The organism is Pseudoalteromonas maricaloris (genome assembly GCF_024746855.1).
GTDB lineage: Bacteria > Pseudomonadota > Gammaproteobacteria > Enterobacterales > Alteromonadaceae > Pseudoalteromonas > Pseudoalteromonas maricaloris.
This window is the reverse complement of the sequence record NZ_CP024625.1, coordinates 3,484,524-3,599,866: the sequence shown is the minus strand read 5'-3', so window position 1 is coordinate 3,599,866 and position 115,343 is coordinate 3,484,524. Positions and strand designations below refer to the sequence as shown.

General features: G+C 43.7%; 107 protein-coding genes and 1 riboswitch. Of the genes, 59 read left to right on the top strand and 48 right to left on the bottom strand.

Annotated elements, in window-relative coordinates:
* Positions 1–266 precede the first annotated feature (266 nt).
* The 3 genes from recG to asnC are packed head-to-tail and all read right to left on the bottom strand — an operon-like array spanning position 267 to position 3,590.
* Positions 267–2,354, bottom strand: a complete 2,088-nt coding sequence (gene recG, locus CTT31_RS16005; protein WP_260491578.1) for an ATP-dependent DNA helicase RecG — start codon at positions 2,352–2,354, stop codon at positions 267–269.
* A gap of 28 nt (positions 2,355–2,382) precedes the next feature.
* The gene (gene trmH, locus CTT31_RS16000; protein WP_260491577.1) at positions 2,383–3,081 is read right to left on the bottom strand and encodes a tRNA (guanosine(18)-2'-O)-methyltransferase TrmH; all 699 of its coding nucleotides are present in this window, start codon (positions 3,079–3,081) and stop codon (positions 2,383–2,385) included.
* A 50-nt stretch (positions 3,082–3,131) separates the two neighbouring features.
* The gene (gene asnC / locus CTT31_RS15995; protein ID WP_010374296.1) at positions 3,132–3,590 is read right to left on the bottom strand and encodes a transcriptional regulator AsnC; all 459 of its coding nucleotides are present in this window, start codon (positions 3,588–3,590) and stop codon (positions 3,132–3,134) included.
* A 161-nt stretch (positions 3,591–3,751) separates the two neighbouring features.
* Here asnC and asnA point away from each other — a divergent pair, with 161 nt between their 5' ends.
* From asnA to CTT31_RS15965, 6 genes are all read left to right on the top strand, one after another.
* On the top strand, positions 3,752–4,747 hold the full coding sequence (asnA, locus tag CTT31_RS15990; RefSeq protein WP_010374293.1) for an aspartate--ammonia ligase: 996 nt from the start codon (positions 3,752–3,754) through the stop codon (positions 4,745–4,747).
* A 1,147-nt stretch (positions 4,748–5,894) separates the two neighbouring features.
* Positions 5,895–6,518: a guanylate kinase gene (gene gmk, locus CTT31_RS15985; protein ID WP_260491576.1), complete on the top strand. Its 624-nt coding sequence runs from the start codon at positions 5,895–5,897 to the stop codon at positions 6,516–6,518.
* Between the two features lie 102 nt (positions 6,519–6,620).
* On the top strand, positions 6,621–6,896 hold the full coding sequence (rpoZ, locus tag CTT31_RS15980; RefSeq protein ID WP_010374289.1) for a DNA-directed RNA polymerase subunit omega: 276 nt from the start codon (positions 6,621–6,623) through the stop codon (positions 6,894–6,896).
* Positions 6,897–7,144: 248 nt separating this feature from the next.
* Entirely contained in the window at positions 7,145–9,247 is a 2,103-nt protein-coding gene (spoT, locus tag CTT31_RS15975; protein ID WP_010605866.1) for a bifunctional GTP diphosphokinase/guanosine-3',5'-bis pyrophosphate 3'-pyrophosphohydrolase, read from the top strand.
* Positions 9,248–9,257: 10 nt separating this feature from the next.
* Entirely contained in the window at positions 9,258–9,650 is a 393-nt protein-coding gene (locus CTT31_RS15970) for a RidA family protein (protein WP_010374286.1), read from the top strand.
* 109 nt (positions 9,651–9,759) lie between these two features.
* Positions 9,760–10,350, top strand: coding sequence for a biliverdin-producing heme oxygenase (locus CTT31_RS15965; RefSeq protein WP_260491575.1), 591 nt, complete (start codon positions 9,760–9,762; stop codon positions 10,348–10,350).
* Positions 10,351–10,421: 71 nt separating this feature from the next.
* On the opposite strand, the gene CTT31_RS15960 is transcribed toward CTT31_RS15965, so the two are convergent.
* The 5 genes from CTT31_RS15960 to CTT31_RS15940 all read right to left on the bottom strand — a co-directional run bounded on the left by CTT31_RS15960 (position 10,422) and on the right by CTT31_RS15940 (position 12,358).
* Positions 10,422–10,646: a hypothetical protein gene (locus CTT31_RS15960; RefSeq protein WP_193521847.1), complete on the bottom strand. Its 225-nt coding sequence runs from the start codon at positions 10,644–10,646 to the stop codon at positions 10,422–10,424.
* Positions 10,647–10,690: 44 nt separating this feature from the next.
* The gene (locus CTT31_RS15955) at positions 10,691–11,374 is read right to left on the bottom strand and encodes a hypothetical protein (protein WP_260491574.1); all 684 of its coding nucleotides are present in this window, start codon (positions 11,372–11,374) and stop codon (positions 10,691–10,693) included.
* A gap of 25 nt (positions 11,375–11,399) precedes the next feature.
* A complete protein-coding gene (locus CTT31_RS15950; protein ID WP_045964906.1) occupies positions 11,400–11,582 on the bottom strand; it encodes a hypothetical protein in 183 nt (60 codons plus the stop codon).
* A gap of 172 nt (positions 11,583–11,754) precedes the next feature.
* Complete coding sequence (locus CTT31_RS15945) at positions 11,755–11,994, bottom strand: hypothetical protein (protein WP_045964904.1); 240 nt, start codon at positions 11,992–11,994, stop codon at positions 11,755–11,757.
* A gap of 46 nt (positions 11,995–12,040) precedes the next feature.
* Positions 12,041–12,358: a helix-turn-helix domain-containing protein gene (locus CTT31_RS15940; protein WP_193521909.1), complete on the bottom strand. Its 318-nt coding sequence runs from the start codon at positions 12,356–12,358 to the stop codon at positions 12,041–12,043.
* 255 nt (positions 12,359–12,613) lie between these two features.
* On the opposite strand from CTT31_RS15940, the gene CTT31_RS15935 reads away from it, so the two are divergent.
* Positions 12,614–12,847: a hypothetical protein gene (locus CTT31_RS15935; protein WP_130165028.1), complete on the top strand. Its 234-nt coding sequence runs from the start codon at positions 12,614–12,616 to the stop codon at positions 12,845–12,847.
* A 99-nt stretch (positions 12,848–12,946) separates the two neighbouring features.
* Here CTT31_RS15935 and CTT31_RS15930 read toward each other — a convergent pair whose 3' ends face one another.
* From CTT31_RS15930 to CTT31_RS15920, 3 genes are all read right to left on the bottom strand, one after another.
* Positions 12,947–13,399: a DUF3299 domain-containing protein gene (locus CTT31_RS15930; protein WP_370599249.1), complete on the bottom strand. Its 453-nt coding sequence runs from the start codon at positions 13,397–13,399 to the stop codon at positions 12,947–12,949.
* A gap of 64 nt (positions 13,400–13,463) precedes the next feature.
* Positions 13,464–14,819, bottom strand: coding sequence for an ABC transporter permease (locus tag CTT31_RS15925; RefSeq protein ID WP_260491573.1), 1,356 nt, complete (start codon positions 14,817–14,819; stop codon positions 13,464–13,466).
* Positions 14,813–15,505, bottom strand: coding sequence for an ABC transporter ATP-binding protein (locus CTT31_RS15920; RefSeq protein ID WP_260491572.1), 693 nt, complete (start codon positions 15,503–15,505; stop codon positions 14,813–14,815). Before CTT31_RS15920 ends, CTT31_RS15925 begins: the two co-directional genes overlap by 7 nt.
* Positions 15,506–15,693: 188 nt before the next feature.
* Between CTT31_RS15920 and CTT31_RS15915 the strand changes: the two genes are divergently transcribed.
* The 8 genes from CTT31_RS15915 (at position 15,694) to CTT31_RS15880 (ending at position 23,336) form a co-directional block, all read left to right on the top strand.
* Positions 15,694–16,794: a phosphoribosylaminoimidazolesuccinocarboxamide synthase gene (locus CTT31_RS15915; RefSeq protein WP_017218410.1), complete on the top strand. Its 1,101-nt coding sequence runs from the start codon at positions 15,694–15,696 to the stop codon at positions 16,792–16,794.
* 116 nt (positions 16,795–16,910) lie between these two features.
* Positions 16,911–17,543, top strand: coding sequence for a methylamine utilization protein (locus tag CTT31_RS15910; RefSeq protein WP_260491571.1), 633 nt, complete (start codon positions 16,911–16,913; stop codon positions 17,541–17,543).
* A complete protein-coding gene (locus CTT31_RS15905) occupies positions 17,540–19,876 on the top strand; it encodes a putative bifunctional diguanylate cyclase/phosphodiesterase (RefSeq protein WP_260491570.1) in 2,337 nt (778 codons plus the stop codon). The genes CTT31_RS15910 and CTT31_RS15905 overlap by 4 nt, the downstream gene beginning before the upstream one ends.
* Complete coding sequence (locus CTT31_RS15900) at positions 19,863–20,690, top strand: DUF3034 family protein (RefSeq protein ID WP_102056042.1); 828 nt, start codon at positions 19,863–19,865, stop codon at positions 20,688–20,690. The genes CTT31_RS15905 and CTT31_RS15900 overlap by 14 nt, the downstream gene beginning before the upstream one ends.
* Positions 20,691–21,110: a group I truncated hemoglobin gene (locus tag CTT31_RS15895; RefSeq protein WP_039492807.1), complete on the top strand. Its 420-nt coding sequence runs from the start codon at positions 20,691–20,693 to the stop codon at positions 21,108–21,110.
* Between the two features lie 110 nt (positions 21,111–21,220).
* On the top strand, positions 21,221–21,871 hold the full coding sequence (locus CTT31_RS15890; RefSeq protein WP_010605852.1) for a hypothetical protein: 651 nt from the start codon (positions 21,221–21,223) through the stop codon (positions 21,869–21,871).
* Positions 21,872–22,102: 231 nt separating this feature from the next.
* Positions 22,103–22,504: an FAD synthase family protein gene (locus CTT31_RS15885; protein ID WP_260491569.1), complete on the top strand. Its 402-nt coding sequence runs from the start codon at positions 22,103–22,105 to the stop codon at positions 22,502–22,504.
* A gap of 4 nt (positions 22,505–22,508) precedes the next feature.
* The gene (locus tag CTT31_RS15880) at positions 22,509–23,336 is read left to right on the top strand and encodes a sulfurtransferase (RefSeq protein WP_260491568.1); all 828 of its coding nucleotides are present in this window, start codon (positions 22,509–22,511) and stop codon (positions 23,334–23,336) included.
* Between the two features lie 79 nt (positions 23,337–23,415).
* On the opposite strand, the gene CTT31_RS15875 is transcribed toward CTT31_RS15880, so the two are convergent.
* Positions 23,416–24,384, bottom strand: coding sequence for a class 1 fructose-bisphosphatase (locus CTT31_RS15875; protein WP_260491567.1), 969 nt, complete (start codon positions 24,382–24,384; stop codon positions 23,416–23,418).
* 154 nt (positions 24,385–24,538) lie between these two features.
* Here CTT31_RS15875 and CTT31_RS15870 point away from each other — a divergent pair, with 154 nt between their 5' ends.
* Positions 24,539–26,962, top strand: a complete 2,424-nt coding sequence (locus CTT31_RS15870) for a zinc-dependent metalloprotease (protein WP_260491566.1) — start codon at positions 24,539–24,541, stop codon at positions 26,960–26,962.
* Between the two features lie 187 nt (positions 26,963–27,149).
* On the opposite strand, the gene argE is transcribed toward CTT31_RS15870, so the two are convergent.
* Positions 27,150–28,316 carry an acetylornithine deacetylase gene (gene argE, locus CTT31_RS15865; protein WP_039492803.1) on the bottom strand — a complete coding sequence of 389 codons (1,167 nt, stop codon included), beginning with the start codon at positions 28,314–28,316 and terminating at the stop codon, positions 27,150–27,152.
* 176 nt (positions 28,317–28,492) lie between these two features.
* On the opposite strand from argE, the gene argC reads away from it, so the two are divergent.
* The 6 genes from argC to CTT31_RS15835 all read left to right on the top strand — a co-directional run bounded on the left by argC (position 28,493) and on the right by CTT31_RS15835 (position 35,171).
* Positions 28,493–29,503, top strand: coding sequence for an N-acetyl-gamma-glutamyl-phosphate reductase (argC, locus tag CTT31_RS15860; RefSeq protein ID WP_174694584.1), 1,011 nt, complete (start codon positions 28,493–28,495; stop codon positions 29,501–29,503).
* The gene (gene argB / locus CTT31_RS15855) at positions 29,500–30,279 is read left to right on the top strand and encodes an acetylglutamate kinase (protein ID WP_039492799.1); all 780 of its coding nucleotides are present in this window, start codon (positions 29,500–29,502) and stop codon (positions 30,277–30,279) included. Before argC ends, argB begins: the two co-directional genes overlap by 4 nt.
* Before the next feature lie 9 nt (positions 30,280–30,288).
* Complete coding sequence (locus tag CTT31_RS15850; protein ID WP_010374249.1) at positions 30,289–31,209, top strand: ornithine carbamoyltransferase; 921 nt, start codon at positions 30,289–30,291, stop codon at positions 31,207–31,209.
* Between the two features lie 11 nt (positions 31,210–31,220).
* Positions 31,221–32,432, top strand: coding sequence for an argininosuccinate synthase (locus tag CTT31_RS15845; protein ID WP_130127041.1), 1,212 nt, complete (start codon positions 31,221–31,223; stop codon positions 32,430–32,432).
* A gap of 14 nt (positions 32,433–32,446) precedes the next feature.
* Positions 32,447–34,312, top strand: a complete 1,866-nt coding sequence (argH, locus tag CTT31_RS15840) for an argininosuccinate lyase (protein ID WP_039492795.1) — start codon at positions 32,447–32,449, stop codon at positions 34,310–34,312.
* A gap of 403 nt (positions 34,313–34,715) precedes the next feature.
* A complete protein-coding gene (locus tag CTT31_RS15835; RefSeq protein ID WP_223193776.1) occupies positions 34,716–35,171 on the top strand; it encodes a hypothetical protein in 456 nt (151 codons plus the stop codon).
* A 557-nt stretch (positions 35,172–35,728) separates the two neighbouring features.
* On the opposite strand, the gene CTT31_RS15830 is transcribed toward CTT31_RS15835, so the two are convergent.
* Both CTT31_RS15830 and coaD read right to left on the bottom strand, forming a co-directional pair.
* Positions 35,729–37,087, bottom strand: coding sequence for a capsule assembly Wzi family protein (locus tag CTT31_RS15830; RefSeq protein WP_260491565.1), 1,359 nt, complete (start codon positions 37,085–37,087; stop codon positions 35,729–35,731).
* On the bottom strand, positions 37,084–37,566 hold the full coding sequence (coaD, locus tag CTT31_RS15825) for a pantetheine-phosphate adenylyltransferase (RefSeq protein ID WP_010374242.1): 483 nt from the start codon (positions 37,564–37,566) through the stop codon (positions 37,084–37,086). Before coaD ends, CTT31_RS15830 begins: the two co-directional genes overlap by 4 nt.
* 185 nt (positions 37,567–37,751) lie before the next feature.
* Between coaD and CTT31_RS15820 the strand changes: the two genes are divergently transcribed.
* Both CTT31_RS15820 and thiI read left to right on the top strand, forming a co-directional pair.
* Positions 37,752–38,408 carry a TetR/AcrR family transcriptional regulator gene (locus CTT31_RS15820; protein ID WP_010374241.1) on the top strand — a complete coding sequence of 219 codons (657 nt, stop codon included), beginning with the start codon at positions 37,752–37,754 and terminating at the stop codon, positions 38,406–38,408.
* Positions 38,409–38,626: 218 nt separating this feature from the next.
* Entirely contained in the window at positions 38,627–40,084 is a 1,458-nt protein-coding gene (gene thiI / locus CTT31_RS15815; RefSeq protein ID WP_010374240.1) for a tRNA uracil 4-sulfurtransferase ThiI, read from the top strand.
* Positions 40,085–40,709: 625 nt separating this feature from the next.
* Here the strand turns inward: thiI and CTT31_RS15810 are convergent.
* Together CTT31_RS15810 and CTT31_RS15805 are read right to left on the bottom strand one after the other, a co-directional pair.
* Positions 40,710–41,612, bottom strand: a complete 903-nt coding sequence (locus tag CTT31_RS15810) for a ketopantoate reductase family protein (protein ID WP_260491564.1) — start codon at positions 41,610–41,612, stop codon at positions 40,710–40,712.
* Positions 41,605–41,955: a VanZ family protein gene (locus tag CTT31_RS15805; protein WP_239421315.1), complete on the bottom strand. Its 351-nt coding sequence runs from the start codon at positions 41,953–41,955 to the stop codon at positions 41,605–41,607. The genes CTT31_RS15810 and CTT31_RS15805 overlap by 8 nt, the downstream gene beginning before the upstream one ends.
* A 152-nt stretch (positions 41,956–42,107) precedes the next feature.
* On the opposite strand from CTT31_RS15805, the gene CTT31_RS15800 reads away from it, so the two are divergent.
* The 3 genes from CTT31_RS15800 to CTT31_RS15790 all read left to right on the top strand — a co-directional run bounded on the left by CTT31_RS15800 (position 42,108) and on the right by CTT31_RS15790 (position 46,226).
* Positions 42,108–42,590, top strand: coding sequence for a YajQ family cyclic di-GMP-binding protein (locus tag CTT31_RS15800; protein ID WP_010374237.1), 483 nt, complete (start codon positions 42,108–42,110; stop codon positions 42,588–42,590).
* Between the two features lie 86 nt (positions 42,591–42,676).
* Positions 42,677–42,925: riboswitch (cobalamin riboswitch) on the top strand.
* A 35-nt stretch (positions 42,926–42,960) separates the two neighbouring features.
* The gene (locus CTT31_RS15795) at positions 42,961–44,823 is read left to right on the top strand and encodes a TonB-dependent receptor domain-containing protein (protein ID WP_260491563.1); all 1,863 of its coding nucleotides are present in this window, start codon (positions 42,961–42,963) and stop codon (positions 44,821–44,823) included.
* A 425-nt stretch (positions 44,824–45,248) separates the two neighbouring features.
* Complete coding sequence (locus CTT31_RS15790; RefSeq protein WP_260491562.1) at positions 45,249–46,226, top strand: hypothetical protein; 978 nt, start codon at positions 45,249–45,251, stop codon at positions 46,224–46,226.
* Between the two features lie 48 nt (positions 46,227–46,274).
* Here CTT31_RS15790 and msrA read toward each other — a convergent pair whose 3' ends face one another.
* Genes msrA through CTT31_RS15775 form a run of 3 tightly spaced genes read right to left on the bottom strand, consistent with a single transcriptional unit; the run spans position 46,275 to position 50,965 of the window.
* The gene (msrA, locus tag CTT31_RS15785) at positions 46,275–46,808 is read right to left on the bottom strand and encodes a peptide-methionine (S)-S-oxide reductase MsrA (protein ID WP_370649623.1); all 534 of its coding nucleotides are present in this window, start codon (positions 46,806–46,808) and stop codon (positions 46,275–46,277) included.
* Positions 46,808–49,906: an efflux RND transporter permease subunit gene (locus CTT31_RS15780; RefSeq protein ID WP_260491561.1), complete on the bottom strand. Its 3,099-nt coding sequence runs from the start codon at positions 49,904–49,906 to the stop codon at positions 46,808–46,810. The genes msrA and CTT31_RS15780 overlap by 1 nt, the downstream gene beginning before the upstream one ends.
* Before the next feature lie 6 nt (positions 49,907–49,912).
* Complete coding sequence (locus tag CTT31_RS15775; protein WP_039492776.1) at positions 49,913–50,965, bottom strand: efflux RND transporter periplasmic adaptor subunit; 1,053 nt, start codon at positions 50,963–50,965, stop codon at positions 49,913–49,915.
* 213 nt (positions 50,966–51,178) lie between these two features.
* On the opposite strand from CTT31_RS15775, the gene CTT31_RS15770 reads away from it, so the two are divergent.
* The 5 genes from CTT31_RS15770 to CTT31_RS15750 all read left to right on the top strand — a co-directional run bounded on the left by CTT31_RS15770 (position 51,179) and on the right by CTT31_RS15750 (position 55,416).
* Positions 51,179–51,898: a DUF2982 domain-containing protein gene (locus tag CTT31_RS15770; RefSeq protein ID WP_026001024.1), complete on the top strand. Its 720-nt coding sequence runs from the start codon at positions 51,179–51,181 to the stop codon at positions 51,896–51,898.
* Between the two features lie 22 nt (positions 51,899–51,920).
* Positions 51,921–52,253: a hypothetical protein gene (locus CTT31_RS15765; protein ID WP_010607140.1), complete on the top strand. Its 333-nt coding sequence runs from the start codon at positions 51,921–51,923 to the stop codon at positions 52,251–52,253.
* 15 nt (positions 52,254–52,268) lie between these two features.
* A complete protein-coding gene (locus CTT31_RS15760; protein ID WP_260491560.1) occupies positions 52,269–53,954 on the top strand; it encodes an Lcl C-terminal domain-containing protein in 1,686 nt (561 codons plus the stop codon).
* A 10-nt stretch (positions 53,955–53,964) separates the two neighbouring features.
* Positions 53,965–54,468: an Lcl C-terminal domain-containing protein gene (locus CTT31_RS15755; protein WP_211858674.1), complete on the top strand. Its 504-nt coding sequence runs from the start codon at positions 53,965–53,967 to the stop codon at positions 54,466–54,468.
* A 177-nt stretch (positions 54,469–54,645) separates the two neighbouring features.
* The gene (locus CTT31_RS15750) at positions 54,646–55,416 is read left to right on the top strand and encodes a YggN family protein (RefSeq protein ID WP_045990556.1); all 771 of its coding nucleotides are present in this window, start codon (positions 54,646–54,648) and stop codon (positions 55,414–55,416) included.
* Here the strand turns inward: CTT31_RS15750 and CTT31_RS15745 are convergent.
* The 7 genes from CTT31_RS15745 to CTT31_RS15715 all read right to left on the bottom strand — a co-directional run bounded on the left by CTT31_RS15745 (position 55,411) and on the right by CTT31_RS15715 (position 60,595).
* Positions 55,411–56,244, bottom strand: coding sequence for an amidohydrolase family protein (locus tag CTT31_RS15745; RefSeq protein WP_260491559.1), 834 nt, complete (start codon positions 56,242–56,244; stop codon positions 55,411–55,413). The genes CTT31_RS15750 and CTT31_RS15745 overlap by 6 nt on opposite strands.
* A gap of 14 nt (positions 56,245–56,258) precedes the next feature.
* Complete coding sequence (locus CTT31_RS15740; RefSeq protein ID WP_260492409.1) at positions 56,259–56,987, bottom strand: SDR family NAD(P)-dependent oxidoreductase; 729 nt, start codon at positions 56,985–56,987, stop codon at positions 56,259–56,261.
* Positions 56,988–56,989: 2 nt separating this feature from the next.
* Complete coding sequence (locus CTT31_RS15735; RefSeq protein ID WP_010607145.1) at positions 56,990–57,478, bottom strand: FKBP-type peptidyl-prolyl cis-trans isomerase; 489 nt, start codon at positions 57,476–57,478, stop codon at positions 56,990–56,992.
* Positions 57,479–57,579: 101 nt separating this feature from the next.
* Positions 57,580–59,076: a LysM peptidoglycan-binding domain-containing protein gene (locus CTT31_RS15730; RefSeq protein WP_260491558.1), complete on the bottom strand. Its 1,497-nt coding sequence runs from the start codon at positions 59,074–59,076 to the stop codon at positions 57,580–57,582.
* Between the two features lie 27 nt (positions 59,077–59,103).
* Positions 59,104–60,084, bottom strand: coding sequence for a hypothetical protein (locus tag CTT31_RS15725; RefSeq protein ID WP_260491557.1), 981 nt, complete (start codon positions 60,082–60,084; stop codon positions 59,104–59,106).
* The gene (locus CTT31_RS15720; RefSeq protein WP_010607148.1) at positions 60,084–60,368 is read right to left on the bottom strand and encodes a cell division protein ZapA; all 285 of its coding nucleotides are present in this window, start codon (positions 60,366–60,368) and stop codon (positions 60,084–60,086) included. Before CTT31_RS15720 ends, CTT31_RS15725 begins: the two co-directional genes overlap by 1 nt.
* Positions 60,368–60,595: a hypothetical protein gene (locus CTT31_RS15715; RefSeq protein ID WP_010374211.1), complete on the bottom strand. Its 228-nt coding sequence runs from the start codon at positions 60,593–60,595 to the stop codon at positions 60,368–60,370. The genes CTT31_RS15720 and CTT31_RS15715 overlap by 1 nt, the downstream gene beginning before the upstream one ends.
* A 234-nt stretch (positions 60,596–60,829) precedes the next feature.
* On the opposite strand from CTT31_RS15715, the gene CTT31_RS15710 reads away from it, so the two are divergent.
* Together CTT31_RS15710 and CTT31_RS23575 are read left to right on the top strand one after the other, a co-directional pair.
* The gene (locus tag CTT31_RS15710) at positions 60,830–61,672 is read left to right on the top strand and encodes a 23S rRNA (adenine(2030)-N(6))-methyltransferase RlmJ (RefSeq protein ID WP_211858668.1); all 843 of its coding nucleotides are present in this window, start codon (positions 60,830–60,832) and stop codon (positions 61,670–61,672) included.
* A gap of 137 nt (positions 61,673–61,809) precedes the next feature.
* Complete coding sequence (locus CTT31_RS23575) at positions 61,810–62,019, top strand: hypothetical protein (RefSeq protein WP_312026955.1); 210 nt, start codon at positions 61,810–61,812, stop codon at positions 62,017–62,019.
* On the opposite strand, the gene CTT31_RS15705 is transcribed toward CTT31_RS23575, so the two are convergent.
* Positions 62,009–62,578 (bottom strand): PhnA domain-containing protein, encoded by a 570-nt coding sequence (locus CTT31_RS15705; RefSeq protein ID WP_010374208.1) that lies wholly within the window; start codon positions 62,576–62,578, stop codon positions 62,009–62,011. The two genes, CTT31_RS23575 and CTT31_RS15705, sit on opposite strands and share 11 nt — an antisense overlap.
* Positions 62,579–62,685: 107 nt before the next feature.
* Positions 62,686–63,423 (bottom strand): substrate-binding periplasmic protein, encoded by a 738-nt coding sequence (locus CTT31_RS15700; RefSeq protein WP_211858667.1) that lies wholly within the window; start codon positions 63,421–63,423, stop codon positions 62,686–62,688.
* 209 nt (positions 63,424–63,632) lie between these two features.
* On the opposite strand from CTT31_RS15700, the gene CTT31_RS15695 reads away from it, so the two are divergent.
* Complete coding sequence (locus CTT31_RS15695) at positions 63,633–64,910, top strand: EAL and HDOD domain-containing protein (RefSeq protein ID WP_130127028.1); 1,278 nt, start codon at positions 63,633–63,635, stop codon at positions 64,908–64,910.
* A 122-nt stretch (positions 64,911–65,032) separates the two neighbouring features.
* On the opposite strand, the gene CTT31_RS15690 is transcribed toward CTT31_RS15695, so the two are convergent.
* The 3 genes from CTT31_RS15690 to CTT31_RS15680 form a co-directional block, all read right to left on the bottom strand.
* Positions 65,033–66,517: a Ppx/GppA phosphatase family protein gene (locus CTT31_RS15690; protein WP_211858665.1), complete on the bottom strand. Its 1,485-nt coding sequence runs from the start codon at positions 66,515–66,517 to the stop codon at positions 65,033–65,035.
* 17 nt (positions 66,518–66,534) lie between these two features.
* Entirely contained in the window at positions 66,535–68,631 is a 2,097-nt protein-coding gene (ppk1, locus tag CTT31_RS15685) for a polyphosphate kinase 1 (protein ID WP_039492751.1), read from the bottom strand.
* Between the two features lie 119 nt (positions 68,632–68,750).
* Positions 68,751–69,257 (bottom strand): glycine cleavage system transcriptional repressor, encoded by a 507-nt coding sequence (locus tag CTT31_RS15680; RefSeq protein ID WP_069021844.1) that lies wholly within the window; start codon positions 69,255–69,257, stop codon positions 68,751–68,753.
* Positions 69,258–69,562: 305 nt separating this feature from the next.
* Here CTT31_RS15680 and CTT31_RS15675 point away from each other — a divergent pair, with 305 nt between their 5' ends.
* The 10 genes from CTT31_RS15675 (at position 69,563) to CTT31_RS15630 (ending at position 80,297) form a co-directional block, all read left to right on the top strand.
* Positions 69,563–71,797, top strand: coding sequence for an ABC transporter permease subunit (locus tag CTT31_RS15675; protein WP_211858664.1), 2,235 nt, complete (start codon positions 69,563–69,565; stop codon positions 71,795–71,797).
* Positions 71,798–71,812: 15 nt separating this feature from the next.
* Positions 71,813–73,462 (top strand): phosphate ABC transporter permease PstA, encoded by a 1,650-nt coding sequence (gene pstA, locus CTT31_RS15670; RefSeq protein WP_039492745.1) that lies wholly within the window; start codon positions 71,813–71,815, stop codon positions 73,460–73,462.
* Positions 73,463–73,489: 27 nt separating this feature from the next.
* On the top strand, positions 73,490–74,317 hold the full coding sequence (gene pstB / locus CTT31_RS15665) for a phosphate ABC transporter ATP-binding protein PstB (RefSeq protein ID WP_010607157.1): 828 nt from the start codon (positions 73,490–73,492) through the stop codon (positions 74,315–74,317).
* A gap of 23 nt (positions 74,318–74,340) precedes the next feature.
* Entirely contained in the window at positions 74,341–75,042 is a 702-nt protein-coding gene (phoU, locus tag CTT31_RS15660; protein WP_010607158.1) for a phosphate signaling complex protein PhoU, read from the top strand.
* A 142-nt stretch (positions 75,043–75,184) separates the two neighbouring features.
* Positions 75,185–75,862: a TIGR00153 family protein gene (locus CTT31_RS15655; protein WP_010607159.1), complete on the top strand. Its 678-nt coding sequence runs from the start codon at positions 75,185–75,187 to the stop codon at positions 75,860–75,862.
* A 36-nt stretch (positions 75,863–75,898) separates the two neighbouring features.
* Complete coding sequence (locus CTT31_RS15650) at positions 75,899–77,167, top strand: inorganic phosphate transporter (RefSeq protein ID WP_017218447.1); 1,269 nt, start codon at positions 75,899–75,901, stop codon at positions 77,165–77,167.
* A gap of 108 nt (positions 77,168–77,275) precedes the next feature.
* The gene (locus tag CTT31_RS15645) at positions 77,276–78,190 is read left to right on the top strand and encodes a hydrogen peroxide-inducible genes activator (protein WP_260491556.1); all 915 of its coding nucleotides are present in this window, start codon (positions 77,276–77,278) and stop codon (positions 78,188–78,190) included.
* A gap of 115 nt (positions 78,191–78,305) precedes the next feature.
* Positions 78,306–78,845, top strand: coding sequence for an RNA polymerase sigma factor (locus tag CTT31_RS15640; RefSeq protein WP_260491555.1), 540 nt, complete (start codon positions 78,306–78,308; stop codon positions 78,843–78,845).
* Positions 78,838–79,410, top strand: coding sequence for a hypothetical protein (locus CTT31_RS15635; RefSeq protein WP_211858661.1), 573 nt, complete (start codon positions 78,838–78,840; stop codon positions 79,408–79,410). The genes CTT31_RS15640 and CTT31_RS15635 overlap by 8 nt, the downstream gene beginning before the upstream one ends.
* Positions 79,407–80,297 (top strand): hypothetical protein, encoded by an 891-nt coding sequence (locus tag CTT31_RS15630; RefSeq protein ID WP_211858660.1) that lies wholly within the window; start codon positions 79,407–79,409, stop codon positions 80,295–80,297. Before CTT31_RS15635 ends, CTT31_RS15630 begins: the two co-directional genes overlap by 4 nt.
* 115 nt (positions 80,298–80,412) lie before the next feature.
* On the opposite strand, the gene CTT31_RS15625 is transcribed toward CTT31_RS15630, so the two are convergent.
* The gene (locus CTT31_RS15625) at positions 80,413–80,610 is read right to left on the bottom strand and encodes a hypothetical protein (RefSeq protein WP_010607165.1); all 198 of its coding nucleotides are present in this window, start codon (positions 80,608–80,610) and stop codon (positions 80,413–80,415) included.
* Between the two features lie 158 nt (positions 80,611–80,768).
* Complete coding sequence (locus CTT31_RS15620) at positions 80,769–83,276, bottom strand: two-component system response regulator (protein WP_211858659.1); 2,508 nt, start codon at positions 83,274–83,276, stop codon at positions 80,769–80,771.
* 320 nt (positions 83,277–83,596) lie between these two features.
* Here CTT31_RS15620 and queA point away from each other — a divergent pair, with 320 nt between their 5' ends.
* From queA to CTT31_RS15580, 8 genes are all read left to right on the top strand, one after another.
* Positions 83,597–84,634 carry a tRNA preQ1(34) S-adenosylmethionine ribosyltransferase-isomerase QueA gene (gene queA, locus CTT31_RS15615; protein WP_211858658.1) on the top strand — a complete coding sequence of 346 codons (1,038 nt, stop codon included), beginning with the start codon at positions 83,597–83,599 and terminating at the stop codon, positions 84,632–84,634.
* Between the two features lie 214 nt (positions 84,635–84,848).
* A complete protein-coding gene (tgt, locus tag CTT31_RS15610) occupies positions 84,849–85,988 on the top strand; it encodes a tRNA guanosine(34) transglycosylase Tgt (RefSeq protein WP_260491554.1) in 1,140 nt (379 codons plus the stop codon).
* A gap of 20 nt (positions 85,989–86,008) precedes the next feature.
* Entirely contained in the window at positions 86,009–86,347 is a 339-nt protein-coding gene (gene yajC / locus CTT31_RS15605; RefSeq protein WP_010374166.1) for a preprotein translocase subunit YajC, read from the top strand.
* 24 nt (positions 86,348–86,371) lie between these two features.
* Complete coding sequence (gene secD / locus CTT31_RS15600) at positions 86,372–88,231, top strand: protein translocase subunit SecD (RefSeq protein ID WP_010607168.1); 1,860 nt, start codon at positions 86,372–86,374, stop codon at positions 88,229–88,231.
* Between the two features lie 9 nt (positions 88,232–88,240).
* A complete protein-coding gene (secF, locus tag CTT31_RS15595) occupies positions 88,241–89,185 on the top strand; it encodes a protein translocase subunit SecF (RefSeq protein WP_039492733.1) in 945 nt (314 codons plus the stop codon).
* A gap of 132 nt (positions 89,186–89,317) precedes the next feature.
* Complete coding sequence (locus tag CTT31_RS15590) at positions 89,318–89,845, top strand: hypothetical protein (RefSeq protein ID WP_010374160.1); 528 nt, start codon at positions 89,318–89,320, stop codon at positions 89,843–89,845.
* A 112-nt stretch (positions 89,846–89,957) separates the two neighbouring features.
* Positions 89,958–91,739, top strand: a complete 1,782-nt coding sequence (locus CTT31_RS15585; RefSeq protein ID WP_039492731.1) for a bifunctional diguanylate cyclase/phosphodiesterase — start codon at positions 89,958–89,960, stop codon at positions 91,737–91,739.
* 86 nt (positions 91,740–91,825) lie between these two features.
* The gene (locus CTT31_RS15580; RefSeq protein WP_211858657.1) at positions 91,826–92,626 is read left to right on the top strand and encodes a substrate-binding periplasmic protein; all 801 of its coding nucleotides are present in this window, start codon (positions 91,826–91,828) and stop codon (positions 92,624–92,626) included.
* Here the strand turns inward: CTT31_RS15580 and CTT31_RS15575 are convergent.
* The 4 genes from CTT31_RS15575 to CTT31_RS15560 all read right to left on the bottom strand — a co-directional run bounded on the left by CTT31_RS15575 (position 92,623) and on the right by CTT31_RS15560 (position 96,432).
* Positions 92,623–93,243 carry a hypothetical protein gene (locus CTT31_RS15575; RefSeq protein WP_223193778.1) on the bottom strand — a complete coding sequence of 207 codons (621 nt, stop codon included), beginning with the start codon at positions 93,241–93,243 and terminating at the stop codon, positions 92,623–92,625. The two genes, CTT31_RS15580 and CTT31_RS15575, sit on opposite strands and share 4 nt — an antisense overlap.
* 367 nt (positions 93,244–93,610) lie before the next feature.
* Positions 93,611–95,269, bottom strand: coding sequence for a methyl-accepting chemotaxis protein (locus CTT31_RS15570; RefSeq protein ID WP_260491553.1), 1,659 nt, complete (start codon positions 95,267–95,269; stop codon positions 93,611–93,613).
* 99 nt (positions 95,270–95,368) lie between these two features.
* Positions 95,369–96,079 carry a 16S rRNA pseudouridine(516) synthase RsuA gene (rsuA, locus tag CTT31_RS15565; RefSeq protein ID WP_039492725.1) on the bottom strand — a complete coding sequence of 237 codons (711 nt, stop codon included), beginning with the start codon at positions 96,077–96,079 and terminating at the stop codon, positions 95,369–95,371.
* A gap of 23 nt (positions 96,080–96,102) precedes the next feature.
* The gene (locus tag CTT31_RS15560; RefSeq protein WP_211858655.1) at positions 96,103–96,432 is read right to left on the bottom strand and encodes a 5-carboxymethyl-2-hydroxymuconate Delta-isomerase; all 330 of its coding nucleotides are present in this window, start codon (positions 96,430–96,432) and stop codon (positions 96,103–96,105) included.
* Positions 96,433–96,513: 81 nt separating this feature from the next.
* Between CTT31_RS15560 and CTT31_RS15555 the strand changes: the two genes are divergently transcribed.
* The 5 genes from CTT31_RS15555 to CTT31_RS15535 all read left to right on the top strand — a co-directional run bounded on the left by CTT31_RS15555 (position 96,514) and on the right by CTT31_RS15535 (position 101,075).
* A complete protein-coding gene (locus CTT31_RS15555; RefSeq protein ID WP_211858654.1) occupies positions 96,514–97,305 on the top strand; it encodes a hypothetical protein in 792 nt (263 codons plus the stop codon).
* Positions 97,289–97,912 (top strand): LysE family translocator, encoded by a 624-nt coding sequence (locus CTT31_RS15550; protein ID WP_260491552.1) that lies wholly within the window; start codon positions 97,289–97,291, stop codon positions 97,910–97,912. The genes CTT31_RS15555 and CTT31_RS15550 overlap by 17 nt, the downstream gene beginning before the upstream one ends.
* Positions 97,912–98,442: a gamma-glutamylcyclotransferase family protein gene (locus CTT31_RS15545; RefSeq protein ID WP_260491551.1), complete on the top strand. Its 531-nt coding sequence runs from the start codon at positions 97,912–97,914 to the stop codon at positions 98,440–98,442. Before CTT31_RS15550 ends, CTT31_RS15545 begins: the two co-directional genes overlap by 1 nt.
* Positions 98,443–98,487: 45 nt before the next feature.
* Complete coding sequence (locus CTT31_RS15540) at positions 98,488–100,050, top strand: serine hydrolase (protein ID WP_260491550.1); 1,563 nt, start codon at positions 98,488–98,490, stop codon at positions 100,048–100,050.
* A 104-nt stretch (positions 100,051–100,154) separates the two neighbouring features.
* Positions 100,155–101,075: a histone deacetylase family protein gene (locus CTT31_RS15535; RefSeq protein WP_260491549.1), complete on the top strand. Its 921-nt coding sequence runs from the start codon at positions 100,155–100,157 to the stop codon at positions 101,073–101,075.
* Here the strand turns inward: CTT31_RS15535 and CTT31_RS15530 are convergent.
* Entirely contained in the window at positions 101,072–101,371 is a 300-nt protein-coding gene (locus CTT31_RS15530; protein WP_211858649.1) for a DUF4144 family protein, read from the bottom strand. The genes CTT31_RS15535 and CTT31_RS15530 overlap by 4 nt on opposite strands.
* A gap of 76 nt (positions 101,372–101,447) precedes the next feature.
* On the opposite strand from CTT31_RS15530, the gene CTT31_RS15525 reads away from it, so the two are divergent.
* Positions 101,448–103,964, top strand: a complete 2,517-nt coding sequence (locus CTT31_RS15525) for an EAL domain-containing protein (RefSeq protein WP_211858648.1) — start codon at positions 101,448–101,450, stop codon at positions 103,962–103,964.
* On the opposite strand, the gene CTT31_RS15520 is transcribed toward CTT31_RS15525, so the two are convergent.
* From CTT31_RS15520 to dnaG, 9 genes are all read right to left on the bottom strand, one after another.
* Positions 103,937–104,758 carry a DUF2797 domain-containing protein gene (locus CTT31_RS15520; RefSeq protein ID WP_130127015.1) on the bottom strand — a complete coding sequence of 274 codons (822 nt, stop codon included), beginning with the start codon at positions 104,756–104,758 and terminating at the stop codon, positions 103,937–103,939. The genes CTT31_RS15525 and CTT31_RS15520 overlap by 28 nt on opposite strands.
* Before the next feature lie 114 nt (positions 104,759–104,872).
* Positions 104,873–106,156, bottom strand: a complete 1,284-nt coding sequence (gene purD / locus CTT31_RS15515) for a phosphoribosylamine--glycine ligase (RefSeq protein WP_260491548.1) — start codon at positions 106,154–106,156, stop codon at positions 104,873–104,875.
* 15 nt (positions 106,157–106,171) lie between these two features.
* On the bottom strand, positions 106,172–107,008 hold the full coding sequence (locus CTT31_RS15510) for a class I SAM-dependent methyltransferase (RefSeq protein WP_260491547.1): 837 nt from the start codon (positions 107,006–107,008) through the stop codon (positions 106,172–106,174).
* A gap of 100 nt (positions 107,009–107,108) precedes the next feature.
* A complete protein-coding gene (gene purH / locus CTT31_RS15505; protein WP_260491546.1) occupies positions 107,109–108,695 on the bottom strand; it encodes a bifunctional phosphoribosylaminoimidazolecarboxamide formyltransferase/IMP cyclohydrolase in 1,587 nt (528 codons plus the stop codon).
* A 211-nt stretch (positions 108,696–108,906) separates the two neighbouring features.
* Positions 108,907–109,197, bottom strand: a complete 291-nt coding sequence (gene fis / locus CTT31_RS15500; protein ID WP_010374122.1) for a DNA-binding transcriptional regulator Fis — start codon at positions 109,195–109,197, stop codon at positions 108,907–108,909.
* A 45-nt stretch (positions 109,198–109,242) separates the two neighbouring features.
* The gene (gene dusB / locus CTT31_RS15495; RefSeq protein WP_211858644.1) at positions 109,243–110,208 is read right to left on the bottom strand and encodes a tRNA dihydrouridine synthase DusB; all 966 of its coding nucleotides are present in this window, start codon (positions 110,206–110,208) and stop codon (positions 109,243–109,245) included.
* Positions 110,209–110,511: 303 nt separating this feature from the next.
* Complete coding sequence (prmA, locus tag CTT31_RS15490) at positions 110,512–111,384, bottom strand: 50S ribosomal protein L11 methyltransferase (RefSeq protein ID WP_260491545.1); 873 nt, start codon at positions 111,382–111,384, stop codon at positions 110,512–110,514.
* A 74-nt stretch (positions 111,385–111,458) separates the two neighbouring features.
* Positions 111,459–113,309 carry an RNA polymerase sigma factor RpoD gene (gene rpoD, locus CTT31_RS15485; RefSeq protein ID WP_010374116.1) on the bottom strand — a complete coding sequence of 617 codons (1,851 nt, stop codon included), beginning with the start codon at positions 113,307–113,309 and terminating at the stop codon, positions 111,459–111,461.
* 121 nt (positions 113,310–113,430) lie between these two features.
* Complete coding sequence (gene dnaG / locus CTT31_RS15480) at positions 113,431–115,170, bottom strand: DNA primase (RefSeq protein ID WP_260491544.1); 1,740 nt, start codon at positions 115,168–115,170, stop codon at positions 113,431–113,433.
* Between the last annotated feature and the right edge of the window lie 173 nt (positions 115,171–115,343).

The following is a 115,343-nucleotide window of genomic DNA, read 5'->3' as shown; positions in this document are numbered from 1 at the left end:
CGCTAGTGGGAACGAGTTTACCTCGCGATCTTTTTACAGCTCGCCGCATGAAGCGGCTCCGACGTTTCAGCTTATGCTGTCGAGATAAATCTCGACCTACAAAACGCGCTAGTGGGAGCGAGTTCACCTCGCGATCTTTTTACAGCTCGCCGCATGAAGCGGCTCCGACGTTTCAGCTTATGCTGTCGAGATAAATCTCGACCTACAAAACGCGCTAGTGGGAGCGAGTTCACCTCGCGATCTTTATATCATTTGACGTTTCAGGCTTACGCCATTGCCAGCTCGCTCTTATCACCCATCCAGCGCCAGATAATCGGGTCAACAATATCGCTGTGGCTTTTAAGCACGGTAAAAGCGAGGCTTCTCACTTGCGGTAATAAATGTTTATCACGGCTAAGATCGGCAATTTTTAGCTCCGCCAATCCAGTTTGTTTTGTACCAAGCACTTCACCCGGGCCGCGGATCTCAAGGTCGCGCTCAGCGATGACAAAGCCGTCGTTACTTTCTCTAAGCACCCCCAAACGCTTTTGCGCAGTGACCGACAGTGGCGCATGGTAAAGCAGTAAACAATGTGATGCGATTTGTCCGCGACCAACACGGCCGCGTAATTGGTGAAGCTGCGCCAGACCCAAACGCTCAGGGTTTTCAATGATGATAAGGCTAGCATTGGGTACATCCACGCCAACTTCAATCACGGTTGTGGCAACCAGCACATGGGTATGACCTTGTTTAAACTCGTCCATGATGGCCTGTTTTTCTTGGGCTTTCATACGGCCATGTACCAGCGCAATATTAAGTTCAGGCAAGGCTTCGGCAAGTGCTTTGGCGGTGTCTTCTGCGGCTTGGCATTGTAACGCCTCCGACTCATCTATCAGCGTACATACCCAGTAAACTTGACGTTTATCTTCAACACAGGCCTTTTGTACTTTTTTTATCACTTCATTGCGTCTGGTGTCTGGCACGGCGACGGTCGTGATTGGTGTTCTGCCCGGTGGTAGCTCATCAATAATTGAGGTTTCAAGATCTGCATAGGCCGTCATTGCCAAGGTTCTCGGGATTGGGGTTGCGGTCATCACCAGCTGATGCGGATAGCAATCGCCAAACTTACCCTTTTCTCTCAGCGCTAGGCGCTGATGCACACCAAAACGATGTTGCTCGTCGATAATGATAAGCGCAAGGTTAGAAAACTGCACTTGCTCTTGGAATAAAGCATGGGTGCCGACCACCATCTGTGCTTGCCCTGAAGCAATACGCTCAAGAGCATGAGTGCGTTCCTTACCTTTGGTTTTGCCACCCAGCCATACGGTTTCTATGCCCATAGGTTCAAACCAATTAAGGAAGTTGATGCCGTGTTGTTCGGATAGGATCTCAGTGGGTGCCATCAGTGCTACTTGATAACCCTGCGCGATAGCCGTTAACGCGCTAAGCGCTGCCACAAGCGTTTTTCCTGAACCAACATCCCCTTGCACCAATCGCATCATGGGGTAGGGATGTTGTAAGTCGCCTTTAATCTCCGCCACTACTCTGCTTTGGGCATTGGTGGGGGCAAATGGCAAGGCCGACAAAAACTGAGCTTCAAGTGGATTAGTGGGCGCTAGTGCAACCGCCTTCACCGCTTGGCCTTTTTGCCTAAGCTTAAGCAAGCTGAGGTTTTGCGCCAATAACTCTTCAAACGCCAAACGTGTTTGTGCAGGATGTTGCCCGAGCTCTAATTGCGCTAAATCCACTTCCTGTGGTGGACGGTGCAGTAATAACAGCGCTTCTTTTACGCTTTGCTGTGATGGCCGATACTGAGCTGGTAAATAGTCTGGTACATCATATTTGCGCAGCAACTCAACGGCTTGATCGGCAATTGCCCGAATGCTCAGTTGTTTTAATCCTTCGGTGGTAGGATAAACTGGGGTAAGCGTCGCAAGGCTCGGATCGCTCGGTGCAGAGCGCGTCTCTTTGATGCTGTATTCTGGATGCGCCATTTCAAAGCCATAATGACCGCGGCGAACTTCACCAAAACAGCGGATCACTTTGCCCGCTTGCATGGCATTTTTTTGTGCCGCATTAAAGTTGAAAAAGCGCAGCGCGATCCGCCCCGTCCCATCATTAACATAACACACCAACATGCGGCGTTTGCCTTGCGTGATTTCGCTGCGTTCAATCTCGGCTTCAATGCTGACATGGCTATGCGCTTGCAGCTCGCAGATAGGATAAGTGCGCGCACGATCTTCATAGCGCAGCGGAAGGTGAAATAACATGTCTTGCACCGATTGAATGCCAAGTTTGGCCAAACGCTCGGCCGCTTTCGGGCCTACGCCTTTTAATTCGGTGATTGGATAAGTGGCCAAATTTGGTGTCGACATGCTAATCCTCTAGCGCGATCCGCGTTATTTATTTCTTCTGCGTAAACTTAAGAATGTCCCAAAAAGCGTCGTCTGCAACGATTTCACCGTGCTCATCAAGTGCCGGGTAAGGTAGCCCTTTTTCGCGACAGCGGGTTGCTATGATTGGATGACATCCTTCAAATAGTAACTTATGTTTTACCACAGGATCCATCATATCTGTACGTTTGTACAGTCCTGCTGCATCTCTTTGGCGCTGCGCTTCGTATAAAATAAGCGCTGCTGCAACAGACACATTGAGTGATTGCACCATACCTTGCATTGGGATCACGATGTGCTGATCCGCATGCTCAAGTGCGCGCTCTGAGATCCCTAAACGCTCTTGACCGACAATAATAGCGGTAGGTTTGGTGTAATCAATTTCACGAAAATCAACGGCGCTATCGCTAAGGTTGGTTGCTAATAATTGTACACCTGGGTTTTGTTCACGAATTGTCGCAACAGCGTGGTCTATATCCTCATGCATATGGGTTTCAACCCAATTTTTGCTGCCGCCAGAGGTATTGTTTGTTAACCGTCTTTGATCTTGTGGCCATACTGCGTGTACGTGGTGGCAGCCAACCGCGTCTGCGGTACGCACAATCGCTGACAGATTATGGTGCTTATGTACTTCATCTAGGCACACTGTGAGGTCGGTTTGGCGTCTATCTAATACGCTTTTTACACGATGGAATCTATTCTCAGCCATCTACTTACTACTCTAATCAAAAAATTCCCGCGATTATAACAAAAAAGAAGCTAGGGCATAACGGTGCGCTGAATTGGGTTTTGCAGTGAGATTAGTGTTTCGGTTGACTGGATCGACTCAATGGTTTGCACTTTATTGATAAGCACATCTTGAAGGTGGTCGATGGAGCGCGCCATCACTTTGATAAAAATGCTGTAATTGCCCGTGGTGTAGTAAGCCTCAACAACTTCTTCAAATTCTTTTAAACGTGCAATGGCTCCCGGGTAGTCGCCGGCGTGTTTTAAGTTTATTCCGATAAAACAGCAGACATCATAACCAAGCCGTTTAGCATTAATGCTTACTTGAGTCCCCTCAATGATCCCCGCTTGCTTCATTTTTTCGACCCGAACATGGATGGTACCGGCGCTAACAGCAAATCTTTTTGCTAATTCCGCGTAGGGCGTTCGTGCATTTTCTTTTAAAGCGTGAAGGATGGATCTATCCAGATTGTCGATCTCATAATTTTCCATGTAAATATCCATTAGTAATTGTCGTTTATATAAAATTTATAGCATATTTTTGATGAAAATAATTATGTAAAGGTGTTTTTGTTGCGGGTTATTGATGTTTGTGTCGGTTTCTTTAAATATAGACTCAACAAAACGACAAATTCGGGAATGAGGACCTAACCATGTTGAGCAAGTATCAAGAGACACAAAAACAGATAGCACGAGTAAAACAAGTATTTTCAGCACAGCTAACCGAGCAATTGGGTTTAGTTGAAGTACAAGCGCCTATTTTGGCGCGTTTGGGCGACGGTATTCAAGACAACCTAAGTGGCCACGAGCAGGCGGTACAGGTAAAAGTGAAAACGCTACCAGATGCGCAGTTTGAGGTAGTGCATTCACTTGCTAAGTGGAAGCGCAAAACACTAGGCGATTATGGTTTTGCTAAAGGTGAAGGCCTCTATACGCACATGAAAGCGCTACGCCCTGACGAAGATAAGCTATCGCCAATCCATTCTGTCTATGTGGATCAGTGGGATTGGGAAAAGGTGATTTGCGAAAACAGTGAGCGTTCGCTGGCAAAACTAAAAGAAACGGTTGAAACCCTTTATCGCTCAATTAAAGCAACGGAAAAAGTGGTTGAGGATGAGTTTGGCATTGCGGCATTCCTTCCTGAGAAAATTACCTTTGTGCACAGCGAAGAATTACGCACTATGTATCCAGATTTTACTGCCAAGCAACGTGAAAAAGCGATTGCCCAAGAATATGGCGCGGTATTTTTAATTGGCATTGGTGGTGAGCTTGGTGATGGTAAAATTCACGATGTTCGTGCGCCGGATTATGACGATTGGTCAACGCCAACGTGTGACAAATACCAAGGGCTTAACGGTGATATTTTGGTGTGGAACCCGGTGCTAGAAGACGCATTTGAGATCTCGTCAATGGGCATTCGGGTTTGTCCTGATTCGCTAGCAAGACAGCTTAAATTAACCGATGACGAAGCACGCTTGAGCTTAGATTGGCACCAACAGTTAGTTGCGGGTGAATTACCACAAACCATAGGAGGTGGTATTGGCCAATCGCGTTTAGTGATGTTGTTGTTGCAAAAGCAGCACATTGGTCAGGTACAAGTTGGGGTATGGCCTGAAGAAGTACGTAGCAGCGTAGCAGATTTGCTTTAAACAGATCGCGAGGTGAACTCGTTCCTACGTGGTGAATACTTTGGTAGGAGATGCTTTACGCAGCGAGCGGTTAAAAGATCGCGAGGTGAACTCGCTCCTACGTGGTGAATACTTTGGTAGGAGATGCTTTACGCGGCGAGCAGTTAATAGAGCGCGAGGTGAACTCGCTCCTACTGGGTGAATACTTTGGTAGGAGATGCTTCACGCGGCGAGCGGTTAAAAGATCGCGAGGTGAACTCGCTCTTACTGGGTGAATACTTTGGTAGGAGATGCTTTACGCGGCGAGCAGTTAAGAGATCGCGAGGTGAACTCGTTCCTACTGGGTGAATACTTTGGTAGGAGATGCTTTACGCGGCGAGCGGTTAAGAGATCGCGAGGTGAACTCGCTCCTACTGGGTGAATATCTTGGTAGGAGATGCTTTACGCGGCGAGCGGTTAAAAGATCGCGAGATGAATTCGCTCCTACTGGGTGAATACTTTGGTAGGAGATGCTTTACGCGGCGAGCGGTTAAACAGATCGCGAGGTGAATTCGCTCCTACTGGGTGAATACTCTGGTAGGAGATGCTTTACGCAGCGAGCGGTTAAAAGATCGCGAGGTGAACTCGCTCCTACGTGGTGAATACTTTGGTAGGAGCCGCTTCACGCGGCGAACTGTGAAGAGATCGCGAAGTGAATTCGCTCCTACTGGGTGAATACTTTGGTAGGAGATGCTTTACGCAGCGAGCAGTGAAAAGATCGCGAGGTGAACTCGCTCCTACTGGGTGAACACCGTGGTAGGAGCCGCTTCACGCGGCGAGCAGTTAAAAGATCGCGAGGTGAACTCGTTCCTACTGGGTGAATACTTGGGTAGGAGCCGCTTCATACGGCGAGCTGTTAAGAGATCGCGAGATGAACTCGCTCCTACTGGGTGGACACCTTGGTAGGGGCGCTTTACGCTGCAAAATAACACTCCGTTTTAGAGGAATAAATTTAGCACAGTGATAGGTTTCTGGGTTACTCACAACGCTGAATTTATTCCTCGACTTTTCCTTATTCTCATCCCTAGTGTATTCTTATACGTTACTCGGTATAATGCCCGCTTTTAGCTCTGCGGCAGACTTGAGTAAACCAATACCACTCGGCCGGTACTTATTGTTGAGAATGACTATGACATCACTTACACGCGGTAATCTGTTTATCCTTTCTGCGCCTTCTGGTGCGGGTAAATCAAGTTTAATCAAAGCGTTATTGGAAAAGCACGACGATATTAAAGTGTCGGTGTCTCACACTACGCGTGCTCCTCGTCCAGGCGAAGAAAACGGCGTACATTACCATTTTGTCTCGGTTGATGAATTTAAGCAGCTGATCGATAAAGGCGATTTCTTTGAGTGGGCACAAGTATTCGAAAATTACTACGGCACTTCAAAACAAGCGATAGAAGATCAGCTTGCCGCTGGTATTGATGTGTTTTTAGATATCGACTGGCAGGGTGCGCGTCAGGTGCGTGAGTTGATGCCTGAAGTAAAGACCATCTTTATTTTACCTCCTTCAACTGCGGAGCTAGAAAAGCGCTTAAATGGTCGTGGCCAAGACTCTCAAGAAGTAATTGCAGGTCGCATGGCTGAAGCGAAATCAGAAAGCTCACACTATAACGAGTTTGACTATATTCTTGTCAATGATGACTTTGAGCAAACATGCGGTGAACTTGAACATATTGTTATTGCCGCAAGACTTGAGCAACAAGCACAGTCTATCCGTCATCAAGCACTTATCGCCGACTTGCTAAAATAATTACTTTTAAACCTGAGGTTTTTTAACCATCAATACTTGGCGAAAGGCTAGACATACAGTAAACTAGCCTTTTGCATAATGAACTGAATTTGGAGTGCTTCGATGGCTCGCGTAACTGTAGAAGATGCAGTAGATAAAATTGGTAACCGCTTTGACTTGATTTTAGTAGCAGCGCGTCGCGCTCGCCAAATTTCTGTAGGCGGTAAAGATCCTATGGTTGATGCTGAAAACGACAAGCCAACCGTAATCGCGCTACGTGAAATTGAGCAAGGTTTTGTAACCACTGACTCGCTTGATATTATCGACCGTGAAGAGCAGCAACACCAAGAAGCTGCAGAGCTTGCTGCAGTAGCTGCAATCGTTGGTGGCAATCGCTAATCCAACCACTGTCTAGATTCAATAATGCCAGCTTTTTTGCTGGCATTATTGTTTTATAGCAATTGAAATTAAGCAAATTGGTATAAATCGCCAGCACATTACACAACGCGTAACGCCTTTAATTTCCTAACAAGTAGCATAAATTGTTCATTGGCATTGCTGGTGTTTCATCGTATATTCTTAAGTAACTAGCTTGTAACCCGTTTTATACTCGCCGAGTATAGCTTCTCTGAAACATTGGAGTGTGAATGTATCTGTTTGAAGGCCTCAAAAAGAAAATCTCAGAATATTTGTCACCAGAAGACGTCGATTTGGTGCAAAAAGCCTATGTCGTGGCCCGTGAGGCACACGAGGGACAGACGCGCTCTAGCGGTGAGCCCTATATCACTCACCCAGTAGAAGTAACCCAGATCCTTGCGAGCATGAGGCTTGATCATGAAACACTCATGGCTGCGCTTATGCACGATGTTATTGAAGACACTGACTTTAGCCAAGACGACTTAGCGGAGATCTTTGGTGATACGGTCGCTGAGTTGGTGGAAGGGGTGTCAAAGCTCGATAAACTGAGCTTCAAAGATAAAAAAGAGTTCCAAGCCGAAAACTATCGTAAGATGATCATGGCGATGACGCAGGATATTCGTGTCATCCTTATTAAGCTTGCAGACAGAACGCACAATATGCGAACGCTAGGCGCTTTGCGTCCTGACAAGCGCCGTCGAATTGCCCGCGAAACATTAGAGATTTATGCACCAATTGCAAACCGCCTTGGTATTCATGATATTAAAAATGAGTTAGAAGATCTCGGGTTTCAGGCGTTATATCCAATGCGCTATCGTGCGTTACGTTCAGAAGTCGCCAAAGCACGTGGTAATCGTAAAGAAGTGATCAGCAATATTCAGTCTGAGATTGAATCTAGACTGGAAGAAGCGGGTATTCAAGGCTCAGTAAAAGGCCGTGAAAAGCACTTATACAGTATTTACCGCAAGATGTTGAATAAAGAGTTAATGTTTAACGAGGTGATGGACATTTACGCCTTTAGGATCAATGTCGACAACCTGGATACTTGCTACCGTGTGCTAGGCGTTGCACATAATTTATATAAGCCAATTGAAACTCGCTTTAAAGACTATATTGCCGTACCGAAAACCAACGGTTACCAGTCGCTTCATACGTCGTTGGTAGGTCCGCACGGTATTCCGGTAGAAATCCAAATTCGTACTCATGATATGGATCATATGGCGGATAAAGGGGTAGCAGCGCACTGGATGTATAAAAAGTCAGGTGATAATGCCGGCCATACCGCGCAGCAGCGTGCGCGTCAGTGGATGCAAAGCTTGCTTGAGCTACAGCAAAGTGCAGGCTCGTCTTTTGAATTTGTGGAAAACGTTAAAACCGAATTATTCCCAGAAGAAATTTACGTCTTTACGCCAGATGGCCGCATTGTTGAGTTACCTATGGGCGCAACGGCGGTAGATTTTGCCTATGCCGTGCATACCGATGTGGGTAATACCTGTGTAGGTGCTCGTGTAAACCGTAAGCCTTATCCTTTGAGTAAAGCGCTGGATACCGGCCAAACGGTCGAGGTTATTACTAGCTCAGGTGCACACCCTAACGCTACTTGGCTGAACTTTGTGGTAACGGGTAAAGCACGCCTTGGGATCCGCAATTACCTCAAGAGCCAACAAGAAGAAGAGGCGATCCAACTAGGCCGTCGTTTGCTCGACTCGGCATTGGGTGAGTATAAGCTAGACGATATTGCTCAAGAGCAAATCGACAACGTACTTGAAGAGCATAACCTCAATACCTTGTTGGAGCTGCTGGTTGAGATTGGCTGTGGCAATATTATGAGTGTATTGATAGCGAAGCGTTTACTGCAAGATGATAATGCGGTAGAAGATATTGCTAAACGTGCTAAAGCCGCGATAATCGGAACAGAAGGCATGTTGGTAACCTATGCTAAATGTTGTCGTCCTGTGCCGGGTGACGCTATCACAGCATATATGAGCCAAGGCAAAGGCCTAATGGTTCACCGCCAAGAATGTAAAAATATTAAGGGTTGGCGCAACGAGCGTTCGAAGTACTTCGTCGTGAAGTGGGAAGACAACCCAGAGAAAGAATATATAGCAGCGCTGCGTGTGGAAATTATTAACCACCAAGGTGCGTTGGCTAAATTAACCAATGTGGTTGCGACGACTCAAGCTAATATTGTCGAAATCGCAACGGACGAAAAAGAAAGTAATTTATACGTGATTGATTTAGGTATTACCGTGAAAAACCGAATTCATGTTGCTGATATTATGCGCCGAATTCGAGTGATGCCAGATGTACAACGCGTGTATCGTAAAAAATAAAGGAACATTAATGAACAAAGCTATTATTTCAACAGATAAAGCGCCAGCTGCAATTGGCACATACAACCAAGCGGTAAAAGTTGGTACTGCGGTCTATTTATCTGGCCAAATTCCATTGGTACCAGAGACGATGGAATTTATTTCTGAAGATTTTGCAGAGCAAACGCACCAAGTGTTCAAAAACCTTATCGCAGTATGTGAAGAGGCTGGTGGCGAGTTACAAGATATGGTTAAGGTTAATATCTTCCTAACTGATCTGAGTAACTTTGCAACGGTCAACGAGATCATGGCTCAGTATTTTAGAAAGCCATATCCAGCTCGTGCTGCAATTGGTGTAAAAGAGCTACCAAAAGGCGCACAAGTTGAGATTGACGGCATTATGGAGTTACCTTCAACTAACTAGTAGTTAGATATATCTCTTCGCTCCAGTGTCAATCGCTGGAGCGGCTTTTCAAAAAGCCAGCACCGTCAGTCCATTCATTTTCCCCTCGCTTTACATTACAGGAAGTCCCATGACCGCAGCCAGCGCACTTACTAGCCGTGCATTGAAATTAAAAACAAGTACTGCTGATCTTCATGACCGGATAGATAACAGCATTATGGCAAAAGACCCGTTTGCCAGCATTGAGCGTTATCTCCAGTTTTTGACTCTTCAGTACCTGTTTCTTAAAGATGTCGCTGCATTGTATGAGCACCGTGAACTCTCTATGCATATTGACGATCTCAAATCGCGTCGACGACTTGGGTTGTTGGAGCAGGACTTTGCTGACTTACAGCACACATTACCTGTGCCGTCTTTGTCGCCGTCTATCACAACTTCAACCGAGTTTGCGACTGCTTTGGGAGCGCTTTATGTCGTTGAAGGCTCTAAGGTTGGGGCCGCAATGCTTGGGCGTCAAGTGCAGGCGCGTTTGCCCGTCACAGGTGAGTATGGCGCGCGTTACTTAGCAGGCCCAGGTTCCGGGCGCGGCAGTGCGTGGCGTCACTTAATTCAATTTATCGATACGGTTGAATTAACTAGTACGCAAGAAGATGCATTGATCACCGGCGCTCGTCAGGCCTTTATGCGTTTTCAGCAGTATCAAACAGAGGTCTATGCTTAATACGATTGGTATAAGTTGAATGGAGAATAACAGGGTTGTTGTCGCGACATAGTGTCGCGACAGGTTAGTGACTAGCACATATTGGTTGGGCAATCACAATGTAGTGTATTTGGCTCAGGAACACATGCTAACGCCTTTGATGGGCAAACCATCGTTGGGCCATCGGTGTCACAGTTTAAATCGCGACTACAATAGTAGGAACAACCACCACCAATCTCACGGGTCTTGTTGTTATCCAAAATTAGCTTACTACCTGCTAATGACTTCAATTGCTTTTTGTTCAGTTTTAAATCCATCGTTTATTCCTTCAATTGATTTAGGGTAAAAGCAGCACAGATCACTATGACCTATGCTGTGGCTCGGATTTTTTAAGCGTTGAGTCTTCTTCACTTTCTTTAATTGGCGCAGGACGAAAGCGTTCAACGTAAACTGTTGCTAGGAGTACAGTTATGACACATGAAAGCAGAATCGATTTAATGTAGGGGTAAGCCTTATAAAACCAATTCCAGCTCCAAAATTGTTTTGCAAAACTTTCATCTACTCCAAAGTATTCTAGATTTCGAATAATGTTCTCAGCTAAAGTTGCCAGATCTACTATCATAAACAAAAAGAATAAACCGACCAGCAGAATATCAGCATGTGTCATATAGATATATTCTTGCTTCTCCGGGGCAAATCTATTTACATAATAGGTGGATAAGCGAACTCTATTTTTGAGATAGAAAAATACCCCAAGATCCATCAAAAGTTGAAATGATAATGTTAGGGTGTTTTTTACATAGGCTGGATGCTCAGCGAACCATAGTTCTGCAATTAACTCATAGCCAACAAATTCAATAGCAATAAATAGGAGTAATCCGATAGTAATATGTATTATATTTTCTTGTTCTTTTGCTATGTAAGAGAAAGATAAAACTAGTAATAGCAAGGGGATATCAACGAAACGTTCAAAATAAATATGAAAGTACGAGATCAATCCCCAAAGGGTTAGCATGATGAGAGCAAAGCCCCATGTTCTGTTCATTAGATAACTCCAAACTTCATACGTGTTAACTTCCTAAATCGGCTGTTACATTTTCTGTTTCAACTTTTGGATCGTCGCCAATTTTTCCTGTACTACCACCACTCACCAATTTGGCAGAAGTAATATATATAGGTTGGGTGTAAATTAGCTTATTTTTTGGTTTTGTGAGTAATAACTTTTTTACAAAATGGCGATTCAAGAGTTTCATATTAGTGTTCCTTGCGGTCTTTGCAGTAGGTTAAACTTGTTAATACTGTACCCTGAAAATCACCTATTGAGAATCACTTGTAAAACTGAGAGGTTTTAAATGTGATCTCTTGTTCAGCTGTTTGCTTGCCTGTAATCCCACCCCTTCTGGGTTTACTTTAGTCTTGATTGCCTTACTCACCTTTTGTGATTTTGGGATCTATTTTTAATAAACCGTCACTACCCCCGATTACGGTATTTAACTGGTGAATATCGAGCACTTGGAGCTGCGTTGCCTTTTGAGCATGAAGGCTTAACTTCGGATCTTTTGCTGTTCCGCCATGACTTCCCCCAGTTACCTTCTTGATTTCATGAAAGTATATTTTTCTGGAGTTTAAATTTTTGGGTGTTGTACATTGCATTAATGAGTTCATTTATTTTTATCCTTTTACTACTTAAACCAGCTGAAAACATGACTACTTACTCTTCCACTTTCTTTGCATCAGGAGAGGTCGGGCTTTTGCGTCTTAATTGGGTATCACTAATTAAGCTCCGTAGCGCTTGAAACTGTTTAATAATGGGAGAAAGGTCAATATCACAGTAGTTACACCAAACTTGAAAGTGATCCCAAGGTATACGGCTTACACCATTTTCATAGTTTTCGTAGGTTTGGCGGCTAATACCAACAAGATCGGCCATTTGCTGCGTGGTTTTTTGGGCAGCAAGGCGCATTCTTCTGAGGTCATCACCGTTATATTTAAAATTGGGATTGCCCACCAATTTAATCCTTTCTTGTATGGGAGAGTATGTTCACTCTATCTAAGTTATTTTTATGTGTAATCTTTGTTAACTTGTAATTGTAATCAATAAAAATGTTTCTGCAAGAGGAAATTTAATCAGTCAATTATGGATATATCGCTCAAGAACCTACGTATACTTTTTACTTTATTTTCATCATTTTAATAGAAAAATGGGTTCGACAAGATTTTTTAGCGAGGCTTTTGTTACTGTAGTGTGAAATGAAAACAAGGGTAACAACTGACTGAGGGTGATATGGATTATCTACGTCAATATAACGACTTAAATATTCTCTATGAAGCACTTAAAAAATCGAGTCGCGGAGAGGTTGAGATAGCTGAGACGACTGCTAAGTGGTTTTCTCTTGTAGAGAGTACCTTATTTGAGCTTCAGGAGCTGGCGTATATGGAAAAGGCGTATATGCAAAAGTCGCGAACCATGAATAATCTCATCGAACTGGTGTATGCCAGTGTTCCTACCACTGAGTAGGGTAAATAAAAGAAATAAAATTGTATGTTTTGCAGTGGTAAGAGTGCCAATCTAGCTCAATTAAGTATTGGCACTCTTTTTTAGTGATTTATATGACTTTTAGAGCTCAAATGGCGCGACGCCTTTGGCTTCCATCATATAACCTGTTTGCGCGATGTCGCCCTTCCAAGTAGAAACCTTAATCGTGCCACTGACTGTGATTGCATCATATAGGCTCTCAATTGGAACACCGCCTTTGATTTTGACATGAACAATTTGATTTGGCGGCGGAGGCGGCACGTGGATGCAAGCGCCAAAGTAGGGAACCAACAAAAATTCGGTGATCACTTCACTGTCACCTTCAAGTGGTACAACAAAGCCGGGTAAGCTGACTAGTTGGCCGTCTAACTCTTTGACGACTGGGGCGTCTAAGTCAGGTTGCACCCAATTTTGCTCGGCGCCATCATGGCTTGCTGCGTCTTGATTGCTGATCTGGACATGTCCTTTTGGAATTAAATCTTCCCAGAATATCTCTTTAGGTGGTGCCGCATTTGCAATACCACTGAATACCATCGCAGTGATGAATGCAATGAAGTAAAAAACGTGAGTTCGTGCGGTTAACTGCATCTTGATCCTCTTAGGTTTTAATTTGCATGCCATCGGCAAGCGAGTAAAAATAAGCACGGGCGGCAGGAATGGCGCCGATCAAAGTACCTGCACCTATAATAACGCTTAGTAGCGTGAGTTCATAGGTTGACAGCGCTGAGATACTTAGGACTACGCCAAATTGACTTTGTAGGCTGGATTGGGCAGCAATGAGCAAGGTATAAAAAAGCGCTACACCGAAAGCACATCCTAACACGGTAATAAAAATTGCTTCGCTAATGAGAAGTGTAAAAATATGCCAAGGCCGCGCACCAACGGAGCGTAGGATAGCAAGTTCTCGGCGCCTTTGATTCAGCGTGGCGAGCAATGAGGTTAGCATGCCAAGCAAGCTTATCAACACCACAGCAAGGGTAATGAGAAGCAAGATTTTTTCGACGATATCAAGCATTTCCCACAATTCCCTCAATGTCACCCCCGGCATAATTGCCAGTAAAGGCTCACCCTTATACTGATTAATATTTCTGCGCACTTGTAGGGTATAAAGTGGTGACTCAAAACCAAGTAAAAATGCAGTGATTTGTGTTGTTGAACCGATTAAATCACCGGGCTTAGAGTCGAGGTTGTGAAGTAGAACGCTATTGTTTTTACTGTCATGCTCATGCTCATGCTCATGCTCATGCTCATGCTCATGCTCATGCTCATGCTGCGTTGCATCTTGTTTTCGTGCAACTATTCGTGATGGCTTGGTGTGGCTTGAGCTATGCATGCTCTCGATGGCACTTAACGGCACATGTAATGTTTTATCTACGGGCGTTCCCGTGGCTGCCAAAATGCCAGAAATAACCAGCGGATTGTCATCATGATGATGGAAACTGGTATTGCCCATGCCATGAGAAATGACGATTTTTTGTCCCAGCTGATAACCCAGCTTTTTTGCGACCATAGCCCCAAGCACCACTTCTTGGCCATTGTGAAATGGTCGACCAGCGGCAAAGGTGAGATGCTGTTTTTTAGCGTATTGATAATGACTGAAGTAACTTGCATCTGTGCCCAGCACAGCAAAGCCTTTGTGGCTATCGCCTAAACTAATGGGAATGCTCCACGCAACACCGCGTTGTGCCTTGATATACTCGTAACTTTGCCATTGTACGGCATTATTGGCATGACCAATTCTAAATACGCTTGAAAGCAATAGCTGAATATCACCAGTACGTGCGCCGACAATCAGGTCTGTGCCAGAAATAGTGTTCGCGAAGCTGGATTTTGCGTCTTGGCGTACACGCTCAACCGACAGCAGTAACATGACACTAATTGCAATGGTCACTAGAGTTAGGGCGACGCTGGCTTTTCGGTTTAGCGTACTTTTCCACGCAAGTTTGATTAGCATAGCGGTGCTCCTTGTTGTAAATCAGGCAAGCTTATTTGCCTATCAAATAACGGCGCTAAGCTTTTATCGTGACTGACAAAGAGAATAGATGCACTGTAAACCGCGGCTTGGCTAAAGAGTAATTTAATAAAGCCATCACGGCTGTCGGCATCGAGGGCTGAGGTTGGCTCATCGGCAATAATGATTTCGGGCCTGCCGATAAATGCGCGAGCGGCGGCTACGCGCTGCTGTTGCCCAATACTTAACTCCGCGACACTGCGCTGCTGAGTGTGCTCGTCTATACCAAGATCAGAGAGCAGAAGTTTGGCTTCCTGCTCAAGCGATTTATTCTGTGAGGAAATGTTTTGCCTGCGCTTTTTGGAAAATTCGCAACCAAGAGTAACGTTTTCAATAGGCGACAAATAGGGCAACAAATTAAAGTTCTGAAAAATAGTACCTATATGGTCGGCTCTAAACTTATCTCGTTGGCCATGGCTCAGTGCGCTCGCGTTTGTACCTGCAATTTCAATTTCTCCCTGCTGGCAATCCAAGGTGCCGGCAATAAGTCCTAGCAAAGTCGATTTACCGCTGCCGCTTGGACCATGTAAAAACACGTGTTCACCCCGGGCGATATGTAGCTTAGGTATGGTTAGCACCGGAGTGCTCGACTTAGGCCATGTAAACTGTAATTGAGATATCGTAAGCATAACGCCTCAACGCTGGCAAATAATGTTGTGATGGTATAACAAGAATGACTAAAGCAAAACTAAGTTAAGCTCAACAACAAGCGTGTAAGTTAAATTGTGATTTTTGTTCAGCTCGACTATTATAGCGACCCTAACCCCCTCATTATTTTGTGCCCTTTAGCAAGGCGCATCCTGTCATTGGAGTAACAATGAGTAGCTACAAAGTTTTAGACGTTAATGACGATCTTCCAATTCGCACTAAGGGTGCGGTTCACAGTGGTAAAGTACGTTCAGTTTATTGGTTAACCGACGCCGACAGTGCGCGGTTAATTGAAGAAAAAGGCTATCAAGTCCCGGTTGGTACAGAGCTGGCAATTATGGTCATTTCTGACCGTATTTCAGCGTTTGATTGTATTTGGCAAGGTGAAAATGGTCTTAACGGTGTACCGGGTAAGGGCATTGCGCTTAACAGCGTTGCTTCACATTGGTTTTCACTTTTTGATAAAGCAGGTCTTGCAGGTAATCACATTGTTGATATTCCACATCCTTATGTTTGGATTGTGCGTAAAGCCAGTACGGTAAGAGTTGAAGCGATTGCGCGTCAATATATTACCGGCAGCATGTGGCGCGATTACGCAAAGGGCGTAAGGGAGTTTTGTGGCTTGCAATTACCAGAAGGTTTAGAGGCCAATCAAAAACTAGATAATGTCTTAATCACACCATCAACCAAAGGGATCATCAAAGGTTTAGCAGACGTACCAGAAGTGGATGACGTAAACATCTCTCGTAAAAACATCGAAGATAACCTTGCAGCGTTCAACTTTAAATCTGCGGCAGATGTGGATAAGTACGAGCAGTTGCTAACCGAGGGCTTTGCCCTGATTAGTAAAGAGCTTGAGAAGCTTGATCAGATCTTTGTTGATACTAAATTTGAGTTTGGTTACGTTGAAGATAAAGACGGACAAGAGCGCCTAATTTACATTGATGAAGTGGGTACGCCTGACTCGTCACGTATTTGGGATGGACCTGCTTATCGCGATGGTAAGATCGTTGAAAACTCAAAAGAAGGTTTCCGTCAGCTATTGATAAACAACGTACCAGATAGCGATGTGCTGCTGAATAAAGACCGCATGCCTGAGCGTGAAGCACTTGCTCGCGACTATCTATTGCCAGAAGCTGTGATGATGTCGGTAAGCGAAACTTACGTTGGGATCGCAAGTAAAATCGTTGGCCGTGAGCTAACGATCCCTGCTGATCCTCGCCAAGAAGTTATTGATATTCTTGATAAGCAGTACGGTTTAATAGATTAATTCTTTTTCAATTGCCCTGATAGACAAGTTTATTAGGGCAATTTCCTCAATTCACTTGCTTTTCATTGCAAGGTCTCTTTTACTTAACCTAATTGTTGCAAAAAATAGAGTCAGATATGCGAACGTCTGTTCTACTCCTATTAAGTTTTTGTTTTTTACTCCTTTTAGATTCAAGCTGCGCAAATGCTGGGCAATTAACAGTGCTAGATGGCAGCGGCAAGCCCTTGCAGCATGCCGTTGTTGAATTGACGGATGAGCCTGTTGAGTCAGCAGCAAAAGCAGTGGCGGTTATGGATCAAATCAATAAACAGTTTGTTCCTTTCATCCTTACCATCCAAAAAGGACAATTGGTTAATTTTCCCAATAGCGATGATATCCGTCATCACGTTTATTCGTTTTCTGCGGTAAAACCTTTTGAGCTAAAGCTATACGCTGGCACGCCAAATCAACCGCTTAAGTTTGAAAACGCTGGTGTAGTGGTGTTAGGTTGTAACATTCACGACTCTATGGTGGGCTATATTTACATTGCAGATGACAAGCAAGTATTGGTATCTGATGCGAATGGATTAGTAACTTTGCCGAATTCTACGAAACAAGTAACGGTATGGCATCCTTATCAAGATAATGACATAGATAGTCGGCAAACCGTACAAATAGTGAACACAACGGCGCCAATGTCCGTAACAATAAAAACAACTTATCCAGCGCCGCGTAATACCTTTGGCGAGCGCTTTGGACAACATGAATGAATAACAGCTTTAAACATAAAATAATTAGTCTCTGTATTTTGCTGATCCTAGTCACGGCGGGGATGAGCTTGGCAAGTTTTTGGTGGTCCACAAGTAAATTCAATGAAGCGCAAGTGCAAAGAAAAATTCAAGTGGCGCAAAATGTTTATCAACAATATTTAAAAGCGCGAGAGCAGCTATTAGTTACCGCAGCGACTGTACTGACCGCTGACTTTGGCTTTAAACAGGCAGTCGCGACGAGAGACGCACAAACCATCAGTAGTGTGTTGCTTAATCACTCCCGCCGTATTGATGCTGACTTAATGCTGCTGCTGGATGTGAAAGGCGACCTGATCTCCGCTAACAGAGAAGGACTCGACTTCCCGAGCGATACCAGAACTTGGATGCAAGCGTTGCAAAGCCACACCGACCACTCAGCTTTTGTGGTGCTTAGTGAGCAGTTGTATCAAGTGATTATTTTGCCTGTGCGAGCACCTAGAACGATTGCATACTCAATTATTGGCTTTGAGGTTGGATCTGCTGTGGCGCTAGAGCTCAAAGAGCTGACAGGAATGGAAACGAGCTTTGTTGGTGCCGCTGATAACCTAAAAGCAAGCTCGCTGACCACTCTTGCACTCGGTGGTGATTTATTTACTTTCTTAGCGGCGCAAAAAACGACACGGTGGCTTAGCCAGTATCCGGTATATGAAAGTGCAGAGGTGAGTTTACCTTCTCTTGAAAGTAACCCGGTGAGTTTGGTACTCAGTGCGGATTTAACTACTCAGTATCAAGAATTCGATAAAATGGTGTTGACCATTATTTTACTCTCCTTCGGTACTATCCTTATTGGTTTTATCACCAGTGGTATTGTTGCCAAGAATCTTACGACACCGCTTAGTAAGCTTACTGAGTTGGCAAAACGCTTTGCTAAAGGGGATTACTCAGCCAAGCTGGAAGAGGCTCGACCGACCCAAGAAATTTGCCAACTCGTTGACGCTTTTAATGATATGGGCGAAGACATTCAACAGCGTGAAGAGCAGATCCGCTTTCAAGCCAGTCATGACCATTTGACTGGATTTTTTAATCGTAATGCGGCTTTGGATAAACTACATAGTATGCTCAGCAGTGGTGCAGAGTATTACTTTATTGCCATAGACATAAAGGGATTACGCCATATCAATGACAAGCTTGGCCCTCGGGTAGGAGATGATTGTATTAAGGCCGTGGCGAAACGGATAGCGGAGATCAATACAGCAGAAGGCGGATTGAATGTTAGGCTTGGTGGCGATGAGTTTTTAGTTGCGCATCAAGCGAGTGTGTATGCTGATCCGCAAAGTGCTGTGCTCGGTATTGTTGAATGTGCTGAGATGCTAAATCAAGGCCTGAGTAAACCTTACACTGTGCAGGGATTAGATATTTCGCTTCACTTTAGTATCGGCGTAGTGCATTACCCCAAACAAGCACATACTCCCGAGGATGTCGTTCGCCGGGCTTTGATCGCAGTTGATACTGCAGCGCACGATGGTCATGATGTTTACTACTACCAATCAGGTGAAGATGAAGCCCATCTAGAGCGCCTGCAAATTATTGATGAACTAAAACACGCTATTGCCAACGATGATGGTCAGCTTTTTATGACCTACCAACCAAAGCTAAATATGAAAACCAATCGTATTGATAAGGTTGAGTCTCTTATTCGTTGGCAACGTAAAAATGGTGAATGGGTGTCGCCCGAACTATTTATCGATCTTGCCGAGCAATCAGGTTTGATTGTTGAGTTAACTCAGTGGGTAGTAAAGACTGTGGTGTCTCAAGTTGCTAATTGGGTACGCCAAGGTGAACGCATCAAGGCTGCCATTAATGTATCGGCACAAGACATCGCAGATAAAAACTTCTTGTCTCATCTTAAGACGCTACTAGACACATATAACGTCAAACCTGAGTTGATCACCATAGAGCTTACTGAGCGAGACATGATTGAGAATGAGGAAAAAGGCATTGCGGTTCTCCAAGCGCTTAAACAGCTTGGCGTGCAGGTCTCGCTTGATGATTATGGTGTCGGTCAAACTTCCCTTGGTCGATTAAAAATGTTACCTATTGATGAGCTGAAACTCGACAAGGTATTTATTTTAAAGCTCGCACAATCGGAAAAAGACCAGTTTATTGTGCGCTCCACTATCACGCTTGGTCACCAACTTGGTTTTAGCGTGGTCGCGGAAGGGGTTGAAGACAAAGCATCGCTTGAGCTACTTGAGTCAATGCAGTGTGATTATGCACAAGGTTACTATCTAAGTAAGCCACTCAAAGCCGCAGACTTTGACCTGTGGCTGGGGAGATATAATGAAGTGGGCTAATGTTTTTGCCGCATGCTTAATAGTATGCGGACCAACTTACGCCGCAACAGGAAAGTTACTAGCGACTCCCGGAGTGTCACAGGTTGAGGGTAGTGCCGGTGGTGGTATTGTGCCATGGGCGCAGCTTGCCGGATATGCTTCGGAAGATGAATGGTCGGCGAGCGGGTTTTGTAGCCGAGCTAGCCTAAAAGACTACCAGCTCGATGTGTGTGGCGTTCAAGCCAACTTATTCAATCGCGTAGAGTTAAGTTTCGCTCGACAAAACTTCGATGTGGATGCGCTTAATCTTGATATTGAGCAAGATATTGTCGGTGCTAAGGTGCGGCTATATGGCGATATCGTCTACAGTAAATATCCACAATTGAGCTTTGGTATTCAGCATAAGTCCTTGGATGATGCAACGGTTGCCAATTTACTTGGCGCTGAAGAAGACTCAGGAACGGATTATTACTTAGCTGCAAGCAAACTGCATTTGGGTGCTGTAGGCGGTTATAACTGGTTCTGGAATATTACGATGAGACATTCTAGAGCTAATCAACTTGGCATTCTGGGTTATGGTGGGGCTAACGACAGTGCGCCTTGGCAACTAGAAGCCAGCAGCGCAGTATTTTTATCTAGGCATTGGGCTGTCGGTGCAGAATACCGCCAAAAATCCAATAACCTTGGACTTGGTGAATCAGATTGGAAAGATGTTTTTGTCGCTTGGATCCCGAATAAGTCAGTGAGTGTGACGGCGGCATGGCTAGACCTTGGAAAAATCGCAGGGCAGCCTTCTCAAACGGGTTGGTATCTATCTGTTACGGGGTACTTTTAAATGAAATGGCTATCACTAACGGCAATCTTGCTTTTCCTCGTGGCGTGTAGTGCTTCAACTCCACAAACCTCCCTATATGAGCAAATAGGGGGCAACGCCGGCGCAGAAAAGCTAGTAGACGCGTTTATTAAACAGATTGGCAATGATGACGTTATTTTACCGTATTTTAGAGAGTCCAATGTTAGGCACTTTCGTGAAGGGTTTATCACTCATCTGTGCGATACCTTAGATGGCCCTTGTGATTATGAAGGTGATAGCATGGTGCAGATCCACACCGGCATGGCTATTAGTGAGTCTGACTTTAATCGAGTGGTTGATCTCTTGATCAACGCAATGAATGAGGTTGGGATTGCTCACTCTGTACAAAATCAAGTTCTGGCGCGCTTAGCACCGATGCGAAGTGAGATAATCAAATTATAATCAATAGCTACAGTTTTTAACTTTATTTACATTAAATTATCATATTTTGAGTCGTAAAATTCCTAGGTATCAAATTGGTACTACACATTTATATATAAAAGGAGTTTTACATGAAGTTTAAATCTATCATGCTTATGTGCTCACTGGGCGTTAGCATATCTACTTTTGCGGCAGAGCAAATTGATTCAACTGTTAATTTAGCTGGTACAGGTTCGAATTACGATTTCCGTATAGGACTACAAGCTCTAGATGATCGTGGCAGAGACCCTGGTGCTGTAGAGTATACTAAGTATCTTTCTGCAGGTTCTAATGTTCAGTCTGATTGGGCTGTTGATCGAGATGCATATGACCCCGATGCATTACGTTTACACTTATCTGTACTTAACCAGATCCCGACAAACCGTGATTTCCGATTAGCTATCCAAGCTGCAGACCGAGGCGGCCGAGGTGATTTTGGATACTGGCAATACACTCCTTGGGCGAGTGAAGGTGGTGGTTGGTCTGGTATGGCATTTGATACAGACCGATTCGACCCTGATGCTTTTCGCATTCGCATCGAAACCAGAGCTTGGAACAGTAGCCGCTCTTTAAGCGATTTTCGTATCGGCTTGCGAGTATCTGATAGGGGTGGGCGAGAAGTTGGGAACTCGACGTTCACTCCATGGGCTTCCAATGGTGGTGGCTGGACTGATTTAGCGACAGATAATGACGCTTATGACTTTGATGGTTTTGAAGTAAACCTAGAAGTCAGACAGTACTAAAAATACCGTATAACCAAGTTGTTTCGCAGAAGTGACTTGGTTATAACGTTTCACACTTCTTTAAAAGCCAATCAAGTAAACGCTCAAAAGCGTCATATCGTTGTAAGAAAATCAATGAATGCTACAATCACATTCTACCTTCGGTACTTATAGTTCATAAGATTAGAAGGCGCTGTTGATACTTCATATAGTGTTTACACATAAACTTATTAACGAATGAAGAGAGCCAAGTTGAAAAAAGTTATCACATTTGGAACATTTGATGTATTCCACGTTGGTCATGTCAATATTTTAGAGCGAGCGAAAGCTCTGGGTGATTATCTCATTGTGGGGATCTCGTCGGATGAACTTAACTTTTCGAAAAAAGGTAGAAATCCAATATACTCAATAGCAGATCGCCTAAAAATCATTAGTTCATTGCGATTTGTAGATGAGGTGTTTGTGGAAGAATCTCTGGAGCTAAAAGCGCAATATATCAAAGACTTTGATGCGGATGTTCTGGTGATGGGTGATGATTGGAAAGACAAGTTCGATATATATCAAGATATCTGTGATGTGGTTTATTTAGAGCGCACCCCATCAATTTCAACAACGGAAATAATAGAGGTCGTGCGCAGACCCGAAGGAAAGTAATAGCATGAAGCATGTGGTCGATAGGGAATGGCTCTTTGCAAACCTTGGCAAAGTGAAAGTATTGGATGCTGGTATTGTGAAACCGGGTCAGTCAGGCCCTTATCACACCCCTGCAATCATTCAAGGCGCGCTGCGTTTTGATATTGGTGGTGCGCTAGCTAATCCCCGTGCTACATCACCCAATATGTGCTGCAGTCCAGTTCAATTTCAAGCAGAAATGCGACAGCTTGGTATCAACCAACATGATGTGTTAGTCGCTTACGATGATAAGGGGATGTTTAGCGCTGCCAGAGCTTGGTATATGCTCAAAATGATGGGTCATAAACAAGTGTATGTACTGGATGGCGGATTACCTGCTTGGTGTGAAAAACAATACCCTTTGAGTCAAGCATATACGCAAGTCCAACAAGCAGGAAACTTTGTCGCTGCATATGATGAAACAGCATTTGTAGATAAAGCCGCTGTGCTTAGTAATATTGACGCCGAACTGAGTTATCTATTTGATGCTAGAGGTGCAAAGCGCTTTACTGGTGAAGAGCAAGAGCCTCGTGCAGATATGCGCAGCGGTCATGTGCCTAAAAGTAAAAACCTACCATATACGAGTTTGCTAAACGCCGATGGCTGCTTTAAACCACTCACTGAGCTTGAAGAGTTGTATAGCGACTTATCAAAGGATAAAACTAAGCCTCTGATATTCTCTTGTGGCTCAGGTGTTACAGCCTGTATTTTAGCGCTGGTGGCTGACGAGCTAGGTTATAAACATTTGACGGTATATGACGGCTCGTGGAGTGAATGGGGCGCTGATCCCGATGTGCCCGTTGAGACAAATTAATCCACTATTTAATGTGAAAAAGGTGCCAATGGCACCTTTTTCATGTGTGAAACGAGCTATTTTCTCGCTTCAAAATAGATCATTGATGATAAGCAAGGCACGCTTCAACTTCGTGCTTTGAACCTAAGATAACACCAACGCGTTGATGTATTTCTTCAGGTTGAATATCCAAAATGCGTTCACGACCTGTGTGGGCAATACCGCCTGCTTGCTCGATAAGCATCGCCATTGGATTGGCTTCGTAAAGTAGGCGAAGTTTAAACGGCTTGTTTGGATCTTTACGATCTTCTGGGTAAGTGAATAGTCCGCCACGGCATAATACGCGGTGAACATCGCCAACCATTGCCGCAATCCAGCGCATATTGAAGTTTTTACCACGCGGTCCGGTTTCACCTTCAAGTAGATCGGCAATGTAATTTTGCATTGCTGGGGTCCAGTGGCGTTGGTTTGAAGCGTTGATGGCAAACTCTTTGGTGTCTTCTGGAATGGCTGCAAAGTCTTGAGTGAGTAGGAAGCTACCGTGTGTTTTGTCTAGGGTAAACAAGCGAGTTCCCTTGCCTGTTGATAGCGCTAACATGGTTGATGGGCCATATAACACATAGCCCGCTGCTACTTGTTTATGACCCGGCTGCATAAAGATTGCAGGATCGCTAGGATCTGAACCTTCAGGGGCTTCCATAATAGAGAAAATAGTACCAACTAGTGAATTAATGTCGGTATTGGATGAACCATCCAACGGATCGAAAGCGACAATATAGTTCGCTTTTGGATTGCCGGCGACGGTGTAATCTTCTTCTTCAGAAGCGATGGCTTTGACATAGCCAGATTCAAGCAAAATATCTTTCAATAGCTGGTTTGAAAGTACATCGAGCTTCTTTTGCGTTTCACCTTGAATGTTTTCATCTAAGGTTGAACCTAATACACCTGAAAGTGCACCTTGGCCAACACGGAACGATATTTCTTTACATGCCGCGAGAATGGTTCGGATTAGAGAAACCAACTCACGAGAACAACCATCTTCAATTAACACCGGAGGGAGTCTACGCATTTTTTAAATCCTGATCACCTTGTGTTTATGGCAATAAATAGTGTGAGAGGTGCCATAAACAGCGCTGTAATTCGTCTTGAAAGACTGTAAATTGTATACGATTTCATATACAACTGGGGTTAAGCCTCAAAACCATAAATAACAAAGAGCAGCCATGAGAAAAATAACGTGCTTCACTCAAACTGTATCCGCTTTGCTACTGTGTATGATAACCCAAGCACACGCAGCAATTAAGTCTATTGATGAATTTACTGCCAGTTTTAATCATCATCCCGGTTTTTACGCCTTCTATAGCGATGATTCGAGCGGCAAACTGTACTTAGACATCGACAAACTAGACGCCCCTTTCTTGTTACAGCATAGTTTACCTTATGGTGTAGGTTCGAATGATATCGGTTTAGACCGCGGGCAGTTAGGCGGTACGCACTTAGTTCAGTTTGAACGTTTTGGTGATAAGGTCATGCTGCGTGCTATCAACACTTATTATCGCGCAAGTGCGAATAATATGGCCGAAAAGCAAAGCGTTAAAGAGGCTTTTGCTTCAAGCATTCTACACGGGTTCAACGTGGTTGCAGAAGATAAAGACAGTGTGTTGATTGACTACACGCCTTATCTACTCAGCGATGTGCATGGTGTTTCTCGCACCTTGGCAAATCGTAATCAAGGTAGTTTTAGCTTAGACTCAAGCCGCAGCGCTGTGTTTATGTCGCGTTCAAAGGCATTTGTTAAAAACACAGAACTTGAAGCCGTGTTGACATTCAAAGGTACAAAGCCTGGTGAATATGTACGCCAGGTGAGTGCAGATCCTTATGCGCTTACAGTACATCAGCACCATTCTTTAATTGAGCTGCCTGACGATAACTACCAGCCACGTGCATTTCATCCGCAATCGGGTTATTGGAGTATCGAGCATAAGGATTACTCAGCACCGCTTGGACAGTCAATGTTTGAGCGTTATATCCCACGCCACCGTTTACAGAAAAAAGACCCAACGGCACAAATTTCGGAGGCGGTAGAGCCAATCATTTACTATCTTGATCCTGGCGTGCCTGAGCCTGTCAAAACTGCATTACTTGATGGTGCTAAATGGTGGGATCAAGCATTTGAAGCTGCTGGCTACAAAAATGCATTTCAAGTCAAAGTACTTCCTGAAAATGCCGATCCTATGGATATTCGCTATAACGTGATCCAGTGGGTGCATCGCGCTACTCGTGGGTGGTCATACGGCGCGTCTGTGATTGACCCTCGTAGCGGTGAAATTTTAAAAGGTCACGTGACGCTAGGCTCGCTGCGTGTCCGTCAAGATATTCTTATCGCCGAGGCACTTTCTGCGCCGTTTGTTGAGGGTAATGAGGTGACTGAGCGACTTCATGCTATGGCGCTAGACCGTATTCGTCAGTTGAGTGCACATGAAATTGGCCACACGTTGGGCATTGCACACAACTTCTCAGCGTCGGTAAAGGATCGCGCGTCAGTCATGGACTATCCTCATCCGCTGGTGGGATTTGAAAATGGCCAACTGGATATCACTAAGGGCTACGCAAAAGGCATGGGCACGTGGGATACACAAGTGATTAAATATGGTTATAGTGATTTCGCTGGTGCTGATGAAGCCACTGAGCTTGCAGCTATTCTTGCTGAAAATAAGGCGCATGGGCTTGAATTTATCTCTGACTCTGACGCCAGAGCGCAGGGCGGGGCACATCCAACGGCGCACCTTTGGGATAATGGGGCAGATCCTGCAGCAGAATTACTGCGTGTGTTGGATGTCCGCAAGCAGGCGTTGAATAGCTTTGGTATTCACAGCATTCAAAAAGGAGTTGCTCTGTCGCAGCTAGAGGAGAAACTGGTACCACTGTATCTTTTCCATCGTTATCAGGTTGAAGCCGCAGTAAAATTGATTGGCGGCGTGGATTACGACTATGAAGTTCGCGGTGACGAGGTAATAAAAGGGGCGAAAGTTGTGGCTAAAGAGGCGCAGCAAAATGCGGCCAATGCGCTTTTGAGTACGCTGTCGCCTGCGGTGTTGACTATTCCTGACTCTATTTTGGCGTTAATACCTCCTAAGGCTTACGGTGAGTACAAAACTCGCGAAAGTATTAAAGGGCGAACTGGGCTAACCCTAGATGCGATGGCATTACCAGAAGTCGCCGCACAGCATAGCCTTGACTTGCTGCTTAATCCACAGCGATTAAATCGTCTTGCACAGCAGCACGCACGTGATACTCAATATTTTGGTACACAGGCACTTTTAGAGGCTTTATATCAGCAGGTATTTGCCCAGTCAGGTAGCAACGGCATGGCTCAAAAGCTACAGCAACGAGTGCAATACCTAAGTGCAACTCAGCTTGTAAAACTGAGTAACAACGATAAAGTCGCACCTGAAGTGCAGGCGCAGTTAAAGTTTTATTTAGCAAAAGTTGCGAAAGACTTTAATCAGTCGTCGGTATTTAGTGATGTTGCTTTTGAGCAAGCATTTAAACATATGCTCGCGCAGCAAATTAATCACTATCTAGATTCAGGAGAGTGGCCTGAAAGCTTTAAAGCGCTTGAAATGCCGCCAGGCTCACCAATCTAGCCTGAAAAAGGGCGCTCGAGTGAGCGCCCTTTTTAGTTATAATTAATACCAATTGAATTAATTCTCTAATCAATTTGAAGGGTGAAATAGCATATTAGCTTCGTTAAAAATTTCTCATTTAGAACAACTAAATAGCAAAATTTTTGCCTTGCTACTAAAGCTATTTCCCCGCTTCAAGATAGATCATTTACTTAATACAGCTGGTATAAGCAAAGCAACTTTCTCTTATTAGCTGCTTAATAATATCCTGACTTGGCTGGATTTTTTCCATTGCTAAAAACTCGTTGGGTTGGTGTGCTTGATTAATTGAACCCGGCCCCATAACGATAGTTTCGCAGCCTAGCTGTTGTAGAAAGGGTGCTTCGGTACAATAGTTTACAGCAATTGCTTGTTGTCCTGACAGGCGCTCAGCCATTTTCACCAAAGCAGAATCTGTCGAGCCGGTAAAAGCCGGAATGGGTTCGTGCATATCTATAACCGAGACACTATTCGGATAATGTGTATTGATGGGTGCCATAGCTGCCGTGAGCATGGCTTGTAGTTCTTTGATGCTAAGACCTGGCAAAGGGCGCATATCAATATGTAGTTCACAACAGCCACAAATACGGTTGGCATTGTCGCCACCATGAATGTGCCCAAGGTTTAAAGTTGGGTAAGGAATAGCAAAATGTGGAGTTGAATATTTATTCTTTAATTCTTCTCTTAACTTTAATAAATTTGCAATCACCTGATGCATGATTTCAATGGCATTTAAGCCGCGCTCTGGATCTGAGCTATGGCCTGAACGACCAACGATGCGGATGGCGGTCGTCATATGGCCTTTGTGGGTAAATACCGGCACCATATCAGTGGGTTCACCAATAATGCAGCGCGCCGGCTTCAAGCTTGGATGTTTTGCGATTTCCTGAGCACCAGCCATAGTGGTTTCTTCATCGGCGGTGGCTAAAATCATGATAGGAGCACTTTGCTGTAATTCATCAAGCTCTGAGATTGCATTCAATACGAAAGCAAAAAAACCTTTCATATCAATACTTCCAAGGCCATATAATTTATTATCTTGCGCGCTTAATTTAAAAGGATCAAATTGCCAGCGGCTATCGTCGAACGGCACGGTATCCGTGTGGCCGGCCAACATTAATCCACCATCGCCATTACCTCGTCTTGCAATTAGATTATATTTTCCTTTTGCATGTTCAAGCTCTGTTACTTCGACAGTAAATCCTAACGTTTCGCACCACTGTGCGAGTAGCTGGATCACACTCTGATTACTCATGTTGAGACTTTCTTCTAATGCACTGATAGATGGCGCGGCGATCAGTTGCTGATACATTTCCATAAAAGCGGGCAATTTCATAAAAATTCCTAAAATACTTATTCAAAGTTCTTGCATAAAAATATAAAGATGTTTAGAGTGAATATCAATTCACTTTTTTAGCATAAATATATTTTGGAACAGCAATGCGACGATTTGACTTCAACAACTAGCAGAACCAATCCTAATCAAACTTTTTTAATCTTGAGAACACTATGTTGAAAGTATCTATAATCGGAGCGAGCGGCTACAGTGGCGCTGAGCTTGCTAAGCTGGTTGCCAAGCATCCTGCCTTCACACTTGCGCATTGCTTTGTATCTGAGCAAAGCTTAGACAAACACAAATTCATCAGCGATTTATATCCAGAATATTCGGGCTTGCTAGATATTGAGCTGCAACCCTTAAATGAGCAAGCTTTTTCGTTGATAGAGCAATCATCGGACTATGTGTGTTTATGCACGGATCACAAAGTTAGCGTAGAACTTGCACCGGTATTTTTACAGATGGGCAAACGGGTTTTTGACCTATCTGGAGGTTACCGTTTATCTAGCAATGAAGACTACGAAACTTACTACGGTTTTTCTCACCCACATCAAGACTGGTTAGCGCAAGCGCAATACGGGTTAGCTGAATGGTATGGCGATGCTATTAAAACGGCAAAGTTAGTGGCGGTCGCGGGCTGCTATCCGACTGCGGCACTCAATGCACTTAAGCCATTACAACAAGCTGATCTGATAACAGAGCAGCCAGTTATCATTAATGCTGTTTCTGGTGTTACCGGCGCAGGTAGAAAAGCGAATGTCGCCACACACTTTTGCGAAGTATCTCTTGCACCATACGGTTTGTTTACGCACAGACATAGTCCAGAAATAGAAAAATACCTTGAACACCCAGTGTTGTTTACGCCGCATTTAGGGAATTTTAAGCGTGGTATCTTGGAAACGATCTACGTCACTCTGAAAGAAAATGTCACACCAAATCAAGTTGATGCCGCTTACCAGGTGCTTGCCGATGAGCCGTTGATCAGATTAAAGGGGAGTCAACTCCCATCAATCAAAGCCGTTGAAAATCAGCCTTTTGTTGATATTGGTTGGCAGCAAAAGGGCAATCAACTGATTGTAGTGGTCGCGATTGATAACTTGCTTAAAGGGGCTGCAGGCCAAGCATTACAGTGTATGAACTTGGCGGCGGGACTTGAGCATTATCAAGGTTTAGGAGTATCAGCATGAGCAAACAAACTTGGGTAATAAAACTAGGTGGTGCGGTGTTGAATCAAGAGGGGGCAGCGCAAGCATTGTTTTCAGCTATCAAGCAAATTCAACAGGATGCACCACACAAGCAGTTTGTGATTGTTCATGGTGGCGGGGCGCTGGTTGATAAGTGGCTGACCGATGCCGGTTTTGCTACTGCAAAACATCAAGGACTGCGGATCAGTCCACAAGAGCAAATGCCCTATATTGTTGGTGCACTTGCAGGCTGTGCTAACAAGCAACTGATGGCAGACGCCATTACCGCCACGCTCAAGCCCGTTGGATTGTGCTTATATGATGCTGGGTTTTCCACAACTCAAAAGCTTAAAGCGCTTGGCCGTGTAGGTAGCTGTGAAGCGAGTGAAGGTGGCATGCTTGAAGCAGTGTTGGAGTTTGATAGGTTGCCTGTTGTTAGTTCAGTTGGTATTGGTGCTGACGGCCATTTATACAATGTGAATGCGGATGAAGCAGCAGCTGCTATCGCCAGTAAACTTGGTGCAGAACTTATTTTTATGACTGACGTTGAAGCGGTACTTGATGGCGATAAACAGCCATTAAATCAACTTAACGCGGAACAGATTTCAACGTTAATCACGCAAAAGGTCATTGTGGGCGGGATGGAGGTCAAAGTTAAGACCAGTCTTCACGCTGCCCAACACTTACGACGAGGGGTGTACATCTCTAGCTGGCAAAAGCCAGAAAATTTAATTGCGTTGCTCAATGGTGAGCACGTAGGTACACAAATTCTGCCGTAGGAAAACATCATGACTAAGCATTTTTTAACTGGTTTGGAATTAGACCAAACTAACGTTTTGAACTTATTAAAGCTTGCAAAAAATATTAAAAATCAACCGCAAGAATACAACCAAGCCTTAGCTGGCAAGTCGATAGTCACGCTATTTGAAAAGCCGAGCTTAAGAACACGGTTGTCGTTCGATATCGGTATTCATAAATTAGGCGGCCATGCTGTGTATTTAGATCAGCAAAACGGTGCAATGGGTGCGCGTGAATCCGTAAAAGATTTTGCGCTTAATATTTCGACTTGGGCCGATGGCCTTGTGGCTCGCGTAAATCACCATAGCACGCTTGAAACGCTCGCTGAGTTTTCGTCGGTGCCTGTTGTGAATAGCCTATGTGATTTATATCACCCTTGCCAAGCGTTGGCTGATTTTCTCACCTTATTTGAAACTTACGACGATGTCAGCCAGATCAAAATCGCTTACCTCGGTGAAGGCAATAACGTAACACATTCATTAATGTTGCTTGCGGCAACATTAGGCACTGATTTTGTGGCGGTTTGTCCTAAAGGCCATTCTCCAGATGCACAAATTGTAAAGCAGGCTGAACAAATTGCAGCGGTAAATGGTGCCTCAGTTCTGGTCAGTGATCGGGTAGAAGCGGCGGCTGGCGCTAATGTGCTCTACGCTGATACTTGGGTTTCTATGGGGAATAAAACGCCAATTGAACAGGTGAAAGACACCTTTATGCCATATCAAATCAACCAACAATTAGTTGAAGCGTGTGGCGCACAAACCATTTTGCATTGCCAGCCAGCACATCGTGAGTTTGAAATTACTTCAGAAGTGATGGACGGGCCAAAGTCAAAAATTATTCAACAAGCTGAAAACCGCATGCATGCCCAAAACGCATTGCTGGTATCGCTGTTAAACAAAGATTACGTTTGAGGTTAAAGAACATGAGCAAGATTAAAAAAGTGGTACTGGCTTACTCTGGTGGATTAGACACATCAGCGATTGTGCCATGGTTAAAAGAGAACTACGGTTGTGAAGTTGTCGCCTTTGTTGCCGATGTAGGTCAGGGTGAAGAAGAATTGGTTGGGGTTGAAGAAAAGGCAATCGCATCGGGTGCCTCTGAGTGCTATATCGTCGACTTAAAAGAAGAAATGGTTAGCGACTATATTTATCCAACGCTTAAAACTGGCGCTACCTATGAAGGGACATATTTACTGGGTACTTCAATGGCGCGTCCTATTATCGCCAAAGCACAAGTTGAAATCGCGCGTAAAGTTGGCGCGGATGCACTTTCTCATGGTTGTACTGGCAAGGGGAACGATCAGGTGCGTTTTGAATCTTGCTTCTCAGCGCTTGCGCCTGATCTTAAAGTGATTGCACCATGGCGTGAATGGTCGTTATCAAGTCGTGAATCGCTGCTTGACTATTTGGCTGAGCGTAATATCCCTTGTGCAGCCTCTGCTACCAAAATTTACAGTCGTGATGCCAATGCTTGGCATATTTCTCACGAAGGTGGTGAATTGGAAGATCCATGGAATGAGCCAAGCGATCAGGTTTGGACCATGACTAACTCTCCAGAAGCAGCTCCGGATCAGCCTGAATATGTGTCGGTATTAATCGAAAAGGGTGAAATCACCGGTGTTAACGGTGAGCGTTATAGTCCTTATCAGTGTCTAGTTAAGTTAAACGAGATTGCAGCACCGCATGGTGTTGGTCGTGTGGATATCGTTGAAAACCGCCTAGTCGGCATGAAATCTCGTGGCTGTTATGAAACGCCGGGAGGCACTGTGATGATGGCTGCGTTACAAGCGATTGATGAGCTGATCTTGGACAAATCTTGTCGTAAATGGAAAACCGCGCTTAGCGAAGAGTTTGCACACTTAGTTTATGACGGTCGCTGGTTTACCCCACTGAAAGATTCAATTCTAGCTGCCGCAGAGTCTTTCGCACAGCAGGCAACTGGCGAGGTGGTGCTTAAGCTTTATAAAGGCCATGTACATGCAGTGCAAAAGCAATCAATCAATAGTTTATATAGCGAAGATTTTGCCACATTTGGTGAAGATGACGTATATGACCAATCTCATGCGGAGGGATTCATTCGTCTATTCTCATTATCTAGCCGGATAGCGGCGTTAAACAAGCAAAAGCAGTCTTAAGGTAGGAGAGCGAGATGGCATTATGGGGCGGCCGTTTTTCATCAGGTCCTGATGAGGCATTTAAGCAATTTAATGATTCTCTGCCATTTGATTATCAATTGGCAGAGCAAGATATTGTTGGCTCTATCGCTTGGGCGGGTGCGCTAAAGCAAGTAGAAGTATTAACTGAAAGCGAACATCAGCAGATCATTTCAGCGCTGAAACAGCTTTTGGATGAAGTGATTGCTGATCCGCGTAGTGTAGCAACCGCGGGACATGAGGATATTCATTCTTATGTTGAAGCTAAACTTATCGACAAAGTGGGTGATTTAGGTAAAAAGCTGCACACAGGTCGAAGCCGTAACGACCAAGTAGCCACTGATTTTAGACTGTGGAGTCGTAAAACGGCGCAGCAACTGCTTGTGGCACTGAGTTCACTAAAGCAAGCTCTAGTAACACTCGCAGAGAAGGAGCTTGGTACTATTTTGCCAGGCTACACCCATTTACAGCGTGCTCAGCCAGTACTCTTTAGTCATTGGTGTATGGCTTACGTTGAGATGATTGAGCGTGACGAGTCGCGCTTAAATGATGCGCTTGAAAGGTTAAATGTATGTCCACTTGGCTCAGGTGCACTAGCGGGGACTGCCTATCCTATCGACCGTGAAGTGTTGGCCGTTAACCTTGGCTTTAGAGAAGCCTCTCGCAATAGTTTAGATGCGGTCTCTGATCGTGACTTTGTGGTTGAGCTACTCAGTTGTGCGTCTATTTCTATGATGCATTTATCTCGTTTTGCTGAAGATTTGATCTTTTACAATTCTGGTGAGTCTGGTTTTATTGATTTGGCCGACAGCGTGACGTCCGGCTCATCCTTGATGCCACAGAAAAAGAACCCTGACGCCTTAGAGTTGATCCGTGGCAAAACAGGTCGAGTTTTTGGGGCCTTTAGCGGCATGATGATGACGCTTAAAGCTTTGCCTTTGGCCTACAACAAAGACATGCAGGAAGACAAAGAAGGCCTATTTGATGCCATGCCAACTTGGCTTGCGTGTATTCATATGGCTGAAGCATGCGTTAAAGGCATTAAGGTTAATGATGATAAAACGTTAGCGGCTGCAAAAGGTGGTCACGCCAATGCAACAGAGCTTGCTGATTATCTCGTTGCTAAGGGAATACCGTTTAGGGAAGGCCATCACATCGTCGGTGAATTAGTGCAGTTAGCAATTAGTAAGGGGCAAAACCTCGAGGATCTGAGCTTAGAGGAATTCCAGCAAGTCAGCGCAGTAATTGCAGAGGATGTCTACCCGGTACTCGAAATTGACGCTTGTATTGCCGCTCGTAAAGCATTAGGCGGCACCTCATTGCCACAAGTAACCAGTGCCATTAAAACGGCAAAAAAAAAGCAAAAAATCCTAGTACGTGATGCCAATTTAGATGATGTTGAAGCCATTGCTGGACTGATCCAATACTGGGCTAAAGTAGGTGAGAACCTACCGCGAGCGAAAAGTGATATGATCCATAGTATCAATGAGTTTGCGGTGACAGAGGTCGATGGCAAAGTGACAGGATGTGCATCTTTGTATATTTACGACACTGGGCTTGCTGAAATTCGCTCTTTGGGTGTAAATCCCGAGAGCGAAATAAAGGGGCAGGGGCAACTTTTAGTCGAGCATTTGCTAGTGAAAGCCAAAAAATTGGCACTCAATCGTATTATTGTGCTAACTAGAGTGCCTGGCTTCTTTATGAAACAAGGTTTTAACAACTGTACCAAAGATAGCTTGCCTGAAAAAGTGATGAAAGACTGTGAGCTGTGCTTGCGTAAAGATAACTGTGATGAAATTGCGATGGATTTCATTATAAAACAGACATCTAGCTTAAGTATTCCATGTAAATTTGTGGCTTAACATCCAGCTTTTATAGGATCAAAATGAGCGCTAGTAAGCGCTCTTTCTGTATGTAAATCAACCGATTGAAGTTGATTTAACAAATGTTGGCATGTCTCGTGCTATGTAAATCTCGATAATTTTTAGGTGACTCACTTTTTAGAGTTAAGACTAATTTGTAAATATTGAGGGAAATTCAATGCTAAAGATGATTCTAGCGAGAAAAAATCAAGCTAAAACAGCTGGTCAAACAAAGTCGCTTTCTGATAAGGTAATTCAATCTGGAAGTAAACTTGAGATGGTATCTGGCGCACGTGGAAGTGTAATTACTCCGCCTGGGTCTAAAGAACCGTACTAATGATTAATGTTAATTTATGACTTTTTTGGTATGAGTATAGGAGCCCTTGTTATATGGGGCTTCTTGATGGCCACACTGCTACATCTATTTTTTTATATACTAAAAGTCCAGAAAAATTTACAGCTACTCCTTGCTTCTACTCTGTTATTTATCTCCTACTTTGTAAGCGATTTTATCATTGTTTCTGATAGCTATAACACAGCTATTCACGGCATATTTGCTTTATTTGATCTCTTTACTTTATTAGCTCTTTTTCTTGCCACTTATACTTTTTTTAAAGATGAAAAGCTTGAGGTGGGTGTTTTATATACTATGATAGGTTTGGCTATTAATACTGTTATGTTCTTCTTTATGTATATTGATACATATATTTATGAAAATGTAACGCGCTGGCTGTTATGGTATTTGTACTCATATTTAGTGATTTCTGTGGACTTTATTATGGTTACTTCTCTATTAGTCAATAAAGATTGGTTAGGTATTAAATGGGCTATAAGTAAGGTGAGAGCTAGGGTAGCTTGAAGTTGTGGTCGATTTTCACTATTTGTTTTACTTGTTTCTTAGTAGTTTGCACTCATGGATTCTACTGTTTGTTGCACTCTTTAACTTTGTTCGAGCAACTAAAAACCCTAAATTTAAGCAGCTCAGTGGCATTTCGTTTCTCCTCGCAGGTTCATATTTTCTCACAATACCTACATTTTATTTTTGCGAGTCAAAAGGCTGGTTAACTGGTACAGCGGGGTTCTATGATCTTTCAATTTACTTTATATTTTTATTCTTAGATATCTCTACAATACTTTTGCTAGTTAAGTTATTTAAGTTTCCAGAATTTAGACTGACAAGAGTAGTGAAGTCCTATGTGATAGGTTTTTTAACAGTAAACTCATTTCTTTTTGTTTTAATTATAAGTGAGGATATTATTACTAATCACCGAGTGGATAAAGAGTATCGTGATTGGGTTTACTGGTTATACACTATCGGAATGTATATAACCGATTGGCTTTTAATTGTCGTTTTGCTTATTCTTAAGGACTTTCTTGGATTATACGCCATAACAAAAGAGCGGCGATGGCCGCTCGTTAAAACTGATATTCTACGCTCAACGTAAGTGCTGCGTGGCTTTCGTCTTCTTCCTGAGACTTATCTTGCCATGCCTTTACGCCAATTTTAGCAAGCGCGCCAAACACACCTTGTTGGTAACCGAGCTCGAGCTGGTTTCGCTCAACGTCTAGTGTGTCAAATTCAACTCGTTTTAGTTTGGCATAAGCACCAATGCCATCTGTGCTGAAGTAATCTAACGCGAAAGTGAGGTTTTTAGCGTCCAATCCCGAGCTTGCTCCAAGCCAGAGGTCGCGTTCACGGTAGTTCGCTGAATCCACGGTATTGTCTCTTGGGCAAAGCGCGAGTTTTAGCTCGTCTTTACAATCAATGCTTGTATCTGAGTATTCAACAAAGCTTTTAAGGCGATAGTCTTTACCACCCCAATAACTTTCAATACCTAGGGTGTACATTGGATTGCTTGGTAACGCACCACTGTCGTTATTGCCTGCAAACTCACCGTATAAAGCGAGTGGTTGACTAGCTATCCGAGTGGAGTATTTGAAGTCAACGCTGGTGAGGCGCTGCGTTTGCTTTTCGCTTTCAAGGTTTTGTTGTTGATAAACAAAGTCGCTAGATGTTGTACTAAAGCCAAGCTCTAACCCTTGAATTGGAAAAACGGCCGCTCTAAACCCCCAAAAGTCGCCATCCTTTTTACTGGCTATATTCGGGCGTTGTTTTGCCATAATGGCCGTCACTTGCCAAGGGCCAACGAAAGAGAGAAAGCTCGGTCCAATGTAGTTGTTATTGGCACGACTCAAACGAACCGCCTTCATGGGGGCTGCGTTGTTTGAAAGCATCAGCGCATTTTCGTTGCTCGGTCCCCACCAGTAGCTTAGCCGCTCAGCGCTGAGAGACCAATTACCAAACAGCACTGCGAGGTGGCTGCCGTGGTGATTAACATATTTCCCATCTTGGCCTTCATCTGCGTAGTTAACCGCAACTTTAGCGCTAACAGCACCGCCTGTAATAACGCCATAAGTACGCAAGCCAGAACGTTCATTTTGACGTTCACCAAAGCCTGTTGAGCGCTCTTCGGCACCGTTAAAATGTGCTTTTACACTGCTGTATCTTTCTCTTTTTGCTTGTTTTAGCGCATGGCGTAAATGTGCCAATGCAAAGCTTGCGGTTTCAGAGAGATTTCTGTCATCAATAGCGGCGAGGTCATTAACAATGCCGCTCCATAGTAGAGGATATTGGTTAACTGGGCGATTTATCACGCCTTCTGCAACCAGTAAATCTATGCTGTGTTTAAGCTCACTTTGCGACACCTCTATCCAAGGTGAAGCGTGCGCATAAGTACCAACCAATACGGCTAGGGATAATAGGCACTTTTTCATCCGTGTAGTTTTTCCTCTAAAGCTTTGGCAACCAGCGGGTGAACAAATTCACTGACATTGCCTTTATGAAGCGCAACTTCTTTTACTAAAGTTGACGAGATAAATGAATTCTTTTCAGATGGCGTTAAAAATACGCTTTCCAAATCAGGATGTAAACGGCGATTCATATTGGCCAGCTGGAACTCATAGTCAAAGTCAGACACTGCGCGAATGCCGCGGATCAGCACGTTGGCTTTTTGCTCTTTTGCTAAATCAACGAGTAATCCTGAAAACCCAATCACCTTTACATTTTTATGTGACTTTAAAATTTCTTCAGCCAAAGCAACACGTTGCTCTAGTGAGAAACAAGGCTGTTTATTTGGGTTATGGGCAATTGCCAAGATCACGGTATCAAACATTTTTGCTGCACGTTTGATTAAGTCTTCATGTCCATTAGTGAGGGGATCAAATGTGCCAGGGTAGAGGGCGATGACTTTCATAAGCGTAACTATGTTGAATTTTTTTGTATGGTAACAAGGTTTTTTTGAAAAAACACTGGTCAGCTTTGTCGGATCTAAGCTTATCTAGAGGTAAAATTAGTGCTATTTTTTCACATGGAGCGCGCAATAGCCTAGTAACCCTAGCAATAGCGCGACCACGTTATCAACAAAGATAGAGAATCGTAATGAATACCAAGGAAAAAATAATACGTACCAGCATCGCGTTATTTAATTTGCATGGAGAGCGCGCGATTACGACAAACCATATAGCGTCCAGTTTGGGGATTAGTCCTGGCAATTTGTACTATCATTTTAAAAATAAAGAAGACATCATTCGGCAGATATTCGCCCTTTATAGCGAGCATTTAAATACGCATTTTAAGCCACTGGAGCAGCACAACGAACCACTTGAGCAGCTAACTCAATATTTAGACTCCTTGTTCGACCTGATGTGGCGTTATCACTTTTTCTACGACAATCTGACAGACATTTTGGCTCGTGATGATGAATTGAAAAAAAACTACATTGCTTTTCAGTCACGCTTACTTGAGCAAGTAAAAGCGGTAGTAATTGGCCTAAGAGATACAGGCGTGATCACCATAGATGATGACGATGCTAAAGAGCTCGCGCATATGTTGAAAATGACCGTTAGTTTCTGGACTCCTTATGTTAAAGCCAGAAGAATGACAGGCGTCCTTGAGCAACAAGATATATACAATGGCATTGTTAAAGTACTGATGATTTTTAAACCTTACGCGACGCCCATGAGCGCACCGAAAGTGGCACAACTTCAGCAGCATTATCAAGCACTAGCAGAGGCGAGCTTACCGAGTATTGCTTAGCCTTAAATAACTAAGCGGGCCTTCTGCCAGGGGGAGTACAGGCAAAAGGCTTTGTAGAGCACAAAGGGAAAAGGTTTGTTTATTTCCTAATCGGCTCTGAGTTTGATATACTCGCGCGCCCGAACTGTCCTCGGTCAGTGTGCGCCACGATAAAGTCCGCTTAGGTCAAATCAGTGCGTCATCGCAACCGATAATCGATCTGTAGTAGAGTGACTTTTATGCTTAAATTTATCGTCAAATTACATCCCGAAATTGCTATTAAGAGCAAATCCGTCCGTAAGCGTTTTACCAAAGTATTAGAGAAAAACATCAAAATGCTGTTGGTTCGCGTTGACGAAAACGTAAAAGTTAAAAATAACTGGGACAATATCTCAGTAACGAGCGAGCTAAGTGACGAGAAAACCCGCCTTGGTCTAATTGACCACCTTAAACGCACGCCAGGTATTGTGCAGTTTATTGAGGTGCAAGAAACACAGTTCGATACGCTTGATGATATCTACCAACAAACGATTGCTTTGGTTGAGCCATTGATCAAGGGCAAAACGTTTTGTGTACGCGTAAAGCGCCAAGGTAAGCATGAGTTTACTTCAAGCGACGTGGAGCGTTATGTTGGTGGCGGTTTAAACCAAAATGTAGAGGGTGCCAGTGTAAGGCTGAAAAAACCTGATGTGACGGTTAAAATCGAAGTCAAAGACAATAAAGCCTACATCGTTCGTCACCAGCACTTTGGTTTAGGTGGCTTCCCACTACCAACGCAAGAAGACGTGCTGTCTTTGGTTTCTGGCGGATTCGACTCGGGTGTTGCGACTTATCAAATGATGCGAAAAGGGGCGCGTACGCACTTTTTGTTCTTTAACTTAGGAGGCGCAGCCCACGAAATTGGCGTTAAGCAAGTGAGCCACTACTTGTGGAAACAATTTAGCTCTACCCACAAAGTTAAATTTATTACGATTGACTTTGAGCCAGTTGTCGCTGAAATTCTTGAGAATATCGAAAGCGGACAAATGGGCGTGGTACTAAAACGCATGATGATGCGTGCAGGTGCTGTGGTCGCAGAGCGTTTGGGGATCCCAGCACTGGTAACTGGTGAAAGTATTGGTCAGGTATCAAGCCAAACCTTGGCTAACCTTAACGTGATTGACCGTGTTACAGAGATGCTGATCTTACGACCGCTTATTCAACACGATAAAGAAGAGATCATTCGTATTGCCAGAGCGATTGGCACCAATGAAATGGCAGAAGCAATGCCTGAATATTGTGGTGTGATCTCTCAAAAGCCTACGGTAAAAGCACAGCTTCACAAGATATTAGCTGAAGAAGAAAAGTTTGACTTTGATGTATTGAATACAGTTGTAGCTAACGCGACGGTAAAAGATATTCGTGACATTGAAGCTGAAGCAAAAGAAGAAGTGAAAGAAGCGGAATCGGTAAGTGAATTACCAGACAACGCGGTGGTACTAGATATTCGTTCTCCAGAAGAGGAAGATGCCAACCCTCTAGAGCTAGATGGTGCACAAGTGATCCACTTACCTTTCTTTAGATTAGCCACTAAGTTTGGCGACTTACCACAGGACAAAGAATACTACTTGTACTGTTCGAAAGGCGTAATGAGCCAGTTACAAGCACTTATTCTGCATGAAAATGGCTATGCTAACGTCAAGGTGTACCGCCCTTAGAATAAAGCATGTTAACAAGCGTTGGGTGAGACTTTAGGATTTACCCAACGTACGTTTTTTGTGGGGAGGTAAGAGGCCGCTTGTTATTGCTCACCTATCAATTTGTTTGCTAGTATTTTGTAATTACCCTTAATGGTTCGTATCAAAGCACATCTATGCACTCCTCGTTCATTCTTTTAAAACGGCGCGATAGAGCGAATCAAGAAAACGTCGCCCCGACATCATACTGAATCCTAAAACCAAAAAAACTGATAGGAAAGCAACCGACGTCCCGCCGGCGCATTGCATATCGGCTTATGCTTCTCAGGTGTGATGAAAGGGGAATTATACCAGTTGTATTAAGTAAATGATCTATCTTGAAGCGGGGAAATAGCTTTAGTAGCAAGGCAAAAATTTTGCTATTTAGTTGTTCTAAATGAGAAATTTTTAGCGAAGCTAATATGCTATTTCACCCTTCAAATTGATTAGAGAATTAATTCAATTGGTATTAGCTGCTTATGAAACCTTCTACGGTTTTAGCAGTTAAGCTGCTTGCAAGTATTACAAAAACTCTCAACGAGCTGTATCCCTAATTCGCTGTGCAAATAACTTTGTGGGAGACGGTTTACCCGCCGAGAAGTTAAGCCTATTGTTGGGCTGGCTGCCAGCGCTTATTCACTTCATCAAATAACTGTTGATTAAACGGTACATCAATATTTTGTTTTGCTGCTAGCTCGCAAATATAGCCGCACATAGCGTCAATTTCAGTGCGCCTGTTATTTGCGATATCCTGATTCATTGAAGAGCGATTGTTTGCTGTTTGCGCCATTACAGTGTAAGCAAGCGTGACTAGCTCGCTAAGCGCTAAGTTTACACCTGTACTTGTGGCCACAAGCTGTACTTCATTCATTAAATTAAGGATTTGGGCTGCGTATTTGGGCTGTCTTAGCTGACCATTTGCGACTTGTTCCAATGCACTTAACGGGTTAATGGCAATATTAACCGCCAGCTTTTTCCAAAGTGTTGGCATGATATCAAACGTGGTTTGGGCATTTTCAAATGTGCTAAACAGTTGCGAGAATACGCGCGGGTAGTGGCATTCTGCTGGTGAATTTAACGGCCCAAACCAAGTTGCACCTTGTCCTGTATGATGCACAATGTCTGCGACTTTATAGCCCGCAATGGATGTGCTTAAGAAGTAGGCGGATTGTGTTTTTTCAAGCGCTGCTAACTCACCAGACCAATCTACCATGCCATTATGACTAAGGATTAGTGCGCCATTTTTTGAAAGTGCGGGTCGAAGCGCTTGGAGTGCTTCGATTACTTGATATGCTTTAACGGGAATGATTAGCGTATCTATACTGCTGGCAGGGAGTTCTGCAAGTGTTTTGGTGCTGCATGGGATGGTTTGTTGAATACTTGCTGTTTGATAGCGATAAGTCGCCGCGCGTTTATTTCGAGTGATCAGCGTAATTTGATGAGATTGACTAAGGTGCTGGGCGAGCAGTAATCCTATCGCCCCTTCACCTAAAATATGTATGTTAGCCATGTTTTCTGTTGCGCCAACTTGTCCAAATATAAAATAGAACAAAATAACTGACCGCACCGGCTAAATCAGCTAAAAAATCAGCGGTAGATGCTTGGCGATACGGTAATGAATGTTGCATCCACTCAATTCCTGCTCCATACAATGACAGCAATACTATGTGTGTCCATACTTTCACTTTAAAAGCATGGTGAGAGATAAACGCAAGCACAAAAAATACACCAAAATGTGCCACTTTATCGATATTTGGGAACAGCTTTGGAGACAAGCTAATTTCCTTTGCGAATAGCACCGTACATATAATTAAAGAGATAATCAAAAGAGCTTTATAAACGCGCCGTGTCACAATACATCCTACTTCTGTATGACTAAGAGAGCAGTATACCATCGAAAACTGTCCATTGGGTGAACATCCTAATACGCTGTTTAAAAACTTAAAGTAACTCAAATTAAGCATAAACTGCTATAATCGAGCCAAAATGACTTTAGGAGAGAAGCATGCCTTCATTTGATATTGTATCTGAAATTGATATGACAGAAGCAAAAAATACCGTAGACAACGCGGTTCGTGAGCTTGATACACGTTTTGATTTTCGTGGCGTAGATGCGTCAATCGAGCTAAGCGGTGAAATGATTAACCTCAAAGCGGAAGCAGAACAGCAAGTTATGCAATTGTTCGATATGTTAGTGGGTAAAGCGGCAAAGCGTGGCCTTGATGTGGCAAGCTTCGAGTTAAAAGACATTGAGCGCTCTGGCAAATACGTTTCACGTAAGGTGGCGTTAAAGCAAGGCATCGACAAAGAGATGGCGAAAAAACTGGTTAAGCTTATTAAAGACTCAAAAGTTAAAGTTCAAGCATCAATTCAAGGCGATACGGTACGTGTAACGGGTAAAAAACGTGACGATTTGCAAGAAACGATGCAACTGGTTCGTACCGGTGAGCTTGGCCAACCATTTCAATTCAAAAACTTCCGCGACTAATTACGCTTTACTTCATTCCAAAAGTGCATAGATTGCACTTTTGGATTTCTAGACGTCCATTGACAATCATTCCGAAACCCAAGACAATAGCCTCGCATTTTCAAGGTGCTGTACACAACCTAGTGTGGTTGCTAAGTGTATAGATAATCGGGAAACTGGTGCGAACACAAGGGAACATCTAATTGCGTTAATCAACAATAAATTGAATAAGACAGTTTATTGCACGTGATTAGCTTGGATCGGTTCTATGCCAGCGCTGCCCCCGCAACGGTAGAGTGAACTGCTAATTTGCAGGTTTACTGAGCCCGGAGACCGGCCTTGAAACAGTCACTTTGTGTTCTTGTACGGTGGGTACAAGTTAGGGGAAACCATGTTAAATAAAACTGCTCTAAGCGCGGCGATAGCGACGGCGCTCTCTTTTTCAGCGTTTGCTGATCAAAATGTTGAACATATCACTGTTACTGCCAATAAATTTGAACAATCTCTAGAAAGCGCACTGTCTGCCATTACGGTTATAGGTCGTGCTGATATTGAAAAAAGCAATGTTCAAGATGTCGTATCGCTACTCGATAATGTCGCAGGTATTCAAGCGGTTAGAAACGGTGGCTTCGGCCAAAGTGTGAGTTTATTCCTACGCGGTAATGATGCTAAGCATACGCTAGTGTTAATCGATGGGGTTCGAGTGACGGATGCAAACTCCGGTGACAATTCGCTCACTAATTTACCACTTAATAGCATCGAAAGGATTGAGATCATTCGTGGTGCCAAAGCTGCGATTTATGGTTCAGATGCCATTGCTGGCGTGATTAATATTATTAGTCGCGAAGGGAATAACAATACTATCGCGCTTACGACTGGGAGTAACAATTACTCCAAGACCGAAGCAACGGTAAATTACAAAAAAGACAAGTTTAGTATTGCAGCTAATGCGGGTTACACTCATACCGATGGCTATGATGTGATAGAGAAAGACCCTGAAGCTGCAATCACAAAAAACCATGACCGTGATGGATATTATAACGGTAATGCCGGTTTAAATGTGCAGTATGGTGATGAAGAAAGTGGCATTTTTAGCTTACGTTCACAGTACAGTGAAGGTGAGGGGGAGTATGACTCTTTTGGTAGTGATGCTTACCGTTTCCATAACTACACCAATAAGTTGACGTGGAAAAGACGTACTGACAAGTTTAGCCAAAGTGCGTCATACAGCTTAGGTAAGGAACAAAACGTTCAAATCGGTAATAGTGCTGACGATAACGCTTATGTCACCAAACGCAGCCAATTTGAATATCAGTCGCAATATAGTTTAACTGAAGCTTTGATCTTCACGGGTAACTTTACCTTTCTAAATGAAGATGTTGGTGATTCTACCGCCTCTTTTTCAGAGCCTGAGCGTGATAACTTATCTTTAGCACTAGGTGGGTTTTACAACGATGAAAATTGGCTGGCAGAGGTTGTACTGAGAACGGATGATTATGATTTTCATGGTCGTGCAAACACCTACACAGTTGCTGTAGGCAAGCAACTCATGGATGGCCTGAGTGTTAAGTTGAATCATGGTACTGCCTTTAGAGCACCTTCTTTATCACAGGCGTTTGTGATTGATAGTCCTTACTATCTGCCTAACCCAAATATTAAGCCGGAAGAAGCCACTAATAATGAAATTATTGTCACATGGAGCGGCGAGAACTTCCGTGTGGAAGCTGCGGTATACGATAACCGTATTACCGATAAAATCGTTTATCAGCAAAATGATAAATGGAAATACGTCCCTTACAATGTTCAGCGCGCTGACTTTGAAGGTGCTGATCTTTCTATCGAAATTGAAGACAACTTTGGTATCGAGCATACGGTAAATGCGAGCTATGTGAGTGCTAAAGACGCTGATACCGATAAGCAATTACAGCGCAGAGCGAGACGTACCTTAACTTATTCAGTCAGTAAAGAGTGGGAAAATGTCGACGCAACACTGACCTTAGTCCATAGAGGTAATCGCGACGATAAAGTATGGGGAGCTGAAGGTGCATATACAGTGACTTTACCGTCATATACGCTGTTTAACTTAGCTGCTAACTATACGTTTTTCGACGGATTCAAGTTAAATGGCCGAATTGAAAACTTAACCGATAAGCGTTATTTCAATGCCACAGCGGGCGAAGCAAAAGATGGCTCTTTACTGGGCTATAAGCCACTAGGTAGACAAGCCTACGTTGGTGTGAGCTACAGCTTCTAATGCGTTAACTGCTTTTCTATACCCAGAGTGATCCATCATGAGTAATGGATCACTTTTCTTATTTATCATTTAGGGCCTGTTGACCTTTGCTGTTTGATTTTTGTTCTTCTGAGTGTGTTTTGATCGCGACGCTCGACTTGCCGCCTAGTAATCTAGGCAAAAGTTGAGCAACAATGAACAAAGCGCACTCAGGTGAACCCAAAGGGCAGCGCTTGACTGGCATTTCTACTGTGTTATCACCTGACTTACATAGAATAACTATGCTACGCAGGCTCTGCCTTGTATAAATACCAGTAAAACTGCTGCAAAAACAAACTTGAAAGATCAACAGGCCCTAGTTGCATTACATTTGTAACTGGTGTTCTGCTTTATGTGTGGTTGATAATAGCTTTGATTTGTATTATTACTACCTTAAGGAAAAGAACATGAAGTCACTATTATTTGGGTTACTCACGCTTGGGATTGTCACATCAGCACAAGCCTCACAGCCTGAAAGCCAGCTTGAACCTCAATTTTCAACACAATCAATGACGGGCGATTTCGCTTGGTTTAACGCGCCATCGCAAACCTGTAGTCGGATCCGAAGCATGATGTACTATCGTCATCCTGGCAACGATCACCTAACGCCTATATCTGTGCCTGTGATTTATACCGGTGGAGAGTGTTGGTCTACTGGCAGGACAACATCTAGCCAAGGTCCAAAGGAAATGTATACGCAGGTTTCAGATATCATTCATCAGCAATTTTCGAATGTGGAACATAACTACAAAGAGTTGACGACCGATATCGTCAACAATATTGCCGCGCAATCTAGTTCAAATAAAGTGAGCCACACGACTAGTCTCTACGGCACGATGCATATGAAAATCGCAGGTAGAGTCGATGCGCAAAATAAAGTACCGGTGTTGATCGATGGCTTCGATTTGAAGTCTCACGCTAAGTTTCGTAAGAAGCAGCTTGGAATGAATATTTATATCCATGTCTATATTAGCAACGAAAATGTCACCATCAAAGGTAAGTATGATGTACGTACCCAGCAGCTTGAGTTAGACCCTTTAATTTCTAGCTTTAAGCCTGTGGTGACGACAAAAGTAGAGCTGCCGTGGATCCTCGATTTGATAGATACCTTGACTCCGGGGATTTTTGACAAGCTTTATACAGAATTTAGCCGTATTGTGATTGATGTGTTTGAATTCTTGGGTGTGGATATGAGCGAAGATATTCCGCAGGTCATTAAACACAACGCCCAGTTAATCAATTCAGGTGTCGTTCCGCTTAAAGGCTTAGATACCTTAAGACCTGGTGATACTGCGAATTTAGAAATGGAAGTAACGCGTGGGCATTTGCGGATTAAAGATGGCCGCACTAGCTTTTATATATTTGCTATACCTATGTTGCCGTAAGCCGTAAGCCGTAAGCCGAACGCAATCTATTGCGTTCGGCACACAAGTTTAGTGCTTTAAATTTGCCGCAAAATGACTTTCAAACTTTGCAATTTTAGGGGCAATCATCACACTGCAATAGCCTTGGTTTGGGTTTTCAGTGTAATAATCTTGGTGATAGTGCTCAGCAGGATAAAATTCAGGCGCTGGGCTAACCTCTGTCACTATTTTTTCACTCAATTGGCTTTGAAGCTGCGCAATACAATCTTGAGTTTGCTGCTGTTGCTGCTGGTCATGATAAAACACCACACTGCGGTACTGAGTACCAATGTCGTTACCTTGGCGATTCAACTGTGCTGGGTCATGCAGGGTAAAAAACATGTTAAGCAAAGTATCAAAGCTGACAATATCGGCATCAAATTGCAGTTGGACTACCTCAGCGTGGCCACTGTCTCCCCGACATATCATTTGATAGGTGGGATTATCTGTGTGGCCACCTGCGTAACCTGACTGCACTGACTCAACGCCATTGACGCGGCGAAATGCCGCATCAATACACCAAAAACAACCACCACCAAAAGTTGCGGTTTGTAAATTTGCCATTATACCTCCTGCTCAGGATGTTGTTTCGACTGCTCCTCAAGACGTTTTGTCGTCTCTTCTGGAGATTGCGTCTTCTTAGCTAGTAAAGTATAGGCGGTTGGGATAACAAACAAGGTTAAAATGGTGGCAACACTGACACCTGCAAAAATCACGACACCGATCACCATGCGGCTTTCGAATCCTGGGCCTGTTGCAAACACAAGCGGGATGGAGCTCATCACGGTTGTTAGCGAGGTCATGATAATAGGTCTTAATCGCTGCGCTGCAGCATCAACAATGGCTTGTTCGAAGGCAATGCCTTTGTCACGCAATTGGTTAGCAAATTCCACGATTAAGATACCGTTTTTGGCGCTAAGGCCAATCAACATGACAATACCAATTTGGCTATAAATATTGAGCGTGCTGTCGGTGATAAATAATCCATACATCGCACCGACTAAGCCCAGTGGTACGGTGAGCATGATAACCAGTGGATGGACAAAGCTTTCAAACTGTGCGGCTAATACCAAGAACGTAACGGTGAGCGCCAGAATAAACACATAGGTCATTGCTGATGCACCTTCATAAAACAGCTGTGATTCGCCTTTGTAGTCGATGGCGCCGTCGATATCATTCTCTTCGGCGGCAACTTTATTTAAAAAGTCGAGGGCTTGCTCCAGTGTATAGTCGCCAGCGAGGTTTGCCGTGATAGTGATTGCGCGCATACGGTTGTAGCGGTTTAATCGAGAAGCTGTGGCTTCTTCTTTTATGGTGATCAAACTGTCTAATGGCACGAGCTCATCGCTACGAGATTTCACATAAATATCAGAAATATTATCTGGGGCAGAGAAGTCGGCTTTGGTGCCTTTTAAGATCACATCGTATTCTTCACCGCGGTCAATAAAGGTGGTAACACGACGTTGTCCCAGCATGGTTTCTAGCGTTTGGCCGATGGCACTTACCGACACGCCTAAATCTGCGGCTTTGGTTTTATCAATGCTTATTAAAAACTGTGGGAAGGTTTCTTTGTAATCGTGATCGAGACGAACCAGTCCTTTATTTTCTCGTGCGCGTTCTAGAATGCGATCGCGCCATGCAGCTAACTCATCGTAGTCGTTACCTTGCAGTACAAACTCAATGGGACGTGAGTTACCGCCGCCGCCAATACCACGGCGCATAATAGCAAAGGCGCGAATATCTGTAACGTCTTGCATTTTACCGCTGATCTCATCCATGACTTCCCAAGTAGAGCGTTTTCGCTCATCCCAGTCTGGCATGCCGATAATAGCAACACCGCCTTGACCACCCCAACCAGGCACCCGAATAAGCACGCGGCTAAGTTCCTCTGAGTCTACATAAGGAAGTAGGCGCTCTTCAATTTTTGCCATATTTTGCGAGTTGTTTTCGTAGCTTGCCCCTTCTGGGCCATTCATCATAACGAAGAAAGTACCACGGTCTTCTTTTGGTGTCAGTTCAGACGGGATCTGTTTAAACAGGCTGTAGCTGGTAAAACCCGCTAGTGCCAACATCACAATCAGGCTGTATTTGCGCGATAAGTTGTCTTGTAAAACACGGCGATACCCTTGTTCTAGTCGTCCAAATTGACGGTCCATCCACTGACTAAAGCGGTTTTCTTTACTACTAGGCTTTAATACTTTGGAGCAAAGGGCAGGAGACAAGGTCAACGCGGTAATACTGGAGAACAGCACTGCAGCACTTACTGCAAAGGCAAACTCGGTAAATAGGGCACCAATACGACCATCCATAAAGACTAAGGGAATAAACACGGCAACCAAAACCAGCGTTGTTGCAATGATGGCAAAGCCTACTTCTCGCGCGCCACGGTAGGCTGCCAGTAACTTGGGTTCGCCAAGCTCAATGCGGCGGTAGATATTTTCTAGCATCACAATGGCGTCATCGACCACCAGGCCGATGGCAAGCACGAGCGCAAGTAGCGTCAGCAAGTTGATTGAATACCCCATGGCCAGCAAGAACATAAAGGTTGCAACTAAGGCTACCGGCACGGTAACAGCAGGGATCAGCGTAGCGCGGATATTGCCAAGGAAGATGTAGATAACGAGTACCACCAACGCCATGGCAATCGCAAGTGTGCTGTATACTTCAGCAATGGACTCACGGATAAAAATAGAAGAATCGTAGCTGTCTTCTATGGTCGTGCCTTGAGGCAGGTTGCGTTTTATTTTTTCAAGCTCTTTACGGGCGTTGTCGACCACTTCTAGCGTATTGGCTTTGGCTTGCTTGACAACGCCAAGGCCAATCATATTTTTACCATTACCACGGAAGGTACTTTCGTCGTCAGCGGCTTCAAGTACCACCTGCGCGACTTCACCAAGTCGCACCAAATAGCCTTGTTCACCGCGCTTAATTACTAGGTTGTCAAAGTCTTCTTGAGTCTTATAGCTTCTGGCAATACGAACAGAAAAATCACGGTCAACGGATTCAATTTCGCCAGCGGGTAATTCTACGTTTTCTCTGCGTAGCACTTGTTCAATATCACTGCTTGTGACTCCACGAGCGGCCATCGCCTTTCGGTCTAGCCAAATTTTCATGGCGTATTGACGCTCACCGCCAATGCGTACATTTGATACGCCATCAACAACCGCCAGACGGTCAACGATAAAGCGCTGGGCGTAGTCTGAAAGCTGCAAGGTATCCATGGTTTCGCTATTGAGTACAAACCAAGCGATAGGGCTTTCATCGCTGTTTGATTTCGATACTTCAGGCGGCCTAACTTGCTCTGGCAACCTATCCAGCGCTCGAGAAACGCGCTCACGCACATCATTTGCAGCAGCGTCGATATCACGATCGATATTAAATTCGATAGTGATATTGGAGCTACCGTTGCGGCTACTGGAATTTATGCTTTTGATCCCTTCGATTCCCGAAATCCGGTTTTCTAGTACTTGGGTGATCTTGGTTTCTACTACTTCCGCTGATGCGCCGGTGTAGTTAGTGCTTACACTGACAATTGGGGTTTCAATATCAGGGTATTCGCGCAGTGGTAGCATAGTAAATGCCACTAAGCCAAAGGTCAGCAGCAGTAAGTTAATGACGATCGCGAAGATCGGGCGCTTTACCGCCGTATCAGTGATTCTCACGTCGCCTTACCCCTTTACTTCAACTTTTGAGCCCGAGCGGATCTTCAAGGTGCCTTCCGTGATCACTTGTTGCCCCTCTTTAAGCCCTTCGTCGATAGCCACCCAGCCGCTAAAGCGAGTTTGCAGGTGTACTTCGCGTTGTTGCGCTTTACCTTGGTCGTCAATGACAAATACAAAATGCTTATCTTGTCTTGGAATGATGCTTTTTTCTGGCACTACAAGGGCTTGTAATCGAGCCAGTTCAAGCCCCATATGTAGCAGCATACCTGGGCGAAGTTTATGGTCTAGGTTGGTGAAGCTCGCTGTCACTCGTACCGAGCGCGTTTGTTCATTAATGCGCGGGTCAATATGGGAAACCTTACCGGTAAATAGTTGCTCTGGGTAAGCTTCACTTTGTGCATTCACTTGCATACCAAGCTGCAGTTGCGCTAGGTATTTTTCAGGTACCTGAAAATCCACTTTGATGATGCTAATGTCATCGAGTGTGGTGATCACAGTATTGTTGTTTACGAAGCTACCGATAGAGATATTTCGAGTACCCAATAACCCATCGAATGGCGCATAAATGGTCATCTCGGCGAGTTTTGTTTTGGTGGCTTCCAATTGCGCCGTTAAGGTGTCTACCTTTGCTGATTGTGCTTCTAGTTGAGAGCGAGCCGCCGATTGAGTTTTGGCGAGGTCTTTAAGGCGGTTTAGTTGTCTAATTTCTTCTTTTAGCGTCACTTTCAGCGCTTCGATATCGAGTTTCTCTTCGGCATCACGCAACTGGACTAGCTTATCGCCTTGTTTTACTACGTCTCCGTCATCGAAATATAGGGCTGCCACGTAGTCGCTTTGGGCGCTACTCACGTTGATTGCTTGATTTGCTCTAGCGGAACCAATAGAGTGAACAGCAATAATACGTTCTTCTTTGGCTACAGTATGAGCTTGAACGGAGGTTACGGGTGCCGAGTTGCCACTCATTTTGCCTTCCGAGGCTGGTAAATATAAATAGCCGCTGATAACGACTAGCACTACAATGATAAAAGGAAACAGTGCTTTTCCTGATTGATGACGCATAAAAGTGACCCAGATTATAATTTGTCTCTAGTTTACAAAATTAAAGGCTAACAAAGTCGGCGGCATATCCTGTAAATTTGTGCATTAAACGAAAATGTAATTCAATTTAAGTGTTTGTACCTAAATTAAATATTATGAAACACAGTCATTCATGTAAACGATGCATCACAATACGTAAATTAGTCGCATGGGCGATCATCATGTATATTTTTTATGTCTGGTATACCCATGCTTGAAGCAAAACTACGTGCAACCGCTGACCGCAATGGCGTTGAATTTATGCTGGTTGGTGCAATTGGATTGGTTGTTATCATGCTTTTTGTCAACTTGCGTGGTACAGCTATTACTATTGTAGAAATATTTCTTGCCAGCGCCATGTTAGTGGCTATTTTTGTTGGCTTTCTTAAAAGTCAGCAACCATATTTTAGTTTATACTTTACAGAACAAGAGTTTAGATATGTGCATAAATATGGAGCTTGGCCGCTATCCATTGTAAACTTCCACTCCAGCGGCATTCCCAAAGTTCAACAAGGTGTTGAAACACTTGAGTTAAATGCAGTTGGTATTAAACTTAATGATATTGATGCGTTTTTATTAAATTTAACACCTCGACTTGCGGGTAAATTATTGATCGAGCAGCGGCATATTTTTTTACAAGCTGTTAAAATGCATTGCGAAAATGGCAACTGCCCATCTGAATGGTTGATAGAAGAAACCGTTTTTCGCTCCAAGGCGGGAAAAGAATATACTGGTTTAATGGCAATGTTTGCAAACCGGATGGATAATTTAAAGACAGTGACGGGATATGATTTATTGATCCCCGCGACTGCCTTAGACAGGGATATTTGGCAATTTTCAGTCATGTTAAACCGCTGGAAACTTAACCCTAAAGAGGTGGTAAAAGCATTGTTAGAAGAACAAACCACCTACTGAAGATGTAACAGGATACACCAATATGAGCTTAGAAACGGCCTATATTAAAAGTGGGCGTAATACCATTATTCACAAAGAGAAGAAGTTAGATCTTGTGATTGTAAATGGTGAAGCACACCCAAAAATCAAGGTGACTGCAAATGGTTTGGTGCCTTTTAAGGAAGACTTACCTAGAAATCGAAGAGAAGCTAAAGAGCGTTATTTAGAGGTCGTCCACGTTTCGAGTATTGATGTATTTGGTGAAGTAAAGCGGTTGTTGTTTATTCAGGCTTTAGACGGCCGAGAATACAAAATAGATTACAGTAAAGTTGGCACTAAGTTGTTCGTGCGAATACATCAAGAGAGTTATCTATAATTCATAAGGAATAATATGAATGCATTCAAGGGAAGTTGGGTTGTACTTGCGCTAATATTAACGGGTTGTGGCGGAGGTTCTGGAAGTGATGAACCGAGCCAAGTCAGCGCATCGGTTAACGCGGGTGCTGATGTCCAAGTAACCGAAAAAACAGAAGTCACCTTGAATGCACAAGCATCACCTGCTGGCGGTACTTTTAACTGGCAAGTAATCTCTGGTGCAAACGTCAGTGAATTTCCAATTACGGAGCAGCAAGCCGCTTTTGTTGCACCGGATATCAAAGCCGATGTTAATTTACTTATTCAGGTTGATTATGTTGCGCCTGATGGCAGTCTTGCAAGCGACCAAGTGACGGTTGCTATCAAATCTAACAATCAATTACCTATACCTAGTATCAGCCAAACAGCACCGGAAACATTACCAGCCAAATATAAAGATACTATTGTCCTAAGTGGCGCAGGCTCTTCCGATCCAGATGAAAATGGCCAAGTGGTTACTTATCAGTGGCAGCAAGTAAGTGGTCCCACAACAATACAGGCAACGGGATTGAATACAGCTACTTTATCTTTTGTCCATCCATTATTGGCGAGCTCTCAGGCGTCAATCTGGCAGTTGACGGTTACCGATGATGAAGGCGGACAAGCCAGTACCCAGTTTACCCTCGGGCTACTTGCGAATTCGGATGTGGTAGTGGCTGATGCAGGGAGCGACCAGCAAGTGCAAGAGTTTGATGAGGTCACGCTTGATGGCTCAAACAGTGATACTGTATCTGGTCAGAAACAGTGTGTATGGCGGCAAGTGACGTCTGGCACTCAGATAGCATTAAGTTCTGTTACCGGGTGTTCAACAACTTTTAACGCACCAGATCAAAATATTTTGTCGCAAGTGGAATTTGAGCTGACCGTTACTGACTCGCAAAACCGCTCTGCTACCGACACCGTGCGCATTGATATCGAGAAAAAGCCATTAGGTAAACTAAACGATAGTGGCCAAACCGCGTGTTATAACAATACGGATGCGATCACCTGTAGTATGACGCAGTTTACGGCTCAAGATGCGCAGCGTGGGCGTGATAATTTTGCCTCTCAGGTGGCGAAAGAAGGCAGTGGTCGAGCAGGTTTTGATTTTACCAAATTAAATCGCTTTGCGGATGAATTGCCTGATGACGCTACGGACTTTGCTTGCGTTCGTGATAACGTCACAGGACTGATTTGGGAAATAAAAGAAGCAAGTTCGGGTACATTACCAAATACTTCTTCTCGCAACGCACAAAATAGTTATACCTGGTATGTTGAGGTAGACGGAGCAATTGCCGAGGGGAGTGTTCAGGCTGCAGCAAATACAACCTGCCCGCAGGATAGTCATTGTGGTATTCAAGCTTTGATTGATGAAGTGAATAATCCAGCCATTGGAGAGCAAAGTTACTGTGGTGGTAACAATTGGCGCTTACCAACTTATATGGAACTACTTGGACTACTAGATTACGGCAGTACAAGTACTGCGGTGATAGATGAAGCGCTTTTCCCTAATTTACCTAGTACAACCACGCTTGGTCATCGCTATTACTGGACCTTGCAGTCGAGTTTAGATGGTACCAGTGGCACGCTGAGAAGAGCTTATGTTGTCGACATGGATACGGGCAATGATTTTGCAGTAGAAAAGTCTAGCAGCGCATTTGTTAGGTTGGTAAGGAATCCTTAGGGAGCGTGGTATGAAAATTATCGCAACTATACTATTTACTTTGTCATTAACGGCTGTTTGCCAAGCGCAAACTTGCGTTGGTACCGGCTCCAATACCAGCCGCTATACGATAAACAGCAATGGTACTGTGCTTGATAGCCAAACGGGATTAATGTGGCAGCGCTGCAACTTTGGGCAAAGCTACAACGCAACTGCTCAAAGCTGTGAAGACAATGCTCAGCAACTTACTTGGCAGCAAGCATTGGTGGTTGCCGACGAAGACAAGTTTGCAGGGTTTACAGATTGGCAAGTGCCTAACGTTAAAGAACTAGCCAGTATTGTGTATCACGAGTGTGTGACTCCAGCAATAAACATAACGGTATTTCCAACGACCAAAAGTAATAATTATTGGTCGGCAACGACCCAAACGAACCAACCTCAGTTTGCTTGGGTGTATCAGTTTGCTGATGGTAAAAATAATCCAACCATTAAAACTGCGGATGCCTTTGTCAGGTTAGTAAGATACTATCAATAGCCCTTATTAGTGGTATTGCTACTGCCTTTGATGCTAACGGATATGGATCTCTAATATTGCCAGTCAGACATAGCTTGTTACTTTCATCCGTCTAAAATGGCTTTGGGATTGTTTGATCTTTTGGTACTCTCCTGAAGCACCCCTTTCCCGTCTTACATTCTGCACACAGGAGGCCATATGAATCGATTACTCAGCGCGATAGCCTTGTCTTGTGCCGTATTGACGTCTTCTGCCCATGCTAACAATAAGTGCGATGTTGAACTTGGGCATGGTCTTATCATCACTGACAACGAAATTCGTATCGTTGATGATGGTCAGACCCGAATTCAAATCAACAATGATAGTCAGCTTTTTATTCTAGGCCGCTGGATTGAGTTAGATCAGGAAGGGGAGAAAGTTGTGCGCGAGTACTCTCTAGGAATACGGGATACCGTTCCTGAGCTGGTTAATCTGGCGACCGATGGCGTCAACCTCGGATTGAGTGCGATCGAGCAAGTAGTTGAGGGGATGTCCGACAAAGAACCTGAAGTGCTCAAAACGCAGTTGCAATACGTTGAACGTGCGCTGATGGATAAGTTTAAGCGTGGAGATGATTTCTTTTTTATCGCACCACAGTCACTTTCTAAAATTGATGATTTCTTTACTAAAGAGATCAGCCAAAAAATTCACTCTGCTGTTCATGGTTCGTTGGGCTCTATTTTAGTCTCTTTGGGAGATGCGTTTAAATCTCGCGAAGGGAATATCGAAGATCGCATTAACGATATGGGACAACGGATGGAGATTATTTCGAAAGAGATAGATAAATCGCTGCAGAAAAAGGCCCATCAATTAGAAGAAAAAGCGGCAGAATATTGCGAGTGCTTAAACACCTTAGATCAAACGGAAGAAAAACTACAGCGTATAGTACCTGAACTGGTTGCTTACGATCTCGTCCAGATCCGCTCATAATCCATAGCAACTTTTGGCATTGTCTCGGCTGAGTTTATGCCAAGTTGACGATATGCCTATCACGTCTAAATAATCCTGCCATATTTGCCAATAGCTTTTTTGCATAAGAGAAACCGGATAATTCGAACCTAGCATTAGGCTCTCTTCTCCTGCATGTGTGATTAAGTGAGTAAGCCACTCAGAGAGTGTGAGTGGGTTTGCTAACATTTCGTGGCCAGAGCACTTGATCATGACATTATTAAGCGCTCCAATGCGCCTTAATATATCTGTACAAGGGCTAGTAGCATCAATAAAACCAGCATGGTTAAATACGATTTTAAGATCAGCTTTTTGTTCTGCTAGTTGTAATAAAAGGTCTACTTTTTCGCTTTGTTTAAATTCTAATTGCGCTTCAAAATGTAGTCCATGCTCGGCAAGACAGGTGAGGTTTTCGAGCACGAAAGGCGCAGATAAACGTTGGCTGTCACTGCCTTCGGTGATGTCTCTTATCGCCACGAGGTGAGGATGTGCTAAATGCGCTATAGCTGCGCTAAATTGCTCAGGCGTCGCGTTTATAGGTGCGTAACCGACGGCTTTAAAAGGAAAGCTGCCTAGTTCTTGAGTTAACCAATGTAATTCGTTGATGGGATTGTGATTATCAAAACCGGCTTCCACATGCACTAAGGCTTCGAGTGTAAACTGTGGATGGTGGGGGAGACTTGTCAGGGTATGGTTCTGCCTTATTTTTTCCAGATTAGGCCAAGCGGGCGGGTTGTGTTTGAGCCAAGAATATTGTCCCAACGCTAAATCGAAAAAGTGTAGGTGGCTATCAATAATTCTCAGACTCATCACGCATTCCTTTTTTACTGTGCGGTATAACCGCCATCAATGCTTTGTAGGCTACCTGTGATAAAACTCGCATCCTCACTTAGCAAGAAAGCGACCAGCGCAGCAACCTCTTGCGGTTGCCCTAATCTACCCAATGGTTGCAACTGGGCTTCTTCTGCAACGATTTCTGCTTTATCAGCGCCGCTGCGCGCGCAGTAACTATCAATGGCATGATGGAATAACGGAGTTTCAATTGTGCCAGGGCACACTGCATTCGCGCGAATGTTAAATTTGGCGTAATCCAATGCTGTGGTTTTCGCCATCGAAGCAAGCGCACATTTAGACAGGTTGTAAGCGAAGGAGTTAGGTTTACCAATAACTGCCTGATCCGAAGACATCAATACGATGCTACCGCTACGCTGTGATTTCATGCTTGGTAATACGGCTTGAATGGCAGCGTAAGCGCCTTTCACATTCAATGCAAAAAGGGCGTCAAGTGTGGCTTCGTCGGTATCTTCGATTGTAGCACTCAGATGTTTCCCCGCGTTTGAAACGAGTGCATCTATTTTCCCTGTTTCTGCGACTATATCTGCAATTGTTGCTTTTACATCGGCGACTTTACTGACGTCACAATGGCGAAAAATCCCTTGTTCACTGGGCTGAATATCGAGGTTATAAACGGTGTATTGTTGCGATAGCAGCTTGTTGACAATGGCGGCGCCAATGCCAAAGCTGCCACCGGTAACGATGGCAACTTGGTTCATCATTAGTGTCCGCAGCCGCCAGCAGCGTGTACGTGACCGTGTGAAATTTCTTCTGCAGTTGCTTCGCGTACAGAAAGGATCTCAACATCAAACGTTAGTGTTTTGCCTGCGAATGGGTGGTTTAAGTCGCAATCCGCATTGAAGCGTCCTACTTTCACTACCTTAACCTGATGACGACCTTGGTTTGAATCGACAATAGCAGTCATGCCTGGCTTCCAAACTTTGCTGTCACCAAGACCTTGAAGGTGCTTAATAGGAATGCGCTGTACTAGACCTTCTTGATATTCGCCATAAGCTTGCTCTGGCGTTAAAGTTACCGTAAAGCTATCGCCACCGGTTTTACCTTCAAGTTCACTTTCAAGACCTGGTAGCATGCCTTCAGTACCGTGCAGGTAGTTTAGTGGCTCGCCTTCTTTGCTTGATTCGATTTGGCTGTCACCTTCGTGAAGTGTGTAGTGAAACTCTACCACTGTGTTCTTTGCAATTTGCATAAGTAAACCTTAAATAAATAGTGTTCGGTGACGCCATTTAGCATCCACCTGTAAAGCGTGTAGTTTACGTGAGTGCGCTTCTTGGACGCAAGTTTATCCCTTTAATTTGGGCTCTCACTTTGCTTTGGCTTGCCATGGCGCAGTATTGATTGGAGTGCTTCAATGCTAGAGATTGAGGAGCTAGCTGGTTGAGTCTTATTGCTTTTTGGTGCAGCAGGAGCTGGTAAAAACACCATTAACACTTTGCCAGGTTTTAATAGACTCTGTGCCGTGAGTGAATTCCAATTTAATAGATCTTTTACCGCGACCTTGTAGTGACGGCTGATAGTCCACAAAGACTCGCCTGATTTTATGGTGTGGTGATGTTCCACTTGAGGTATGGGCTTGGCTTTTATTTCTTTAATATAAGGGCTTACGTCATAGTCGATGAGTAAGTCTAACTGCTCATTACTCTCGGAAACTAATAGCTTTTCGCCAACTCGGATCAAATCAGAGCGCTTATTGTTTAGCGCTTTTAGTGCACTAACACTCATCCCCGCATTTAATGCGATGCGGTAGAGTGTGTCGTTGGCTTTGACAGTGTAGCCTTGGCTGAAGTTTTCCCTGAAAAATGCACTTTTCAATAATGCTTGCTCGGATAATGGTAATAACACTTTGTGCGGACCGTTTGGAGAGCTTCTATGTTTTAAGATCCCTTGATTGAGTGCGTATAGTTGACGCTTTTTGATACCGCTGAGTTTAGCCAGTTGATTGACGTCAAATTGCTGTCCAATATCAAGTATCGACGTAGTGGCCTTGTTGGGCAAACTTGGTATCTTAAAACCCTTGGGTGAGGTTTTTAGTAAGTGGCTGAGCGCTAAGAGTTTGGGCACGTAGTCTGCGGTTTCTTTTGGTAATGTTAAGTGCCAAAAGTGGGTCGACTTTCCTGCTTTTCTATTTTTTGCGATGGCCTTTTTGACGCGCCCTTCACCACTATTGTAGGCTGCAAGCGCGTGTAGCCAGTCGCCATCAAAGCGTTCATGCAAATACAGCAAATAATCAAGCGCGGCGTCAGTCGATGCTAACACATCCTGTCGACCGTCATACCATTCGTCTTTCTTGATGCCGAAATGGTAGGCAGTGGCATCCACTAGTTGCCAAACTCCAACAGCATTTTGTTGCGATTTGGCCTTTGGTCTAAAGTCACTTTCGACAAAAGGGAGTAATGCGATTTCAATAGGAAGACCTTTGCGCTCTACCTTTTTTACTACGTGATAAAAATAGGGGGCGGCGCGCTTATTTACTACATTGAGATAATTAGGCTGTGATAAATACCATTTTATGCGCCTATCAAGCCTTGGGTGAGATGCAGTATTAAAACTGAGCTTTTGGCGTATGTGTTGCCATAAATCATCGTCTCTGAGGGGAGCTTTAACGGTAGTGATTTTGGGTGGTTCTACCTCAACGATAGCAGGAGACGTGACTGGCTTTTCTACGGGCACTTGAGTGAGAGCCGACAAAATGGCTTGCCTGCTCACCTGTGGACTGCTACTGCTTTTACATCCAGAAAGCATGGTTAATAACATTAACCCGCTCAGCTGTATTAATACTCTGTTCATCCTTTAACTATACCGAGAGGTTAAGTTTTATTCAAAATTTCTTTGCTGCTGAAAGTGCTGCCACTGCAATAACGCGCGTTGCTGCATGTGTTTATCTGGATATAAAACACTTATTTTATCAACCACTTGCTGGGTATCTTGTAACGCTAATAAAGCCAAAAATTGTGCTGGAGTGGCTAGCATTTCAGGACGGTAGGGTTTTCCTGTTGCTGGTAATATCCAATCGAGTGCATAGCGATTAAAGTGAATAATCGCTTGTTGCCACTGTGTAGTATGCGGTAAATGCGCAAGTGGGATCTGATCGACGCTATAACCTGCTATCAAGCCTTGATATTTTGGCAGATAAACACTGATGTCATGACCGCTAAAGCCCGTGACTTGAGTAAGCTCAACCACTACACCTCCTAGCTCCACGGTTTTAGGCGCGTTACCAATGGCTTTACTCGATGGCGCTTGTGTGGCGAGCTTGGACCACGTTGCAATCCTACTTTTTGCCAGTGCAAGTTTGGCTTGCCACTTCGGCCGTTCACTTGGTTCTAGAGACGCGATACGATTTTCACTAAGCATGACGCTTTGGTTAAAAAGCTCAAGCTGTGCGTGAAAGGCCCTCGTCAATGCGTTGGCTGATGTTGCCGTTGGACTTAGCCATTGTAAATTTGGATAAGCATGCTTGAGTAGCACTATGCTGGTGTCTTGTTTGATATCGGCATGCAAAGAGATTACGTAACAAAGCGGAACGGTGAGGCGCTTTTCTAATTCGTGGATCAAGGCCTCTGTGGTGACAAGATCGCCATGTATGGATGCCAACAGTGCACACTGTTTGCCAATAACTACAGCTTGATTGGGCTGTAAAGCGCTATCTTTTCCTTGGATAAAATAAACCGCGTCATTGACTTTATGGAACCGATTAGCATTGGCGGCGGTGCTTTTAAAACTTGCCGCCAATAGAATGATAGCCCAAATAAGAGAGATACTACGTAAGATAGGTTTGCTCCAGTATGTCGGCATTATTCGCCTGCTGGCAGCACTAACTTGTCGATGAGCGTGGAAACGAACTCTGCGTCTTGCTGTTGCTTTGCTTCCAATGCTTGTAAATCATGACAAAGGTGTAGGGCTGCGAGTAATAACGCATTGTGATCATTGCGAACGGTTGAGCGTTTACGCATTTCTTCTACACGTCGGTCTAAAAGCGCTACGGCGTTATGCAGCGCTTCTTCTTGATCTGGCGCACATGCAAATTGATGTGACTTGCCAAGTAACGTCACTGTTACTTGGTTATTCTGCTCAGACATTAGCTAGCCTGTTGAGTTTGCAACTTATCAAGTAGGCCAGACAAAGATGAACTAAATTCTTTTTGCTTTTCTTCGCTTTCTAGCATTTCAAGCTGTAGGGTTTCATTTTCATCGATGAGTTTTTGATTTTGTTCTTTTAGTGCCGAAACTTCCGATTTTAACTGGTTATTTTGGCTCAAAAGTTGGTCAATCAACTGGTCGAGTTTTTGGAGATCTTGGTTATTCATAAATGCGCTCATATGACTGTGATTTGTCATGCAAATGTAAAACAAAGCGGCTAAGGATGCTAGTGTTTACGCGACTTTCTGCTGATTTTTCTCAACTTTTAAGAGATAATGCCGATATTGGAATATTTTGTTCAGAAGTGATTCAGTCTAAAGTTAAAAATTGATGAATCATTGCTCAAATTTAGCTCAGGTTTATTTCACCTGTGTTGTTATTATTTTTATCAAGGCGGGGTTATGCTCAGTTACCGACATTCTTTTCATGCAGGAAACCCTGCCGATGTGATCAAACATTTAGTATTGGCAGAAGCTCTGTCATACATGGCTAAAAAAGATAAGCCGTACGATTACGTGGATACGCACTCTGGCGCCGGATTTTTTGAGCTGGCGAGCAGTGATGCACAAAAAACTCAGGAGTATCTGCAAGGCATCGCTAAGCTGTGGAATTATTCAGGATCCGTGTCGGCAATTAGCGATTATGTGGCACTGATCAAGTCTTTTAACGAAGGCGATAAATTAAGTCATTATCCCGGCTCTCCTAAGGTGGCGGAGCATTTCTTACGTCGTCAGGATAACGGCTGGTTTTTTGAGCTACACCCAAAAGATCTAGAGCTGTTAAAGCAAAATACGGCACATAAAAAGTCACTACGAGTCACTGGGAGTGATGGTTTTAAAGGGCTGTTAGGATTGGTACCACCAGCTTCACGTAGAGCCTGCGTGCTGATGGATCCTCCATATGAGATCAAATCCGATTATGATGTTGCGGTTAAAAGCATCATAAAAGCGCACAAGAAGTTTGATTCTGGCGTGTATATGATCTGGTATCCCGTCGTTGACCGTGAACGCATTGATGCCATGGAGTCGAGCCTGATTGAATCTGGAGTGCGTAATATCCAAGTGTTTGAACTTGCCACCCAAGCAGATACCCAAGAACGAGGCATGACGGCTTCTGGTATGATGGTGATCAATCCGCCTTGGACCTTAAAGAAAACCATGGATCAAGTGTTGCCTGAGCTGGTTTCGTTATTGGCAGAAGATGATGGTGCGTTTTATCGCAGCATTCAATTAGTAGAAGAATAGTAAAAATAAACTGCTAAGCTATCTAGGGCCTGTTTACCTTTCAAGTTTGTTTTTGCAGCAGTTTGATTGGTATTTGTACAAGGCAGAGCCTGCGTAGCATAGTTATTCTATGTGAGTCAGGCGAGAACACAGTAGAAATGCTAATCAAGTGCTGCCCTTTGGGTTCACCTGAGTGCGCTTTGTTCATTGTTGCTCAACTTTTGCCTAGATTACTAGGCGGCAAGTCGAGCGTCGCGACCAAAACACACTCAGGAGAACAAAAATCAAACAGCAAAGATCAACAGGCCCTAGTCGATAAGGTATTGAAGATACTTAGCAGTTTATCTTGGGGCCTAGTTATTTCTTAACAAACTTCGTTAAAATAACGATGTTTTGACCTTCTACACGACCTTCAATATGCTCTGGGTTTGAAGGCGAGAGGCGAATGTTACGTACCGCAGTGCCGCGTTTTGCAACTAGGCTACTACCTTTAACATCCAAGTCTTTAATCAAAGTTACTGTGTCACCAGCGCTCAGTTTCACCCCGTTACTGTCTAGGTGAACAAGGTCGTCATCCTCTGCAAGTGCTTGATCTGCCCATGCTCGAGTCTCATCTTCTAGATACAGCATGTCTAATGCATCTTGAGCCCAACCATTATCTGGCGCGAGGCGTTTAAGCATACGGTAGGCAACAACCTGAACGGCAGGAACTTGGCTCCACATACTATCGTTTAAACAGTGCCAATGGTTGGCTTCTAAATCCTGTTGACCTTCAACCTGTGGTTTGCACTGGCTACAAAGATAAACACATTTGTCAGAATGCGCCTCGGCGACTGGTGGTACTTCGTATACTTCGAGACCATCCGTTGAGGTACATAGCTCACATTGATTGTTACTGCGCTCAGCAAGCGCGGCAGCGATAGTCATAATGATTTCCCAAGCTGTAAAAGCGCCATTATACCAAATGCGTCAATTGATGCTCAATTTATGGGAAGAATTTATGCGTATAACTTGATCTATGTCCAGAGCAGAGGTTATCTGCCGCCTTTTGCGTGTATAGGTAGTTGGGAAATATACTGCTGTTCTATTTTTTCGATTTCACCAGAGAGTTTAAGTTGTGCGATAGCTTGATTTATCCGCTTAAGTAATCCTTGATGCTTTGCTAACAGGCGTAGCTGCAACATCCCTTCTGAATGTAGTTGGTTGAAGCTAAATGCAATACCAAGTTGTTCTGACCAATATAATGCGGGTAAATCACCAATGATAATATGCTCAATTCGACGTAAGTTTAGGGCTTGCAGTAGCTCCTTTTCAGACGCGAAATCAACCCGCTCGAATAGTTGGTCATCATGGTAGTAGTAGCCTCTCACTGTGCCAACTTCGATACCCGCTAGGGTTAGTATTGGTGGTTGAGACTGAAGAGTAACAACGTACTCTTTGATTGGAAGGATAGGATCTGAATAGATAAATCTATCGTCTTGCTTTTGCTGTTCGTTCAGCCAATCTGGACTGATGATATCAAAATCAATGTGCTGCTTTTCTAGATAAAAGTTTGTGCGTTTCGCTGGGAGAAGCAGATTTTCGCCTCTGATCTTTGCCTTAACCAAAATGGCTTCTACCATTTCGGGCAGGATCCCGGGCGCATCTTCGCTGTGAGTAAAATAAGGGTAAAAACTTCCCGAGCCACTTAAACTGTACTTTAAGTAGGGGACTTGTTCTGCCTTAGTCAAACCGGCAAAGGCGAATAACCAGACGATCAAAACTTGCTTCATGCACTCATCTTAGCTTAACTTTTCTTAGACAGGCAAGCCACTGGCGTTCTGTGAATTAAAAGCCTACTCTTTATAAGGACTTAGTTTAATAAGTTGGTAACTTTTAGTTATAAGTGTTGTAAAATAGCGAAACTTTTTTATTGCTCGGGGCGTTACCATATTATACGCTCCGAGATACGTGGTTTCCTTTTACCTAATAAAGGATACGAATGTTAATGAGTGGTCCGGTGACTGAAGTACGTAAATCAGCAGTGCAGTATATTGCACGACAGGCCATTTTGCGGCCAGATCAAGAAGTCTTTGCCTATGAGTTGCTTTACAGAGACTCAGACAACAATGCTTTCCCAATTGGGGTGAGCGATGGGCAAGCGACTGGGCGAATGTTTTTTAACTCCTTAATGTTTATCGGTGTAGACCGTTTGGCTGCGGGACAGCTTGCCTTTATCAACCTATCCGACGAATCCTTGCTGCAGGAATTACCTAGCTTATTAGCACCACAGAAAATTGTGGTGGAAATCGTTGAGCGCTCTAAAAATATCCCTTCACTGGTGAATACAGTGACTAAGTTAACAGAGAGAGGCTATCGATTTGCGCTAGATGACTACGACGGCACGTCAAAGTGGGATCCGTTGTTACCACTCATGGAATTCGTCAAAATTGAGGTTGAGCAGCCAATTATAAAAACCAATATGACGGTAAAAAAGCTCAAGCGTCAGTATCCAGATATTAAGGTTATTGTTGAGCGTATCGAAACAAAAGAAGAGTTCGAGATCATCAAATCCTCTGGAGCTGATTTTTTCCAAGGTTTCTTTTTCGCCAAACCTGAAATGCTCAATCATGGCAACGTGGAACCATCGAAAATGGTGGTCTTTCAGCTGCTACAAGCCACTGCCAGAAAGTCTTTATGCTTCAAAGAAATACAAACTAGAGTAAGCAAAGATCTGAGTTTAACCGCACGATTGCTAAAACTGGCGAACGCGAAAGCTGGTGAAGACAGGTTAGAAATTAAGTCTATCTCTCAGGCCGTTGTGTATTTAGGTGAAGACGCAATTAGGCAGTTTGTTAAAGTACTCGCATTGAGCGAATTGGGTTCAGATAAACCCAGTGAGCTGACGAGAATGGGGTTAACCCGTGCCAAGTTTGTGGAAACATTTTTGATGCCTGGAGGCGAAGAAATGGCAGAAACTGGCTATTTGCTTGGTCTCATGTCTATCCTTGACGTGATCCTTGATGTCGATCTTGCTGTAATTGCAGCAGAATTTTCTCTCGATGATTCGCTTTCTAGTGCGCTACTAAGTTATCAAGGATTGCTTGGTGGAGCGCTACGTTTAGCATTTGAAATTGAGCGCAATGATTGGCGCGAAGCAGAGCTCATTTTACAAGCCATTCGACCGGCAACACCGACCAATTATCTTTATGATATGGCGCTTTCTAGTCGAGCCTACGCCGATGAAATCCTCTCTATTGTTGCAGGTGATGAACAGTAGTTCTCATCTGACAACATGAAACGGTAAGTAATCGGAGTTGCGGATAGTTAGCGCGTTTCTTACAGCTCATTTAAGCGCTAACGACGTTGAATTCCCGTCCAATAGCCAACTATTGGTATTACTTACCCAAAGCTCAGGTTAAATTGAATACCTATGGTTTTTAAATAGTTTTGTTCTTGCTCTAAATCTGCTTGAAATAGCGAGTGTGATTCGAGCCACTCAGTTGCAATGTGAAGTATCAAGGCGTTATCAACGGCTGTAATACTTAATTCGGGAAGTTGGTCTTGTTGGCGTTTTTGGTTCACTAAAACGCTGAGACGAAACACAGCCAAAACACGGTTAAAGTGGGTTAGCTCTTCGTCAATTAACTCTGTTAACTCTGGCACTTTTATCTTTTTTCGATAGAAGCGTACAAGTGCACTTAGCCTTAATTGCTGGGCTTGAGTAAAGCCTGGAAGTTGACTATGCCTGACAATATAAGCACCGTGTTTATGCATGCCGGAAGAATTAATGGCGAGCCCAACTTCGTGGAGTTTTGCTGCCCAACATAACATTTCGACATCATAAGAAGATAGTTGCCATTGCTCTTTTAGTTGAGTGGTAAAAAGCTTAATGGTTTCACAAATATTGTCGGCGTGTTGCTTATCAATATTATAGTGATCGCTGAACGTGTTAATTGTGCGGGTACGAATATCAAACTCGTCGGTTTGATGCATTTCAAACAATAAGCCTTCTCGCAATGCATATTCACTAAGGCGCATGCGCTCAAGTCCTAATTGTCTAAACAGTGCTATCAATACAGCAAGGCCGCCAGCAATACTGGTTTTTCGCTCCTCAGGTAGTGCTTTTAAGGAGACGTTGTCTATGTGTCCAGCATCAATAAATAACTGCTTAATTTGCTCCAAAATAGGCAGGGTAATTTCATCGGCTTGAGTGAGTTCGTGAGCCATGGCCGCAATCGCCTTAATAGTTCCAGAAGTACCGATAACGGTATTCCAGCCGAGCCTTAAGTAGCTCGCGGTAATACTCTCAATTTGTTGTTCTGCTTTTATTTCGGCTTTTTTGAATCGCTTTGCAGATAGCTTACCATCAGCAAAGTAGGCTTTTTGCATGGTCACGCAGCCCACATTGCGACTACTTAACAGCTTGTGTGTAAGGTGCTGACCAATAACCAACTCTGTGCTGCCTCCACCGATGTCGATAACCAAACGGTTATGACTATCATGTTCATGGTTGGCGACACCTTGGTAAATAAGACGAGCTTCTTCTTGGCCTGAAATCACATTGATTGGATATGGAAAAACTTGTTTTGCCTTCGCGAGAAAATAATTAAGGTTTTTGCAGTTTCGCAGCGTATAGGTTGCTACTACTTGCACGGACTCTCTCGGAAAATCATGTAGTGTCGTCGCAAATTGCGAGAGGGTATCTAATGCTCGGGCGATCGCGTCGTCACTTAAATTAAAATCATCATCAAGGCCCGCGGCCAAGTACACACGCTGCTTTTCTTTATGGAGGAGTTGAAGGCGACCATCTACTTCTCTTGCTACAACAAGGTGAAAACTGTTTGAACCTAAGTCCACTGCGGCAATAGAAGGGTAGTCGCGCATATATTCTTCCTCAACGGTTATTCTTTCGCTTCATTTAATTGGTGTAACTCCCATTTCTTTAAATGGTCATAAATCGCGATCTGAGAGCGAATTTTTTTACGGTTACCTCGGCGAACGTACAGATTCTTCTGTTCGGCGTCAATAACTCTGGCTTTGGTGCGATCTTTAAACTGCAGTTCAATGATATCGATAATTAGTTTCTTTAAATGCTCTGCATAAATAGGTGTGCCGACTTCAACACGGTGGTCAAGGTTACGGGTCATCCAGTCAGCTGAAGAAATATAGACCTTGGGGTCGCCGTTGTTGTCGAAAATCATCACTCGCGGGTGTTCTAAGAAACGATCGACGATACTAATGATTTTTATATTATCGCTAAACTGTGCAAGGCCCGGGACAAGGGCACACATACCTCGCACAATGAGGCGGATCTTGACGCCTTTTCGCGATGCTTCGTAAAGCTTGTCAACGAGCTGCTTATCAACTAAGTTGTTGATCTTAATTGTTACTTTTCCTGTTCTCCCTTGCTCTGCATGAGTTATCTCTTCATCGATCAACTCTACAATTCGACTACGTGCATTGATGGGAGAAATCATCAGGTGTTCGAATTTAAACGGCAGGTAACTACTCTCGATAAAGCGAAACACGCTATCGCATTCTTCCGTAATATCGGGGTGTTTGGTAAACAAACTGAAATCAGTATAAATCCTAGCCGTTTTTTCGTGAAAGTTACCCGTACCTATGTGTGCATATTTGACGATTTTGCCTTTTTCTCTACGATGAACCACACAAAGCTTACTATGGACCTTAAGGGCTGGTATGCCAATCATGACCTTAATACCGTATTCACTCATGAGTTTTGCCCACTCAATATTGTTTTGCTCATCGAAACGGGCTTTCAATTCAACCATCACGGTGACTTTTTTGCCATTCTTTGCAGCATTAATCAATGAAGCGATCAATCTAGATTGCTTTGCCACGCGATAAATGTTGACCTTTATTTGTGTCACTCTGGGATCAAACGCCGCTTGGCGGATATATTCCAGCATGTGATTAAAGGTGTGGTAGGGGTAATATAGCAAGATATCTTGAACTGAAATCGCGCGAAAGACGCTGCTATACTTTGAAAAGGCCGCACTTTTAAGCGGCGGCAATGGTTTGTTTTCTAGATAGCCGCGACCAACATTTGGAAAAGAAATAAAATCTCTGAAATTGCGATATCTCCCGCCTGGGATCATGGCATCTTGACCTGTCACCCCTAAACGCTTTTTCATCAACTTGAGCATTTCTTCAGGCATAGATTCTTCGTAGACTAAACGTACAGGCTCGGCATATAAACGCTGTTTGAGGCCTTTAGACATGGTATCTAACACGCCTTCTTCTAGCTCATCATCTAAGTTGTACTCAGCGTCTCGAGTGAGCTTCATCGAATAGGCTTCAATGCGCTCAAATTTGAAGAAACTTTTAAACACATCGGCAATAAAAAATCGAATAACGTCATCGAGCAATACAATCGTTTTATGCCTTCGGGTTTTTTCTGGTGGCAGCTGGACAAAACGGTTTAGACGATCAGTCGGGACTTCCAAAAAGGCATGATGCTGTTTTTCGCCATTTAACTCCACAAATAGGTGAGTCATAGTGTCGTTGATGTTGTCCGAATAGTCCTTACTTTCGTTAATCATCATTGGTAATAGGTGAGGCAGCACTTGGTCTTTAAAGTAGTTAGCCAACCAATTCTTGTGGAAGTCCGACAGCGCATCAGGTTGCTTAATATGGATATGATGCTCATTTAAATCGATGAGGATCTGGTCATAAATAACACTAAATTTTTTACCTAGTTCCAATACTTTCTTTTGAATGTCGGCGAGTAGCACTTCATCTTCATCGAAATTGGTATCAGGCAAATTATTTAATAAGATACGGCGCTTTACATCCGCAACACGAACTTGGAAAAACTCGTCTAAATTATTGGAAAATATACCAAGAAAGCGGATCCGCTCGATGATCGGGTTGGTTGGGTCTTTGGCTTCTTGTAAAACGCGTTCGTTAAAAGAGAGCCAGCTTAATTCTTTGGCAAAGTACGTGATAGTTTTATGCTCTGGAGATACGGCCTGCATGGTGCTTTCCATAGGTACAGCTTATTTTTACAGCTTAAGCAGGGTGTGTGACATAATTATGACAAACACAACGCGCCTGTCGTGTTTGTCATTCAACCATCATGAGTATAGTGTAGGTTTTAGCTTTCTTCTATGTCCACGATCAAATCACTGGTGATTGACTCGAGTGCATCAATCACGTTTTCTTTGACCGTGCCAGCAGGTAGAGTCACGGTTGCGAAAGCGCTGAAAATAGGCAGTCCCCAGTTTGGAGCACTACGTTGTTTTGAAGTTAGGTGCGTGATGTTTGCGCCTTTGTGGCGAATAACCGTAGCAAGTTCTTGCACAATTCCCGGTCTATCGTTGCCTGTAATGATTAAATTTAATGTGTCCGGCTCTTCTTGCGCTTGCAAGTTTTCGCCTGATTCAACTCTCACGTCTAAACCTGGCAATTTATGCAATGCATCTTGTATTTCTTGCAAATGTTCTTCAGCAACCTCAACCTGCACTATGCCTGCGAATTGTCCAGCAAGGTGGCTTAAATTACTGGTTAACCAATTGCCATGGTGGGAAAGAATAGTGGAAGAGATTTCCTCAACGAGACCCGGTCGGTCCTTACCTATAAGTGTTAATATTAACTGCTTCATATCATGTCTCTTTTTTTGTGGCGCCCGTAGGCGAAAAAACGAATTCGGCGCATGATTTAGACTAGTCTAAAAACTTACTTTGTCCAGTGCCCATATACACTTAATGTAAAGAAATGCAACGAAATTTATGTATTTACTCTAGGCTAACAATCAGAGCGTTTTTTGAGCCGATTAGTTCCATTATTTTTATAATGAATTTGAGGGTAAATGCCAATTGAAGAAAGTTCAATTGTGTCTCAGGTGTAACACAACTGTCATCTTGATGAAATATAATGCCCCCAATTTTTAAACCAAAGGGTATATTGATGACTTCAAATCCGCAAAAGCCATCCTTTAAAACGGATAGAAGCCGTCTCTTTAAAGACAGGTTTGCACAATTTGGCATTACTTCTGGTGGAGTAATGGTATTAGTCGCGCTTTTACTTATCTTCTTCTACTTACTATATGTCGTTCAACCAATCTTTGAATCAGCAAAGGTTGAAAAGCGTATGGATATTCAGCTTACACAAGACAAAGCATATTTAGGTGTAGGGGTAGAAGAACAAACGGAAATTGCGTACTTACTCGGCAGCAGAGGTTCGGTAGATTATTACCAGATCAAAGGTGAAAGCGCCGGTAAATTACTAGATACATTGGATGTTGAACTTGACGGTAATGTCACAGCATTTGCAGAAAGTGCGCCTTTCTTAGGGCAATATGCATTTGGTCTGGATAATGGTCAGGTACAACTCGTGAAGCCGATGTTCACGGTAAGCTTTCCGGGAAATCAACGTGTTTTAACCCCTCGCTTAAGTTATCCACTTAATGCGAAGCAACTGATTGTTGATGAACAAGGGCAAGCAATTCGTAAATTCGCCTTTAGTCACTTCGAAGACAAAACCGCTGTTGTTGCACAGACTGCGGATAAACGTGTGATTTTTGCCTCTTTTGTTGCAGAAGAAAACATGTTTACTGGAGAGATTGAATGGGCGGTTGAGCGTACCGAGCTAGATATTGATGGTCGTGTTGATGAGTTACTTATTTCTCCAGACACATCGCGCACATTTGTTCGCTCAGCAAATCAAGTTTACGTCTTTGATTCTCGCTATGCTTCTGAAGTTGAGTTATTCCAATTGCTTGCTGCAAACGAAGAGAATGCCAACTTGGTCGACATGAATCTGCTAGCGGGCGCCAACTCATTAATGCTTGCTAACGACAATGGTGAGGTTTCACAGTGGTTTGAAGTCAATACCGATGATGGACGCCAGTTTGCTAAAATCCGCTCTTTTGAGACGCCAAAGAGCAAACAGGTCAAACTATTTAGTGAATATTATCGTCGTACTTTCTTCACGACCAACGAAAATGGTCAATTAGGCCTATATTACACCACCAGTGAAGCGCACTTATGGCAAGGTAAAATTACAGATAAGGCAGTTCAGAAGTTTGCGGTAGCGCCGCGTGCTAATGCCGCCTTGTTACTTGCCGATGATACGTTAACGGTAGTAGAGCTTCACAATGAGCACCCTGAAGTAACTTGGTCTGCTTTGTGGCAAGAGGTGTGGTACGAAGGGTATCCAGAGCCTGCTTATACTTGGCAGTCAACCTCTGCGAGTGATGACTTTGAGTCGAAATTTTCATTAGTGCCTATTTCATTTGGTACCATTAAAGCGGCGCTTTACGCTATGTTGTTTGCTGTTCCTATTGCATTAGCGTCAGCAATCTACACTGCCTATTTTATGTCGAGTGAATTACGACGCGTGGTGAAACCAACGGTCGAGATAATGGAAGCACTACCAACGGTTATCTTGGGCTTCTTGGCGGGTCTTTGGCTAGCTCCTTTAATTGAAACGCATCTACCCGCTGTGGTTGCTTTATTGGTGCTATTACCAATTGCGATGATAGCAACGGCATTTGGCTGGACTAAGCTACCTGCAAAAGTGAGACACGTTGTGCCTGAAGGCTGGCATTCAATCTTACTGATCCCTGTTGTGCTTATCGTAGGCTGGATTTCATTTGCCATGAGCGCTGGAATTGAGTCTTGGCTGTTTGGCGGTAATGTGCGTCAGTATCTAACTAATGAGTTAGGTCTAACATTCGACCAGCGTAACTCACTAGTAGTGGGCATCGCGATGGGCTTTGCGGTTATTCCTACTATCTTCTCTATTGCCGAAGATGCGGTATTTAGCGTACCTAAGCACCTTTCTAATGGCTCATTAGCACTCGGTGCCACGCAGTGGCAGACTTTGGTTCGTGTAGTATTACTAACAGCAAGTCCAGGTATCTTCTCTGCGGTAATGATGGGTCTTGGCCGCGCCGTAGGGGAAACCATGATTGTATTAATGGCAACTGGTAACACGCCAATCATGGACTGGAGTATCTTCCAGGGTATGCGTACGCTTGCTGCAAACATTGCGGTGGAAATGCCGGAATCTGAAGTTGGCAGCTCTCACTATCGCATCCTGTTCCTAGCTGCCTTTGTATTGTTTATTTTTACTTTTGTATTTAACACCGTTGCTGAGTTTGTTCGCCAGCAGCTGCGTGAAAAGTACAGCTCAATGTAATTGGAGTGACATGACATGGTAAAACAGTGGTTTAAGTCAGGTTCTCCGTGGATCTGGATGACAGGTGGCGCGGTCAGTATTAGTTTGATTTCAGTAATTGGACTACTTGCGATGATAGCGTGGAAAGGACTGAGCTTCTTTTGGCCATCTCAAGTTGTTGAGATGCATCTCGACGGTTCAGTTGCCAAGCAGACCGTTATTGGTGAAATATACGACCGCGAGATGGTACCAAAATCTCGCCTTGAAGCGGCTGGATTCGACCTTTCAGGTTACAACAGCGAGCAAATCGAGCGTTTGCTCGTTAAAACGGGTAACCGTGAATATGTAGAACTTGATTTCCGTTGGGTATTATCAACAGATATCAAAAGCCAGTCTACACCAGCGGAATTAGCGGTATTTGAGCGTAGTAAAAATGGTAATTTCTATGGCTATGTTGCCCGCGTTTTAGAAGACGGTAAAGTAGTAACTGATCAGCCGATTGAAAGGCTACATGAGCTTGTTGAACGCGCCGTTGACCTTAATGACGAAGCGCTTGATCTACAAAATAGCGAAATCGGGCACATTAACTATGAGCTTGAACGTCTACGTTTAAAAGAAAAGTCGTATCAACTTGATAATGACCTGACAGAGGAAAAGTTAGCAGAGTTAAATGCACGCCGTGCTGAGTTACGTGAAGATTACAAAGTCTTCGAAAAGCGTTTATTTGAGCTAAGGAAGCAGGCGAAGCGTGACCAAGTTGTGGTGCGTGATATGCGTGGTGAAGAAGTGACTTTGCCTCTGTACCAAGTGTTGGACGTTTGGTTTCCAAATGACATGGGCTTTTTTGCCAAAGTAGGTCACTACTTAGTGCAAATCAGCAAGTTTGTGAGTGATGACCCGCGTGAAGCAAACACCGAAGGTGGGGTATTCCCTGCAATCTTTGGTACGGTATTTATGGTTATGCTGATGGCGGTGATCGTGACACCATTCGGTGTTATTGCCGCGATTTATCTCCATGAATATGCAGCAAAGAACGCTGTGACTAAGATGATCCGTATCGCGGTGATCAACCTTGCAGGTGTTCCATCCATTGTATATGGGGTGTTTGGTTTAGGGTTCTTCGTTTATATGCTAGGTGGGTCAATTGACGAACTTTTCTACCCTGAGGCTGCGCCAAGTCCTGTATTTGGTACACCAGGTGTGATTTGGTCTGCACTTACACTTGCTATCCTTACTTTGCCTGTGGTTATCGTATCCACGGAAGAAGGTCTGTCTCGGATCCCAAGCTCAGTGCGTCATGGTTCACTTGCGCTCGGTGCGACTCAAGCAGAAACCCTATGGCGGATCATTGTACCAATGGCAAGTCCGGCAATTATGACGGGTCTTATTCTTGCTGTTGCGCGTGCCGCGGGTGAGGTAGCTCCTCTGATGCTGGTTGGTGTAGTAAAAATGGCACCAACCCTACCGCTAGACGGAAACTTCCCCTATATTCACTTGGATCGTAAGTTTATGCACTTAGGATTCCATATTTATGATGTTGGCTTCCAAAGCCCGAATGTTGAAGCTGCTAGACCTTTGGTCTATGCAACCGCGTTCCTACTGGTTACGGTGATTATTGCACTGAATATCACAGCTATTGGTATTCGTAACCACTTACGCGAAAAATTCAGATCGTTAGAGCATTAATAGTAAAGATTTTTAATAGGTAAAAACATGATTACAGTAGCGCCAGAAGTCAATCAAGCAAACGGCAATAACAAGCTTGATTTAGCAAACTTAAGTCCAGAACTCACCGCACTAGAGATCAAAAACCTAGATCTTTACTATGGTGATAAACAAGCCCTTAGTAACGTCAATATGTTGATCCCAAAAGGGCAGGTAACCGCGTTTATCGGTCCATCAGGTTGTGGTAAATCAACGTTACTACGTTGTATTAACCGCATGAACGACTTGGTTGATAGCTGTCGTATTGAAGGAGAAATCAACCTTCAAGGACAGAACATTTATGACAAGAGCGTAGATGTTGCGGCACTGCGCCGTAACGTAGGCATGGTATTCCAAAGACCAAACCCTTTCCCTAAATCTATTTATGAGAATGTGGTTTATGGTCTGCGTCTGCAAGGTATCAAGGATAAGCGCAAGTTAGATGAAGTGGTTGAAAAGTCACTCCGCGGCGCCGCACTTTGGGATGAAGTAAAAGACCGACTTCACGACAGTGCATTTGGTTTATCTGGTGGTCAGCAGCAGCGTTTGGTGATTGCTCGCTCTATCGCGATTGAACCAGAAGTGTTGTTACTTGATGAACCAACATCAGCACTCGATCCGATTTCAACATTGGTTATCGAAGAGCTCATTAATGACCTGAAAAACAAGTATACTGTGGTTATCGTTACACATAACATGCAACAAGCTGCGCGTGTATCTGATCAAACTGCGTTTATGTATATGGGTGAGTTAATTGAGTATGCAGATACCAATACCTTATTCACCACGCCGTCTAAGAAGAAAACAGAAGACTATATTACAGGTCGTTACGGTTAAGGCGAGCTTGCGAGGAGAATATAATGGAACACAATATTAATAAGCACATTTCTGGCCGCTTTAATGAAGAGCTAGAAAACGTGAGAAATCACGTACTCAGTATGGGTGGACTGGTAGAGCAGCAACTAAACACTGCGCTTGATGCGGTTAACCACAATGATGCTGAAAAAGCGAAAAAGGTCAGTCAGAACGATTACAAAGTCAATGCGATGGAAGTGAATATTGACGAAGAATGTACACGTATCATCGCCAAAAGACAGCCTGCAGCCAGTGACTTACGTTTGGTGGTTGCTATCGCAAAAACGATTGCAGATCTTGAACGTATCGGAGACGAAGCAGAGCGTATTGCTAAAGTTGCCTTGGATTCGTTTACCAAAGATCAGCAAGATCTATTGGTGAATATTGACAATATGGGTCGCCAAGTGTCACAAATGCTACATGATGTGCTCGATGCGTTTGCCCGGATGGACGCGCAAAAGGCCTTTGAAGTGCATAAAGCTGATGCCAAAGTGGACCGTGAATACGAAGCAGTAACACGTCAAATTATGACCTATATGATGGAAGACCCACGCTCGATTCCAAAAATTATGGATTTAATTTGGTCTGTGCGCTCATTAGAACGTATCGGCGATCGTTGTCAAAATATTGCGGAATATGTGATTTATTTCGTAAATGGCAAAGATATTCGTCATACATCTCAAGAAGATATCGCAAAAACCTTGTGATGCTTATCAATTAGTTGCGCGCTTTCGGCGCGCAATTTCATAGTAAGTTCATCTAAACTTGCAATAAAACCGTTCACAACAGCGCTCAATGCTGTAAAATTACACTTTGCACATGCATACAAATATGATTTAAGGGTCAGTTATGCCTAGTAACGCGTTTTTAGGAGTATTTGCTAAATCTCCTATTAAGCCAATTGAAGAGCATATAAAAATAGTCCATCAAGCCAGTGCGGCTTTGATCCCATTTTTTAACCATGTCTTCAAAGGGGAGTGGACAGAAGCGGATGCAATTCGCATTGAAATCCGCAACCTAGAGCGTGAAGCAGATGAACTAAAGCGTGAAGTGCGCTTACATTTGCCTCGTGGTTTATTCATGCCAGTAGAACGGACTGACTTACTGGAACTTATCACCCACCAAGATAAGATAGCCAACAAAGCGAAAGATATCGCAGGTCGCGTTATCGGTCGTGAAATGGTCATCCCTGAATCCATTCAAAAAGACTTTCTTGCTTACGTCACTCGTTGTGTGGACGCAACTAAACAAGCATCAGAAGCGATTAATGAGTTTGATGAACTGCTTGAGACCGGCTTTAGAGGCCGTGAAGTCACTTTAGTTGAAAAAATGCTAGTTGAGCTTGATGCCATCGAGCAAGATACCGACGATATGCAAATTAAAATTCGTCGAGAGTTACGCGCTGTTGAAAGCGAGCTTAACCCAATTGATGCGATGTTCTTATACAAGATCATCGAATGGGTCGGTGGGCTTGCAGATATCGCAGAGCGCGTTGGTTCACGTCTTGAGCTGATGTTAGCTCGTTAATAAAAATCGATCTTTTAAAATAAAGTAAGGTTTCTTATGGATATCATTGCATCCTACGGCACAGTATTGGTTTTAATTGCCGCAGCAGTTGGTTTCTTTATGGCTTATGGTATTGGCGCAAACGATGTTGCGAATGCTATGGGTACTTCGGTAGGTTCAAAAGCACTTACCATCAAACAAGCAATTATCATTGCTATGATCTTCGAATTCGCTGGTGCTTATCTTGCTGGTGGTGAGGTAACATCAACGATCCGAAAAGGGATTATAGATTCTACTCCTTTCATCGATATTCCTGAACTGATGATACTGGGAATGATCTCTGCACTTTTTGCTGCAGGTAGCTGGTTATTGATGGCCTCAATGTTAGGTTGGCCTGTATCTACGACGCACTCAATCATTGGTGCAATCATAGGTTTTGCGCTAGTTGCTGTAGGCAGCGAAGCAATCCAATGGGGTAAAGTTGCAGGCATAGTTGGTAGCTGGATTGTCACCCCGGCCATCTCTGGCTTTATTGCTTATCTCATCTTTATGAGCGCCCAGAAGCTCATATTTGATACCAACAAGCCATTAGAAAATGCCAAACGCTTTGTGCCTATTTACATGGGTCTAGCGGGCTTTGTTATGTCTTTGGTTACGATCAAAAAAGGTCTTAAGCATATTGGCATCAAGCTCGGCACATTCGAAGGTTTTGCGCTAGCTATCGGTATCGCTATTATCATAGCTATTATCGGTAAGATTGCGATTTCTAAGCTGAAAATGGATCCCAACGCAGACAAGCAAATGCAGTTCAACAATGTTGAAAAAGTATTCGCTATCCTTATGGTACTAACGGCATGTTGTATGGCATTCGCGCATGGTTCGAATGACGTTGCTAACGCAATTGGTCCATTAGCTGCTGTGGTAAACATTGTTGAAAACGACGGTGAAATTGCTAAGAAAGCGGCTCTAGCTTGGTGGATCTTACCACTAGGTGGTTTAGGTATTGTTGCGGGTCTTGCGATCCTTGGTAAGAAAGTTATCAAGACTATCGGTGAAGGCATCACGCATCTTACTCCTAGCCGTGGTTTCGCAGCTGAACTTGCTGCTGCTTCAACAGTAGTAATCGCATCAGGCACAGGCCTACCAATCTCTACAACTCAAACCTTAGTTGGTGCGGTATTGGGTGTGGGTATGGCACGTGGTATTGCGGCATTAAACATGGGTGTTATTCGTAACATCGTAGTTTCTTGGGTAATTACATTGCCAGTTGGTGCTGCCCTTGCTATTGTTATATTCTATATTTTGAGATTAGTGTTCGGCGTATAAAAATAAACCGCACTTTTCAAAAAGACAGACTTTTAGCTTGAAAAGATCTCAACACCTTTGGTGTTGGGGTCTTTTTATTTGTGCTGTTGAAAATTAAGAGTAAAGCTTGTGACGAATTTACCTAGTATCAAACAACTACAATACCTGCTTGCGGTGCATCAGCACCAACATTTTGGTCGTGCAGCGGAAGCATGCTTTATTGGTCAATCGACGCTAAGTAGCGCGATACAAAACCTTGAAGAGACATTAGGATGTCAGCTAATTGAACGCGAAAATCGCAGCCTAATGTTTACCGATATTGGTGAGGAAGTGGTTGAACGAGCGCGGAAAATTATCGACGACACCATGAGCGTTAAAGAGCTGACTAAAAGCTATAAAAATCCATTATCTGGCAAGTTGACGTTAGGGATCATTCCCACTATTGCGAGTTTTATTGCTGCGCCACTTTATCAGGCGTGCAAAAAAGAATTTGCAGCGCTTAATTTGGTACTGGTTGAAGATACCAGTGATAACTTACTGGATAAGTTAGAGCATGGGCATATTGATATGGCCATGCTAGCGCTGCCATATAGAACCGATAAGTTTCATACACAGGTACTTGCAAAAGATCATTTTAGTTTGGTTCGCCATACGGAGTACAGCGTACCAGAGCCGATAGAGGACTTTAACCTGTTACCTGAGCAAAGTGTATTTTTACTCGAAAAAGAGCATTGTATGACGGGGCATGCTCTTAGTGCTTGTCACCTGAACCGTAGCGCGTGCATCAATCCATTCGAGGCGGCAAACCTACATACTCTATTAAGTATGGTGGAATATAAAAATGGCGTAACCTTTTTACCTCAAATGGCGATCAATGCAGGGATTTTAGAAGGTAAGCCTTTAGTGGCTATGCCACCACAAGATCATGCATATCGTGAGATTGGCTTGATCTGGCGTCGTACTACCGGGCGGATCAGAGATTTTAGACTGTTTAGCGACTTTGTTGGTGGCTACATCAGTGGCCAGTGTCAGTCGCAGTACTGATGATGAAAGAAGCACCTTAACGGTGCTTTTTTTTCAAAAAATTTTCCTGTCTGAACAACTTTTTTTGCGCCCGCTACGATTAATAGTTAGTGAGTAGATTGGATGAGTGAACTGCGTGTTTTTTAATAGCGAAAAACAATTAATAAAAAGAGCACTGCAAGGTAATCAAGGAGCATGGTCAAAGCTTTGCGCCCAGCATCATAGCCGTGTGTATAACCAATGTTTGAGGCTGGTTGGTAACCCGCAAGACGCACTAGATATTGCTCAAGATGTATTTTTAAGTATGTATCGAAATCTGCATACCTTTAATGGTGATGCTAAGTTCTCGACTTGGGTATTTAGAATCACCCATGCAAGGATAGTGGATCACATGCGAAAACATAAGTTTGAATCGATTGAAGGTAAAGAACCTGAGACGCCGCAACACGGACCTGACAGCAAAATAGCGCAACAACAAAGTAATGAAGAGATATATATCGCGCTGAAACAACTACCATTTGAGCAGCGCATTGTCGTGGAGCTAAAGTTTTTCCAGCATTACACCTTTGATGAAATTGCGCTGCAGCTTGAGTTATCAAGTAATACGGTGAAGGCTAGGTTATACAGTGCGTTAGGTAAGATGAAAGGGCAACTAGAGGTGCAAAATCATGGCTAAATTAGCCCACTTATTTGAGCAGTGGTTAGATGGCAAAGTGCTGTCTGAGGCAGAGTTGGCCGAACTTCAGGCAGATAGTGAATATCGAGAAATGATGAGTGCTGCCACTACTTGGCAACAGCGTGCTGCTAGCTTCGAAGAGCAAGCGCCACCCTCACCGCTCACTTTGCAGCACCACACTCGCGCTTGGCCAGTGGCTGCCGTTGCTGCTTGGCTGGTTGTTGGGCTCGGTGTGTCAGGACTTTGGCTACAGAACTTAGGCTTACATCAGCAGTTGAGTGTTCAACAAACACAACTGGCACAGCAGCAAAGCGCTATGCAGGCCATGCTTGCAAAACTTGATGAGACTAAGCCAATAGATCAAGCTACGCTTGCCAAGTTAGCAACGCAAGTGGTTGAACAAAATCGTAAAGAGCGCAGTTTGGCAATGAATAATCTCGTTGATCTGATCCAAGCACAAAGAGCGCAAGATCAAGCCCTACTTAGGCTGCAATTGAATGAATTGGCAGAGCAAGTAGAGCAAACACCGACACAAAATTTAGCACAGTATCGAGGTAAACCATGAAGTTAATTCCACTTTGTTTTGGCGCTGTTGCAGCCATTACTACAAGCTTTGCTCAGGCCCAAGTTGTTGATGAAGCGCTAAAGCGTGAGGTTGCTATTTTTGAGCGGGTATTAATGAGTGCATTACAGCATGACACACAAGATCAAGTTCGTAGTGTTTCTGGCTATTATTTAAAAGATCAGGGAGTTGTGTTTGAACTGGCATTAAAACGTCGGCACCGTTTAGAGTGGATCTCTCATATCGACAATCTCGATGATGTGGCTGCAATAGGGGAGTTTGAACTGCCGGAATTTGATATGGACATCGCGGAGATCGAGATTTCACAGCCGATAGCTGAGGCTTTCTCTCAAGCTTATTCGGATGCTGCTGAGAAAGTGAGAGCAGGAGCCGAGAAGGTCCGCGAAGCCGTAGAGCAAGAAAGAGAGAATAGAATTCAATTGAGGGAGCTTGAACGCCAAAAAGCGGAGCTGGAGTTTGCGAAAAGGCACGAAAGTGATGATCAAGTAAAAGAATTTACGGAGTCATTGAGAGAAGTTGAGAAGCGCATAGAAAAGCTTTCACTTAAGGATTCGGAATTAAAAGACCTGAAAGATAAGCTGAAAGCGAGCCTTGAGGCTTCGCGGGTCAAACGCGCGAAAGAGAAAGCGGAAAAGCAGCAGGCGCTTGAAAAAATGCTAGTAACCAGCTTAGCCCGAAGTTTATGCGACTATGGTGCGGGTTTAAGAAGTTTGCCTAAAAATGAGCATGTAAGCTTTATTTACAGTGAGCTTAGTAATCCAAACAATAAACAGGTATTTGTTTATCCAAAATCCTTAGTGCAGCAATGTGTTAAAGGTGAGAAAACGGCTAAAGAGCTAGCCGAGACAGTAACTAGCTATCGCTTTTAGTTAATCTAAGCTTGGGGTGAAAGTGTTTCTTTGAGGTTAGGGGCGCAAAGTGATGACACAAAAAACAGCATGATTACATGCTGTTTTATTTATAAAGGAACTACACTTGCTTGTATTAAGCCTGCTCTATATTTTTTGCAGTAGTTAAATTTGGTAAAAAGAGTAAGTAAACCCAAACCACTAGATTAAAGTAGGGTAGCAAACCGAGCCCTGTGAACAATTTTACCGGATATCCTTTAGTGTTGGCATAGCGGTAACATTGATACGCAATGAGCAAGTTTGCGAGTAGTAAAAATAGTGATAATGACAGCATAATTTACCCCTTGAAGTCCATAGCAAGATGTAACTCAATCCTTTGAATGTCTATAAAATTAAGGTGTTACCTTAAAATTTGGTGACATTTTAAACTGGTATCTTTAATTATAGTGAACTTTGCAAGAAGTAAAAGTAACCTTTAGTATAAAAATGTTACTACGCTGTTTTTAGAGATAAAATAGTTTTTGCACTGCTCGCTAGTTGTTCAATAGGGAGTGGCCTTGAGATAAAGTAACCCTGTCCATAGTCCACACCTATTTCCTTAAGTTGTTGAAATATTTCTTTGTTTTCGACATATTCGGCAACTGAACACTTATCTAATGAGTGACTAATATCGTTTACAGCTTTGACCAGCGCCAGGTCAATTGGGTCGTTGAGCATGTCTCGAACAAAGGAGCCATCTATCTTAACATGCTGCGCGGGTAGCTGTTTTAGGTAGCTAAAAGTGCTGAAGCCTGTCCCGAAATCATCAATAGCGAAATGGCAGCCAAGATCGTTCAGGTTTTTGATCATCGTCTGGGTTGCGTTAAGATTGTTAATACTGGCAGATTCAGTGATCTCAAAAATAACGCGATTAGCTGAAACTTGATGCTCTTTTAAGCAGGCTTGAATGTGTGGCTGCAGTCGTTCATCTAAAAATGAATGAGCGGATAAGTTAATTGCCACTTGGCTCAGGATCTCATGTTCAGCCAGTGCTTTAATGGCTGTTCTGATCACGCATTGATCCATCAAAAATGTATCATTAAGTAGCTCTAATGCAGGAATAAACTGATTTGGGTATATTGTCTCACCGTTGATCTTTAATCTAAGCAGTGCTTCGTAATAGGCTATTTGTTGTTTTTTGAAATCCCAGATCGGTTGATAGTGGAGTTCTATGCTGTCGTTCTGAAGCGCTTGCCTAACACTATGGCCCCATTCTAAACCGGTTTGCAGTGTCTGGTTTTGTTCATCTTCTTTGTTATAACAATGAACTAAGTTGCGGCCGAGATTCTTGGCAATATAAAGGGCTATGTCAGCTTGTTTCAAACACTCACTGGGATCCGCATTTTCATTGGTAATTTGCGTTAATCCGATAGAACAACTGAGAGAGTATGCATTGTCTTCAAAGTGAAATTTATGTTCTTCGATAGCCATGCAAATGCTTTCAGCGCACATATGAGCATCGAGTAAATTGGTGTGTTTAAGCAGTACAGCAAATTCGTCTCCCCCAATACGGAAAGTGAGATGCTCTTCACCTATTTTGTCGCCAAACAACTCAGATACTTCTTTGAGTACGATATCTCCTTGCTGATGGCCTTTACTGTCGTTGATGATCTTAAAGTGATCTAAGTCGATGTAAATTAGCGCGTGTTCTATCTCTTCTGCAGACTTTACTTCATTGCACAGCTGATTTAATTGCTGGTCAAAATAATAGCGGTTGTGTAAGCCGGTAAGCGTATCATGCAGTGCTAAGTGTCTGAGTTGTAGTTCAGCTTGCTTGCGCTCGTGAATGTTATCGAGAGTTGCAGTTATTGCGACCGAACTTGAGGTATTCTTGATAAGTTGCAGGCGGCACTCGACCCACACTAGATGTCCAGCTTTATGGCAGAGCTGCAGCTCGACTTGGGCATGTTGCCTTACCCCACTTTGAATTTCTCGAATGACTTTGTTGAAACTTGCAAGTTCATCTTTGGCAATGTAGTTGCTGAGTTGGGTATTGAGGCTCGACTTAATACCAAAGCCCGAGAGGTATTCCCATGCTGGATTTATAAAGCGGATCGCGCCTTCCAAATCCAACTCGACGACTACAGTTCTGAGGTGCAGTAAGATCCTTTGGTGCGCAGAAAATAAATCTTTGTAGCGACTTTCACTGCGACTGAGTTGCTCAACTTTATTAGCAAACTCAGCATAGCTCACCATAAAATCTTCTCGCCGCGCCGCATGGTCGCATACCTTGCTTAAAAAGGGCATGTCGTATGGCGCTCGAACAAAGTCGGTAACACCTAATAATAGTAGTTGTTCAGCATGGTCGGCATCGCGTTTGTCAATAATGGTTACAATGGCTTGGCTTGGACGATGTTTGAGAATACTTTCGACTAAGCTTTCTGCGGAACCTGACAAGTTAGACGTAGTGTCCATTAAAACAATGGCGTAGTGATCTTGTAGAAATAGTGATAAAGCGCTGGCCGCCGAGCTTACATGTGTGCAAACGAAATTGTGCGATAAGTGCTCACATATTTTTTGCGCACGTTGTTGGTTGGGCTCTAACAACAGCAAGTTGAGGCGGCTGCTTTTATCTAAATGCGTTGACAACACATTGGCCAGAATTTGCGGCAACATGTCTTGACGCTCAAATGGCAGCACGGCATCAATACTGTAGCTACGGGCGGTGGTTTCGGCTATTCGTTCACAATAAGTTGGCGGAATAAGTACAATGGGGGTATTTTTGGGCGTTGCCAGCAGACCTGAGCGGATCATGCGAGAGAATCGCCAGCCGTCAATTTTGCCAACATCCAAGCCGGTGATCACTAAATCGACAGCTTGCGTCTTCAATAAGCTTAGGGCATCTTGAGAGTCGGACTTGGCAATGATAGTAAAGACATCTAATGCACTAAGAGTTTTAGTCAAGGTTTGACGCTCGTGAGCACTGGCGTTAACAATGAGCAACGTTAGTTGTCTAGACACAATAAAAAAACCTCACCAGATACTGCGACACAATCATTGGGCTTGTCTTAAAGTTAGCAAATCGTACTTAACCGCCGCTTGATAATAATCAAACAGTGACGCGAACTTTGCTCGGAAATTATAGCCGATAGCGATAAGTTATTGTTTAAACGTAAAGAATAAAGAACGTACTAAACAAAGGTGCACACCGTACAAAACTTTACATGGTGATTACCGTTTTAGACTCGCTAGGTTAAAGGTATTTACGCAAGGTTACAAGCACTTGATTTCGCCAAAACACCGCACTAGACTTGGCGCACTTTTAGAAATGAGGCCTTTCCATGCGCGTAGCAGACTTTAGTTTTGATCTTCCTGATGAGTTGATTGCCAGACACCCAATGAAGGAACGCTCTAGCAGTCGTCTTCTTACCTTAAATGGCAATAGTGGTGAAATAGAACACAAAGTATTTAGAGATATTTTGGCACTTATTAATCCAGAAGACTTAATCATCTTTAATAACACTAAAGTTATTCCTGCTCGTATGTTTGGTCAAAAAGCCAGTGGTGGAAAACTCGAAGTACTGGTTGAGCGCGTTGTAGATGAGCGTACTGTGCTTGCTCACGTAAGGGCGAGCAAGTCGCCAAAACCTGGTACTAAGATTGAGCTTGAAGGCCAAGCAAACGCAGAGATGGTTCAGCGCCATGGTGAATTATTTGAGTTGAGATTTGAGGGCGAAGAAAGTGTATTGGCTATTTTAGATAAAATTGGCCATATGCCTTTGCCTCCTTATATCGACAGACCGGATGATGAAGAAGATAAAGAGCGTTATCAGACTGTGTATGGTGAGAAACCTGGCGCAGTCGCCGCACCTACCGCTGGACTGCACTTTGATGATGAATTGATGGCCAAGCTAAAAGACAAAGGTGTTGAGATGGCCTTTGTTACTTTGCATGTGGGCGCAGGTACGTTCCAGCCAGTGAGAGTCGATTCGGTGGAAGAGCATGTTATGCACTCAGAATATATCGAGGTCTCAGCAGAAGTCGTGGAGGCAATCAAAGCGGCAAAAGCCAGAGGAGGACGCGTCATCGCGGTAGGTACTACGTCGGTGCGCTCACTTGAGTCTGCGGCTAAAGCAAACGGCGGTGAAATTGCTCCACTTTACGGCGATACCGATATTTTTATTTATCCGGGCTACCGTTTTAACGTGGTAGATGCAATGGTGACTAACTTTCACTTACCAGAATCAACGCTCATCATGTTAGTGAGTGCGTTTGCAGGGCAACAACATATTATGAAGGCCTACCAAACCGCCATTGAACAGAAATACCGCTTCTTTAGTTACGGTGATGCGATGTTCTTGCAAAAGCAAGATAAGTAACTCACGCCATACAACTATTTAAATGCCCAGTGTTGCTGGGCATTTTGCGTTTTATAGCTGTAAAGTTGCAAGCTCGATATGGACTTTGTGTTTTTTATCCCAATATTAGAATTGCGCTAGTAATCTTGGTAGAATCGAAAGATCACTGCCCTAAGCATTGGCTTAGCACGTTTTTTAGTCAAAGTTGGACTGTTTTTCCGACAACGAGGTAACAATGAAATTTGAATTAGATAGCAAACAGGGTAAGGCTCGCCGAGGTCGCTTGATTTTTGACCGTGGTGTGGTAGAAACGCCTGCATTTATGCCTGTTGGTACTTACGGCACAGTAAAAGGCATGACCCCTGATGAGCTCAAAGAAACGGGCGCACATATCTGTCTAGGAAATACCTTCCACTTGATGCTAAGACCTGGCACTGAGATCATCAAGCAGCACGGTGATCTGCATGACTTTATGAACTGGGATAAACCGATTTTGACCGATTCAGGCGGTTTCCAAGTATTTAGTCTTGGTGCGATGCGTAAAATTTCGGAAGAAGGTGTGTTATTCAAGTCACCAGTTAATGGTGAGAAAATCATGTTGTCTCCAGAAAAAGCGATGGAAGTACAGCGCGATTTAGGGTCAGATATCGTCATGATTTTTGACGAATGTACGCCGTATCCAGCGACAGAAAAAGAAGCAAAAGACTCGATGGAGCTAAGCTTACGTTGGGCTAAGCGCTCTAAAGATGCACATGCTGACAACCCTTCTGCACTATTCGGTATTATTCAGGGCGGTATGTACCCAGAGCTTCGTACCGAGTCGCAAAAGGGCTTAGAAGAAATTGGGTTTGATGGTTATGCACTTGGTGGTTTATCGGTTGGTGAGCCTAAAGAAGACATGATCAATATTCTTGACCAATGTGCTTATAAAATGCCAGAAAACAAGCCACGCTACTTAATGGGCGTTGGTAAACCAGAAGATTTGGTTGAAGCTGTGCGTCGTGGTATCGACATGTTTGACTGTGTAATGCCAACGCGTAACGCTCGTAATGGTCACTTATTTGTAACCGGCGGCGTGGTAAAAATTCGCAATGCAGCACACAAAACAGATACCAGTCCACTAGATGCTGAGTGTGATTGCCACACTTGTAAGAATTACTCTCGAGCGTACTTACATCACCTAGATAAGTGTAATGAAATTCTAGGCGCTCGACTCAATACCATCCATAACTTACGTTATTATCAACGCTTGATGGAAGGAATGAGAAACGCCTTATCTGAAGGTACATTTGATGAATTTGTCGAAGACTTTTATGCGCGCCGTGGCATTGCGGTGCCTGAGTTGGCTGACGTTGGTTTGACAGAAAATAATTAATTTATAAACGAGGAAGTGAAATGAGCTTTTTTATCTCAAACGCGCATGCTAGCACTGCAGCGGCAGCACCTGCTGGTGGTGGCATGGAAATGCTAATCATGTTAGGTATTTTTGGTTTGGTATTTTATTTTTTAATTTACCGTCCACAAGCCAAGCGTGTTAAAGAACACAAAGACCTAATGGGTGCATTAGGTAAGGGTGACGAAGTACTAACTCAAGGTGGACTTGTGGGTAAAATCACAAAAGTTGCTGATGATAAAGACTTTGTTGTAATCGCACTAAACGATCAAACTGAAGTGACAGTGCAAAAGTCAGCGGTTTCAGCTGTGTTACCTAAAGGTACAATGAAATCTCTATAAGAATAACAATAAAGGGATAGCCCAGTGTTAAACAAGTTTCCAATGTGGAAGTACTTACTTGTTCTCGCTGTGTTGGCTATCGGTATTCTTTATGCCACACCTAACTTGTATGGTCGCGATCCGGCCATACAAGTATCTGGCACAAAAGGTGCTGATGCGACGCTCAGTGTATTAGATCAAGTTAACGAAACCCTGCAAAAGAACAACCTTGCCGTAAAATCTTCTGTGTTAGAAGACGGTCAAATCCTTGTTCGCTTCAAAAATGTTGAAGATCAGCTTAAAGCACAAGATATTTTGCGTAATAGCTTAAGCGACGATTACATTTCAGCAATCAATATGTCTCCGGCACAACCTGAGTGGTTAAAAGACTTAGGTGCAAATCCAATGAAGCTTGGTCTAGATTTAAGTGGTGGTGTTCACTTCACTATGGAAGTGGATATGGTCACGGCGATGGACAATGCACTTGAGCAAATGGAGCAAGATTTTAAGAGCGATTTACGTGAAGAAAAATTGCGTTATCGCTCGGTGCGTCGTGTTTCTAATAGTGAACGTGTACAAGTAACGATGCGTTCGGAAGAAGATAAAGACGCGGCAATGAGCTTCTTGAGAAAACGTTACCCGGGTAACGACTTTATCAATGATAGCAGCGATAGCCTTGCTTTCTTCTCAAGCCTTAGCGACCTTAAATATAAAGAGCTGCGTGAATACGCTATCAAGCAAAACGAAACTATTATTCGTAATCGTATTAACCAACTGGGTGTTGCTGAACCAAATGTTCAACGTCAAGGTGGTGAGCGTATAATTGTTCAACTTCCAGGTGTTCAGGACACGGCTCGTGCGAAAGAGATCCTCGGTGCTACGGCAACGCTTGAGTTCCGTGAAGTAGACGAAAATGCCGACGTGCGTGCAGCAGCACAAGGTCGCATTCCTCCTGGCACTGAAGTGATCCCACATAAAGATGGCTATCCTGTTGTGCTTAAAAAACGCGTTATTCTTGAAGGTACGCATATCACAGGTGCGCAATCTGGTATGGATGAATATCAGCGCCCTCAGGTGAATATCAAGCTTGATAGTAAAGGTGGGGCAAAAATGAATGCCTTTACTAAACGTGCTATCGGCAAACGTATGGCGACGGTTTTCATCGAGTACAAACCGTCTGGCAAAAAAGATGAAAACGGCAAAGCGTTACCACCAATCAAAGTGGAAGAAGTGATTAACGTTGCCACGATTCAAGCGCGTTTAAATAGCTCTTTCCGTATTACTGGTATTGATAGCCCAGCAGAAGCACATAACTTAAGCTTGCTACTACGTGCAGGAGCACTGGTTGCGCCAATTCAAATCGTTGAAGAGCGTACTGTAGGTCCAAGCCTTGGTCAGGAGAATATCGAAGCGGGTATGACTGCGGTTGTCCTTGGTTTTGCTTTTGTTCTTGCCTTTATGCTGCTGTACTACAAAGGCTTTGGTCTGGTAGCAAACTTGGCGCTTGCGGCTAACCTCATCATGATTGTGGGTGTGATGTCGATGATCCCTGGTGCGACGCTGACGTTGCCAGGTATTGCCGGTATAGTATTAACCGTCGGTATGGCCGTTGACGCTAACGTACTTATCTTTGAGCGTATTCGTGAAGAAATTGCGGAAGGTCGCAGTCCACAGCAAGCCGTTCATCATGGTTACGATAGTGCATTTAGTACGATTTTTGATGCCAACATCACCACTTTAATTGCTGCGGTGATCCTATTCTCTGTTGGTACAGGTCCAATTGCAGGCTTCGCGGTAACCTTAGCTATCGGTATCATTACCTCGATGTTTACAGCGATCGTTGGTACGCGTGCAGTTATTAATGCCATCATCGGTGGCAGACGTATCACTAAGCTATCAATCTAGGAGACGGACATGCAATTATTAAACTTAAAAGGCACTATCCGTTTTATGTCGGCAAGAAAGCTTTCCATGGCTTTCTCTGTTTTGTTGATCTTGGCTTCAATCGGCTCGTTTATGGTGAAAGGACTAAACTTTGGTTTGGACTTTACCGGTGGTACGGCAGTTGAAGTTGGATTTTCACAGCCAGCAGACTTAGCAAAGGTACGAAGTGTATTAGCCGAAAATGGTTTTGCCGATGCCTCTGTGCAACTTTTTGGTTCAAGCCAAGAGGTATTAGTGCGACTCGCCCCTCGTGGGGACGACGTGAAAGCTGAGGTATTAGGTAACCAGCTTATTGCAGCACTTAAGCAAGCAGACGAAAGTGTGGTGATGCGCCGCATTGAATTCGTAGGTCCAAGTGTTGGTGAAGATCTCAAAGAGCAGGGTGGCTTGGCGATGCTAACCGCGCTTATCTGTATCTTGATTTATGTTGCTTTTCGTTTTGAATGGCGCTTTGCGGTAGGTGCTGTATTTGCACTCTTCCACGATGTTGTACTGACAATGGGTCTGTTTTCTATCTTAGGTCTGGAATTTGACTTAACGATTTTGGCGGCAATATTGGCGGTAATTGGTTACTCACTTAACGATACTATCGTTGTGTCTGACCGTATTCGTGAAAACTTCCGTAAAGTACGCATTGACGACACCTTAGAGATCATCAACATTTCACTGACACAAACGCTTAATCGTACATTAGTGACCTCAATTACGACTATCCTTGTATTGATAGCGCTATTCGTATGGGGCGGTCAAACCATTCACGGTTTTGCGACGGCTCTGCTGTTCGGTGTATTTATCGGTACCTATTCTTCTGTTTATGTAGCGAGTTCAGTTGCAGTAGCAATGGGCGTTAGCAAAGAAGATTTGATCCCAGTAGAAGTTGAAAAAGAAGGTGCAGACCTAGACGCTATGCCTTAATCACAGAAGTTGTTGTGATAATCGAAAGCGGCTTTTTGGCCGCTTTTTTGTTGTTTGTAAAACGTCATTTTATTGTTTCTAAAAAATGACAGTAGTATATAATGATAATCGTTATCAATAAAGGAGATACCTATGTACAAACTTGTGATGGCGGTTGGCGCATTAACATTAATGACCGCATGTTCTAAGCAACCTGAATTAGAACAACGCACAGAGTCCGCTCCCACGGAAGCAACCTCATCTTTGGCGCAATATAAAGCACAAGCCGAGACTTTACTTGCGGATATTCGTATCGAGAAAGATGCTGCTGCACTTGAAGCACAATCCGCCGATCTTGTGACGCTTTCTAGAACTTTGCTTAATGAGTTTGTGGCCAAGTATCCTCAGTGTCAGACTTATCTAGATGCCTTGGATAAGGCCGCTGATATCATCCCTACCTTACCACTTGAAGAGATCGAAACTGGCTATCACGCAGATGGCAAATTACCCAAGTTTGATGATCCTGTTTGCTACCATGCAAAAGATTTATTGGTGCATCCAGCAACGGTTCAAGCGATTGCGATGAAGGGGTTTAGTGGCGCTGAAGACTATAAGAGTGCAGAGATGGAAATTGTGGAAGTGATTGCACACTTTGATCAGGTAGAACGAGCGCTGAAGTAAGCGGTTGAAAATCATTCAATTGCAAATTGGGTACATTTCACCCGATTGACATATATCTGTCATACTCTGTTGCTACCGTGCGCGATTATACTTTTACAGTGAGTTTAATGCTGTGGATCCTTCGCGCACGTTAGTACTTAATACAATAATAAAAGAAAAAGCTGTATTTACTCTGTTTCAGCCTATCTACGATCTTGCGAAACGGCAAATCTTAGGGTTTGAAGCATTAAGTCGTGGCATGTCCGGCTCATTGTTGGAATCTCCAGACAAGCTTTTTGCGATCGCGAGTAAGCAGGAGCGTTTGTCAGAACTCGAGATTATCTGTCGTGAAGCCGCTATTAAGCAGTTCGTCTCACTCAACCTTCCTGGTAAGTTATTTTTAAACGTTAGTCCAAAAGCGTTACTTGATCCGAGCCACCCAAAGGGCGAAACCAGACATCTTACAGAAGTGTATGGGCTCGATCCCAAGCGTGTCGTCATTGAAGTGACTGAGCAAGACAAAGTAGATGACGCGAATCTGCTACTAACTACAATTACTCATTATCGAGAACTTGGGTTTCAAATTGCGATTGATGATTTGGGAGCGGGTTATTCTGGTCTCAGAAAGTGGTCGGAGTTATGCCCTGACTACGTTAAAGTCGACAGATATTTTATCGACCATTGTGACCAAAGTGTGGTGAAACGTGAGTTTTTAAAGTCTATTATCGAGCTTGCTAAAGCCACTAGCACTCAAGTAATTGCCGAGGGAATTGAGCGGATGGAGGAGCTAAAGCTGATAGAGCAGCTCGGTATTGTAAACGCTCAAGGCTTTCTGCTCGCGAAGCCAACTCGAAAGCCACCGACAGAGCTGGCGTTGTTAAAATCCCTTCATTCGGAAGTTCGTTCCAGTGTCAATCAATTTGAGCAGTCGATGGCAATCGGTTGGCTTGCCAAAGAGGCCAATGCTATCCATGAATGTACGCAATGTATCGATGCTCATAGGCTGTTTGAACAAGATCGCAAGCTAACCAGCCTTGCAGTGGTTAATGATGCTAGAGAGCCTGTTGGGCTGCTACACAGAGATCAACTGACTGAGGTGTTTGCGGCACCATATGGCCATGCGCTCTTCGATAAGAAATCAGTGATTAAGTTGATGGATAAACAGCCGTTAGTGGTGGATGAGCAGCAAGAGCTTGATACGGTGAGTAAGCAAATAACCGACCATGAATTTGATATTCGACGTCATATCATTATTACTAGAGATGGTCGTTATCTTGGCTTAGCGCCCTTGAGAGACATACTCAAGCACATCACAGAAGAAAAAATTCGTCATGCTCAACATGCCAATCCATTAACCATGTTGCCGGGCAATGTCGCGATAAATGAGGCAATAGAGCAAAGGTTACGTTCACATCATGACTTTTCTCTTGCATATATCGACCTTAATCATTTTAAGCAGTTTAATGATTTATATGGATATGCCAGTGGCGATAGCGTGATTAAGCTACTTGCCGAGGTGACAGTTGATGTATGTGCACAGAGCTCAAGTTTTGTTGGGCATATCGGGGGCGACGACTTTATGGTGGTGTTCGATAATAATGATGCAGAAGTGTTGTGTCATGAGATCATCACTCAGTTTGAGCTTAAATCAAAAGCCTTTTTTACTCCCGAGCATGTTAGTGCTGGCGGTTACTGGGCAACAAATCGTGAAGGGCAAAAGCAATTTGTACCTTTACTCACTTTATCGATTGGTTTAGTGAGACCAGATTTACAACACTGTATCAATTCGCACCAAGTTGCAGCTTTAGCAACGGATGCTAAGAAAGAAGCAAAGCGCTATCGTAATAGCTATTTATTTGTATGTAACCGTCGCAAGCCTACGGTATCGACTGTACGATTGGAAAATGCAGGTTGACTATATTTTTAATTACGCAATAGTAATAGCAATCCGTAAAAATACTCTTGATTGTAGTATTGTTTCCCCTAAAAGAGGGTTGTGCGATGAAGTTAAAGTTGAGTGTAATTATCTCTGCTCTGGTGTTTCAAAGTGCTTGCATAGCGGCGCAAACCCCCGATTTAATCTATGTCGCGAAAGAAGCGCGAACCTTGTACGATCGCGATCTTTATCTTTACGAATTACTAGAAAAGGCGCTGGCGGCTGCTAAGTACTCAGCTCAAATTGAACACATCAAAATCCACCCTCATCAACAGCGCACGCTAATGGCACTAAGCCGAGGTAAGGTTGATTTACATTGGTCGATGACCAGTCCTGCTCGTGAGCAAATTGCTATTCCTATTAAGGTCCCCTTGTATGATGGACTTATTGGTAAACGTGTGCTGATTGTTCATAAAGATATTTATCCAGCCATAAAAGCAGTTCGGTCACTTAACGAATTAAAGCGTTTTACCGCAGTTCAGGGGCACGATTGGCCTGATACCAAAATTCTAAGCTATAACGGCCTTAAGGTCAGACCGATTTCTGATTATCAAACTATGTTTAATTTGATTGCGGATAAGAAAGCGGATTATTTTCCACGCTCGGTGATTGAGGCAAATTCAGAGTTAATCGCACAAAATAACGAGAACCTCATGATCGTACCTGATTTTCATCTATCGTATTCAACCGCCTTTTACTTCTTTGTAAATAAAGACAAGCAAGCGCTGGCAAAGGCTTTGGAAGAAGGGCTTGCCAAACTTCAAGAGTCTGGAGAGTTACAAACTTTAAAACAAAAGTATGGTTTAGATAAACAGTTTACAAGCGCAACTATAAACTTGGTGAATCCGTATTTTACAGAAGATTAACGCTTTTTGCGTAAGCTTGGCAGCGCATAGTCGTATTCCTCTTTATACGTTAAGGCAGTTAAAACAAGTAGGACGCCACAATTGGAAGCGTAAATAATGTAGCCACTAACGTCAAAACTGTAGAAGAAGATAGTACTGTTTACACCTTTAGCATGTCTTAAATAGTTTTCAACAAGTCCTGCAAAACTCATAAATACCCCTAAAATTGCCAACCAAGGTAAGATGGAATCTGCGAAGGTAAATCTCACTTTTGCCTTAGGAAAAAGCTTTTTAGTTAATTCAACTCGATGCGTTAAAGGGAAGACAACTGATAAATTTATTAAAAAATGTACGCCAAAAATAATGCTATTTTGGAGTAAGCGACTGCTTTCGGTTGAAGATAAGCTAATTAATCCGGATGAAAAAACAATGACTTCGAGAGAAAAAGGAATTGCAACCAGAATAGCTAAAGTGGAAATGTTAATGTCTTTCAGCCGAATCCCCACCACCAAAATTGCAGAGATCGTCATAATGTAAATTAAAAAGAAGTGATACCTAATATCATATAGTACAAAAAGACCTACTCCGATAACAGCGTAAGGAAGAAGTAGATCTCTTATTGAAAAGTTCTTTTTCATTTTGACAATCTAAAACTTAGTCTTTCTTTTGAGACTCTTGGCTTTTTTGTTGTGGAAATTCAGGTTCAAAAATACCGCCACCAGAAACTTTTTTGCATTCTTTCAAATTTAGCTTTTGCATTATCATAGTCCTTATTGAACACACTTGAATACCAAGTGATCAAATTGTATTGGATTTATCTTTTATTGTGATTCTCACAACTTCAGGAGAGCCGTGCCAGACTACTCAACCGACACTCCCGACAGGTACAAACTTAACACCAAATAAACACAAGGTGAATGAAAAATTAAAGAAAATTTTAAAATAATAGTTTAGATATATTTACACTATTCTAATGGTCTGAAAAGTAAAGATAAAATTAATTTTTCACACCTTGAATTTAGCCATCTCAAGCTCTAGATTTCCGGATAATGATTTAATCGTATCGGTTGCTTTATGTGCTTTTTCTGAGACGCTAGCCGTTTGCGAAGCGGTATCAGAAATAATAACGACGCGTTTAGCTGTATCTTCACCTGCATCCAACTGTTCTTTGGCTGCTTGAGCTATTTGATGACTCATTTGCGATATAGATTTTAAAGAATCGGCGACTTGCACAAGCGCTTGGGATGCTTTAGACGACATACTTACTGTCTTTTCACTTGTTGCAATACTCAAGCTTACCGAAGCCTTCGCATCTTGAGTCGCACTTTGCAGTTTAGTGATCATGGTACGGATCTCTTCTGTACTGCTTTGAGTGCGCTGAGCAAGCTGTCTGACCTCGTCCGCTACGACAGCAAAGCCTCGTCCTTGCTCTCCAGCTCGTGCTGCCTCTATCGCAGCATTGAGAGCCAGTAAATTGGTTTGCTCGGCGATAGATTGGATTACGGTAAGTACATTGGCGATATTAGATACTTCTTCATCTAGCACTTGAATGTTATTACCAGCGCTGTCAATTTGTTGCTCTAATAATGCAATTTCAGTCGCTGCTTGAGCTGTCAGTTTGTCGGCTGCATTACCTTGCTTTTCAGCCTCTTGAACTGAATCTGCAGCTTGCTCGGCATGTTCGACTACGGTTTGTGCTGATGCTGTGAGCTCGGTAATTGCTGAAGCCACCATTTGAGTTTCTGCATTTAAACTACGAGTTAGATTCTCAAGTTCTACTGATCGTACCTCGCTGTCTGATGTTTGGTTTTGTAGCGCCTTGGTTGCTTCCTTAAGTCCTTCAACTACACCTCTTAGTCCGCCTTGCATATAGGCCATAGCTGCGAGAATACTATAATCTTGACAGTCAGCAGTATTGATTGGTGTAGTCAGGTTTCCTCTTGAAACATGCTTTACTATTTCGAGCACATCATTGATTTCCGCACCAAGTTTGTTATTCAAAGACAGGCCAAACCGCGCAAGTGCGGTGGTTAATGCAACGGCAACCACTAAAGAAAGTGCAACTAACCAGATTGCGGTGTCCCAATAGCGCTCGTTCACTTCTTTATAACTAATACCAGTGCCGACATACCAGCCAAACCCTGGGGTTTTTTGAACCACTGAGGTCAGGTCGACAACTTCTCCATTTCGTAATGAGGTCCAATTGTAGGTAATGATCCGATCAAATTGGTTACCGACTAAACGCTTTACCATGCTGCCTATGCTTTTGCCGTCAGCATCTTCAAAGTCATTAAAGCTGGTGTTATGTAGTTGGGGGTCATGAGGTGTTGCTACGAAGTCCATTTTATCATTAACAACATACACATACTCAGAGTCATGATATTTATTTTCTCTTAAAACTTGAATTGCCATCTCTTTTGCTTGTTGCTCAGTCAGTTTTCCTTGCTCTGCAAAGTGCTCAAACTGTTTAACAATATTAACGGTGCTTTTCATTAATTGGTTGATACGCGCAATATTATCGCTTTCACTGGCATGGCGTAGAGCTTGAAGACCTACAAAGGCAACGGCAAGTAATGAAACAAATATTGCGGCGGCAAAGGTAATTATTTTTGCTTTTAATGTGAAACTAGAAAACACAGGATCGCCCCCTAAAAATACTCTCATTACATGATTTAGCATGTTTAGGGGGAGTTTGTAAGTAGGTTAATGCCCTATGCGGGTTATTTTGAGATGATATTTACTCATACTACCTAAGGGTGACGACTAATTTGCATTAATTATGCTTATTTCTTCATCAGTTAACGGGCGATATTCCCCCTCAGCAAGGGTTGGATCAAGTTCGATTCCTGCAATGTTTTCTCTATGGAGTTCAACTACTTGGTTGCCAACTGCGGCAAGCATGCGCTTTACTTGGTGATATTTTCCTTCGCAAATAGATAAGCGTAGTGCGAATTTATCAATAAGCTCCGCTTTTGCTGGCAGGGTTGCTTGCCTTTCACCATGTAACTCAACGCCTTGCTCAAGCTGTGTTAGCGCTTCTTCAGTGAGTTCGTCACGACTTTCTAGTACATAAGTTTTAAACTTTTGTTTCTTTGGCGAGGTGATTTGATGAGACCAATCACCATCGTTAGTGAGCAGAACCAAACCCGTCGTATCGATGTCCAGTCTACCTGCAACATGAAAATCTTTTAAGTTAGGTTCTTCGATTAAATCGAATACTGTAGGGTGCAATTCATCACTATTTGCACATACATAACCTTGCGGTTTGTTTAGCATATAGTAGCGTAAACCCAAATACTCTAGGCGATTGCCATCGAAAGTAATGTGGTCTGCTGGGGTGACTTGGATATCGCCTTTTTTGACGACATTGCCATTAACGGTAACTAGACCTTTTTTAATATTAATTTTGACCTTGCTGCGCGGCATCTCTGCAACGTGGCTCAAAAATTTCTCCAATCTACATGGAAATTTCATAGCTAAATAACTCGAATAATAAATTAGTTTTTGCGGTAAATATCGGATAATAAATCATAGCAATGGACACTGAGAGCAAAATGCTCCCCGACCTTTGCGAGCAAAAGCTTTAGAGCACCTTCCGTGAGTATTTGTTTTTGCTCTAATGTTCTACCAGCCATCATATGGATCTGTAGGTGAATAAATCCTTGTTTGCCATCACCTAACTGAAAATGCTCAAAAGCAACAGCACGGGTTTTGACGGAAGTTGGATCAAACAAGCCACTTGCACAGGCAAATTGCTGCACCTGTGATACTAATGCCTCAGTGTCAATTGGCAAATTAGCTGAGTGTTCGAGAATAAAGTGTGGCATGTGAAACTCCATGTTTTTGCATTAGGCTCAGAGTTTATGCTATTTATCAGGGGTTATTCCAGAAAAGAGTGAATTATTAGCATGCTGTCCTTATTTAAAGTCTCACCTTTGCTTAGCGATGAAGAAACCCAATGGTTAATTGATACCTTTGTCTGGGCATTTGAGCATTTTGATGGCGAGTACTTTTTAAATGAAACGCAGATCATTACTCCGACTCCCAGTTGTTTTCCTGAGCCGGTATCCAGTATTGAAGAGATGGCGGCAGTGGTTTTCTCCCGAGTAAAGTCCTATGCGGGATTACAACAGTGGCCAATCACTTTGGTTGCGCCTGAACGCATGCTCGCGTCGACCAGCATGACTAAGTTAAACATTGCAGGGCGTTGGCGCGGTGAGCAAGCGGTCATCGCTGAAGCGGCTGCGCCTATTTTGATTTCTTATAATCCCAATCAAATAAATCAGCCTCAAGATCTGATCGCCAGTTACGCAGGTGTTATGGCAAAAATTTTAATTTTACAGCGTGGCGTGTTACCTCCAGGTGGGGAAGCGCAATTAGACGCGGCTTGTGATGTGCTGGCGAGCTTTTTTGGTTTTGGGGTCATGGTGTCTAATACCGTATATCACTTTAGGGGAGGATGTGGTTCTTGCTACAACCAATATGCCAACCGAAAAGCTGCACTGACGGAGCAGCAGAGTGTTTTTGTGCATGCCCTAGTATGTCATTTTAAAGGGGTGAAAGATGGTCATAAGCATCTTAAGTCACATCTTGTAAGTCAGTATAAAAAGGCGAAAAAGCAAATTAATACTCTAATGGATAACTCAGAGCGTGGTGATTTACTGGCCTTACAGGAGCATGCACATGCTCGTTTATCTTGATGAGTTTATTTTAATTGCGCTGGCACATTTTTTTGCTGTCGCAAGTCCCGGTCCCGATTTTGCGATAGTGCTTAAACAAAGTGTACAGCAGGGTAGAGCAAACGCCCTTTGGACAAGTTTTGGGGTTGGCCTTGGTATTTTAGTACATGTCAGTTATTGCTTATTGGGAGTTGCGTTACTGCTATCTCAATCTGAAACCTTGTTCACAGCAGTAAAATACTTAGCCGCGCTTTACCTCACTTACCTTGGTGTCCAAGCGTTGCGGTATGCAAAACCCAATTCAGAGCAAGAAAATATCACTGAACACGCTGTTACTGAGTCTAATTGGACTGCATTAAAACGAGGTTTTTTGGTCAATGCCTTAAATCCTAAAGCAACGCTGTTCTTCTTATCGCTTTTTACCTTAGTGATTGAGCCAACCACACCAAGAAGTGTGCAGTTGTTTTACGGTGTTTATATGGCGTTGGCTACCTGGGCTTGGTTTTCGTTTTTATCTTTAGTTTTATCAAAAACAACGGTAAGACAATTTTTTCGTCGTGCAGGACATTGGTTTGATCGCGGGATCGGTGTGATCATGTTACTGCTTGCAGTAAGATTGGTGATCTAATGTGTGACAAAAACATTATTAACTTTAGTTTTGGTTCAAATATGTCGACCGCACGCCTGCTCGCTCGCTTACCACAAGCGAAGCTACTTGGAGTGGGAAAATTGCATGGCTATCGGCTGACTTTTGATATGTTGAGCACCGATGGTTCAGCCAAGTGCAGTATTACGCCGAGCACTAAGGCAAATAGCCATGTTTATGGCGTTTTGTATGCGTTGGATGAGCAAGAAAAAGCGCGTTTGGATGACATTGAAGGGGAGCGTTACAGCTGTCATTGCTTGCCAGTTGAAAGGCTAGATGGCGGTATGGTGGACGCCTGGTGCTATATTGCTAACACCTTTGTGGAACATCAATTACCTTTCGATTGGTACGTACATCATGTGTTGGCCGGGGCAAAGGAGCATCAGTTTCCGACCAGCTATTTACAGGCAATTTCGGCGCAAGCACACGTTACAGATAATAATAGTGACAGACAACAACAAGAATTAGCCATCTATCAATGTGATATTACGAAGTTAAATCTCAAAGCTTGACTGGTAACATCATGATTGGTTGTGGCAAAAAACCAAGGAAAAATAATGAAAATAAAACAATGGCTATTAACCTCAGGCCTAGTTGCTGCGAGTTTTCTTAGTGCACAGGCAAGCGCGGCAGTAAATCAACAGGATGTTGAAGCTGCGGTAAAAAGTGCAATGACAAAGTTTAATATTCCAGGTTTGGCAATTGGTATCGTAGAAGATGGTAAGGTTGTGATGATCAAGGGCTTCGGAGTGACGCATTTAAATAAGCCAGCCAAGGTCAATGCGGATACCTTGTTTGGTATTGCATCTAACACCAAAGCATTTACGGCAGCAGCGCTGGCGATGTTGATAGATCAAGGCAAACTGAGTTGGGATGACAAAGTCACCAAATACATTCCAGAATTTAAGCTTTACGATAGTTATGTTACTCAAGAGATGACGATCCGCGATTTATTAAGTCATCGAAGCGGATTGGGTCTTGGGGCGGGTGACCTTATGATCTGGCCTGATACTGATAAAACCATGACTGAATTGCTGGCAGGTATTTCACATCTCAAACCGGATTCAAGTTTCCGTAGTCATTACGCCTATAACAATTTGATGTTTGTTGTTGCAGGAGAAGTCGTAAGCCGAGTTAGTGGTAAAGATTGGCGCGATTTTGTTGAGCAGGAAATGTTTACCAAGTTGGATATGGATGACTCAAAGGCTGGATTCTCTCGGATCCCGGCTAACAATAGTAATTGGGCGACTGGCCATATTCCGATGGATGGCAAACTTACACCGTTCTTTGTTAACTACCTAGAAGATTTCCGTGGTGCTGGCGCTATTGCGTCTAACGTGGATGACATGACCAAGTGGTTACAAACTCAGCTTGAAGGTGGTCGCTTACCTTCTGGCGAGCAGCTATTTAGCCAAGAGCAACAAGTGCAAATGTGGCATCCACACATTACGCGTATTCCCGCAGCAAAAGCCGCAGAAGTATACCACCAGCAGTTTAGAGGGTACGGCCTTGGCTGGGCGGTAGAAGACTACTTTGGTTATAAAAAGGTAGGTCACGGCGGTGGGATTTTAGGTATGGTGTCGCAAGTGGCGATGATCCCAGAGAAAAAATTGGGGGTGGTGGTCTTATCAAACCAACAAAAATACCCCGCACTTTCCGCGATTATTAATGAAGTGTTTGAAGATGCGCTTGGCCTAGAAGATAAAGACTGGGTGCAGATCATCGCCGATGATTACTTCAAGGCGCAACAAGAAAAATATGCCAAAGCTGGGATAATCGAAGTTGCAAAACCACAGCCCGCTTTACCATTAAACAACTACACGGGAACACTAAATAGCGCTTGGTATGGCGATGTGGTAGTGGAAAAGCTCGGTAAGGAACTGCGCATTGATTTTACGCACACGAAGCGCTTAAAAGGGAAGCTTGAGCACCTAACCGGTAACACCTTTGTGGTACGGTGGGATGAGCCATTACTTGAAGCAGATGCTTACATCAATTTTGTGATGGATAAATCACAACGGGTTGAGTCTGCTGCAATGGAATTTGTTAATCCGGAAATAACCGACTTTAGTTTCGATTTCCATAACTTGGATTTAAAGGCGAAAGAAATCCAGCATTAGGATATACCAAAGTATCAAAGCCACAACTATGTGGCTTTGATATAGTGAAAGGATAGCTACTTAAATCAACCATGTCGCAAACTAACATAGGATGTATATTCGTTATGCGTACTGCAATTATTACTCATCCATATTGCCGCAAGCATAAAATGACCGAGGAACATCCTGAGTGTCCTGCGAGGTTAGATGCGATATCAGACCGGTTGCTAGCGTCTGGACTGGATATCGCCATTGAGCACAAAACGGCGCTGAAAGCCGATATCTCACACTATGCATTGGTTCATGATCAAGCCATGATCAAAGAAGTAATGGATAAAATCCCTAATGAAGGGTTAACCGAGTTAGACGGCGACACTTGGCTTTGTCCTGATTCTATGAAAGCGATTGAACACGCTGTCGGCGCAGGAATACTCGCGGTGGACGAAGTAGTTGCAGGTAAACTTGATGCTGCATTTTGTTCTGTTAGACCTCCTGGGCACCACGCCAATCAAAGTACTTCATCGGGATTTTGTGTCTTTAATAATGTTGCCATTGCTGCCGCTTATGCCAAGACAAAGGGCGTAGAGCGGGTGGCTATATTGGACATCGATGTACATCATGGTAATGGCACACAAGATATTTTCAAAGACGATCATAGCGTGTTACTTTGCTCTTTATTCCAACACCCTTTTTATCCAAATACCGCGATTGAGAATCATCAAACACTTATCAATTCCCCTTTGAGTGCGGGAGCGGACGGTACAGACTTAAAAGCCTTGGTGGAGCAGCAATGGTTACCTAAGCTGCAATCATTTAAACCTCAGCTCATTTTTATCAGTGCAGGGTTTGATGGTCATTTAGAGGATGATATGGGTGGGCTCAAGTTTGTTGAACAAGATTACCAGTGGTTTACTGAGCAAGTGGTTGAGTTTGCAAACTCATCGGACTGTTTGGGGATTATTTCCTACTTAGAAGGGGGCTATGATCTTTCTTCTTTAGGCCGCAGCGCCGTGACACATATCAAAGCGTTGGTTGAAGCCGGTTAGCTTAGACTTAATAAATCAAAAGCCTGCTGAGTAGTGCTCAGTTGGATTTTGCTCACGCAACACTGGCCTTCGTCAACGAGATATTGTTGCACTAATTCGGTTAAATATTTCAAATCAATACACTGCACGGGCGCACCGTGTACGTTGCTGCAGCAATCGTTTGGGTATACTAGAATTAACCGCTTGAGTGACGCATCATCGAGCAGATGTGTTGCATCTCTAAGTGCTTTTTCATCTTCGATAAACTCTATACTTTGGTCTAATACCAGCAATAAAGGATAGGTTTTTATCGCCATAATTTGTTCTTGGTCAAGTTATCAAAAGTGTCGCCCAGTATACTTCAAATTGGAATAATATTGCGAGAGTGTGCTTATGGTTGGTGATTCACGTCAGTTACAGATCAAAGAAGTATTTACCAATAGCTTGTTATGTTGCGATGAGCAAACCAGTCTATATGATGCGGTTGCGCAAATGCGAGCGAGCAGAGTGAGCTCGATCTTTATTACCCGTGCCGATGACATTATTGGTATCTGGACTGAGTCGGATTGCGTTAAACTCAACTTTAACGATCCTGACTTTGCCCAGGTGTCGATCCGGGAAGTGATGACTACACCGGTGCAAAAAATTCAAATTGATAAAACCTTGAGTGAGGCGACGGTCAAGTTCCACCAACTAGGGATCCGTCACTTACTCGTGGTGGACTCGGATAATCTACCTTGTGGTGTGGTCTCTTTATCCGATATTGTGCGCAGTCAAGGGCTCGACCATTATTTGCATTTTAGACCAATTGAGCAACACTTTGACTCGAGCATTGTGATTTTAGACAGTGAAGACTGCGTCTCTGATGTTATCAATAATATGCGTGAGCTTAAGCTTACCGCTGTGCTGGTGTATAACCGTGAATTAAATGAGTATGGCATTATTACTCAGCGTGATATTGCGTATATTATTCTCAATCCTGATTGGCGTCAGCCTTGCTGGCAATTAGCCAGCTATCCGATGCTCTCCATGACGCCAAAAGACAGCCTATTCGATGCTTATCGGCTGATGACGGTAAACTCCATTCGTCATTTGGTAGTGACTTCCCCAGACTCGCAACAAGTGATAGGGTTATTGGCGCTCAAAAATGTTCTGACTGAAATTGAAACTGCGTATTGTAGCGAACTGGAAAAAGTCCTAGTACAACGTGATATTGCACTGCAAAAATCGGAGAAGAATCTTTATCTAGCTAACCGCATCATTGATGCTTCTCTCGATGGCATTATGATCACCAAAAGTTCAGGTGAAATAATCCAGATCAACCCAGCGTTTAGTGCGCTTACCGGCTACAAAGATTACGAAGTACTAGGGAAAAACCCAAGCATATTGAGCTCTGGGCTACATGATGAATGCTATTATCAGAGCATGTGGCAAACGCTCAGAGAAACAGGTGTGTGGCAGGGCGAGATCTGCAATCGTAAAAAGAGCGGTGAGATTTATGTTGAATGGCTTACGATTATTGAGATCAGAGAGCCGTACAGTGACGACATGCTCTACGCAGCCATTTTTAGTGACATTACGGAGCGTAAAAATGCTGAAGAAAAAATTGCTCGCTTAGCCTATTTTGATGAATTGACTGGGCTGCCTAATCGCCGCTTATTTTACGACAGACTCTCTATGGCATTGGCATCAGCGCACCGCTACAAGCAAAAACTCAGTGTGATGTTTATAGATTTAGACCGCTTTAAGGAAGTGAATGACTCTCTTGGCCACAGCGCCGGAGATGAGTTATTGGTACAGGTTAGCGAGCGGATAAAGTCTATTCTGAACGAAGGTGACACCTTAGCGCGACTTGGTGGCGACGAATTTGTTGTGCTACTGAGCGAAGTGAATGGCATGTCGGAGGTCATTGAGTTTGCTGACCAAATGTTGATGGCACTATCGAGCCCCTTTCAACTTGGTGATATGCAGGTGGCTGCAACGGCCTCAATGGGGGCTGCTATTTATCCCGAAGATGGTCATGACACGGAAACATTGCTTAAACACGCCGATGTTGCTATGTATCGCTCCAAAGAAGTAGGGCGCAACTCCTTTCAGTTATTCGAAGCTTCGATGAATGCACGCTCATTTGAGCGTTTATCCATGCTAAGTCGTTTTCAGAATGCCTTAGAAAATGATGAGTTTGAACTGCATTTTCAACCCTTGCAGTGCTTAACCAGCAGTCGTATTTCCAGTGTTGAGTGTTTACTGCGCTGGCGTGACCCAAATCTTGGGATGATCTCACCGGCTCAATTTATTCCACTTGCTGAGGAGCTTGGGCTTATTATTCGCTTAGATCAGTGGGTAATAGATAAAGCCTGTCAGCACTTGGCTAAATGGCAACGCGCAGGTGTTGAGATTAGGCGCTTGGCGATTAATATCTCGGCGTCACATGTCACTCAAGGTGACCTGTATCAATGTGTTGCGCAGGCATTAAAGAAGCACAACGTCGACGGCAAGTATCTTGAGCTTGAGCTTACTGAAAATAGCTTTATCGGTAATCTGCTTGAGGCTAAGTACACCTTGAAAAAACTCAAGGAGCTGGGTGTAAAACTGGCGATTGATGACTTTGGTACCGGGTATTCTGCGCTCAGTTACTTGGCTAAACTGCCCATCGATATCCTAAAAATAGATGCTAGTTTTATTGCTAAGGTGCCCGATGAATATGGCAACAGCGAAATTGTTTCAGCAATTGTGGCGATGGCTAAGGCGCTCAACCTGCAAGTTGTAGCTGAGGGCGTAGAAAAGCCTGTACAGAAACGTTACCTGCGCAAGCTTGGTTGTCATACAATCCAAGGTTACGTCTTCTGTAAGCCACTTACAGAAGACGATTGGCATGCATTTTATTCGTCAGAGAAGGTAATTTCGTAAGAAGTAAACTTACGGATATTGATCACGCCATTATCAAAAATAAGATATTGGCCTTTGATCCCTTCAAGCACGCCTGATACTACAGGGTCTTTATCAAAGTTAAACGAGCTGATTTTACTCGGGTGCTGCTCTACAGGGAAAGTGAGATCAACCACTTCTTCGTCCAGCACTTCAATGGCGGTTGCACCAAAGAGTTCAGCAAGTTCGTCGAGCTTTGCTTGGATCTCGGGAATAAGCTTAGCAGCTTCTGCTTTGAGGTCTATTTCAGGATTGATGCCTTTGAGCATATTGCGCCAGTTAGTCTTATCGGCAATAAACTGAGCCAGTGCCACTTCCACTAATCCTGACTGGTGACGGGTCTGCACCTTAAAAATCGGCAGTGCTTGCGTTGCGCCTTGATCTATCCAACGTGTTGGGATCTGCGTATGACGAGTGATCCCAACTTTAAGGCCTGAGGTATTGGCCAAATACACATAGTGCGGGATCATACAGTTCTCTTCGCCCCATTGGGGTTCACGACAGGTGCCTTGATCATAGTGGCAGGTCTCTGGCTTCATAATGCACATGTCGCAGCTCGCGAGTTTTCTCATGCACACGAAACAGTGGCCTTGCGAATAGCTCTTTTTGGTTTTTTTACCACAGCTACTGCAAAATATATTGCCAGTGAAGGTAAGGGTGACAGATTTACCAAAGTAGTCATTGAGTGATACTAAGTTATCACCCACGGGTAATTGATATTGAATAGGTTCAACAAGCGCTGACTTTAACTTGCTGAGTGTACCTTGTACTTGCATCTTTGCCCCTAAAAATGCTCATAAAAGGGTAGGATACCATTACAAACTTAGAAACGCAGTGTGTAAAAATGAAAAAGGCCAGCGTCGGGCTGGCCTTGCAAAGCTTAATGTGAATTAGCTTTCGCGTGCGATTGCACGATATGCGATATCTGTGCGGTACTCTACACCATCCCAGTGAATGTCTTTCACTAGAGAGTAGGCGCGTTTTTGCGCTTCGGTTACCGTGTGGCCAAGGGCCGTTGCACATAATACTCGACCACCAGCGGTGACTACATGCTCGCCATCTTGTTTAGTACCAGCATGGAACACTTTTTCACCTTCAGGATAGTTCACCTGAAGACCTGAGATAGCGTCACCTTTAGGATAGTTGCCTGGGTAGCCACTAGCTGCAAGCACAACACCAACGGCAGCTCGCGGATCGAATTCAATCGATGTTTGATCAAGCTCTTCTCGGTTTGCCGCTTCAATCAGCTCAACTAAATCAGACTGAAGGCGTAACATGATAGGTTGTGTTTCTGGGTCGCCAAAGCGGCAGTTATACTCGATAACTTTTGGTGTGCCGTCTGCTGTGATCATCAAACCAGCGTATAGGAAACCTGTATAAGGGTGACCTTCTTTCGCCATACCTTCAACCGTTGGATTGATCACTTCGGCCATGATGCGGTCATGAATATCTGGTGTGACTACAGGAGCTGGAGAGTATGCACCCATACCACCTGTATTTGGGCCTTTATCACCATCGTATGCACGTTTGTGATCTTGGCTGGTGGCAAAAGGAAGTACATTTTTGCCGTCAACCATGACGATGAAAGAGGCTTCTTCACCTTCTAAAAACTCTTCAATAACCACACGGCTGCCCGCTTCGCCAAAAGCATTCCCCGCAAGCATATCGCGGATAGCTTCTTCCGCTTCCGCTTCGGTCATTGCGACGATAACCCCTTTACCAGCAGCAAGACCATCAGCCTTAACGACGATAGGTGCCCCTTGCGCTTTCAAGTAGGCAAGCGCAGGCTCAATTTCTTCAAACGTTTGATAAGCCGCTGTTGGAATATCGTGACGTGCTAAAAAGTCTTTAGTAAACGACTTTGAACCTTCCAACTGTGCTGCCGCTTGAGTAGGTCCAAAAATAGCTAAGCCTTCTTCACGGAAACGGTCAACTACACCGATAACCAGTGGCGCTTCAGGGCCAACAATGGTTAATTGCACATTGTTTTCTTTAGCAAAGACGACTAAGGTATCGATATCTTCAACGCCGATAGCCACGTTTTCGAGTTTAGGCTCAAGCGCAGTACCTGCGTTACCAGGTGCTACAAAAACCGTTTTTACAGATGGGTTTTGTGCGGCTTTGAACGCAAGCGCATGCTCACGTCCACCGCTGCCAATGACTAGTACATTCATGGCGAAATTTTCCTATTAAAGCTTTTTGAATTTTAAGGTCATGCGGTCGCTTTCCCCAATCGCTTTATATTGCGCTGCTTTTTCATCACCTAGCGCTAAGCGAGGTGGCAGAGTCCAGACGCCTTTTGGATGATTGGCGCTGTCTAGCGGGTTGGCGTTAATGTCGCTGCTTGCAACTAATTCAAACCCAGCTTGCTTGGCGATATCAATAACATAACTTTGCTTCATATAACCTGACGACTTTTGATCCTCAAGTTGGCGATGCTCAGGCAGACGGTGTTCAACAACACCTAAAATGCCACCAGGTTTCAGTGCCTTATTAAACGCGTTGAACGCGCTAAGTACACCCTCATCCCCTTTACCCATGTACCAGTTATGCACGTTACGGAAGGTAAGTACCACGTCTGCACTGCCTTGTGGCGCAATATTACTGTGCGTCACTGGTGCAAATTCCGTGATCTTTACTTCACTATAGTCTGGGTTGGTTGCTACTTTTTCTTTGTAGCCTTTTAATGAGCGTTGATAGTAGCCAACATCTGAATCAGCAGGGAAGTGCGCTGCATAATAGGTGCCTTGACCTTTAACCAGCGGCGCTAAAATCTCGCTATACCAACCACCACCTGGTGCAATTTCTACCACGGTCATTGATGGCTCAATGCCAAAAAAAGCAAGCGTTTCACTTGGGTGGCGATACTGGTCTCGGGCTCTATTGTTCTCAGCTCGATTGTCGCTAGCAACGGCTTTTGCAATCGCGCTTGGTACTGCTTGGCTGGAGTTAGATTCTGTCGCGTTACAGCCCACTAAAGTAGTAAATACTGCAGCAGCGATAAGAGATTTCATACCTAGATTCATCGTTAGCTTCCTTCATTCTGTTATGATTATGCTGTAGCCAGAATACTGGAAATTAGCTGAAACAAAAAGCGCGAAACTCATAAGTTTCGCGCTTTATTGATTAATGACGGAAGTGGCGCATGCCGGTAAACACCATTGCCATTCCCGCTTCATCAGCGGCGGCAATCACCTCTTCATCACGCATTGAACCACCCGGCTGGATAACCGCGGTGATACCCGCAGCTGCAGCGGCATCAATGCCATCACGGAATGGGAAGAACGCATCAGAAGCCATCACAGAACCCGGAACTTCTAGGCTCTCGTCCGCGGCTTTGATCCCTGCGATTTTTGCAGAGTATACGCGGCTCATTTGGCCTGCGCCCACACCAATAGTCATGCCATCACGGGCGTAAACAATTGCGTTGGACTTAACAAATTTAGCGACTTTCCAGCAGAACAGTAGATCTTTTAGTTCTTGCTCTGTAGGTTGACGTTTTGAAACCACCTTAAGGTCGTCCAAACCAACCATACCTTGATCACGATCTTGTACTAAGATACCGCCATTAACACGTTTAATATCAGTACCTGTGGTTTTGTTTGACCACTGACCACATTCTAGTAAACGTACATTTTGCTTCGCAGCAACGATTTGTGCGGCTTCTTCTGATACGCTAGGTGCGATGATAACTTCAACAAACTGACGCGCTACGATGGCTTCCGCCGTGTCGCCGTCTAGCTCTCGGTTAAAGGCGATGATACCACCGAAGGCAGAAGTTGGGTCGGTCTTAAATGCGCGGTCATAGGCGGCAAGAATGTTTTCATCTACCGCAACACCACAAGGGTTTGCGTGTTTTACGATAACACAAGCCGGCTTATCAAACTCTTTAACACACTCAAGTGCTGCATCGGTATCAGCGATATTGTTATAAGACAGCGCCTTACCTTGAAGTTGTTTAGCTGTCGCGACGGATGCTTCTTCAATGTTGTTTTCAACATAGAAAGCAGCGTCTTGATGCGAGTTTTCACCGTAGCGCATATCTTGCTTCTTAGTGAATTGCATATTGATAGTGCGAGGGAATTTGGTTTCCTCTGCTGCTTCTTCCGTATAATCCGGAACCATTTTACCGAAGTAGTTGGCAATCATGCCGTCATACTGTGCGGTATGCTCATAGGCCGCAATAGCAAGGTCGAAACGCGTCTTGTATGTTGTAGAGCCAGAGTTCGCCTTCATTTCTTCAATGACGCGGCTGTAGTCATTCGCATTTACAACAATGGTCACGTCTTTGTGGTTCTTAGCCGCAGCACGAACCATAGTTGGACCACCAATATCGATATTTTCGATTGCATCTTCTAGGCTACAGTCAGCTTTCGCAACAGTTTGTGCGAAGGGGTATAAGTTGACTACTACCATATCGATTGCAGAAATATTGTTTTCAGTCATGACGTCTTCGTCTTGACCGCGACGTCCTAAGATACCGCCGTGCACTTTTGGGTGAAGCGTTTTAACGCGACCATCCATGATTTCTGGGTGGCCAGTGTAATCAGATACTTCTGTTACTTTAATGCCGTTGTCTGCAAGTAGTTTGCAAGTACCGCCAGTTGACAAAATTTCTACGCCTTGAGCTGCAAGTGCTGTGGCGAATTCAACGATACCGGTTTTATCTGACACGCTTAGTAGGGCGCGACGAATTGGACGATGTATATCCATGATGGTTCAGGTTTCCTCAATGATTAGTTAAGGGCTAGCTTAGAAAGCCGGTATTTTAGCGCATTATTGTTAAGATGACGATGTTAAAAGGCGAGATAAACATGAGAAAAGTGCGATATGAAAAGGATAAATGTCCGCTAGATGCTGAATTTTAAACAATAAAAAAGCACCCGAAGGTGCTTTTTTATCAACTAAATTTTACTAGCAGTGCTTAGTTCATGCCGTATTTTTTTAGCTTCTTGCGAAGTGTGCCACGGTTAATGCCTAAAAGGATCGCTGCACGAGTTTGGTTACCACGAGTATAAGTCATAACCTCTTCAAGTAGAGGTGCTTCAAGCTCAGAAAGAACTAACTCATAAACGTCTTGTACGTCTTGACCATTAAGCTGCTTTAGGTAGTGATGTACAGCTTTTTTAACTGCATCGCGCAAAGGTTGCGGTTTCTCTTGTGACTGAACATGAGCGTTAGTAATAAATGGAGAAGTCACATTTTGTTCGAACATCGTTATGTCTCTTTCTTAGTTAGCCTGAAGGATGAATAAATTCATTCACCCTAATGTTTCAAAATAGTCTTCTAATGCCTCGATTTGCGCTTCTGGCGTCTCCAAGGCATTGAATACTCGCCTAAATTGACCTTCTTGGTCATGGGCCTGCAAATACCAAGATACATGCTTGCGTGCGATGCGCGCTCCCATTGGCTCACCATAGAATTGATGAAGATTTACTAAGTGCTCCATCAATATTGCTCGAACCTCTGCTATTTCAGGTTCTGGCAAATGTTCACCGGTTTGCAAATAATGGTCTATTTCTCGGAAAATCCAAGGACGACCTTGGGCGGCTCGACCAATCATAATGGCATCTGCGCCCGTGTATTCCAGCACCTGTTTCGCTTTTTCAGGAGACGTAATGTCACCGTTTGCTATCACAGGAATAGATACTGAACGTTTAATTTCTCTGATCGTGGCGTATTCAGCTTCGCCCTTATACATACATGCTCTTGTACGGCCATGCACGGCTAGCGAAGCAATGCCTCGACGTTCAGCTATGCGAGCAATCTCAACACCATTACGATTGTCTGTGTCCCATCCTGTACGGATTTTTAACGACACAGGTACGTCAACGGCAGCAACCACAGCGGTTACGATTTCGTCAACCAACTCTGGATATTGCAACAATGCTGAGCCTGCAAGCTTCTTGTTCACTTTCTTAGCGGGGCAGCCCATATTGATATCTATGATCTGCGCACCGTTTGCGACATTAAATTGTGCTGCTTGCGCCATCAACTCAGGATCTGCTCCTGCGATTTGTACCGAGCGAATGCCCGATTCACCGCTGTGATCCATGCGATTTTGCGACTTATCGGTTTTCCACACTTTTGGATTTGAAGACAACATTTCTGATACCGCAAGCCCAGCACCTAGACGTCGACACAGTTGTCGAAACGGTCTGTCGGTGATCCCAGCCATTGGTGCTACGATAAGATTGTTTTCAAGTTGGTATGGACCAATACGCACTACAGTTTAATCCGCCTTACCTCAAGGGGCGCTAAGTTTACGGTTTTTTTCGCAAAAATCAAAGGTTATAAATTGAACATAATTGCTTTTTTTTTGAACTTTATGGGTTGACATTTGATAACAACCTGAGAGCTCAGATAATTTGCACGAAATTTATGCAAAAACAATTTTAAAGGTACAATTTGAGCCGAAAATTTAAGCTGTGAAAAATGCGTAAAGCCTGTTAATTACAGGCTTTACCAGTTAAAACTTACTAACTTTCATTGACTCGCTGATACTTTTGTCAGCGTTACGTTAGCAGCCTTATTTTTTCACACCGCTGACGCGCGTCCATTCACCCTGTTGAGCAATGTTGTCTAGCTTTAAAAATGGTGTATAAACATCCGCAACAGATTGTGCTTGCTCTTCTAAAATACCAGACATGGCGATGGCACCTTTGTCGCCCAAGAAGCCGAGAATGATTTCGTGTAGCTCTCTCAGCGGCTGTGCAAGAATATTAGCAACAACGATATCAGCACTGAATTGCGGCTGATTTTCAGGTAAATACACTTCTAGCTTATCTGCAACGCCATTACGCTCGGCATTATCGCGGCTTGCGATAAGCGCTTGTGGATCGATATCAATACCAATCACACGCTCAGCGCCTAATTTGATTGCTGCGATCCCTAAAATCCCAGAGCCACAACCAAAATCAACGACCGTTTTGCCACTGAGGTCTTGTTGTTCTAACCATTGCAGGCAAAGTGCGGTTGTGGCATGAGTACCAGTACCAAATGCAAGACCAGGATCCAGTAGCACATTGACGGCATTGGGATCTGGCACATCACGCCAGCTTGGGCAAATCCATAATCTCTCGCCAAACTTAATTGGGTGGAAATTATCCATCCACTCGCGTTCCCAGTCTTTGTCTTCTAGCTGTTCAAGCTTGTAGTTTAACGGCTTGTCATATTGTGACTGGACAAAGTCAACGACTGCTTGCATATCATGGTTCGCTTCAAATAAACCGATCACCGTTGTCTCAGGCCATAAGATGACTTCGCCAGGTTTTGGTTCGTAAACGGGATTGTTTTTACTATCCATGAATGTGACAGACGGACAACCGACATCCATAAGCATATCGCTTAACGCATCGGCATCGGCTTTATCTGAATAAATTCGGATTTGGATCCAAGCCATGTGTGTATACCTATTTAATCCAATTACTATAAAAAAGGCCGCTGAATAGCGGCCTTAATCTTATTTGCTACTTTTTAGCCCTTAACGTCTAAAAAGCTCTTTAATAGATCTGAGCGAGAAGGGTGGCGCAGCTTACGTAGCGCTTTAGCTTCAATCTGACGAATACGCTCACGTGTTACATCAAACTGTTTACCCACTTCTTCTAACGTGTGGTCTGTATTCATATCGATACCAAAACGCATACGTAGTACTTTAGCTTCACGAGCGGTAAGGCCTGCAAGTACCTCGTTGGTTGCGCCACGAAGACTTTCCATCGTTGCTGAATCAATCGGCGACTCGATAGTAGTGTCTTCGATAAAGTCACCAAGATGTGAATCTTCATCATCACCAATTGGCGTCTCCATTGAGATTGGCTCTTTAGCGATTTTTAACACTTTGCGGATCTTATCTTCAGGCATCATCATACGTTCTGCCAATTCTTCAGGACTTGGCTCACGGCCCATTTCCTGTAGCATTTGACGAGAGATACGATTCAGCTTATTGATTGTTTCAATCATATGCACTGGAATACGGATAGTTCTTGCCTGATCCGCAATTGAGCGCGTGATCGCCTGACGGATCCACCACGTTGCGTATGTTGAAAACTTATAACCACGACGGTATTCAAATTTATCAACCGCTTTCATCAGGCCTATGTTACCTTCTTGGATCAGATCCAAGAACTGCAGACCACGGTTGGTATACTTTTTAGCGATTGAAATTACAAGACGTAAGTTCGCTTCAACCATTTCTTTCTTCGCACGGCGAGCTTTTGCTTCACCAATACTCATACGACGGTTGATGTCTTTAATACGCTCAATGCTAAGACCTGTGCTATCTTCAAACGCTTTAAGCTTGTTAACACAACGCTCGATTTCAGGTTTTACTTCAGCAAGTTTTGCTGAGTGTTTTTCACCTGATGCAATTTCAGCATCGATCCATGCGGTATCGGTTTCATTGTTAGCAAAGTGCTTAACGAAAACCTTTTTTGGAACCTTAGCAATCTGAACTGCTTGCTTCATGATGATGCGTTCTTGAACACGCACTTTGTCCATCATGTCGCGCATGTTATTTACCATGCGGTCGAATTGCTTAGGAACTAACTTGAAAGTACGGAAGTGATCGCCGATTTCCTGAATTGCAGCTTTCGCATCTGGGTGCGAGCGACCTTTACTTTCAAAAATTTCTCGCGCTTTATTGTACAGCGTACGAAGTTGTTCAAAATGCTCACGAGCTTCTTCAGGATCTGGACCTGAATCGCCTTCTTCTGAGTCATCATCGTCATCATCTTCATCATCATCTTCGTCATCTAAGTCTTCATCACTTAGCTCAGAACCGATGTGTGTTGCTGAAATTGGTGCTTCGTCTTCCTCGATAGCATTAGGATCAAAGAAACCAGAAACAATGTCGCTTAGGCGCATTTCTTCTGCTTCGTACTTGTCCCATTGCTCTAGCAGGTAAGTAATAGCTTCAGGGTATTCTGCGACAGAAATTTGTACTTGGTTGATCCCTTCTTCAATACGCTTAGCGATTTGGATTTCGCCTTCACGAGTTAGAAGTTCAACCGTACCCATTTCACGCATGTACATACGAACAGGGTCAGTTGTGCGGCCAATTTCTTTTTCTACTGTTGCTAAAGCCGCAGCCGCTGCTTCCGCAGCATCCTCATCTGTTGTTGTTTCTTGCATCATCAACTCATCAGCATCAGGCGCATTTTCAGAGACCTGAATACCCATATCGTTGATCATGCTGATGATATCTTCTACCTGATCTGAGTCTATGATGTCTTGTGGAAGATGATCGTTAACTTCTGCAAAAGTTAAATAACCTTGCTCTTTACCTTTCTGAATCAGAAGTTTGAGTTGTGACTGAGGAGATTGATCCATAGAGAAATTTGCTTCCACTCTGAAAAGTTGATACAACAGGCGCCAGCTATTTAACAGCTAAATTTTGATGACGCAGTGAATAGAACATTATAGCACCGAAAATTGCTATTGACTAGAACTTCTACTGTTTAAGCGCTTGGGTAAGGAGTGCGCATTCTAGCCGCTCATCATTTGTTAGGCCTTCGGTTTTCTCCTTTATTAATAGGGTCTCTAGGCGATAATTTAAACACTGATCTTCAATAAATTGAAAAGTATTTTTAAATTCGTCTTCTAGCCTATCTTCAGCAACACCATGTTGCCACACCGCAAGCTTTTTCAAGGCGTCGAATTCAGCCTGATCGCGATAATGTTCAAGTAACTGTGCTGTGTTTATTTGCGGATTATCGTGACATAACATTTGTAAGCTCAGCAGCAGTTGAATACCTGGGATCGCCATTTCACCGAGTTCAGGCATATACTCAACCGTTTGCGCAAGCTGTGGATGTTGGAGCAGTAAGCCAATCGCTCGACGCATCGGCGTGACTTTAAATTGGCGCTCAATTTTATTCTGCTGTTTGTTACTTGCCAATTTAGCACTAAGTTGCTCACGAGTACGACCAATTAACCTGGCCAAGGTCGTTAATAAACTCTCTTGGTAGTAGTCACTGGGTATTTTGCTGATCAGTGGAATGGCATCGGTAAGCAGCTTGGATTTGCCTGCATCATTTGTAAGGTCGCATTGCTCACGTAATTTGGTAAACAATACTTGCGTATAATCGCTTGCTGTATCTAGCCGTGCTTCAAAGGCATCTTTGCCTTCTTGCTGTACCAATGAGTCTGGATCTTCACCATCAGGTAAAAAGACAAACTGTAGAGACTTACCGTCTTTTAAGTTAGGTAAAGCGTGGTCAAGCGCACGCCAAGCAGCATCGCGGCCAGCTCTGTCACCGTCGTAGCAGCAGATCACTCTGTCGGTATTACGAAACAAAGTTTGCATGTGTTCAGCGGTGGTTGCAGTGCCTAATGCGGCAACGGCGTAATCAATGCCTTTTTCTGCTAGGGCAACGACGTCCATATAACCTTCCACAATCAACACTTTATCTAATTGCTTATGTGCTTGTTTAGCTTCATAAAAACCATAAAGTTCGAAACTTTTATGGAAAATGCGTGTTTCAGGCGAGTTTAGATATTTAGGGCCTTGATCTGCACCCATTATCCTTCCGCCAAATGCGATGACACGACCACGTTTATCACGAATAGGGAACATCAAGCGATCGCGGAAGAAGTCAAATTGGCGGCCAGCTGACTTTTCTGATGCTAATTTCAAATCAAGTAGCTGTTGTTTGTGCTCAGGCTTGCGGGCTATTTGATTACACAATGACTCCCACTCAGGTGGTGCATAACCAATCATAAACTTTTGTACAGTTTCGCCACTTAGGCCGCGGCCTTTTACGTAGTCAATTACTTGAGTGGCATTGCTATGGTGTTTTAACTGATGCTGGTAAAACTTAGCGGCTTGGAGCATTAAGTCATAGTCAGACTTTTTTTCTTCCATTGAACGCTGCGGCCCTTGTGGGGCGTTTTCGCGTGGTACTTCTAAGTTTAATAGGGCGGCTAGTTCCTCAATGGCATCAACAAACTCAAGCTTGTCGTATTCCATTAAAAAGGAAATTGCGTTGCCATTAGCACCACATCCGAAGCAATGATAAAACTGTTTATCACGTGACACGGTAAATGAAGGCGTTTTTTCATTGTGAAATGGACAGCAGGCTTGATAGTCTTTTCCTGCTTTTTTTAATCCCACACGACCGTCTATGAGCTCGACAATGTCCGCTCTTGCGAGCAAGTCATCAATAAACTGTCTAGGGATTTTGCCTTTCATTTATGTTCCGAAGTTGTATTAGTGAGTGAGCGCATTATATCAAGTAGCAACGAGAAAAAATCAACTTAATTCAATTAAGGTATCTTATTAGCGCTGCATTGATGCGCATGACGCCTAAAACGAAGAAACCGAGCACTAGGCTCGGTTCACTTATCAATCATACAATTGTATGT

Coding starts and splice junctions, on each gene's coding strand:
- CTT31_RS15845 (WP_130127041.1), top strand. CDS start 31,221: ATGAGCAAGATTAAAAAAGTGGTACTGGCTTACTCTGGTGGATTAGAC.
- CTT31_RS15625 (WP_010607165.1), bottom strand. CDS start 80,610: ATGCTGTCATTATCACTATTTTTACTACTCGCAAACTTGCTCATTGCG.
- purH (WP_260491546.1), bottom strand. CDS start 108,695: ATGGATATACATCGTCCAATTCGTCGCGCCCTACTAAGCGTGTCAGAT.
- CTT31_RS15635 (WP_211858661.1), top strand. CDS start 78,838: ATGGCTAAATTAGCCCACTTATTTGAGCAGTGGTTAGATGGCAAAGTG.
- msrA (WP_370649623.1), bottom strand. CDS start 46,808: ATGGCAAATTTACAAACCGCAACTTTTGGTGGTGGTTGTTTTTGGTGT.
- CTT31_RS15945 (WP_045964904.1), bottom strand. CDS start 11,994: ATGAACTCATTAATGCAATGTACAACACCCAAAAATTTAAACTCCAGA.
- thiI (WP_010374240.1), top strand. CDS start 38,627: ATGCTTAAATTTATCGTCAAATTACATCCCGAAATTGCTATTAAGAGC.
- CTT31_RS15560 (WP_211858655.1), bottom strand. CDS start 96,432: ATGCCACACTTTATTCTCGAACACTCAGCTAATTTGCCAATTGACACT.
- CTT31_RS15970 (WP_010374286.1), top strand. CDS start 9,258: ATGAACAAAGCTATTATTTCAACAGATAAAGCGCCAGCTGCAATTGGC.
- CTT31_RS15965 (WP_260491575.1), top strand. CDS start 9,760: ATGACCGCAGCCAGCGCACTTACTAGCCGTGCATTGAAATTAAAAACA.
- yajC (WP_010374166.1), top strand. CDS start 86,009: ATGAGCTTTTTTATCTCAAACGCGCATGCTAGCACTGCAGCGGCAGCA.
- CTT31_RS15590 (WP_010374160.1), top strand. CDS start 89,318: ATGTACAAACTTGTGATGGCGGTTGGCGCATTAACATTAATGACCGCA.
- CTT31_RS15880 (WP_260491568.1), top strand. CDS start 22,509: ATGAAGCATGTGGTCGATAGGGAATGGCTCTTTGCAAACCTTGGCAAA.
- CTT31_RS15935 (WP_130165028.1), top strand. CDS start 12,614: ATGGATTATCTACGTCAATATAACGACTTAAATATTCTCTATGAAGCA.
- CTT31_RS15770 (WP_026001024.1), top strand. CDS start 51,179: ATGTCTGGTATACCCATGCTTGAAGCAAAACTACGTGCAACCGCTGAC.
- rsuA (WP_039492725.1), bottom strand. CDS start 96,079: ATGAAATTTCCATGTAGATTGGAGAAATTTTTGAGCCACGTTGCAGAG.
- CTT31_RS15835 (WP_223193776.1), top strand. CDS start 34,716: ATGGCCACACTGCTACATCTATTTTTTTATATACTAAAAGTCCAGAAA.
- CTT31_RS15755 (WP_211858674.1), top strand. CDS start 53,965: ATGAAAATTATCGCAACTATACTATTTACTTTGTCATTAACGGCTGTT.
- CTT31_RS15850 (WP_010374249.1), top strand. CDS start 30,289: ATGACTAAGCATTTTTTAACTGGTTTGGAATTAGACCAAACTAACGTT.
- CTT31_RS15720 (WP_010607148.1), bottom strand. CDS start 60,368: ATGTCTGAGCAGAATAACCAAGTAACAGTGACGTTACTTGGCAAGTCA.
- CTT31_RS15760 (WP_260491560.1), top strand. CDS start 52,269: ATGAATGCATTCAAGGGAAGTTGGGTTGTACTTGCGCTAATATTAACG.
- argB (WP_039492799.1), top strand. CDS start 29,500: ATGAGCAAACAAACTTGGGTAATAAAACTAGGTGGTGCGGTGTTGAAT.
- secF (WP_039492733.1), top strand. CDS start 88,241: ATGCAATTATTAAACTTAAAAGGCACTATCCGTTTTATGTCGGCAAGA.
- CTT31_RS15905 (WP_260491570.1), top strand. CDS start 17,540: ATGAATAACAGCTTTAAACATAAAATAATTAGTCTCTGTATTTTGCTG.
- fis (WP_010374122.1), bottom strand. CDS start 109,197: ATGTTCGAACAAAATGTGACTTCTCCATTTATTACTAACGCTCATGTT.
- CTT31_RS23575 (WP_312026955.1), top strand. CDS start 61,810: ATGCTAATCAAGTGCTGCCCTTTGGGTTCACCTGAGTGCGCTTTGTTC.
- CTT31_RS15950 (WP_045964906.1), bottom strand. CDS start 11,582: ATGAAACTCTTGAATCGCCATTTTGTAAAAAAGTTATTACTCACAAAA.
- CTT31_RS15520 (WP_130127015.1), bottom strand. CDS start 104,758: ATGCAAGTACAAGGTACACTCAGCAAGTTAAAGTCAGCGCTTGTTGAA.
- CTT31_RS15870 (WP_260491566.1), top strand. CDS start 24,539: ATGAGAAAAATAACGTGCTTCACTCAAACTGTATCCGCTTTGCTACTG.
- CTT31_RS15700 (WP_211858667.1), bottom strand. CDS start 63,423: ATGAAGCAAGTTTTGATCGTCTGGTTATTCGCCTTTGCCGGTTTGACT.
- CTT31_RS15910 (WP_260491571.1), top strand. CDS start 16,911: ATGCGAACGTCTGTTCTACTCCTATTAAGTTTTTGTTTTTTACTCCTT.
- rpoZ (WP_010374289.1), top strand. CDS start 6,621: ATGGCTCGCGTAACTGTAGAAGATGCAGTAGATAAAATTGGTAACCGC.
- recG (WP_260491578.1), bottom strand. CDS start 2,354: ATGTCGACACCAAATTTGGCCACTTATCCAATCACCGAATTAAAAGGC.
- CTT31_RS15680 (WP_069021844.1), bottom strand. CDS start 69,257: ATGAAGCAGTTAATATTAACACTTATAGGTAAGGACCGACCGGGTCTC.
- prmA (WP_260491545.1), bottom strand. CDS start 111,384: ATGGCTTGGATCCAAATCCGAATTTATTCAGATAAAGCCGATGCCGAT.
- CTT31_RS15705 (WP_010374208.1), bottom strand. CDS start 62,578: ATGACTATCGCTGCCGCGCTTGCTGAGCGCAGTAACAATCAATGTGAG.
- CTT31_RS15710 (WP_211858668.1), top strand. CDS start 60,830: ATGCTCAGTTACCGACATTCTTTTCATGCAGGAAACCCTGCCGATGTG.
- CTT31_RS15960 (WP_193521847.1), bottom strand. CDS start 10,646: ATGGATTTAAAACTGAACAAAAAGCAATTGAAGTCATTAGCAGGTAGT.
- CTT31_RS15575 (WP_223193778.1), bottom strand. CDS start 93,243: ATGAAAAAGAACTTTTCAATAAGAGATCTACTTCTTCCTTACGCTGTT.
- CTT31_RS15695 (WP_130127028.1), top strand. CDS start 63,633: ATGTTAATGAGTGGTCCGGTGACTGAAGTACGTAAATCAGCAGTGCAG.
- CTT31_RS15545 (WP_260491551.1), top strand. CDS start 97,912: ATGTGTGACAAAAACATTATTAACTTTAGTTTTGGTTCAAATATGTCG.
- CTT31_RS15725 (WP_260491557.1), bottom strand. CDS start 60,084: ATGCCGACATACTGGAGCAAACCTATCTTACGTAGTATCTCTCTTATT.
- asnC (WP_010374296.1), bottom strand. CDS start 3,590: ATGGAAAATTATGAGATCGACAATCTGGATAGATCCATCCTTCACGCT.
- CTT31_RS15655 (WP_010607159.1), top strand. CDS start 75,185: ATGCCTAGTAACGCGTTTTTAGGAGTATTTGCTAAATCTCCTATTAAG.
- CTT31_RS15580 (WP_211858657.1), top strand. CDS start 91,826: ATGAAGTTAAAGTTGAGTGTAATTATCTCTGCTCTGGTGTTTCAAAGT.
- CTT31_RS15925 (WP_260491573.1), bottom strand. CDS start 14,819: ATGCTAATCAAACTTGCGTGGAAAAGTACGCTAAACCGAAAAGCCAGC.
- CTT31_RS15690 (WP_211858665.1), bottom strand. CDS start 66,517: ATGCGCGACTACCCTTCTATTGCCGCAGTGGACTTAGGTTCAAACAGT.
- purD (WP_260491548.1), bottom strand. CDS start 106,156: ATGAATGTACTAGTCATTGGCAGCGGTGGACGTGAGCATGCGCTTGCG.
- trmH (WP_260491577.1), bottom strand. CDS start 3,081: ATGGCTGAGAATAGATTCCATCGTGTAAAAAGCGTATTAGATAGACGC.
- CTT31_RS15735 (WP_010607145.1), bottom strand. CDS start 57,478: ATGCAAATTGCAAAGAACACAGTGGTAGAGTTTCACTACACACTTCAC.
- CTT31_RS15650 (WP_017218447.1), top strand. CDS start 75,899: ATGGATATCATTGCATCCTACGGCACAGTATTGGTTTTAATTGCCGCA.
- queA (WP_211858658.1), top strand. CDS start 83,597: ATGCGCGTAGCAGACTTTAGTTTTGATCTTCCTGATGAGTTGATTGCC.
- pstA (WP_039492745.1), top strand. CDS start 71,813: ATGGTAAAACAGTGGTTTAAGTCAGGTTCTCCGTGGATCTGGATGACA.
- CTT31_RS15775 (WP_039492776.1), bottom strand. CDS start 50,965: ATGCGTCATCAATCAGGAAAAGCACTGTTTCCTTTTATCATTGTAGTG.
- CTT31_RS15675 (WP_211858664.1), top strand. CDS start 69,563: ATGACTTCAAATCCGCAAAAGCCATCCTTTAAAACGGATAGAAGCCGT.
- CTT31_RS15740 (WP_260492409.1), bottom strand. CDS start 56,987: ATGAACCAAGTTGCCATCGTTACCGGTGGCAGCTTTGGCATTGGCGCC.
- CTT31_RS15525 (WP_211858648.1), top strand. CDS start 101,448: ATGGTTGGTGATTCACGTCAGTTACAGATCAAAGAAGTATTTACCAAT.
- asnA (WP_010374293.1), top strand. CDS start 3,752: ATGTTGAGCAAGTATCAAGAGACACAAAAACAGATAGCACGAGTAAAA.
- CTT31_RS15795 (WP_260491563.1), top strand. CDS start 42,961: ATGTTAAATAAAACTGCTCTAAGCGCGGCGATAGCGACGGCGCTCTCT.
- CTT31_RS15540 (WP_260491550.1), top strand. CDS start 98,488: ATGAAAATAAAACAATGGCTATTAACCTCAGGCCTAGTTGCTGCGAGT.
- CTT31_RS15900 (WP_102056042.1), top strand. CDS start 19,863: ATGAAGTGGGCTAATGTTTTTGCCGCATGCTTAATAGTATGCGGACCA.
- CTT31_RS15630 (WP_211858660.1), top strand. CDS start 79,407: ATGAAGTTAATTCCACTTTGTTTTGGCGCTGTTGCAGCCATTACTACA.
- CTT31_RS15510 (WP_260491547.1), bottom strand. CDS start 107,008: ATGAATCTAGGTATGAAATCTCTTATCGCTGCTGCAGTATTTACTACT.
- CTT31_RS15810 (WP_260491564.1), bottom strand. CDS start 41,612: ATGGCTAACATACATATTTTAGGTGAAGGGGCGATAGGATTACTGCTC.
- CTT31_RS15570 (WP_260491553.1), bottom strand. CDS start 95,269: ATGAGAGTATTTTTAGGGGGCGATCCTGTGTTTTCTAGTTTCACATTA.
- CTT31_RS15790 (WP_260491562.1), top strand. CDS start 45,249: ATGAAGTCACTATTATTTGGGTTACTCACGCTTGGGATTGTCACATCA.
- CTT31_RS15830 (WP_260491565.1), bottom strand. CDS start 37,087: ATGAAAAAGTGCCTATTATCCCTAGCCGTATTGGTTGGTACTTATGCG.
- CTT31_RS15715 (WP_010374211.1), bottom strand. CDS start 60,595: ATGAATAACCAAGATCTCCAAAAACTCGACCAGTTGATTGACCAACTT.
- CTT31_RS15800 (WP_010374237.1), top strand. CDS start 42,108: ATGCCTTCATTTGATATTGTATCTGAAATTGATATGACAGAAGCAAAA.
- ppk1 (WP_039492751.1), bottom strand. CDS start 68,631: ATGCAGGCCGTATCTCCAGAGCATAAAACTATCACGTACTTTGCCAAA.
- CTT31_RS15745 (WP_260491559.1), bottom strand. CDS start 56,244: ATGAGTCTGAGAATTATTGATAGCCACCTACACTTTTTCGATTTAGCG.
- phoU (WP_010607158.1), top strand. CDS start 74,341: ATGGAACACAATATTAATAAGCACATTTCTGGCCGCTTTAATGAAGAG.
- CTT31_RS15730 (WP_260491558.1), bottom strand. CDS start 59,076: ATGAACAGAGTATTAATACAGCTGAGCGGGTTAATGTTATTAACCATG.
- CTT31_RS15955 (WP_260491574.1), bottom strand. CDS start 11,374: ATGAACAGAACATGGGGCTTTGCTCTCATCATGCTAACCCTTTGGGGA.
- dnaG (WP_260491544.1), bottom strand. CDS start 115,170: ATGAAAGGCAAAATCCCTAGACAGTTTATTGATGACTTGCTCGCAAGA.
- CTT31_RS15750 (WP_045990556.1), top strand. CDS start 54,646: ATGAATCGATTACTCAGCGCGATAGCCTTGTCTTGTGCCGTATTGACG.
- tgt (WP_260491554.1), top strand. CDS start 84,849: ATGAAATTTGAATTAGATAGCAAACAGGGTAAGGCTCGCCGAGGTCGC.
- CTT31_RS15895 (WP_039492807.1), top strand. CDS start 20,691: ATGAAATGGCTATCACTAACGGCAATCTTGCTTTTCCTCGTGGCGTGT.
- CTT31_RS15530 (WP_211858649.1), bottom strand. CDS start 101,371: ATGGCGATAAAAACCTATCCTTTATTGCTGGTATTAGACCAAAGTATA.
- CTT31_RS15915 (WP_017218410.1), top strand. CDS start 15,694: ATGAGTAGCTACAAAGTTTTAGACGTTAATGACGATCTTCCAATTCGC.
- CTT31_RS15890 (WP_010605852.1), top strand. CDS start 21,221: ATGAAGTTTAAATCTATCATGCTTATGTGCTCACTGGGCGTTAGCATA.
- CTT31_RS15550 (WP_260491552.1), top strand. CDS start 97,289: ATGCTCGTTTATCTTGATGAGTTTATTTTAATTGCGCTGGCACATTTT.
- CTT31_RS15930 (WP_370599249.1), bottom strand. CDS start 13,399: ATGGTATTCAGTGGTATTGCAAATGCGGCACCACCTAAAGAGATATTC.
- CTT31_RS15920 (WP_260491572.1), bottom strand. CDS start 15,505: ATGCTTACGATATCTCAATTACAGTTTACATGGCCTAAGTCGAGCACT.
- coaD (WP_010374242.1), bottom strand. CDS start 37,566: ATGAAAGTCATCGCCCTCTACCCTGGCACATTTGATCCCCTCACTAAT.
- CTT31_RS15535 (WP_260491549.1), top strand. CDS start 100,155: ATGCGTACTGCAATTATTACTCATCCATATTGCCGCAAGCATAAAATG.
- argE (WP_039492803.1), bottom strand. CDS start 28,316: ATGAAATTGCCCGCTTTTATGGAAATGTATCAGCAACTGATCGCCGCG.
- CTT31_RS15765 (WP_010607140.1), top strand. CDS start 51,921: ATGAGCTTAGAAACGGCCTATATTAAAAGTGGGCGTAATACCATTATT.
- spoT (WP_010605866.1), top strand. CDS start 7,145: ATGTATCTGTTTGAAGGCCTCAAAAAGAAAATCTCAGAATATTTGTCA.
- rpoD (WP_010374116.1), bottom strand. CDS start 113,309: ATGGATCAATCTCCTCAGTCACAACTCAAACTTCTGATTCAGAAAGGT.
- argH (WP_039492795.1), top strand. CDS start 32,447: ATGGCATTATGGGGCGGCCGTTTTTCATCAGGTCCTGATGAGGCATTT.
- CTT31_RS15820 (WP_010374241.1), top strand. CDS start 37,752: ATGAATACCAAGGAAAAAATAATACGTACCAGCATCGCGTTATTTAAT.
- gmk (WP_260491576.1), top strand. CDS start 5,895: ATGACATCACTTACACGCGGTAATCTGTTTATCCTTTCTGCGCCTTCT.
- CTT31_RS15875 (WP_260491567.1), bottom strand. CDS start 24,384: ATGCGTAGACTCCCTCCGGTGTTAATTGAAGATGGTTGTTCTCGTGAG.
- CTT31_RS15555 (WP_211858654.1), top strand. CDS start 96,514: ATGCTGTCCTTATTTAAAGTCTCACCTTTGCTTAGCGATGAAGAAACC.
- pstB (WP_010607157.1), top strand. CDS start 73,490: ATGATTACAGTAGCGCCAGAAGTCAATCAAGCAAACGGCAATAACAAG.